We start from the raw sequence: 112619 nt of genomic DNA, 5'->3' as shown, positions 1-112619 counted from the left end.
GCAAGTCGCGCATGACGCACGTTGTTGCCGAAGACGCAACTTTGCCCGGAGGGATCCCGCGATGGCACAGCCCCGGGTGGTGGTCATCGGCGCCGGCCTCGTCGCCTGCGCGCTCGCCGACGAGCTGACCGGACGCGGCTGGACCGACGTCACGGTGCTGGGCGGCGGCGAGCGGCCCGACACCCCCGGGCTCGTGTTCCGCACCGACGCGGACCGCACCCTGACGGAGTTCGCGAAGTACACCGTCGCGAAGTACAGCGGCCTCACCCTCGACGGCCAGTGGTGCTTCAACCCGGTGGGCAGCCTGGAGCTCGCGACGACTCCCGAGCGGCTCGCGGACCTGAAGCGGCGGCGCGGCTGGGCGACGTCGTGGGGCGTGCGCGGCTTCCCGCGCGCGCCCCACGAGTGCGCCGACCTGCACCCGCTCCTCGACGAAACCCGGGTCCTGGGCGGGTTCCACGTCCCGGGCGACGGCCTCCTGCACGCCGGGCACGCGGCCGAGGCCCAGGCGCGGCGGGCCGCCGGGCGGGGCGCCAAGTTTCTCGACGACGACGTCGTGGCGATCGACCGCGCCGGCGGGCGCGTCACCGGCGTCGTCACGGCTTCCGGGCGGCTGCGCACCGACGTCGTCGTGTCGTGCGCCGGCGCCGGTGGGCTCGTCGGCTTGGCGGTGCCGCACGTGCCGCTGCCGCACCGGTACGCGCGGACGTCGCCGCTGGCGGAACTGGCCGGGCACAACGACGACCACGCGCAGGCGGGCAAACCCGTGCTGCGCCACCACGACCGCGCGCTCTACGTCCGCGAGCACGTCGACCGGCTCGGCATCGGCGCGCTCGACGTCGGCTCGGACGACTTCGACGCGGCGTGGGAGGCGGCGGCCGCGCTGCTGCCCGCGCTCCGCGACGCCAAGGCCGAGACCGTCACCACCGTGACGCTCCCGGGCACGCCGGACGGGCTGCCGTTGCTGGGCGAGCACCCGGACCTCGAAGGCTTCTGGGTGGCCGAGGCCGTCCGGGACGAGCACTCCGCCGGGGTCGCGCGCGAGCTGGCGCGCTGGCTGGTCGACGGGCAGCCGGCGCTGGCCGTCCACGGCTGCGATCTGGCCCGCTTCGACCGCGTTTCGGTGCGGGGCCGCCGTTTCGCCGAGGTCCACGAGATCGTGCACCCGCTGGATCCCCGGGAAGCACTGCTGCGCAGCAGTCCCTTCGCCGAGCGGCAGGCCGAGCTGGGCGCGCACTTCCTGCCGTCGGGCGGCTGGGCGCGCCCGCAGTGGTACCAGGCCAACGCGGACCTGCCCGGCGTCTCGGCGCGCGCCGGCTGGGCCGCGCGGCACTGGTCGCCGATCGGGAGCGCGGAGGCGCTCGCGGCTCGCGAGCGCGTCGCGGTGTTCGACCTGACCGCCGCGCCGCGGCTGGCGGTCACCGGCCCGGGCGCGCTGCCGTTCCTGCAGGCCATGACGACCGGCGACCTGGCCGAGCCGCCGGGCTCGGTCACCCGCACGCTGCTGCTGAGCGAGGACGGCGGGGTGCGCGGCCAGGTGACCGTGGCCCGGCTCGGCGACGAGCGGTTCCACGTCGGCGCCTCCGGCCGGGCGGACTTCGACTGGCTGCGGCGCCACCTGCCAGGAGACGGCGCCGTGCAGCTCCACGAGACCACGCCCGGCACCTGCTGCGCCGGCGTCTGGGGGCCGCACGCCGACGACGTCCTGCCGGAACTGTCCACAACGGACTGTTCGGCCGAGGAGACCTACGTGGACGACGTCCCGGTCGTCGCGTTGCGACTGTCCACTGTGGGCGTTCCCGGCTGGGAGCTGCACGCCACGGCGGATGTGGGCCGCCGGCTGTGGGACACCCTGCGGGCGCGCGGGATCGTCGCCGCCGGGCACCAGGCGTACACGAGCCTGCGGCTGGCGGCCGGGGTGCGCGTGCCGGGCGTCGACGTCACCACCGAGCACGATCCGTACGAAGCCGGGCTCGGGTCCGCCGTCCGGATGGACAAGGGCTACTTCCTCGGCCGCGACGCGCTCGCCGGCCGCGGCGACGCCGTCACCGGCCGCCGGCTGACCCGGTTGCGCGTCGACGGCGTCGTGCTGGGCAAGGAGCCGGTGTACGTCGAGGGCCGCGCGGCCGGGTACGTCACCAGCGGGGACGAATCGGTCGCCTACGCCTGGCTTCCGGTGGAGTACAGCGTGCCGGGGACGCGGGTGGAGATCGAGTACTTCGGCACGCGCATTCCCGGGAGGGTCACATGACGCACTACGACGTGATCGTGCTCGGGCTCGGCGGCATGGGCAGCGCCGCCGCGTACCGGCTGGCGCAACGCGGGCAACGGGTGCTCGGCCTCGACCAGTTCGCGCCGGTGCACCACCTCGGGTCGAGCCACGGCGGTTCGCGGATCACGCGCCAGGCCTACCTCGAAGGCCCCGGGTACGTGCCGCTCCTGCTGCGGGCCCACGAACTGTGGGACGGCCTCGAGCGCGACAGCGGACGCCGGCTGTTCACCCGCTGCGGCGGGCTCATGGTCGGCACGGCGGCGTCGCGGACGATCACCGGCAGCGTCGCTTCGGCCGAGGCGTTCGGCGTGCCGCACGAACTGCTCGACGCTCGTGAAATGCGCCGCCGGTACCCGACGACGTCCCCGGCGCCCGACGAGGTCGCGCTGTACGAGCCGGGCGCCGGGCTGGTGTCGCCCGAGGGCAGCGTCGCCGCGCACCTGCAGCTCGCCGCGCGGTGCGGCGCCGAACTGCACCACGAGGAGAAGGTGTTCACCTGGAGCACCACGGCCGGCGGCGTGCGCATCGGGACCTCGCACAACTACTACACGGCCGACCGGCTGGTGCTGTGCCCCGGCGCGTGGGCCGGCGAGTTGCTGCGCGACCTCGGCGTCACGTTCACCGTGCGGCGGCAGGTGCAGTACTGGTTCGCGCCTTCGGGCGGGGTCGAGCCGTTCCGCCGGCACCCGGTCTACATCTGGGAAGGCGACGGCTACACGTTCTACGGCTTCCCCGCGCACAACGCGGCGGGCGACGGCGTGAAGGTCGCGTTCCACAGCGGCGGCCGGCCGTGCACGCCCGACGGCCTCGACCGGACGGTGACCGACGCCGAGGTCCACGAGATCGCCACGGTCGTCAAGCGCCACCTGCCGACGCTGCCCGGCGCGTTCCTCCGCGCGGTGACGTGCATGTACACCGACACCGCCGACGAGAGCTTCGTGCTGGCCCCGCACCCGGCCGAGGAGCGGGTGCTGCTGGCGTGCGGCTTCTCCGGCCACGGCTTCAAGTTCGCGCCGGTGGTCGGCGAGATCGTCGCGGACCTGGTCGTCGACGGGACGACCGCGCACCCGATCGCGCAGTTCGACCCGGCGCGCCTGCTTTAGGTGTGATGTCCAGGGAGGTTGGTCCCGGGTTGAGGTGAGCGGTAACAAGGCCGGACCCGCACAGCAGCGACGAAGATGTTCATCGTCGCTGCGAAACCGCCGCGAAGCGGGCTCGCCGTTACCGCGCCGAAGGCGCGGCCGGGATAGCTGACCGCAGTTGCCGTCCGCACCACAGCCCGTGCCCGCACACCTGTCCGGTCGATCGTGCGACTGCGGTGGCGGCAGCGGCTGGGCCCGGTCCAGATCGGCGCAGACCAACGGCAAGATCGAACGTTTCCACCGCACTGTGGCCGAAGGTTGGGCCTACGCCCGCTGCTACCCAGCGGAGACCCTGCGGCGGGCGGCGCTACCGGGCTGGCTGCACTTCTACAATCATCGCCGACCCCACAGCTCAACCGGCGGCAAGCCGCCGGTCACCCGGCTGACCAACCTCCCCGGCCCGTCTGCTTTAGGCGAGCAGGGTCGCGGCGAGCGCTTCGAGGTCGACGCCCGCGACGCCGTCCAGGACGTGCCACGGCGAGAACCAGCCCGCGGCGGCCAGCTCGTCGTACACCGCCGCGCAGCGCCGCTGGAGGCCGTCGTCGGTCTCGAAGGCGTCGCGCTCGCGGTCGGTCTCGGCCGCCGCGCGGCGTTCGGCGCGCTCCGCCGCGACCGACGCGGCCACCCGCAGCAGCAGGTGCGCGTCCGGGTGCGGCAGGCCGAAGCGGTCGACCTCCAGCTCCCACACCCACTTCACGACCTCGCCGGCCGCGTCCTGCCCCAGGCGCGCGGCCGCGTACGCGGCGTTGGACGCGACGTACCGGTCGAGGAGAACGACGTCGTGCGCGTCACGCAGGGCGCGAATCTCGTCCGCGGCACCGCTGCGGTCCAGCGCGTAGAGCACGGCCATGCCGTACACCGAGTCGGCGAGGTCGCCGTGCCCGCGGTGCAGGGCCTCCTTGACGAGGTCCGCGTGCACGCTCTCGCCGTACCGCGGGAAAGCCAGCTTCGCCACGCTCGCGCCCTTGGCGCGCAACGCGTTCGTCAACCCTTCGGTCAGCGTGCGCTTGCCCGCGCCGTCGAGTCCTTCGATGACCACCAGTCGCCCCATGGGCGTCACAGTAACGGTGGTGGACCGGCGGGCTCGGTGGAAGGGGATCGACGCCGAGCCCGCCGGTACGACTAGGCGGGAGCCCGCCGCAGGTGCAGCACGTAGTAACCCGCGCCGCTGACCAGGAGGACGCCGGCCAGGATCAGCAGCGGGACCCAGCCGGTGTCGTTGCTGGACGGTGCCGGGCCGCCGTCGCCGCGGGGCATCACCGAGCCCGTGGCGCCGTAGCCGCCGGCCTCGCCGTCGCGGTCGTAGGCCGAGCCGGGGAGCTTGTCCGCGTACTTCGCCCCGACCGCCCGCTGGTAGTCGGCGAGGCTCAGCGCGACGCCGCCGGCGAGCGGCGTGACACGGCCGTCGCCGACCGCGTACCAGGCGTCGACCTGCGGTTCGTGCAGCAGCTGGGCGCCGGCGGGCAGCTTGCGGGCGAAGGACGTCTCGACGTCGCCCGAGGCGATGTTGCCGACCTGCCAGGCGCCGTCGTCACCGCGGACCGACCAGAGCGTCGCGGTCCGGCCGTCGGAAGCCTGGACGGGCACGGCGAAGTAGGAGAACTCGCCCGGGGTCGCACCCGGCGTGCCGGCGACGAAGTCCGGGGACAGGTCGTAGACCGGGTAGGCGTCCGGCGCGATCCGCACCGAGACCGGCGCTTCCGACGCGCCGGGCGCTTGGGCGAAGAACCGGACCAGGGTGTCCTGGAGCCCGGGCGCGGCGGCCGCGCTCCGGGCCGCCGCGGCGTCGGCGCTGCTGATGCCGGCGGCCTGGGCCGCGCCTGACACCGGTGCCGTCATCAGCAGCGCCGCGCCGGTCAGCACGGCGAGCACCAGCGCCCGCCTGCTCATCGGGCGATCCCCGTGAGCGTGTGCGTCCAGGTGAAGGACGAATTCTGCGTGTAGTACCCGTAGGTCGACCAGTTGTAGCGCTTGGCCGGCCCCGGGTCACCCCAGTACACCCAGTCGCCACTGGTGTCGTAGCCGTAGAGGACGTGCGTGTGGCCGCCGCCCGAGCGGTAGCCGACCCGGGTCTCGACCGGCCGGTTCGCGGCGGTCTGCGTCCGGATCGAGGCGTAGGGGATGCGGCTGTCGAGGTAGCGGCCGGGCGAGGTGAACCCGAGCCGGGCGAAGGCGCGTTGCGGGTCGGCGAGAGTGCCCGGCAGGTTCGCGCAGCCGGTCCCTGTCGTGTTGTGAGCCAGCTGACAGAAGCGCGTCTGGCTGACGGTGACGCCGTGGTAGGCCGCGATGGTGTTGCCCGACGCCGCCCAGCACCACTGGTTCCGCTGCTGCGCCTGCATCGTGATCTGGTTCCGGACGTTCGACGGCGCTCCGGACGCGGCGGCGGTGGCCGGCACGACCAGGCACAACATCAGGCTCACCGCCAGTGCGGTGTGGACTCTGCTCGACTTCACCAGCACGGACGGCCTCCTGCTCGAACGTGGGCGAACCAGCGGTGGTCACCACGGTGAACAACGCCATCACCCGGAGCAAGAACGCCATCTGGAGGAACGGACCGTTCCGGGGGGTAGCCGGAACGCGGAACAGTCACCATCACGTGGCCAACCACCCTGAACGGGGGTCGGCACGCCCACTCTACGCTGCTAACGTGAACGTTCCGCGGTGTTCACGCCCAGCGCACACACTGGTCGGGTGAAGGGACGAGCGGTGGTACAAGACGGGAACCTTCCACTGATCATCGATGGCGCCCGGGCGACCCGGGCATCGGTCGCCGAACTGCCGAAAGAGCTGACCGAAGCGCTCCGGACCGGCGAATTCCACCATGCCTTGAGACTCGCGATCGCCTACCGCGGCCTCTCGCTCGCCCGGCTGCGCGCGCACCTCGCGCTGCGCGGGGTCCAAATCGGACAGTCGACGCTGAGTTACTGGCAACGCGGGCTGCGGCAGCCCGAGGTACCCAAGGCGCTGCCGGCGGTCCGGGCCCTGGAATCGGTCCTCCAGCTGCCCGCGGACGCCCTCGTGGTGCTGATCGGCCCGCGACTGGTCCGCCGCGGCCACCAGCCGGCGGCGTCGTTCCACGACTTGCGTTCCGGTGACATGGGGTCGATCGTCGAGGACCTGCTCGCCGAGCTCGGCGCGTACCCGTCGTCGAACCACTACAACGGCGACCTCGAGCTGCTGTCGGTCCACGACACGATCACGTTCGACGCCGAGCACCGGCAGGTCAGCCTCCGGACCCGCCTGGTGACGCGGGCGCGCCGGCACGGCCCGGACCGCTACCTGACGGTCTACAACGGCGACCCGGGCTGCCGCATCGACGACGTCGAGCTGATCACGGACGAGGGCTGCCGGGTCGGCCGCATGCGCCGCAACCCGGACGCGGACACGATGGCGACGGAGCTGCTGTTCGACCGCAAGCTCGCTGAGGGCGACATCCACGTGTTCTGCTTCGAGGTCCGCGACGACTCGGGGTCGGCGTCGCCGGGCTACTACCGGATGCTGCGCGACCGCTGCGCGAGCTACCTGGTCCAGCTCCGCTTCGACCGCAACGCCCTCCCGGCCCGCTGCACCCGCCAGGTCCGCGCCCGCGACGACGCCCTGCCGGTGGTGGCGGAGGAACTGGCGTGCGACATGGGCGGCGTGAGCAGCGCGTTCTTCAACGACGCGGGTCCGGGGTTGGCCGGGGTCGCGGTGGAGTGGAACTGACGTCCCGCTGCCCCGGCCTGCACTGCCGCCCCGCGTGTCGTCCCCCCAATCACGCGAGTCGGCTCCCCGATCACAAGTGATGCCTGTCTGATCACGGGTGATGCCGGGTTCACCCCTGACCGCTGCGGCCGACTCGGGTGGCCGAAGGGCCGGCACGCGTGATCGAAGGGTCGGCACGCGTGACTGGGGGGCCGACTCGCGTGATTGGAGAGTCGACACACGTGACCGGGCCGTGACTCGCGTGATCGGTCTCCCGCCGGCGGGACATCGAGGCCGTGACGGGCTACGCGGGGCCGCCGCCGATGACGGTCACAGCACCTCTAACCCGTTGGCCCTGGCCGCCTCGGCTTGGCGGTCGTCCCTGGTCACGAAGGTCACCGGCGCACCGCCGGTCAGCTCCGCCGTGTCGTGCATCGCGACCGCGATGTGGATCGCGGCGAGGGTGCGGAGCGGGTAGTCCAGCACCAGCCTGCGAGCCGCGGCGATGATCCGCGGTGGTGCCAGCGGGATCACCCCGAGCACCGTTCGCGAATCCTGGTCGAACTGGTGCAGGAACTCCTTGGCGTCCGGGATGCGCCCGGTCCGCTGGGCCGCGGTGACCGCGCTCGCGAACTCCAGCCGGGTCAACTCGCTGGTGAGGACCAGGTGCCCGCCGTCGATCAGCAGCTTCCGCAGCTCGACGTGATCGGTCTCGTCGGTGAGGTAGGCCCCGGCCACGGCACTCGTGTCGGCGTAGAGAACGGTCACCGTTCACCCCGGGTCCAGGCGAGCGCCTCGCCGACGGCCGTGCCCCAGCCGCGCGAGAGTTCCTCCAGCCTGTCGTGCCCCGGCGCCTCGCCCTCTGGTTCGAAGACGAGCAGCTTGCCTTCGGCGACGAGGCGGTCGCGTCGTTCAAGCAGGCTCTCGGTCTGTGCCACCACACCCCGCAGGGCCTCGGTGACCAGGTCGTTCATGCTGCGCCCCTCAGCTTCGGCGCGAGCCTTCAACCGGGCGTGCAGCTCGTCGTCGATCCGGGTGATCAGCTGCTTCACGCCACCATGATAGCGCGTCACCCGTTCGTGCTATCACTGTTCGCGACGCAGAACAGAAAGGCCGCCCCGGACGTGTCCGGGGCGGCCTGACCTGTCAAAAGGCTCAGTAGCGGTAGTGGTCCGCCTTGAACGGGCCTTCGACGTCGACGTCGATGTACTCGGCCTGCTCCTTGGTGAGCTTGGTCAGCTCGCCACCGAGCGCGTCGAGGTGGATCTTCGCGACCTTCTCGTCGAGCTTCTTGGGGAGGCGGAAGACCTCCTTGTCGTACTCCTCGTGCTTGGTGAACAGCTCGACCTGCGCGATCACCTGGTTGGAGAAGCTGTTCGACATCACGAACGACGGGTGGCCGGTCGCGTTGCCCAGGTTGAGCAGGCGGCCCTCGGACAGCACGATGATCGTGTTGCCGTTCGGGAAGATCCACTCGTCGACCTGCGGCTTGATGGTGATCCGCCGGATGCCCGGGTAGCGCTGCAGGCCCGCCATGTCGAGCTCGTTGTCGAAGTGGCCGATGTTGCCCAGGATCGCCTGGTGCTTCATCTTCGCCATGTCCTCGACCAGCACGACGTCCTTGTTGCCGGTCGTCGTGATCACGATGTCGGCGGTGGGCAGCGCGTTCTTCAGCGTCTGGACCTGGTAGCCGTCCATCGCCGCCTGCAGCGCGCAGATCGGGTCGATCTCGGTGACGATCACGCGGGCACCCTGGCCGCGCAGCGACTCCGCCGCGCCCTTGCCGACGTCGCCGTAACCGCAGACGACCGCGACCTTGCCGCCGATGAGGACGTCGGTGCCGCGGTTGATGCCGTCGATCAGCGAGTGGCGGATGCCGTAGCGGTTGTCGAACTTCGACTTCGTCACGGCGTCGTTGACGTTGATCGCCGGGAACAGCAGCTCACCGGCCGCGGCCAGCTGGTACAGCCGCAGCACGCCGGTGGTGGTCTCCTCGGTGACGCCGCGGATGCCCTCGCCGATCTTCGTCCACTTGCCGGTGTCCGAAGCGACCGACGCCTTCAGCAGCTCGAGGAACACGCGGAACTCGTCCGAGGTGTTCTCGTCCGGGGCCGGCACGACACCCGACTTCTCGAACTCGGTGCCCTTGTGGACGAGCATGGTGGCGTCGCCACCGTCGTCGAGGATCATGTTGGGACCCTCGCCGTCCCAGGTGAGCATCCGCTCGGTGCACCACCAGTACTCCTCGAGCGACTCGCCCTTCCACGCGAAGACCGGGACGCCCTTGGGCTCCTCGGCCGTGCCGTTCGGGCCGAGGACGACCGCGGCGGCCGCGTGGTCCTGCGTCGAGAAGATGTTGCAGGACGCCCAGCGCACCTCGGCACCCAGCGACACCAGCGTCTCGATGAGCACGGCGGTCTGGACGGTCATGTGCAGGGAACCGGAGACCCGCGCCCCGCGCAGGGGGTAGACCTCCGCGTACTCGCGCCGCAGCGCCATCAGTCCGGGCATCTCGTGCTCGGCGAGGCGGATCTCCTTGCGGCCGAATTCGGCGGCATCGAGGTCGGCGACGGCGAACTCGATGCCGTTGCGGGTCTCGTGCCGCTTGGCAACGCTTTCGGGGGTCATAGTGGCGATTCCTCCAAGACTCGATGACTACCGAACACTACCGTTGTCCGCTCGACCTTCCCTAGAAAGCGATTCGCGGCAGCTCAGGAGGCCTTCACCGTGCCCATGCCCGGCCCGGACACCCGCGTCGTCGAAATCCGCGTCGCCGGCCTCGTGGGCACCAGCGGCGAGACCCTGCTCGACGCGGTCGCGACCGTCGACGTCGCCGGCGACGGGCTGGGCCGCGTGATCCGCCCGGCGGACCGGCTGCGGCGGCCGGCACCGGGGCCGATGCTGCCGGCACTGGGCCGGTCGATCCCGCGGACCCTCGAGGGCTACCTCTGGCACGGCATGACGTCGGGGGGCGCCGCGAAGGCGACCTGGGCCCTGCTGTTCCCGTTCTCCCTGGCCAACGTCGCGTTCTGGATGCTGCCGGCGGTCCCGCCCGGCCGCCGCCTCCCCCGCGTGCTCGGCGCGGTGTGCCGCGGCCTGCTGCGCGTCGCGGCCCTGCTGCTCACCATGCTGCTGATGGGCCAGCTCGCGGCGATCGCGCTCGACCTGTTCGCCGCGCAGTGCCTGGCCCCCGGCTCGGGCTGCCTGCCCGCGATCCCGGACAACCTCCGCACGCTGCCCGCGCGGATCGTGGTCGGCGTCCTCCCGCTGCTCGTGGTGATCTTCGTGCTGCACCGGATCTCCTCGGCGAGCTGGGCGGTGCACGCCGAGAGCGACCGCGTCGAAGGCCCGCTGCGGATGCGCACCGGCTCCGGGACGCCGGCGCTGCGCGGGCTGCACACCGTCGCCGCGCTCGCGTCGGTCGCGCTGCTGCTGCTCGGCGGGCCGTTCCGGGTGCCGGGGGCCGTCTTCGACCTGGTCGTCTGGATCGCCACGCTGGCGCTGGTGCTCGCCGCCGTCGGCGCCGCGGCGATCGGCACGGACACCGGCCGGATCGCCCGCCGCGGCCTGATCGCGTTCGCCGTGCTGCTGGTCGTCGTCGCGGCGGTGCGGCTGCGCCCCGGCCCGGGCCGGCTGCCGGGGACCAACGGCGTCGTCGAGGGCCTCGGCGCGTCGCTGGTCGGGGTCACCGTGCTGTTCGCGCTGTTCCTGGCCCCGGCCGCGCTGCTGGCCCGGACCACCTGGAAGCACAAGCCGCGCCGGCTGCGGCCGTGGGCGGGCGGCTGGGCGGCCGCGCCGGTGCTCGCGCTCGCCGAGCTGCTCGGCGGCGGGTTCGGTGCCGGGCTCGCCGAAGCCGTCCGGCGCCTCTCCGGGGCCGGGCTCCTGCAGGTGCCCGACACGTACCTGCTGGTCACGGTCCTGTGGGGCGCCGGGCTGGCGCTCGCGGCGGTGCTGTCCCTGCTGGGTTTCGCGGTCGCCGTCCCGGTGCGCCGGCTGCGGCGGGGCATCCCGGCGATCGTCGGGCTGATGGAGCACGACGCCCAGCAGGAGGCCCAGGCCGCGGCGGCGTGGGCGCGGTCGGCGTGGGAACGGCGGCACCTGCACCACCTGGCCCTCACCGTGGCGTCCGCGATGTCGGCGGGCGGCGCGGCGCTGCTGGTGCTGCGGTTCGGGTTCGGGCTGGTCCCCGGCTGGTTCGGGCCGCTGTCGGCGATCGGCGTCGTCGCGCTCGGCGCGCTGGCGGCGGGGCTGCTGCGCGTCGTCTACACGGCCGCGCGCACCCCGCAGCGCAGCCGGCACCTCGGCGCGCTCGCCGACCTCGTCTGCTTCTGGCCGCGGGCGGCGCACCCGACCGTGCCGCCGTGCTACGCGCTGAAGGTCGTCCCCGAACTGGCCGCGCGCGTGCGCGAGCACCTCAAGGAGCCGGGGACGCGGGTGGTGCTGTCCGGCTACAACCTCGGCAGCCTGCTCACGGTCATGGCCGCCGCGCGGCTCGCGGCCGAACTGCCGGAGACCGACCGCGAACGCGTCGGCGTGCTGACCGCCGGCTCACCGCTGCAGTGGGGCTACCAGCGCGCGTTCCCCGCGCTGCTGCCGCAGGAGTCGCTGGAGCAGCTCTTCGAAAGCCTCGACGGCCGGTGGCGGGCGCTGTGCCGCGGCACGGACATCTTCGGCGGCGGCGTGACGACGTGGCGGCACGAGGTCTCCGACCGGAAGCTGTACGGCGTCGGCTTCCTGGCCGAAGGCGGCTGCGGCCCGTTGAAGGCGAAGGCCGACGAGAACGGCGTCCTCATCCTGGGCGGCGACCACTGGCTGCCGGATCCGCTGCGCGGCCCGACCGGGCGGCACCGCTGGGCGCCGGGGGTGCTCAGGCACCAGGACTACGTCGTCGACGCGGAATGGGACCACGCCGTCGCGATGGCGGCCGGGCTCGGCAAACCGAACGGCGGCGTACAGGGGCTGCTCTTCCCGGACTTCCCCGGAAAGCCGTGAAGGCCCCCTTCCCGGCATCTTGAGCCGGTAAGGGGGACTTCACGGAACTTTCGGGCTAGCTCAGCTTCACTCGGAAGCCTTGCGGCGGAACTTCAGCAGCGCGAGCAGGCCGCCACCGCCGAGGATCAGCAGCGCGGCGATCCACACGAGCCACATGTTGTCGAAACCGGTGTTGGCCAGGCCGCCGCCGGTGCCGGACTCGTTGCCCGCGGGCACGACGGCCGGCGCGGTCGAGCTGGTCGGCGAGACCGAGGTGTCCGAGGTCGCCGGGGCGCTCGGCTTCGTGGCCTCGGTCGTCGGGGCCGGCTTGGTCGGCGCCGTCGTGGTCTCGGTCGGCTTGGTGACCGTCTTCGAGCCGCAGAGGTACCACTTCTCGATGCCGGCCTGGTGGCCGTTGCGGCTGAACGGCGCGCGCAGGTCGGTCCACGGGGCGTTCTTGTCCAGGCCGCGGGCGCCCGGGGTGTAGTCGTTGAAGCCGTCGTCGCCGCCGATGACGACGATGCGCTTGACCGTGACGCCTTCGTTGACCTTGGTGATGGCCAGGCGGTTGTTCGTGATCTTGGCGACGACGTCGCCCTGGCCCAGGTCGGTGCCCTCGGCGCACGGCGTGGCCTTGCCGGGCGTCGGGTGCGGGCGGTTGTCGTCACTGTGGCAGGCCAGCGCGGAGCCGGCGGTGCCGATGAGGGCGGCGGCGGTGAGCGCGATGATCGCGGCCGAGCCGCGGAGGGTACGACTACGCATTCAGAACTCCTGTGCCAGGCGGGGGGACACCTTGGAAAGTTGTGATCGCGGCACCACCTAGCGTGAAATCACACTGCTGTAATTCACCCGTCAGTGGCACACGAAGGATCGAAAGGTATCGCACGTCACTCGGCCCGCTACATGGGGTCCCCTTTTGGGCACCAAAAGCAAGATCGTCTCGCGACGCCCGTTCTGCCCAGATCCACAAAAAACTCCGCCGACCTGCGGAAAGCAGGTCGGCGGGGCGCACCACGAAAGAGTGGGTGAATCAGCTCCCGGAGGGCTTGGCCGGCGATTCGACGCCTTCGACACCGTCGGCCTGACGCTTGCCGAGCAACGAGTGCCGGCGGCTGTAGGCGAAGTAGATGACCACGCCGATCACCATCCACACGATGAACCGCAGCCAGGTCAGCACGGTCAGGTTCAGCATCAGCCAGAGGCAGGCCAGGATGGCCAGGATCGGGATGAGCGGCACCAGCGGCACCTTGAACGCCCGGGGCAGGTCAGGGCGCGTCCGGCGCAGGATCAGGACGCCCGCCGACACCAGCACGAACGCGAAGAGCGTGCCGACGTTGACCATCTCCTCCAGCTTGTCCGCCGGGAAGAACGTCGCCGCGAGGGCGACCAGACCGCCGACGATGATCGTCGCGCGCTTCGGCGTCCCGCTCTCGCCGGTCTTCGCCAGGTTGCGCGGCATCAGGCCGTCGCGGGACATGGCGTAGATGATCCGGACCTGGCCGAGCATCAGCACCATGACGACGGTGGTCAGGCCGGCCAGCGCGCCGAAGGAGATGAGGTTGGCCGCCCAGTCGACGCCGTTGGCTGAGAACGCGGTGGCGAGCGTCTTGTGGCTGCCGTCGCCGGCCGAAGTGGCCAGGTCCTTGTAGGACGTCATGCCCACGACCACGAGCGAGACCGCGACGTAGAGCACGGTGACGATGATCAGCGAGCCGAAGATGCCGCGAGGCACGGACTTCTGCGGGTTCTTCGTCTCCTCGGCGGTGGTCGCCACGATGTCGAACCCGATGAACGCGAAGAACACCAGCGAGGCGCCGGCCAGCAGGCCGAAGACGCCGTACGAGCTGCTCGCGCCGCCCGCGATCAGCGAGAAGAGCGACTGGTCGACGCCGGTCTCGCCCGCACCGCCGGTCGAGCCCGGCGGGATGTACGGCGTGTAGTTGGCGCCCTTGATGTAGAAGATGCCGAGGATGATCACGAACAGCACCACGGCGACCTTGATGCCGGTGATCACCATCGAAACCCGCGAGGACAGCTTGGTGCCGACGGCCAGCAGCGTCGTCAGGATCGCCACGACGACCAGCGCGCCCCAGTCGACCGTGACGCTGCCGATGTCGAACGTCGTCTTGGCGCCCTTGCCGAACAGGTAGCTCAGCACGGTTTCGAGGTACACCGACCAGCCCTTGGACACCGCGGCGGCGCCGACGGCGAGCTCCAGGATCAGGTCCCAGCCGATGATCCACGCCATGAACTCGCCGAACGTGGCGTAGGAGAACGTGTACGCGCTGCCCGCGACCGGCACGGTCGAGGCGAACTCGGCGTAGCAGAGCGCCGCCAGCGCGCACGCGATCGCGGCGAACACGAACGCGAGCGAGACCGACGGGCCGGCGTAGTCACCGGCCGCGCGCGCGGTGAGCGTGAAGATGCCCGCGCCGATGACGACCGCGACACCGAACACCGTGAGGTCCCAGGCGCTCAGGTTGCGCCGGAGCTTGGTGTCCGGTTCGTCGGTGTCCGAAATAGACTGCTCGATGGATTTGGTGCGCCACAATCCCGTTCCGGGCACGGTTGACCTCCTGCGGCTGGCCTGGGTGTTTCGCAGTAGGTCACCCTAACGGGTCACGCCGTGGTCGGCTCGCTGAAAGCGCTACCTCGTGAGGCTGCGGTCCAGGTCCGGCTCGAGGTAGATGAGCTTCGCGACCGGCACCTTCGAGCGCACGCGCGCCTCGGCGTCGTCGATGGCCGTGGCCACCTCGGCGGTGTCGAGGCCGGGCACCAGCGCGAGCTTCGCCGCGACGAGCAGCTCGTCCGGACCGAGGTACTGGGTGCGGATGTGGATGACGCGCTCGACCTTGCCCGCGGCCAGCTCGTCGACGATCGTCGCGAGGACCCCCGGGTTGGCGCCTTCGCCGATGAGCAGGCTCTTCATCTCGACGATCAGGATGATCGCGATGACGCCGAGCAGCAGGCCGATGCCGAGGGTGCCGACGCCGTCCCAGACCGGATCGCCGGTGACCACCGACAGCCCGACGCCGAGCAGCGCGAGGACGAGACCGAGCAGCGCGCCCGCGTCCTCCAGCAGGACGACCGGCAGCTCCGGCTCCTTGGCCTGGCGGATGAAGCCCCACCAGCTGACGTCACCCTTGATCTTCTTCGACTCGCCGACGGCGGTGTAGAAGCTGTAGCCCTCGAGGCCCACCGCGACGAGCAGGATGATCACGGCGACGATCGGCGACGAGAGCGGCTCCGGCTCACCGATCTTGTGGATGCCCTCGTAGATCGCGAAGGCGGAGCCGAGGGTGAACAGCAGCAGCGCGACGATGAAGGAGTAGAAGTACCGGTCGCGGCCGTAGCCGAAGGGGTGCTCCTTGTCAGCCGCGCGCTTCGACGTCTTCTGGCCGAGCAGCAGCAGGCCCTGGTTCGTGGTGTCGGCCAGCGAGTGCACCGACTCCGCCAGCATCGACGACGACCCGGTGACGAGGAAGCCGACGAACTTCGCGGCCGCGATCCCGGCATTGGCTCCCAGCGCGGCGATGATCGCCTTGGTTCCGCCTCCAGCTGACACGACCGCTCCCCGGGTAGGTCCTGAATGTCCGGGTGGAGCGTAATAGGCGAGCCGCCGGAGGGTCCCCACCGGCCGTGATTTCACTCAGGCGATGGCAGCGATGTCGCCGTCTTCGAAGTAGATCGACTGGTGGAGCCGACCCCCTAAGGCCTCGGCGTATCGGGCGAGTACCTCGAGGCCGGAGACCTTGCCCTGTTCGATCTGCGAGACCCGGCCTTTCGTGACGCCCATGCGCTCGGCCAGCTGCTGCTGGGTCAGACCGCGGCTACGGCGGATCTCGGCGAGGCGATGCCCTTGCACCGTGGCGAGCAGCTCTTGCTTGCCCGCCTCGACCGCTTCCTCACCACCGGCGCGCTCGACGTGCGTCGCGCGCACGTCCTTCCAACGCGAGTACCCCGTCACTTCCGGCCCTCCTCTGCCTGGCGTTCCTTCAGGTAGCGTTCGTATCGATCTTCAGCCTGCGGAATCGCTTCCCTGTACCAGGCGTTCCACTGTCCCGCCTTGTCCCCGGCGATGAGCAGCACACTCGACCGCCACGGATCGAAGACGAACAGGATCCGCACGGTACCCGGCCTCAGCTCCTTGAGGTTCTGGATCCGAGACCCGACGATCGTGTCGACCAGAGGCCGCCCCAAGCCGGGGCCGCCCTCCGCCAGAGCGTCGATCGCCTGCACCACACGGGCATGCGTCGGGTCGTCGAGCTGCGTGATCCACTCGAGAACTTCATCGGCAACGTAGATTTCCCAGTCCTGACCCGGCACCCGTCGAGTATAGCGATCACTATACTTTCCCGATCGGGCGAACGCCAGCTCCGGACCTTCGGGCGCCGATTCTGTCGGTGCCCTCCGCTACCGTGGCCCTCCCTGCTCGCCCGTCCAGGAAGGTGACATGGCGTACTTCGCCGTGCTCGGTGCGCTCGCGATCGAAAGCCCGCCGGGCCAGTGGCCGGTGCTGCGCGGAGCCCGGCAGCGCACGCTGCTGGCCGTGCTGCTGCTGAACGCCAACCAGCACGTCCACGTCGACGTGCTGGTCGAAGCGCTGTGGCCGGAACGGCCGCCGAAGTCGTACGCCTCGAACCTGCACACCTACCTCTCGCGGCTGCGCGAGCGGATCGACGGCCTGCGCGTCGAGCACGGGCCGCTCGGCTACCGGCTGCGGGCCGAGCCGCACGAGCTCGACCTGCTGGCGTTCCGGGCGGCCGTCGCCGAAGGGAAGCGGGCCGGGGACGCCGTCGCCGCGTCGAAGCACTACCGGCGGGCGCTCGCGCAGTGGCGGGGACCGGTGCTGGCCGGGCTGCCCGTGCCGCGGCTCGAGGCCGACGTCGCACGGCTGGAGTCCGAGCGGCTCGCCGTCTTCGAGGACTGCGTCGACGCCGAGCTGACCGCCGGGCGGCACGGGGAGCTGACCGGCGAGCTGCAGGCGATGATCACCGAGCACCCGCTGCGCGAACGGCTGGCCGCGCAGCTGATGACCGCGCTGCACCGCGCCGGCCGGCAGGGCGATTCGCTCGAGATCTACCGGCGGCTGCGGACCACGCTGATCGAGGAGCTGGGCGTCGAACCGGGCGCCGAAGCCCGCCGGGTGCACGCGGCCGTGCTGCGCGGCGAGGATCCGGTGCCGCGGCAGCCCGCGCCGGTCTGGCCGGTGTGCCAGCTGCCGCCGGACGTCGCGGACTTCACCGGCCGCGACGCCGAACTCGCGGAACTCACCGAAGTACTGGGCAGCGGTGACGGCGTCCCCGTCGCGGTGCTCAGCGGCGAGCCGGGCGCGGGCAAGAGCACCCTGGCCGTGCGCGCCGCCCACCGGCTGCGGGCGCGGTTCCCGGACGGCCAGCTCTACGTCCCGTCCGGCCCGCGTGACCTCGGTGACGTCCTGGCCGACCTGCTGCGCGCGCTCGGCGTCACCGGCCCGGCCATCCCGGACGACGTCCGCGCCCGCGCGGCGGTGTTCCGCGGCCGGCTGACCGACCGCCGGGTGCTGGTGGTGCTCGACGACGCCACCGACCCCGAGCACGTCCGGACCCTGCTGCCGGGCACGCCGGGCTGCGCCGTCCTGGTGACGAGCCGGCGCCGGCTCAGCGGCCTCGCCGGCGCGCACCGGCTGCCGCTCGGGCCGCTGCCGGACGCCGACGCGGCGAGCCTGCTGACCCGGCTCGCGGGCGGCCGCGTGGCGCGGGAACCCGCCGACGCCGCGCGCATCATCGCGGCCTGCGACCACCTGCCGCTGGCGCTGCGGATCGCGGGCAGCAGGCTGGCCATCCGCCCGCACCTGCGGCTCGCCGAGCTGGCCGACCGGCTCGAGGACGAGGTCCGCCGGCTCGACGAGCTGACGGTCAGCGACCTCGGCGTCCGGGGCAGCATCGCGCTCAGCTACGACGGCCTCCGCCCGCTCACGCGGCGCGCGTTCCGGCTGATCGGCCGCTGCACCAACCTCGACCTGCCCGCCTGGGCGGTCACCGCGCTGATCGACGACCCGGGGGCCGACGAAGCCGTCGAAGAGCTCGTCGAGGCCAGCCTGCTGGAGTCCGGCGGCCCGGACGAGACCGGCGAAGGCCGTTACCGGCTGCACGACCTCGTCCGTCTCTACGCGACGGAGCTCGACGCCCCGGACGGCGGCGGCCTGCGCACGGTGCTGGCGGCCACGCTCGCCCTGGCCGACACGGCGGCGGCGCGGCTGCCACGCACCGTGCCGATGCCGGCGCTGGCCCGGAAAGCACCCCCGCAGCCGTTGCCGCACGAGCTCGTCGAGCGGCTGCTGGCCCGGCCGGAGCGCTGGTTCGCCGCCGAACGCGCGAACCTCCTGCTGCTCGTCGGCACGCTGTGCGGGCTGGGCCGCCGGAACGACGCGCTGCTCCTGCTCGACCGCCTCAGCGGGTACCTGTACCTGCAGGGGCACTACGCCGACATGCGCGCGGGGTACGAGACGGTGCTGGCGGCCGCGGGCGAAGACCGCCCGCTGGCGGCGATCGCCGAAGCCAACCTGACGCTGCTGCGCCACGCCCGCGGCCAGTACGAGGAGGCCGCGGCGGGGTACCGCGAATGCGCGAAAAAGCTGGAGGAGCACGGCGATCGCCGCACCCACGCCTGGGTGTCGGCCAATCTGGCGCACTGCCTGATCGGACTCGGCCGCGCGGAAGAAGCCCTGCACACCGCCGCGCACGCGCGCGAACTGTTCACTGTGGACGGTGAAGTGGCCGAGCTGGGCTGGGTCCGAGCGGCGGAGTCGGCCGCGCTGCACCGGCTGGGCCGGGTCGTCGACGCCCTGGACGTCGACGAGGAAACCGTGGCGCTGGCCCGAAAATCCGGCGAGCCGCGAGAGCTGGGGATCGCCCTGCACGGCGTCGCGTGGTCGTTGCTGCTCAGCGGACAGCCTCTTGAAGCTGCATCGGCGATCACGGAATCGGTGACGCTGCTGCGGACGACACCGGCCCGGTCGTCGCTCGCGAAATCCCTGCGCACGCTGGGAGCGATCGAAGCGTTCCGAGGCGAGCGGCGGCGGTCGGTGGAGGCCTTCGAGGCGGCTCGTGACCTGGCCCGGGAGCTGGACGAACGGCCGCGCGAGCTGTCATGCACCCGAGCGATCGCCGCGAGCTGGATCGGCGAAGGCCGTGCGGCACAGGCGATCCCGGTGCTGCGAGCGTGCCTGGACGAGTTCCGCGAGATGGGCGGCCGCCCCGCGACGAGCCTCACGTGGCTGGTCCTGCACCGCGCGTACGAGGCGACCGGCGACAAGGCAGCGGCGGCCGAGGCAGCCACGGAGGCGGCGGCACTGACCGAGCCACGCGACGCCAGCGCGGCAACCCTGCGGCGGGCTTTGCTGGCGCTCACCGAGCCGGTCTGACGAACGAGTCGGCGCCGGACCCGCAAGCCGCAGCCGCGGAGCTTTCGGCTCCGTGGGACTTTCACAGGCTGCGGAGCTTTCACCCCGCTGCGGAAGGGCCGAAGCGGGGTGGTGTCGCCCCCTCGCGACACCACCCTCACCGGGCAACCGCAGCCACGCCTCCCCGCGTGACCACGCCCACCCGCACGACACCAGGACAAGACCCCCTCGGCGACACCGAGCGGCACCATCCGAGCCGGGCAACCGCACCTCCCCGTGCGACTTGGGCCCTCGCGGCACCACTCGATCCTGCAACCCGCGGCCGCACCTCCCCGCGCGACCCGCACTCCCTTGCTGCACCACCCGGCCCGGCAAGCCGCAGCCACGCCTCCCCACGCGACCCGCACCCCTGCCGGTCTTCCGGCAGCAGCCACGCCTCCCCACGCGACCCGCACCCCTGCCGGTCTCCCGGCACCAGCCGCGCCTCCCCGCGTGACCACGCCCCTACAACACCGCCCGGCCTCCCGACCCGCAGCCACGCCTCCCCGCGCGACCACGCCCCCCGCCAGAACCGAGGCCCCGCTCGCCGACGCCGGGCAACCGACCGGCGTCACCCCCAGCAGCGTCCGAGACCTCTCGTTCCCTCCCGGAAATCGACAGCACGAGGCTCCAGGACCACCCCTACAACCGATACTGGCGAACCCCGCCACACGGAACGCACACAGAACGCACGACCCACTCCGCGCACGAAAAAGCCACCAGGACCACGGAATCCTGGTGGCTTTCCGGCGAAATTCAGTCCTCGCAGTTTCCCGCCGTCGCGCGGAACAGCTGGGCGCCGGTCCCGTCCAGCGGGCGGATCCGCACCGGCGGGTCGGCGGCCGGCAGCCAGACCGACTGGCCGCGGCGCAGCTCCACCTTCTCGCCGTCGTCCGCCGTCACCAGGAGGTCGCCCGCCGTGCACAGCAAGATCTGCGGGCCGATGCTGTCGACCGTCAGCTCGTCGTCCTGACCCGAAGACCATTCGACGCGCGACAGCTCGAACTCCGGCGCGTCCGTGCGGTAGACCGCCAAGCGGTCGCCGCCGTCGCCGCACTGGACCGGCATCTCGCCGCAGGCGAAGTCGACCACCCGCAGCAGCTCCGGGACGTCCACGTGCTTCGGCGTCAGGCCACACCGGAGGATGTTGTCCGAGTTCGCCAGGATCTCCACGGCCGTGCCGTGCAGGTACAGGTGCAGGTTGCCGGCCGGCAGGTAGATCGCCTCGCCCGCGCGCAGCGTCAGGCGGTTCAGCAGCAATGCCGCCAGCACGCCCGCGTCGCGCGGGTGCGTCTCGCCCAGCTCCAGGATCGTCCGGCACTCGACCGAGAACTCGCCGTGTTCCCGCAGGTGCCGGACGCAGGCGTCCAGCACCTCCGGCAGCAGCGCGTCGAGCGACGACTGCGGCAGCGTGATCCACGTCGTGAACAGCGCCCGCAGGCCCGAGGGGTCCGGCTGCGCCTCGAGCAGGCCGGTGTACTTCGCCAGCCCCGGCGTCTCGATCGCCTTCAGCAGCTTGACCGTGCGCGCCGGCTCGCGGAACCCGGCCAGCGCGTGGAACTCCGTCAGCGCGCAGACCAGCTCCGGCTTCGCTGTCGGGTCCGGGTAGTTGCGGTTCGGCGCGTCCCGCGGGATGCCGCGCTTCTCCTCGCGGGCGTGCCCCTCCGCGGCCTGCGCGGCCGACGGGTGCGCCTGCATCGACAGTGGCTCCTCCGCGGCGAGGATCTTCAGCAGGAACGGCAGCCGCCCGCCCCACCGCTTCGCGCAGCGCTCGCCGAGCTGGTTCAGCGGGTCGGCTTCGACCAACTCCAGCAGGCTCCGCTCGGCCCCGTCGGGCCCGATGACGTGCGACGGGTCACCCGGGTGGGCGCCCATCCACAGCTCGGCCTCGGGGTGCGGCGCGGGGATCGGACGGCCCAGCAGCTCGGGGATCGTCGTCCGCGATCCCCAGGCGTAGGGCCGCACCGCGTTGCGCAGCAGCTCCACTGTCACCTCAACTCCACTCCTTCGGCACCGGCTGGGGCCGGTGCTCGGCGGGTCTCACGCCGTTACGGGCTCGAAGCGGCCCGCACCGCCGATGCTGCCCGCCGCCAGCCCGAGATAGACCGCCGCCAGTTCGAACCGCAGCGCCAGCACCGCGGCCCGCACGATTTCGTCCGTTTCGATCTCCTCGGCCGGGACGATGACGTCCGCACCCGGCAGCAGATCCTCGGCCTGGTAGCGCGCCGCGTCCGTGGCCGGACCGGTACGCACCGAGAGGAGCAGCACCCGGGTCTGGATGTCACCTGGTGGATCGTCCGGATCGGCGAAAATGTCACGCTCCGCGCCACCCGATTGCGCCACTCGCCGCAACGCGGGGCGCGCCAAGGCCTGGCGGAAGTCCTCGACGTCACACACCGTGGCCGCGTGCGCCGCGAACGCGTGCGCGGCGTGTTCACCGACGGCGACGGCGACCGGGTCGAGCCCCCACAGGAGCGGCACGCGGTCGGCGACCCGGAGGGCGAGCGCCTTGGCCGGGTTCTCGAACGAGTCGCGGGCCAGGTAGTCCTTCTCGGCTTCCAGGTCGAGCTGGTCGGCCAGCACCTGGACGTCGGCCAGCAGCAGGCCCAGCGCGTTCGCGGTGAGCAGCCCGGCGGCGAGGCCACGGGGGAACGCCAGTTCGGCCGGCACCGGGATGCGCGGCGCCAGCAGCAGGCCCTTGCCCGCTACGGCGGCCGCGACCGGGCCGTCCGCCGGCGCGGAGAGCACCACCGACGCGCCGAAGCGCGCGGCCCGCGCCAGCGACGCGGCGAGTTCGCGGTCGTCGGGGTCGTCGGTGTGCGCGAAGACGACGTCGAGCGCGCCGATCCAGGTCGGCACCACCTCGGCGACGACCACCGGGACCGGGCACGACGGCGCCAGCAGCGCCGCCAGCAGCCGCGTGACCGTCCGGCTCACCCCCGGCCGGTCGATCAGCACTACGGCGCGCGGGCGGCCCACGTCGAGCCGGTCGGCCAGCCCCAGCTCGGCTGCGAGCTCGGCCGCCGCCCGCACCTGGGCACCCGCCATCGCGGCCGCCCGGAGCAGCCCCGCGCTGTCGGCCTCGGCCAGGCGCGCGGGGTCGTCGAGCAGCGTGTCGTCAAGCACCGTCGGCATCGGACGCTTCGCTTTCAGCGGGGCCACCGGTGGCTTCGTCGAGCAGCAGCACCGGGATCCCGTCACGGACGGGGTACACCCGGCCGCACTCGGTACAGGTCAGGGCGTCGGCCTCCGGGTCGCCCGGGTTCCCGGGACGCAACGGGGCGTGATCGGGCGACGGGCACGCCAGGATCTCGAGGAGCTGGGCGTCGAGCGTGAGGGCCATGGTTCCTCCATACCACGCGATGAGGTGGGGTGAAGAGCACAGTTTCGGACACAGTGCGGTCCTGACGGCTCTTCACCCCCGGACGGATCAGCTGCGGATGATCGCGAGGACGTCTTCCACCAGGGCCTGCACCGCCTCGGCGTTGGCGGCCTCGACGTTCAGCCGGAGCAGCGGCTCGGTGTTCGACGGGCGGAGGTTGAACCACGCGCCGCCCGGCAGGTCCACGGTGAGGCCGTCCAGCTCGTCGATCTCGACACCGGACTTGCCGCCGAACGCGTCCTTCACGGCCATCATCCTGGCGACCTGGTCGTCGACCGTGGAGTTGATCTCACCCGACGCCGCGTAGCGCGAGTACGCGCTGGTCAGGTCGGACAGCGGGCCGTCCTGCTCGCCGAGCGCGGCGAGCACGTGCAGCGCCGCCAGCATGCCGGTGTCGGCGCGCCAGAAGTCGCGGAAGTAGTAGTGCGCCGAGTGCTCGCCGCCGAAGATCGCACCGGTGCGGGCCATCTCCGCCTTGATGAACGAGTGCCCGACCCGGGTGCGGACCGGCTTGCCGCCGTGCTCGGCGACGATCTCCGGCACGCCCTTGGACGTGATCAGGTTGTGGATGATCGTGCCGCCCGGGTCCTTCGCCAGCTCGCGCACGGCGACCAGCGCCGTGATCGCGCTCGGCGAAACCGGCTCGCCACGCTCGTCGACGATGAAGCAGCGGTCGGCGTCGCCGTCGAAGGCCACGCCCGCGTCCGCACCGACCTCGCGCACCTTCGCCTGCAGGTCGACGATGTTCGCCGGGTCCAGCGGGTTGGCCTCGTGGTTCGGGAAGCTGCCGTCGAGCTCGAAGTACATCGGCACGACGTCGATCGGCAGCCCGTCGAAGACGGTCGGGACGGTGTGCCCGCCCATGCCGTTGCCGGCGTCGACCACGATCTTCAGCGGCCGGTTGCCGGACAGGTCGACGAGGTTGCGCAGGTAGGCGGCGTAGTCGGCGAGGACGTCCCGCTCCGACACGGTGCCGCGCTGGCCCTCGAAGCCGGGCACGCCCTGCTCGACGGTGTCCCGGATCTCGGCGAGCCCGGTGTCCTGGCCGACCGGCGACGCGCCGGCGCGGCACATCTTGATGCCGTTGTACTTGGCCGGGTTGTGGCTGGCGGTGAACATCGCGCCCGGCAGGTTCAGCGAGCCCGACGCGAAGTACAGCTGGTCGGTGCTCGCCAGGCCGATGCTGACGACGTCGAGGCCCTGCGAGGTGACACCCTCGGCGAAGGCCGCGGACAGCCCCGGCGACGAGTCGCGCATGTCGTAGCCGATCACCACCGCGGGGGCCTCGGGCTTGATGAGCAGCGCGAACGCGGCACCGAAGTCGCGGACGAGGTCCGCGTCGAGCTGCTCGCCGACCACGCCGCGAATGTCGTAGGCCTTCACGATGCCCGAAAGGTCTGGCACGCCGTCTCCCCGCGAATAGTCGTCCCGGCGCCCGCTGCGCCGCGCGGAAAGCCTACCGGCGCCGGAGGTGGGTTACGCGCTCAGGCGCGGCCGGGCAGGACCCGGAGGTGGCCGCGGCGCCCGGAGGGGCCCTCGGGCTCGGTGACCGGCGGCGCGGGCTTGTCGGACCGGCCGGCCTCGCGCACGGCCTCGGCCAGCGCGGTCAGCTCGTCGGCCGACGGGTCCGGAGCGGCGAAGGCGCCTTCGTGCCGGACGACTTCCCAGCCCTTGGGGACGGTCAGCCGCAGCGCGTGGGCTTCGCAGAGGTCGTACGAATGGGGCTCGGAGGCGGTGGCCAGCGGGCCGACGACGGCGGTGGAGTCGCTGTAGGCATACGTCAGCGTGGCCACAGCCGGCTCGAGACAGCCGGTACGCGAACACTTCCGTACGCTCCGCACGATCGGAAACGATAGCGCGTCGCCGCAAGGACGTAGGAGCGACACGCGCTGAGACGCGCCGACCGCATAGACTTCCGGGGTGGCGACGGCTCGTGACTACCGACAACGGCGGCGCCTGCGACGGGACCGGCACGGCCGGGGCCTGCGCGGGACGCTCTATCCCGCGACCCTGCCCGCCGCCGCGAGCCGCGCGGAGCGGTTCGACGCGCTGGTGCTCGACGCGCTGGAACCGATCGAAGCGCGCTGGCGCCACGAGCTGACGAAGCTGGATGTGGCGGTCGACGACGTGCCCGAAGTCCGGGAGAACGGCCACGCCCCCGCGGACGGGATCCTGCACGACGGCGCGGTGCCGCTGTCGCGGCTGGTCCCGGCGGGGGTGGATCGCACGGGGATGCCGACGCGGGCCCGGATCGTGCTGTACCGGCGGCCGCTGGAGGCGCGCGCGAAGGACCCGTCGGAGCTGGCCGAGCTGGTGCACGACGTGCTGGTGGAGCAGGTGGCGGGGTACCTCGGCGTGGAACCGGACGTCATCGAAGGCGAATAGTCCGCGCCTGCACTTGTGGGTCGGCCGCGCGAACGGGCCAGTCGTGCTCATCTCGGCGCGAACGGGCCAGTCACGCTCGTCACGGCACGAGTGGCCCTTTCGCGCCCACCTCCATGCCACGCCAACGGGCCGCTCGCACTGATGTCAACGCGCCGCACGAACGGCCCACTCGCGACCTTCTCGACGCGAACGGCCCACTCGCGCCCGCAACCACACCCGCGCGAACGGGCCACTCACGCCCGAAGCAGCACCAACGGGCCACTCGCGCCCGAGGAAAGCAGCGCCGACCGGGACCGCAAGCTCAGCTGCGACGCCGGGCCGGGACCGCCGTCAGCAGGGTGAACAGCACCGCCGCCAGCTGGGCCAGCAGCAGCAGGTTCCGTTCCGTGCCCGGGTACTCCACCGTCACCTCCGACGTCGTCGGCGGCACCGACACCGCGACCTGGTGCCCCCACGCCGGGACGATCGGGACGCTCTTGCCGCCCACCGACGCCTTCCAGCCCGCTTCCTGCTCCGCCGCCAGCACCAGCAACCGGCCGGTCGGGCCCTCCGAGACCCGGACCCGGACGTCCGGGAGGCCCGCCTGGACCGGGGCCACGCCCGGGGCGTTCCCGGGGGCGCCGCCGCCCGTGACCGCCGCTTTCGCCTGCTCTGGGGAGATCAGGATCACCTGGCCCGCCGGCGACAGCAGGCGAAGCACGCCACGGCCGTCCGAAGTCGGGGCCGCTATCGAGACCATGTCCTTCGCCAGCGGTGGGTACGCCTGCGGGTCCACGCCCGGCGGGAGCACCACGTACTCGACCCCGGCGGCCGCCGCCGCGGCGAAGGTGCGCTGCACCGCGGGAGCGTCGCCCTGGCCGAGGTCGCGGCGCCACGTCGCGAGCCGGGCCGGGGTGGCGGGGGTCGGGGCCAGTTCGTCGTCGCCGTAGTGGGGCAGGCGGCCGGCGATCTGGCGGGTCGCGTCCGGCGCCAGATCGAGCACCGACCGGCCCGACGCGCCCAGCTCCGCCGTTACCTCCGGTGCGAGCGAAGGACGCTCGCCGGCGCGCAGTGGTCCCTGGCCGCCGACGGCCACCGCGCCGACGGCCAGGGCGAGGAACACCACGACCCCGGCGATCGCCGACACCTTCGGCAGCCACGTCGACGGCACCCCGGCCGCACCGCCGCGCTGCCACGAACCGAGCACGACCCACAGCAGCCCCGCGCCGACGATCAGCAGCGGCACCCCCGCGTAGCCGTGCGCCGCGGCGCCGCCCTGCATCGGGGTCGCCGTGACGAGCCGGACCAGCACCAGGCCGCCCACGCCCAGCACCCCCAGCGCGAGCCCGCCCGCGGCGAGCTTCGTCGGCCGAACGACGATGGCCACCAGCGCCGCCGCGATCACCGCGACGCCGATCGGCCACGCGCCCGGGCCGCCCGGGTCGAGCCCGGCCAGATCCGTGCCGGACGCCACCGAAGCCGCGCCGCCCAGTCCCTGCACGAGCAGTTCCGGGTGCTTCAGCAACACCGTCGGCCACGGCAGCAGCAGCGCCAGCGGCAGCAGGACGACGATCCCGACCGACGCGATCCGCCGCGCCAGCCCGGTCGGCGCGGGCAGCACCACGAACCCGATCAGCAGCCCGGCGAGCGCGAGCGCGTGCGCCAGCGGCGAGAACGCGCCGAGCAGCGCGACGCCGAACGCCGAGAGCGCCGACACGTGCAGCCACCGCTGGTCCGCGCGGACCAGCAGCCCGGCGATGCCCGCCGCGACGAGCGGCAGCACCAGGTGCACCACGACGACGTCGAGCCGGCCCTGCGCCACCGCCGCCGTCGCGGCCGGCAGCAGCGCGTACGTCGCGGCGACGACCGCGCGGACCCACCGGCGCACGCGAAGCCGCCGTGTCGCCACGTACGCGGTCAGCGCCGCCAGCGGGATGTCCCCGAGCAAGAGGACGGCGACCAGCGCGGCCGGGCCGCCGATCGGCCCGAACACCGCGCCGAGCGTGCCCAGCACCGGCACGGTCGCCGACGCGGGCGCACCCGTGCCACCCGCGATCGCGTGCCACGGCGTGAGGTACGACGTCCACAGCTCCCCCAGGCCGCCGACCGGGAGGAGCTTGCCCCCGAACAGGTCGAGCCCGAGCCGGGCGCGGTTCACGAACAGCCCCAGCGCCGTCATCACGACCAGCAGCACCACCGGCGGCGCGAAGATCGTCGCGCCCAGCACGCGGCGGCGGTTCACCTCGACGAAGACGATCTCCGGCTCGGGTGCCGGGATGATCTCTTCGGTGGTTTCCGTGGTTTCCGGTTCCGGCGCCACGGTTTCCGGCAGCGTGACGGCGACGAGCGTGCCCGGCCGCCGCAGCCCGGACCCGCGGGAGCTGACCCCGCGCAACGCGCCGGCGGGCAGCGCGTCCGGCCCGACAGGACGGTTCTCCCGCGCGTCGAGCGCTTCCGGCGTCACCCATGCGGACTCGGTTTCGACGGTTTCGGGGACCGTCCCGAGCGCGACGTCGTTCTCCACACCGCGGCGCACGAGGCCGACGACGCCGGCGCGGACGGCGTTGCGCAGCCGCGTCCCGCGTCCGGTGAAGAGGCCGCGAACCGTGCCAGGCCGCGGATTCCGCCGTCGGCGCGCCCGGGCGGCGCGCAATCCGCCGCGTCCACTGAGGAGGTACGCGGCGGCCGCGAACTCCGCCCGCGCCTCGCCGGTGCGGCGCAGCAGGACGAAGGCCAGCGCGCGCAGCACCGAGAGCAGCGGGAGCCGGATCATCCCCAGCCAGAAGGAAAACGGCGAGCAGTTCACCAGGAACACCCGCAGCCCGTGGGCGCGGTTCGCGGCGGCGAGCGACGCGGGCACGGCGTCGGCGGCCCGCTGGCCGGTGGTGACGGCGCGCGCGTGCCGCACCCGCGCGGCCGGCACCGACAGCACCAGCCCGCCAGCCGCGTTCGCGCGCCAGCCGAAGTCGAGATCTTCGCGCAGCAACGGGAAATCCTGGTCGAACCCGCCGAGGGAGTCCCACGCATCGCGGCGCACGAGCGAGCCCGCGCTGGGCACGGCGAGCACCTCGGCCGGGTCGTCGCCGGTCGCGGCGACCTGCTGCCGGTGCCCGGACGCGTCGGTCGACAGGCCGGCTTCGACGATCAGCCGCGGGTCCGTCCAGTCGAGCCCGAGCGCGCCGAGCACGGTCGCGGACGGTTGCGCCGTCGCGACTTTGAGGAGTTCGTCGAGGCAGTCGGGTTCGGGCGCGCAGTCGTCGTGCAGCAGCCAGAGCCACGCGCCCGGGTCGCCCCAGCGCTCGGTGGCGTGTTCGACGGCTTGCGCCACCGCGGCGGCGAAGCCGGTTTCACTCGAAAGCGTGATGATCCCGGAGAGCACCGGAGGTGCGTCCGGATCACTGCCCGGGTCGGCCGCGGCGGCCAGGAGGCGCGGGGTCGCGTCGGTGGATCCGGTGTCCACGGCGAGCACGTGCCGGGGACCGACGGTGCTGCGGCGCAACGAGGAAAGCGCCAGCGGCAGCCAGTTTTCGCCGTTGTGACAGACCACAATGGCCAGAACGGGCGCGGTGCGCAGGGCGGGCGGCGCGACGGTGCGGGGCAACAAACGCTCCTGATCAGGCGGCGGTCGGTGCGGCCACCCTACGGCCCCGGTCCGTCACCCGATGGTGAACCCACGCCGTGCGGAATGCAGAGCGCCCACGCAGTGGAACTGCGTGGGCGCATCACACAAGCCAAGCCGGCCAAGACCCAGCCCGTGACCCAACGCCGAGCCGGCTGATCCACGCAAGCCGGCTACAGCGGGGGTCCGGGGGCGTGCCCCCGGGCGGGGTCTGGGGGTTGCACCCCCAGAAGGCACTTGAAGCGCGAGCACGGTTCGCGCTTTCCGCGGACGCAACTCACCCCTCGGACACGCTTCAAACTGTGCGTTTCTTCAGCTTCCGGCGCTCCCGCTCGGACAGACCGCCCCAGATGCCGAAGCGCTCGTCCTTGGCCAGCGCGTACTCAAGGCACTCGTCCTTGACCTCGCAACCCAGGCAGATCCGCTTGGCTTCACGGGTGGAGCCGCCCTTCTCCGGGAAGAACGCCTCCGGGTCCGTCTGCGCGCACAGAGCGCGTTCCTGCCAGTCCTGCTCTTCCTCGGTGGCATCGATGAGCTCGGTGAGATCTCCCAGAGCTTGCTCCGGGATCTCGCCCCAACTCATGACGTGCCCCCATTCCTTACCATCGGCTTCCAACCGCACGTCCGCCTCCTCGCTCCCTAGCACTCCCCAGGCTGGCGGTGGTGAAACGCCACCCGTCGTCCCCTCGACGACGAATGACATCACTGTGATTACACCCGTGTAGTGCGGTCAGGTCAAGCGGAGTAGCGAGTTCGGGGGACCCTTCGGCCCGATCGCGCAAGGGGACACGCCGGTAACTTCACACCGGGCATACGGAAGACTGGAAGCGTGCAGAAGTCAGCGACGCGCCCCAGCCCGGTCTTCCTCGGCATCCTCGCCCTCACCGTCGCCGGTGGCGTGATGGCCGCCTTCGGCGACGTCACCACCGTCCTGGTCGGCGATCGCGATCCACTCCTCATCGCCGGCGTCGTGATCTTCGTCGCCGCCGGCTGGGTGGCGTCGCTGTCGCTGCACGAGTTCGGCCACGCGATGGTCGCCTACCGGGGCGGTGACGCCAGCGTCGCCCACAAGGGTTACCTGACGCTCGACGTCCGGAAGTACACCGATCCGGTCCTGTCGATCGTCCTGCCGTTGATCTTCCTGATCATCGGCGGCATCCCGCTGCCCGGCGGCGCGGTCTGGATCAACCGGGGCGCGCTGCGCTCGCGCGGGACGTCGTCGTGGGTCTCGCTGGCCGGCCCGCTGAGCAACCTCGCGGTCGGCGCGGCGCTGGCGCTCGTGGTGGCGCTGGTGCCGATGGCGGGCGGCCTGGTCGTCGCGATGTCCTACCTGGCGCTGCTGCAGATCCTGACGTTCATCCTGAACATCCTGCCGATCCCCGGCCTCGACGGCTGGGGTGCGATCGAGCCGTACCTGCCGCCGCAGGCCCGCGCGTTCGGCGCGCAGGTCCGCCCGTGGGCGCCGATCATCCTGTTCGCGATCCTCTGGTTCTTCACCCCGGCGAGCACGGCCCTGTGGGACGGCGCGTTCTGGATCTACAACGGCCTGGGCGGCTTCGAAGAGGGTGCCCGCGCGGGCGCCAGTGTCTTCCGCTTCTGGAACTGACGCGCCGGGTCAGCGGGCGGGCGCCTGCTCCGTCAGCCAGGTGTGCGCCCGCTTCCAGACCTCCTTCAGCCCGGAGCGCTCGCCGAGGTAGTCGCCGGCCGCGCCGACGACCGGGAGCAGGCCCAGCGCGCGGTGCACGAAGTTGCCCCGCGGCCGCTTCTCCAGCTCGCCCGTGATGCCGATCAGGCCGCGGCCCAGGCGCCACAGCGTGCCCGCGGCGGCCTTGACCGTCGCCTTGCCGTGCTTCTTCTCCGACGCCGTCAGCTCTTCGGTCAGCCTCGCGGCTTCTTCCGCCTCCGCGGCTTCGTCGTGCTCCGCGTGTTTGCCCGCCGCGAGATCCGGGTCGATGTCGCGCTCGAACAGCACCGACGCGATCAGCCGCACGCGGGTGCCGACGTCCGTGACGCCGTATTCGCCCGCGATCGCGCACAGCAGCAGCCCCTGCGAGGCCGCGCCGAGGGTGTCCTGCACCGGCAGCCGGTCGGCCAGCGCGCCGCCGAGGCCGGGGATCGACGTCAGCAGCGCCGTGAACCGGCCGACCCGGTTCATCCACCAGCTCGACCGGTCGTAGCCGGTCATCCGGCCCCACGCGGCCGTGCCGGGGACCTTCACCGACGTCAGCCCGTGGATCAGCTTCGCCTTGAGCCCGGACTCGACCTCGGCGAGGTCGTCCTGCTCGCGCCGGTCGCGCGCCTGCAGCCCGAACGGGTCGGACTCGCGCAGCGCGTCCAGCATCGGGCCGCACGCCCGGACGAACGGCCGCAGCACCGCCACGACCTGCTTGTCGGAAATCGCCTCAGCCACGTCCCGGTTTCCTTCCCGCCGCACGGCCCAGCCCACCGCCGAGCACCATCGCGCCGGGCAGCGCGCTGGCACCGAGCAGCAACAGCGCCCGCCAGTCCTGGATCAGCACCAGGTCACCACCCGGACCCAGCATGCCGAACCCGAACACGACGAGCACCCACACGACGAGGGGTACCCACGAAAGAGACGGCCGCACCAGCTTCGCGGTGGTCGATACCAGCCACGGCGTCGTCACCGCGCCGACCAGCACCGTCACCGGGAGTGGCACGACGCCGAGCCGCAGCGGCAGGAAGAACAGCTCCAGCACGCCCAGCAGCACGGCGTCGAAGGCGAGCAGCACGAGGAACGCGATCCGGGTCCCGGTCAACCGGTCGGGCGTGGTCACAGTCCACCGAACAGGTCGCCGGCCGCGCCCTCGGCCGGGCCGTGGGCCAGCACGAAGCAGTCGCGCGCCGGGATCGGCTGCGCCAGCTCGTTGGTCAGCGCGAAGTGCGGGACGGCGCCCTCGACGACGGTCAGCTGCGTCGCGTGCGCGCGCAGGGCCGCCAGCTTCGCCGGCAGGTGCGCGGCGACGTCGAGGACCGTCGTGATCTCCTCGTCCGGCGTCACCGGCAGCTCGGCGTCCGGCGGCACCGGGAAGCGTGACGTCCCGGCGGCCCGCAGCTCGGCGAGGCCGGCGCGGACGTCGTCACGCGACGCGACCGTGTGGAACACCCGGGCGACCGACGCCGCCCGCGGCGCCGCGGCCATGGTGATCTCGTGGGCGCGGATGTGGTCGGGGTGGCCGTAACCGCCGAACGCGTCGTAGGTGACGACGACCTGCGGCCGGACCTCGTCGAGGACCGCCGCCAGCTGCGCCGCCTGCTCTTGGAGGGCACCACCGGCGAACGCCCGCGGGTGGGACGCCGCCGGCGTGCCCGCCATACCCGAATCGCGCCACCGGCCGATCCCGCCCAGGTAACGATGTCGCGACACCCCCAGCGCGGCGCACGCGGCCTTCAGCTCGCCGACGCGGTAACCCCCCAGCTGGTCGGCGGCCCAGGCCCCCAGCCCGGCCAGCTCCGGCAGCTCGTGGACGATCTCGCCTTCCTCACCCAGCGTGCAGGTCACCACGGTCACCTCGGCGCCCTCGGCGGCGTATCGTGCGATCGTGGCGCCGGTGGTGATGCTCTCGTCGTCGGGATGGGCGTGGACGAGCAGCAGTCTTCGCGGTACCGGAGAGATCACGGGTTGAGCGTAATTCCCGTGCTCCGACCTAAGTCGGGGACACCCTCGGTTATCCTCGCGCGAGTCGCGACCGCCGCGTCGCGATGGTCTGTACCCCCACGAAGGGCATCTTGGTGAGCACTGAAGCAACTTCGGCGAACGTCGCCGACGTGTCGGGATCCGTTCTGTCCATCTCCGACCTGAGCGTCTCGTTCCCGACCGAGGACGGCGTCGTCGACGCGGTCAAGGGCATCGGGTTCGACGTCAAGCCCGGCGAGATCGTCGCCGTCGTCGGTGAGTCCGGGTCCGGCAAGTCCGTCACGTCGATGTCGGTGCTGGGCCTGCTGCCCAAGACCAGCCGCATCGCCGGCGAGCTCCGCCTGGGCGAGCGGAACCTGGCGGACCTCAAAGAGAAGGACATGCAGAAGATCCGCGGCAACCAGGTCGCGATGATCTTCCAGGAGCCGATGACGGCGCTGAACCCGGTCTACACGGTCGGCTGGCAGCTGCGCGAGGCCCTGCGGTCGCACCAGGACATCTCGAAGGCCGCCGCCGACAAGCGCGCGGTCGAGCTGATCGACATGGTCGGCATCCCGAACCCGGAGCAGCGGTTCAAGCAGTACCCGCACCAGCTCTCGGGCGGCCTGCGCCAGCGCGTCGTCATCGCCATGGCGATCGCCTGCGACCCGCAGGTCATCATCGCCGACGAGCCGACCACCGCGCTCGACGTCACCGTGCAGGCGGAGATCCTCGGCCTGCTGCGCAAGCTGCGCGACACCCTCGACACCGCGATCGTGCTGATCACGCACGACATGGGCGTCGTCGCCGACATGGCCGACCGCGTCATCGTGATGTACCAGGGCGAGATCGTCGAAGAGGCGCCCGTGCGCGAGCTGTTCGCCTCGCCCAAGGAGGACTACACCCGCCGGCTGCTCGCCGCGGTGCCGGTCCTGGGCCAGCGCCCCGAGGGGCGTCGCCTGCTGGACACCGGGATCGACGCCGACAGCACCGAGGCGGCCAAGATCGCCGAGGACATCCGGCTGGCCGACGCCGAGCTGGAGGCCGTGATCGAAGAGGCCGCGCCGGCCCTGGAGATCAAGAACCTGGTCCTCGAGTACCCGGGCCGCCGCGGTCAGGGCAAGAACCGCGCGGTGGACGACGTCTCGCTGACCATCGCCAAGGGCGAGATCGTCGGCCTGGTCGGCGAGTCCGGCTCCGGCAAGTCGACCGTCGGCCGCTGCGCCGTCGGCCTGCTCCGGGCCACCCAGGGCACCATCGCGATCGCGGGCCGTGACATCACGACGATGTCCGCGAAGGACATCCGCCCGCTGCGCCGGTTCTTCTCGATCGTGTTCCAGGACCCGGCGTCCACACTGGACCCGAAGATGACGATCGGCGAGTCGATCGCCGAGCCGATGGTGCTGCACAAGGTGCTGGCCGGCAAGGAGCTCTCGGCCCGCGTGCGCTCGCTGCTCGACAAGGTCGAGCTGGGCGGGCACTACATGAACCGCTACCCGCACGAGCTCTCGGGCGGCCAGCGCCAGCGCGTCGCGATCGCCCGGGCGCTGTCGCTCGACCCGGCACTGCTGATCGCCGACGAGCCGACGTCGGCGCTGGACGTGTCGGTGCAGGCCCGCGTGCTGGACCTGTTCCTCGACCTGCAGCAGTCGCTGCAGTTCGCGTGCCTGTTCATCAGCCACGACCTGGCCGTGGTCGACCTGCTGGCCGACCGCGTCGCGGTGATGCAGTACGGCAAGCTGGTCGAGGTCGGCACCCGTGACCAGGTGCTGCACTCGCCGCAGCAGGAGTACACCCGGCGCCTGCTGTCGGCGGCCCCGGTCGCCGACCCGGTGCTGCAGGCCGAGCGCCGCGCGGCCTGGGAAGCGGGCCGGCTGGCGCCGGTCGCCGACTGACGCACTCCGAGACATGCTGAAGGCCGCCACCCGGCTCGGGTGGCGGCCTTCGGCGTTCCGGGGCCCTGCGAGTCAGCCGACGCGGCTGCGGGGGCCGAGGATGCCCCTCGGCGCGCGCTGTGCGCCTGTACTACGCCGAAACGACCGCGGGGGTGACCGGAATCCGGTCACCCCCGCGGTGTGCGTTCGGTCAGGCCTTCATTCTCCGCTGTCGCGGGTCGAAGGCGTCGCGAAGACCGTCACCGATGAAGTTGATCGTCAGTGAGATCAGCACGAGCACGATGAACGGCCCGAAGAACAGCGCCGGCCGCGTCTGCAGCTGGGCGTAGTTCTCCAGGATGACGCGGCCGAGCGAGGTGTCCGGCAGCTGGACACCGAGGCCGATGAACGACAGCGCGGCTTCCGCCAGCACGGCCTGCGCGACCGCGAGGGTCGCGTTGACCGTGATGCTGCCGACCATGTTCGGCACCAGGTGCTTGAAGATGATCCGGAACGTGCCGGCGCCCGACGCGCGAGCCGCGTCGACGAACTCGCGCTGCGACAGCGACATCGCCTCGGCCCGGGTGATCCGGGCGATCTGCATCCAGCCGAAGGCCGCCAGCACCAGCGCCACGATGTACCAGGCACCGCCGCCGAACACCTTGGCGAGAATGGCCGCCGCGGCGATCTGCGGGATGATCAGGAACAGGTCCGTCACGCGCGAGATCGCCGAGTCGGTGAAGCTGCGCAGGTAGCCGGCCAGGGCACCGAGGACGACGCCGACGAAGGTCGACAGGATCGACACCGTGAGCGCGATCAGCAGCGAGAACTGGGTGCCGCGCAGGATCTGCGACACCATGTCCTTGCCGACCTGCGTGGTGCCCAGCGGGAAGTCCCCGTTCGGCTTCGCGAAGGACGGGAAGGAGCTGTCCTCGAAGCTGTGCGGCCAGAAGAGCGGCATCAGGATGCTGAGCACGATGATCAGCACCAGCACCGCGGTCGAGGCCATCGCCAGCTTGTGGTGCAGGAACTTGCGCAGGACCAGCTTGCCCTGGCTCCGCGGCTCGGGCAGGGCCTCCGGCGGCAGCGTGCCGTCGGCCGTCGCGATTTCGGTCGCGAGAAGAGAGTTCAAGTCAGCCAACGCGAATCCTTGGGTCCAGGATGCCGTACATCAGGTCGGCGATCAGGTTGGCGACGACCACGCTGGAGGCGATGACCACGAGCCAGCCCATCAGCACCTGGGTGTCGTTTTTCGTGACGGCTTCCACCAGCAGCGTGCCCATGCCGTGCCAGTTGAACACCGTCTCGGTGATGATCGCCCCGGCCAGCACCGAGCCGAAGTTCACCGAGAACAGCGTCGTCACGGGGATCAGGGCGTTGCGGAAGGCGTGCCGGAAGATGACGCGGCCGTTGGCCAGGCCCTTGGCGCGCGCGGTGCGCACGTAGTCCGAGCTCATGACCTCGAGCATCGAGGCGCGCTGGAAGCGGCTGTAGGCGGCGAAGCTGATCGCCATGATCGAGAGGGTCGGCAGCAGGTACGCGCCGACCGTACTGGTTATGAAGTCCCCGACGCCGTCGGTCTTCAGCTGCTCCGGGCTGATCGTGCGCAGCCATGGATTGCCGAGGACGTCGGACAGGCCCAGGTCCCGCACCCAGCCGTTGATCTCGATCGCGTAGCGCTTCAGCACGATCGCGACGCAGAAGATCGGCATCGAGAACAGCAGGAAGGCCAGGGTGGTCGCGATGTAGTCGATGATCGAGTACTGCTTCACCGCGGCCAGCACACCGACGATGATGCCGATGATCAGCGCGAGGATCTCGGCGCCGACGACCAGCTTGAGCGTGACGGCGAACGCGGCCGTGACCTTGGGCGCGACCGGCGCGAGGGCGTTGCCCTGCGCGATCGAGGTGCCCCAGTCGCCGGTCAGGAAGTGCCCGAGCCAGGTGAAGTAGCGCGGGATGACGCCCTGGTCCAGCCCCAGCTTGTGGGAGAGCGCGTTGATCGCGTCCTTGCTCATCAGCGGGTTGTTGCGGATCTCGCCCAGCGGGTCACCGGTGGCGGCGACCATCACGAACGACAGGAAGGTCCCGACCAGCAGGACGGGAATCGATATCGCCAGACGGCGAAGGATGTAGATCACCAGGTTCAACGAACTGCTCCTCATCCGGGCCTGGTCGTCAGAAGTGCGCTGGACCGCTACCCGGTTGTCTACCGTAGTGGTGGTAACCCTACGGTCAACAGCTACTTCCGGTGGGTACCGGGGCCCGGCTCGTGGCCGGGCCCCGGTACCTCCCAGGTCATCTGGAGCGAGGGGAAAGAAGAGTCGGGACGAGCCCTACTTCTTCTGCTCCCACTCGCCGGCGTTCCACAGGACACCGTTGTACGACTGCATGTACACGCGGTCGATACCCTTGAACGCCCACATCGACGGGGTCTGCCAGAGCGGGATCGACGCGTACTTGTCCGCGATGGCCTTGTCGGCCGCCTGGTAGCTCTGGGTCTTGACGGTCTCGTCGGTGGCCTTCACCGCGGCGTTGAACGCCTCGTCGATCTTCGGGTCGCAGAGGTTCTGGTAGTTCTGGTCACCGCCGCTGGCCTTGCAGACGTAGATCGAGCGCGACTGCGACTTGAACGGAGCCGACGACCAGCCGAAGAGCGCGACGTCGTAGTCACCGGTCGAGACGCGGCCACCCTTGAGGAAGTTGGCGTCGGTCTCGTCCTTGACCTCGATGCCGGCCGCCTTGGCCTGCGAGATGATGATCTCGACGGTCTGGCTGCGACGGGCGTTCTGGTTGTGCGTGATCTTGAACGAGGCACGCACACCGCCCTTGGCGAAGATGCCGTCGGCGCCCTTGGCCCAGCCCGCGTCGGTCAGGGTCTTGGCCGCGGCCTCGGCGCCCAGGCCGGCCTTGCTGCCGTACAGGTCGGTGTAGCCCTCTTCACCCTGGAAGAACACGATCGAGTTCAGCGGGGCCGCGTCGGCCTGGACTTCCTTGAGCAGCTTGTCGACGATCGCCTTGCGGTCGATCGACTCGAAGAACGCCTTGCGGATGGCGTCGTCCTTGAAGATGCGGTTGAACTGCAGGTCGAGGTGCTCGTAGGTCAGCTGGGGAGCCGAACCGTAGGTGACACCCTGAGCCGAGAGGCTCTTCAGCGTCTGGGCCGCGGTGGCGTCCGGCTGGGTCGACGCCGCGACGTCGATCTCACCGTTCTGCAGCGCGGTCGCCATGGCCTTGGTGTCTTCCATGGCGCGGACGACGATCTTGCTCGGGCCGCCCTTGCCGCCCGCCCAGTTCGGGTTCTTGACGAGCGTGACGGCCTTCTGGTTGGCGTCGAACGCGTCGATCATGTACGGGCCGGAGGCCGGCATGAGCGCCTTGTCGAAGCCCTTCCACTTGTTCGTCCAGAAGTCGCCGGCCTTGGTCACCTGGGCCGGGTCGCCGGTCGGCGCGAGCTTGGTGATGTCCGCGATGCCGGTCTGCTTCTCGAGGATGTGCGCCGGCAGCACCGCGACGCCGCTGAACAGGCCCTTGTAGTCGAGGTACGGCTCGCTGTAGTCCGTCTCGAAGGTCAGGTCGTCCTTGCAGGTGGCGGTCTTGATCTTGTCGTAGCCGGTGGTCGAGGCGGCGTTGAACGGGTTCTTGCCGTCACTGCCCTTCGCCTGGCCGCTCTGCGCGAGCCACGCCAGGTAGAAGTCCTTGCAGTTGTAGGCCTCGCCGTCCGACCACTTGAGGTTCGGCTTGATCTTGTACGTGACGACCTGGGGGTCCTTGGTCGTCACGTCGGCCGAGTCGAGGATGTCCTTGTTGAGCAGCACCTTGTTGTTGCCGTCGAGGACGAAGGAGTCTTCGATGACGGCGGTCAAGATGTACGTGTTGTACGAGCTGTTGGTGTCCGGGGTGTTGTTGTTGTACCCCGAATAGCCGTCGTCGATCCCGACCGTGACCGTGCCGTCCCAGCCCTTGACGTCGGCGAGCTTGAACGAGTCACCGGTCTCGGCCTTGCCGACCGCCATCGCCTTGACGTCGGTCGACGATCCGTTGGTGTCGGTGCTGCCCGAACCCGAATCACCACCGCTGCAGGCGCTCAGCAGCAGCGTGGCGCCTGCGACGAGCGACAAGGCGGAGACTGCTTTGGTTCTCCTCATGAAGTGTGCCCTCCTAGCACTGAGCCCTTGAATTGTGACAAGGACCCACACCGCTCCGGTTTGGGCCGGAGCCTACGACACGCCAAGCGACACTCAACTGGCGCACTGCGGGTGCACGCTAGAAAGGAAAAGCACCGACAGTCACCAGTTCAGGGTCGATCGTGACCAAAGGGTGACTTCCAGTGGACATCCAGAAATACGACGGTTACCTCATGGAATCAATGTCCCCCACCCGAAGGCGTCGGTAAAGATCACTCGGTAGTACTGAATGCGTAGCCGACTGATTACTTCGGGCCGCGAGTCCAGTTCACGGCCGACCCGAACGGGCCCACCATGGGGGGACCCGGCGTGACGCCCGAGATGCCCGAACCGATCGCCAGGGTGTCAGCCATCTGGAACAGCGGAATCACCACGTTCTGACGCCAAAGTTCAGGCTCAAGGGTGGTCAGGGCCTCGGCGATCGGCGTGGCGCCCGACAGCGCGGCGTCGATCGACGGCTGCAGCGCCGCGTCGCAGAAGCCCGCCGAATTGCCCGGAACGACCGGTTTCGTGGTGTCCGCCCCCGTCGCCGTCTGCTCGGGCCGGCAGCCGAAGGTCGACGCGAGCACCGACGCCGTGTCGCCGCCGACCGCCTGCGGCACGACCGCGATGTCGACACCGACGTTGCCCGCCGAGTCACCGGCCGGCTGCTGGACCCCGCCGGCGACCGGCATCGCGAGCAGGCCGCTGAACAGGTCCCGCGGCTGCGGCGTGATCGCGTCGACCTCGATGCCCTGCGCGGCCAGCTCGCCGGTGAGCTCCTTGGCGATCGACGCGTACGGCTCCTGGGTGCCGGGCGAGGCGATGACCAGCGAAAGCGCCTTGCCGTTCTTGCGCCAGGTGCCCGCGGTCTTGGTGTAGCCGGCCGCCTTCAGCGACTCCTCGGCCTTCGCGACGTCGGGCGCGGTCGGCGGCCCGGGCGGAATCGTCGCGGTGTACCCGGCCACCGACGGCGCCTTCACCTGGGCGTCGGCGTGCAGCGCGGCCGACGGGCCGCCGTTGACGCCCTCCGTGATCAGCTTGGTGCGGTCCAGCAGGGCGGCGACCCCGGCCCGCACCTGCGCGTCCTGCAGCGTGGCGCTGACCGGCCGCAGCAGCACGTCGGCGACGAGCGGCCGGGCCACGGTGTGCAGCTGGACGGCCGAGCCGAGCTCGCCGAGCAGCTTGAGCTCGTCGCCGGTGGTCCGGGCCAGCGCGAACTGGTCGTTGCCGCTGCGCAGCGCGGCCAGCAGGGTGTTCTGGTCCGACCGACGCAGCACGATCCGGTCGACTGCCGCGGGCTTCTCCCAGTAGCGCTCGTTGCGCTCGAGGATCACCTCGCCGCGGGCGGTGTCGAGGCTCTTGATCGAGAACGGGCCGGCGATGGCCGGGAAATTCGAGGCCAGGGCCCCGCGCCAGCCGTCGGGGGCGTCCTTGAGCAGGTGGGCGGGCAGCAGGTCCGAGAACAGCGTCTGCCAGCCGGGGTACGGCTTGGCGAAGGTGACCTCGACGCGCTTGCCGCCCTCGCGGGACTGCAGGTCGGTGATCTGCCGGTAGCCGGCCGGGCCGATCACGCCGGGCTGGTCGCGCATCTGGGTGCGCAGGTAGTCGAAGTCCTCGGCGGCGATGGGCGCGCCGTCGGACCAGGACGCGTCCGGCCGGATGTCGTAGGCGACGACGAACGGCTGCTGCGAGAGCACCGCGGCGGACTTCATGAGGTTCTTGTCGAGCAGGGTGGCGCCGTCGTCCTTCTGGCGGAACACCGAGGGCAGCAGCAGCTGCGAGAGCGCCTTGGTCACCTGCGAGGAGTCCGCGAGGTTGTGCGGGTTGTACCCGCCGAGCACGTCGTCGACGCCGACGACGATCTGCGACGGGGTCTTGCCGGTGGTCGAGGCCGGCGCCACCGACGACGACACGACCGGCGGTGGCGGGGTGTTCGAGCAAGCGGCGAGCACCACGGCCGCGAGTGCCAGTACCGGCCCCGCCTTGCGATTCACCCGCACGCCCAGTCCTTCCGGATTCTCCCCGATCGGGTCAGCCATGTTCCCATGACCACCACCGCCGCCGGAACCGAGATTCCCATACCCGGATCGGCCGGGTCCGGCGCCCCATCGTGGCGCTATGGAAAAGGACGCGCGGACCCCCGTCCGGGTTCCCGGACCGTTCCGGAACGGCGGAACGAACACGGCCCGGACACGAGACGGCGCCGGGCGGAGGTGAACACCAGGCGGGACGCCTATAAAGATATAAGGAGAAGATACTCGAATTCGGTGACGCTGGGCCGGGCTATTCCGGACACAGGGTCACCGGCGCACGCGAAAAGGGCCTCCCGGCAACTCGCCGGGAGGCCCTTTTTCGCGTATCGGATCAGACGTTGTCGCGGCTCTTGGCGCGCGAGCGCTCCTTGGCCCGGGTGTTGATGTCCAGCGTGACCTTGCGGACGCGGACGACCTCCGGGGCCACCTCGACGCACTCGTCGACCGAGCAGAACTCCAGGGCCTCTTCCAGGCCCATCTTGCGCGGCCGGGCCAGCGTCTCCATCACGTCGGCGGAGGACTGACGCATGTTCGTCAGCTTCTTCTCCTTGGTGATGTTGATGTCGAGGTCCTCGAAGCGCGGGTTCTCGCCCACGACCATGCCCTCGTAGACGTCGGCGCCCGGCTCCACGAAGAACGAGCCGCGGTCGGCCAGCTGGATCATCGCGTACGCGGTGACCGGGCCGGTCCGGTCGGCGACCAGGGAGCCGCTGTGCCGGGTGCGGATCTCGCCCGCCCACGGGAAGTAGCCCTCGAACACGTGGTTCGCGATGCCGGTGCCGCGGGTCTCGGTGAGGAAGTCGGTGCGGAAGCTGATCAGGCCGCGCGACGGGAGCACGTAGACCAGCTTGATCCGGCCGGTGCCGTTGCCGCTCATGTCCTCCATGCGGCCCTTGCGGGACGCCAGGAGCTGGGTGATCGAGCCGAGGTGCTCTTCCGGCGAGTCGATGTAGAGGCGCTCGAACGGCTCGTGCAGCTTGCCGTCGATCGTGCGCAGGACCACCTGCGGCTTGCCGACGGTCAGCTCGAAGCCTTCACGGCGCATCTGCTCGACGAGGATGGCCAGCGCCAGCTCGCCACGGCCCTGGACCTCCCAGGTGTCGGGGCGCTCGGTCGGCAGCACGCGGATCGAGACGTTGCCGATCAGCTCGACGTCGAGGCGGGCCTTGACCAGCCGCGCGGTGACCTTGTCGCCGCCGTTGCGCCCGGCCAGCGGCGAGGTGTTGACGCCGATGGTCATCGAGATGGCGGGCTCGTCGACGGTGATCCGGGGCAGCGCCACCGGCGTCTCGGAGTCGGCGAGGGTGTCGCCGATGGTGATCTCGGGGATGCCGGCGATGGCGACCAGCTCGCCCGCGCTGGCCTCGGTCGCGGGGACGCGGGTGAGCGCCTCGGTGACGAGCAGCTCGGAGATCCGGACGTTCTGCACGGTGCCGTCTTCGCGCATCCAGGCCACGGTCTGGCCCTTGCGGAGCCGGCCGGCGTGGATGCGGATGAGCGCGATGCGGCCGAGGAAGTTCGACGCGTCGAGGTTCGTGACCAGGGCCTGCAGCGGCGCGTCCAGGTCCGCCGCGGGCGGCGGGACGTGGCGGAGCAGGGTGTCGAACAGCGGGTCGAGGTTCTCGCTGTCGGGCATGCCGCCGTCTTCGGGCTGCGCGAGGCTCGCCTTGCCGGCACGCGCGGAGGCGTAGACGACCGGGAGGTCGAGGATGGCGTCGAGGTCGGCGTCCTCGATGTCGCCGGCCAGGTCCAGCAGCAGGTCGTGGGTCTCTTCGACGACCTCGGCGATCCGCGCGTCCGGCCGGTCGACCTTGTTGACCAGCAGGATCACCGGCAGCTTGGCCTCGAGGGTCTTGCGGAGCACGAAGCGGGTCTGCGGGAGCGGGCCCTCGCTGGCGTCGACCAGCAGGACGACGCCGTCGACCATCGCCAGGCCGCGCTCGACCTCACCGCCGAAGTCGGCGTGGCCGGGGGTGTCGATGACGTTGATCGTCACCGAGCCCTCGGGCGTCTGGCGGTGGATCGAGGTGTTCTTCGCCAGGATGGTGATGCCCTTTTCGCGCTCGAGCTCACCGGAGTCCATCACGCGGTCGACGAGCTCGGCGCGCTCGGCGAAAGCGCCCGACTGCCGGAGCATGGCGTCGACCAGAGTGGTCTTGCCGTGGTCGACGTGGGCGACGATCGCGACGTTGCGCAGGTCGGGCCGGGTCTTACCGGTCGGCCGGCCGGTTTCGACGGTAGCGCTGGCTGCGGGCACGCGAAGACTCCTGAACTTCAAAGGTGTGGGTGGCCGCGTAAGCCCGTCAGGCATCCTGTGACCGGCTCTGGTCACACGCGGACCTCACCAAGGATACCTGCACCCCCATTGTGAGGAGCCCCACGCCCCAAGATCGGTTAGGCTCTCCTAATCTGGAGGGCCGGACAGCGACGTCGATCCGAGGAGCTCGAGCGTGGGCAAGAAGCCGCCGGACGACCCCCGCAAGGTCGTGCGCAAGCTGATGAAAGCCGGCAAGGTCAAGAAGAAGTGCTGCCGGTCCAAGCCGCGGTGCAAGAAGTGCCCGGTGCTCGCGCTCAAGAAGGCGAAGCTCGACCTGGCGGCCTAGCTTTCCGGGGACTCAGCGCGTGATCGCTTCGTTGAGGTCCCGCAGCTCCGGCGCGGTCTTGGTCGGCGAGAACGGGATGACCTCGTACTTCGCGAGGTGGCGCACCGCGAAGGGGTCGCTCGCCAGGATCGCGTCCAGCTTCCCCTGGGACATCGGGCGCGTGATGATCACGCCGCCGACGCGCGGCTTCCGCGCCCCGGAGGCGAGGAAGAGCCCGCGCTCGTACTGCGCCTCCAGCCACGCCACGTGATCCGGCAGCGCCAGGTCGACTTCTTCGATCGGGGCGGTGTAGGTCAGCACGACGACGAACATGGTTACAACGGTAGACCCGCTCGGTTATAGTCACCACATGCATGCGCAGACGTCCCAGTGGTGGCCGCCATCGGCGGCCCACTGACCCTGCGCTGAAACCAGCAGCGGCCGCCCCGGACGGGCGGCCTTTTTCGTGCCTTCGCCGGGGTGGTCCCCGTCGAAAAGGACCCACGATGAGCAAGCTGTCCGGGATCACCCCGTCCGGTCACGTCCACCTCGGCAACCACCTCGGGGCCGTCCGCCGCTGGGCCGCCGAGGGCGGCGGCGACGACCTCTACTTCGTCGCCGACCTGCACGGCATGACGACGTCGCACAACCCCGCCAAACTCCGATCCCTGGCGGGTGAGCAGCTCGCCGTCCTCATCGCCGCCGGCATCGACCCCGAGCGGGTGTTCGTCCAGTCCGACCTCGCCCGCGACCTCGGGGCGCTGACCTGGGTCCTGGAGTGCACCTGCAACTACGGCGAGGCGGCCAGGATGATCCAGTTCAAGGAGAAGTCCGAGGGCCAGGCCGGGGTGCGGCTGTCGCTGCTCACCTACCCGGTGCTGATGGCCGCCGACATCCTGCTGCAGGGCGCGAACGAGGTGCCGGTCGGCGAGGACCAGCGCCAGCACGTCGAGCTGGCCCGGACGCTGGCCAAGCGGTTCAACGGCACCTACGGCGACGTGTTCACCGTGCCCGAGGCCGTGCTCCCGCCCGCCGGGGCGCGGGTGAAGGACCTCACCGACCCGACGCGCAAGATGTCGAAGTCGACCCGTGACGTCGCCGGCGTGGTGTTCGTGCTGGACGAGCCCGACCAGATCCGCCGCAAGATCCGCCGCGCGGTCACCGACGGCGGCTCGGTGCCGGTGCACGCGCCGGACACCCGGCCGGGCATGGCGAACCTGCTGGAGATCCTCGCGGCCTGCCAAGGCGGCTCACCGGCCGACCTGGCCGAGAAGTTCTCGTCGTACGGCCAGGTCAAGGACGCCGTCGCCGACGCCGTCATCGAGGAGCTACGGCCACTGCGCGAACGCGCGTCGACGCTGCTCGGCGACGTCGCGGAGCTGGACCGGATCCGCAAGGCGGGCGCGGCCCGGGCCGCCGAGCGCGGCTCGCACCGCCTCTCGGCGGCGTTGCGGATGATCGGCGCGAGTTGAAGAGCCGTGAAGGACTCCTTACCGGCTTTAAGAGCCGGGAAGGAGTCCTTCACGGCTTTCAGGAGAGCAGGGCGCGGAAGGCCGGGAGCAGGATGCGGTCGGCGGGCAGCCAGTCGACGTCGTCGAGGTCGTCCGGGCCGAGCCACCGCACGGCCAGGTGTTCGACCGCGCGCGGCTCGTCGCCCGGCGAGACCAGCGAAGCCGCGTAGATCCGCAGGACCTTGTCCCCGGGCAGCGGAATCTCCGGCCCGACCCGCTCCCCGACCTCGACCACGACGTCCAGCTCCTCGCTGCACTCGCGAGCCAGGGCGAAGGCGTCGGACTCACCGTCTTCGACGCGCCCGCCGGGCAGCTCCCACTGCCCCGCGTGCCCGGGCGGCCAGGCCCGCTGCTGGGCCAGCAACTTCCCGTCGCGCACCAGGGCGGCACCCACGATCACACCGTTCACAGCCCCGGAATCTACCCGGAAGCCCGGACCCGGGCCGAGCCTGCCGACCCTCCAGCCACGTGTCGACCCTCCAAACACACGAGCCGACCCTCCAGACACGCGAGCCGACCCTCCAGACACGCGAGCCGACCCCCTGGGCACGCGAGCCGACCCCCTGGGCACATGAGCCGACCGTCGGGGCACGCAAGCCGACCCTCCGAGAACGCGAGCCGTCTCCCCTCTAGGCGCGCCCCCCACCAGCCGCGCGCATCGGTCGTGAGTGGCAATGAGGGTTCTAACCCGAATTACCACTCACGAGACCGGCGCCGCACGCCAGGTGACCTGGAACCTCGCGCCCCCGTCCGGGGACTCGCCCACCTGGACTCGCCCGCCACGACGGCGGACCGTCTCCGCGACCATCGCCAGCCCCAGCCCGGTGCCGCCGGTGATGCGGGCCCGGTCGTCGGACACCCGGTAGAACCGGTCGAAGACCTTCTCGCGGTGCTCCGGCGCGATGCCCGGGCCGTCGTCGTCGACCACGACCCGCACCGACGAGCGTGACGCCAGCACCGACACCACGATCTCCCCGCGCGCGTAGCGGCACGCGTTGCGCAGCAGGTTGTCCAGCACCAGCTCGATCTCGCCGTGCGCCGCCCACGCCCAGGCCTGCGCGACCGCGTTGCTCACCCGCGTCTCCGGCGCGCCCGCCGGAAGCCGGCCGACCGCCGCGCGGACCTCGCTGACCAGCTCGACCGGCTCCGCGGGCGGCACCTCCCCCGCGTCCGAACGGGCCAGCGACAACAGGCCGTCGAGCAGGGACGAGAGCCGCTCGGCCTCCGTCAAGATGTCGCCCAGCGTCTCCTGCGACAGCTCCGGATCGGGGTTGGTGACGGCGACCTCGGCCTGGACGCGGATCGACGCGACCGGCGACCGCAGCTCGTGCGCCGCGTCGCCGGTGAACCGCCGCAGCCGTTCGCTCGCCTGCTCCTGGCGCTCCAGCAGCGCGTTGAACTCCTCCGCCAGCGCGCGCAGTTCGTCGTGTGAGTCCGGCAGCGGCAGCCGCGCGCCCGGCGGCAGCGCCCGCACCGTGCCGCGCATCCGCGCCACCGGGCGCAGCGCCAGGCGCACCACCAGCCACGTCGCCAGGCCCGCGACCAGCGCGCCGACCGACGCGACGACCACCAGCCACACCCCGCCGTAGTGCACGGCGGCGGAGAACCCGACCAGGCCCGCACCGGCGACGACCAGCCGTTGTGTCCCGTCCGGCGTGCTGACGACCGCGCCGAGGTAGCGGGCGCCGTCCTGCTGGACCGGTTGCCCGGCCTTGAGCAGCCCGACGTCGGCGCCGCTGAGCCCGCTCGGCGCGCCGCCGTCGACCGGTGTGCCCGAGATGTCGAGCACCCGGACCGTCACCGGGGCGGTGGTCGGCAACGCGCGCCCGGCGCTCACCTCGGCGCTGGCCGGGGCGAGCGCGCCCGTCAGCTCGCGGTCGACCGAGTCGATGAGCAACGGCGAGAGCTTGGCCGCGGCCAGCGCGGCCAGCCCGAGCAGGCAGCCCAGGGTGATCGTCGCGGCCAGCACGGTGATCCGGGCCTGCAGGGACCGCCCGCGCCACCAGGTCATCACGGGGTGATGACCTCGTCGATCTGCGCGTCGGAGGCCAGGTAGCCGTGCCCGCGCACGGTCCGCAGCAGCGCGCCGGCGCCGACGGCGTCGAGCTTGCGCCGCACGTACCCGACGTACACCTCGACGAGGTTGCGCGTCACGGCCTGCTCCTCACCCCAGACCGCGCGCAGCAGCTCGTCCTTGGTGACGACCGTGCCCGCGCGGCCGACGAGCACCTCGAGCAGCGCGAACTCGCGGGGGCTCAGCCCGACCTCCTCGCCGTTCCAGTGCACCTGACGCAGCCCGCGGTCGACCTCCAGCGCGCCGAGCCGCAGCGTGCCGCGGCTAGCGTCCGGCCCGGCGCGGCGCAGCGTCGCGCGGACCTGCGCCACCAGCACCACGAAGGAGAACGGCTTGACGAGGTAACCGTCGGCGCCCAGGTCCAGGCCGTCAGCCTGGTCGACCTCGCCGTCCTTGGCCGACACGAGCAGCACCGGCGTCGTGACGCCGTCCTTGCGCAGCCGCTCCAGCACGCGGTAACCGGACAAGCCGGGCAGCATGATGTCGAGCAGCACGACGTCGAACGAGCCGGTGCTCGCCAGCTGCAGCCCGCTGGGGCCGTCCGCGGCGGTGACCACGTCCATCCCCTCCGCGCGCAGCCCGCGTTGCAGTGCTTTCCGCACGCCCAGCTCGTCGTCGACCACCAGCACCCGAGGTTTCACGAGTCTCATCATGGCGGGTTTGCGCAGGTCCCGCGGGATCTCTCAGCACGATCTCAGCCGCGGAGGGAGAACCTTCAGGGGTATCTCAGCCTCGAGAGGGAAGCGTCGGTGCCGGGAGCCGAGCACACTTGAGCTCGGGAACACAGGGAGAGACGCATGAAGACGAAGACGAAGGGCATCACCGCGGCGGTCGTGGGCACCGCTCTCGGTGTCGGCGGGCTCGCGGTCATCGCGATGCCGGCCAGCGCCGACGACAAGCCGGCACTGCCGCAGGTGAGCGCCGAAGACCTGGTGCAGTCGGTCATGCAGGCGAAGCCGGGCGCGTTCGACGGCACGCTGAAGGTCAGCAACGACCTCGGCCTGCCGGCGGTGGGGAACGCGATCCCGGGGGCGTCCGCGCTGAACATCGACTCGGCGCACATCTTCACCGACGGCGCGGGCAAGAGCCGGCTCGCCGTCACCCAGGGCACCGGCCAGGAGACCGTGGTCCACGACGGGACGACCGTCTGGGACTACAGCTCCAAGACCAACACCGCGACCAAGGTGACCATCCCGGCGGACGTGGCCAAGCAGAAGGGCGCGGGCAGCGAGAAGACGGCCGACCCGGTCGCGACCGCCACCGAGCTGCTGGCGAAGGTCCGCGAGAGCAGCACGGTGTCGGTCGACGGCACCGCGACCGTCGCCGACCGCCCGGCCTACGAGCTGGTCCTGACGCCGAAGCCGAGCGAGCGCACGCTGCTGCGTGAGATCCGCGTGGCCGTCGACTCGCAGACGCGGATGCCACTGCGGGTTTCGGTGCTGAGCAACGGGACGACGTCGCCGGCGCTCGAGGTCGCGTTCAGCCAGATCGAGTTCACCCAGCAGCCGGCCGACCTCTTCACCTTCACCCCGCCGAAGGGCGCCAAGGTGCAGGAGAAGACGCCGACGGTGGACCAGAAGGACAAGGACCTCGCCGAGCAGGCGAAGCAGGCGACCAAGGTCGTCGGCGACGGCTGGGACACCGTCATCACCGGCACGATCCCGGCCGACGCGCTGAACGCGGCGCCGAAGCAGCAGGGTGACCGTCAGGGCCGGGGCGCCGACCCGCAGGCCCTGCTCGACCGGTTCACCAAGAAGGTCAGCGGCACCTGGGGCAGCGGCCACCTCATCACCACGAAGGTGGGCAGCGCGATCCTGACCGATGACGGCCGGTTCGCCGCCGGTGCGGTGCCGGAGCAGGTCCTGTACGAAGCGCTGGGTCAGAAGTGACCAGTACGACTGTCGAGTCCGGGGCGGACGTCTCCACGGAGACGTCCGCCCCGGCGGTTCCCCTGGCCGCGCGCACCCGGGGGCTGCGCAAGGTCTACCGCGGCACGGTCGCGGTGGACCACGTCGACCTCGACATCCCCGAAGGCGCGGTCGTCGGGATGCTCGGGCCGAACGGCTCGGGCAAGACGACCACCATCCGGATGCTGCTGGGCCTGGTGCGCCCGACCGAGGGCGAGGTCGAGCTGCTCGGCCGCAAGATGCCCGACGCCGCCGCGCACGCGCTGCCGGACGTCGGCGCGCTGGTCGAGGGGCCGGGCTTCCACCCGTTCCTCTCCGGCCGCGACAACCTGCTGCGCTTCGCCGCGGCCGAACCGCGGCTGGCGTCGTCCGGGATCCCGTTCGCGGTCGACTCCGCGCTCGAACGCGTCGGGCTGAGCGTCGCCGCGCGCCGGCGGTACAAGGGTTACTCGCTCGGCATGAAGCAACGGCTCGGCCTCGCTTCGGCGTTGCTCGTGCCGCGGAAGATGGTCGTGCTCGACGAGCCGACCAACGGCCTCGACCCTGCTGGTACCAGGGAGATCCGCAGGATCGTGGCCGAGCTGCACGCCGAGGGCGTCACCGTGCTGGTGTCGTCGCACCTGCTGGCCGAGGTGGAGGCGACCTGCACGCACGTCGCCGTGCTGCAGGCCGGGAACGTCGTCGCGCAGGGCGAGCTGGCGGAGCTGCTGGAGTCCGGGAACGCGGCCCTGCTGGTCCGCACGCCGGACGCCGAGCAGGCCGTGGAAGTACTGCGGGAGAACCGGATCGGCGCGCGGCTGACGCCGGACGGGATCCGCGCCGACCTCACGGCGACCGAGGCGCCGCGGGTGCTGCAGGTCCTGGTGGGCGCGGGGGTCGCGGTCCACGAGGCGACGCGGGCGCGCACCGGCCTGGAAGACCTGTTCGCGCGACTGACGGAGGGTGCGGAATGACCGCGGTTCTCGAGGCACCGGCGGTCCGCACGGGCCACGACTCGGTGCCGCTGCCCCGGCTGCTGGCCGCGGAGCTGCGCTGGATCTTCCGGCGGCCGCGCACGCTCGCCGTGCTGGGCCTGCTGGCGCTGATCCCGGTGGTGATCGGCATCGGCCTGACGCTGGTGAGCGAAGACGCGCAGTCCGGCGGCGGCCCGGACGACGGCGGCGGAGCGCTGCTCGCGTCCGCCGTCAACAACGCCTTCGTGCTGCCGATCGCGGCGATCGTGATGACGCTGACCCTGCTCCTGCCGCTGGCCTCGGCCATGGCGGGCGCGGACGCGATCGCGGGCGAGACATCACACGGAACCCTGCGCGGCTGGCTGATCGCCCCGGTCGGCCGCGGCCGGCTGCTGGCGGTCAAGGCGTTCGGCGTCGCGACGGTGTCGGTGGTTTCGGTGCTGGCGATGTGTTTCACGGGCGTGGTGACCGGCCTGATCATCAACGGCACGGACTCGCTGTTCACGCTGTCGGGAACCACGCTGTCCGTGGGCGGCGCGCTGGCCCGGATCCTGCTGGTGGCGGGCTGGGTCGTGCTGCAGCTGTGGGCGGTCGGCGCGGTGGCGCTGGCGATCTCCAGCTGGACGGAACACCCGATGCTGGTGGTGGCATCCGTGCTGGCGGCGGACATCGTGTTCACGATCCTGGGGTTCCTGACTTCGCTGGATTGGCTGCACCCGTTCTTGTTGACGCAGAACTGGTCGCTGGCACCGGCGGAGGTGCTGCAGGACCCGATGGGCACGCAGATGCTGGGCGAAGGGGCGTTGCGGGCGGCTTGTTACATCGTGATCGGGCTGTCGCTGGCTTACGCGCGACTGTCCACTCGCGACGGCTGAAGTCCGTGAATGGCACATTGAGGGACTCTAAGTCCCTCAATGTGCCATTCACGGACTCGCGTTAGCCGACCAGGGCGACGCCATCCGGGTCGAACTCCAGTCGCACAGCGTCCCCGGCCCGGAAGTCCGTCGCCGCCGGAGCGACCGCGTCCACAGTGGACTCCGCCAGCCGGACCACCAGCCGCACGTGCTCGCGGCGGTGGACCGCCGCCACCACCTCGCCCGCGACACCCGAGCCGGCCACCCGCAGCGCGTGCGGGCGCAACCCCAGTCGCACCGGGCCGTCGTCGACGTCCGGCACCGGCACGTTCCCGAGCCCAGTGTGGACCACGCCACCCGTCGCAACCCCGTCTACGAACGACGTCACCCCCAGGAAACGGGCCACGTCGTCGTCCAGCGGGTTGCGCCACACGCGGCGGACCGCGCCTTCCTGGCGGACCTCGCCGGCGTCGAGCACCGCGACCCGGTCGGCCAGGGTGAACGCCTCCTCCTGGTCGTGCGTCACCAGCAACGCCGTGATCTTGCTGCGCCGCAACAGGTCCGCCAGATCCATGGCCAGCTGCTCGCGCAACCCGGCGTCCAAACCGGACAGTGGCTCGTCCAGCAGCAGCAGGCGCGGCTCCGGCGCGAGCGCCCGGGCCAGCGCGACTCGCTGCGCCTGCCCGCCCGACAGCTCCGTCACCCGCCGCCGCTCGAAGCCGGACAGCCCGACCAGCTCCAGCAGCTCGGCGACGCGCCCCGCCCACGCGGCCCGCGGCACGCCGTGCATCCGCAGGCCGAACGCGATGTTCGCGGCGACGTCGCGGTGGCCGAACAGCTGGCCGTCCTGGAACACCAAGCCGAAGCCGCGCCGGTGCACCGGCACCGCGCCGAGGTCCTCACCGTCCCAGCTGACCGTGCCGCGGGCCGACGGCTCCAGTCCGGTGATCGCGCGCAGCAGCGTCGACTTGCCCGAGCCCGACGGGCCGAGCAGCGCCAGGACCTCGCCGTCGGCGATGTCCAGCCGGGCGTCGCGCACCGCGACGAACGATCCATAGTGGACGGTCAGGTCCCGCACCGACAACGCCATCAGAACTCTCCCACCCGGCCGCGCGCGGCCCCGAGCCGGTCGATCAGCGCGACCGCCAGCACCGTCACGAGCATCAGCAACGCGCACGCGGCGTACGCCATCTGGTTGTTCAGCTCCCCCGGGCGCCCCATCAGCGACGCGATCGCGACCGGCAGCGTCGGCGACGTCGGCCGCGCCAGGAAGCTCGTCGCGCCGAACTCGCCGAGTGCCACGACGAACCCGAACCCCGCCGCCGCGACCAGCGGCCGCAGCGTCAGCGGCAGGTCGATCTCCCGCCACACCCGCAGCGGGCTCGCGCCGAGCGTCGACGCGGCCTGCCGCAGCCGGACGTCGACCGAGCGCAGCACCGGCAGCACCATCCGCACGATCAGCGGGATGATCACCAGCGCCTGCGCGAGCGGCACCAGGTAGGGCGACGTCCGCAGGTCGCCGGGCAGCGCGTCGAGCGTCACGAGGTACCCGAAACCGACGGTCACCGCGGACACCCCGAGCGGCAGCATCAGCGCGGCGTCGAGCGTCTCGCCGAGGCCGCGCGCGGCCCGCACCGGCGACCGGCGCAGCGCCACCAGCACCACCGACGCGAGCACGCCGACGACCAGCGCCAGCAGCGTCGCGTCGATGGCCACCTTCAGCGAGTTCAGCGCGGCGTCCCAGCCGGACACCTGCAGCGCGCCCTTCTCGCCGGTGCCCGCGAGCGCCCGGTACCCCGCGAGGCTCCAGCCGTCCGAAGTGGACACCGACTCGGCGAGCAACGCGACGATCGGCGTCAGCAGCAGGGCCAGTACGACGCCCGCCGCGCCGACGACCCACCACTCGCCGCCGCGAGGGCGTCGCGGAGCGCCGGAACCGATCCTGGCACCTTCCTTGCGCCGCCGCGCCAGCCCGCCGACGACCAGAGCCGCGACGACCGCGGCGAACTGGATCAGCGAAAGCGCCGACGCGCCGGAGAGGTCGAGCAGGTCGACCGTCCGGAGGTAAATCTCCGTCTCGAGGGTCCGGTACCGGGCGCCGCCGAGGATCAGCACGACACCGAAACTGGTGGCGCAGAACAGGAAAACCACGGCCGCGGCGGACGCGATCGCGGGCGCCAGCGCGGGCAGCGTCACCGACCGGAACGCCCGCCACGGTGACGCGCCGAGCGCCCGCGCGGCGTCGGACGTCCGCGAATCCAGCCGTGCCCAGAGCCCGGCGACGGTCCGCGCGACGACGGCGACGTTGAAGAACGCGTTGGCCAGCACGATCGGCAGCACCCCGCCGTCCGGCCAGAGCGCCCGGAACGCCAGCCCGACCACCACGGTCGGCAGCACGAACGGCACCAGCACCAGCGTCCGCGCCAGGCCGACGCCGGGCAGCCGCACCCGGGAAAGCAGGAACGCCACCGGCAGCCCGGCCAGCACCGCGACGACCGTCGAGCCCGCGGCGGTGGCCACCGTGAAGCCCGCCAGCCGCCACGTCTGCGGGTCGCCCAGCACGACGTCGAGCCCGCCCGCGGCGAACCCGCGGCCGACGATCGCCAGCACCGGCCAGGCGAAGAACACCACCAGGAAACCGATCGGGGCCAGCCCGAGCAGCGCCAGGCCGAGCCCGCGGGCGGTCCGCGGCGGCGCCAAGACCGCGGCGTTTCGGGAGCCTCCGGAGGTCACTGCACGAGCGCGCGCCATTCGCCGATCCACTTCTCACGCCCGGCCTGCACCTGGTCCGCGGTCAGCGCCTGCGGCTTCTGCGGCAGCGGCGCGACCTGCGCCCAGCCCGCCGGCAGATCGACGCCCTGGCGCGCCGGGTAGACGTACATGTTGGCCGCCACGGTCGCCTGGAACTGCTGCGAAAGCAGGAAGTCGACGACCTTGCGCGCGTTCTCCTCCTGCTTGCCGCCGGCCAGCACCCCGGCGTACTCGACCTGCCGGTAACAGGTGTCGAGCAGCGCCTTCGTCCGCGGTTTCCCGTCGTCGCCCACCTCGGCGGCCGGCGACGACGCGTACGAGACGACGATCGGCCGCGGCCCCTTGCCGGACGAGCCCGAGAACTCCTTCGTGTAGGCCTCTTCCCAGCCGCTGACCACCTTGAGGCCGTTGGCCTTCAGCTTGGTCCAGTAGTCCTTCCAACCGGCCTCGCCGTACTTCGCGACGGTGCCGAGCAGGAACGCGAGCCCGGGCGACGCCGTCGCCGGGTCCTCCGCGACCAGCAGGTCCTTGTACTTCGGGTCGGCCAGGTCGTCGTACGACTCCGGCGCCGGGATCCCCTTGGCCGTGAAGTAGTTCGTGTCGACGTTGACGCAGACGTCGCCGACGTCGACCGCCGAGAGCCTGTGCTCCGGGTCGACGGCGTAGCGCTGCGGCCCGCGGTCGGCCTCCGGGCTGGTGTAGGGCTCGAAGACGCCCTCGGCGAGCGCGCGCGAGGCGAAGGTCGAGTCGACGCCGTACGCGACGTCGCCGACCGGGTTCGCCTTGGTGAGCACGAGCTTGTTGGTCAGCGAACCGGCGTCGCCCTGCTTGAGCACGGAGATCTTGATGCCCGACTGCTGCTGGAAGGCGTCGAGCACCTCCTGCGGCGCCAGGAAGGAGTCGTGCGTCACCAGGGTGACGGTGGGCGTCTGCTTCGCGTCACCGGACCCGTCCGACAGCGAACACGCCGCTGTGACGACGCTGACGACGGCGATGGCCGTCGCGGCGCGAACAGCACTGCGTTTCATCTACCCTCCTGCACTTCGCCGGACGAGGAGGGAAAGCCCTCCCTTCGCCGGCATGATCCGGGATCAGGTGCTAACGGTCGCGGGTCACCCCGCCTCTCAGCCCGGCTCACCGGACTCCCGTGGCAACCGTGCACCTTAGTCCAGGACGTTGGACGATGGAGGCATGACGGAAATCTTGAGCGACGACGAGGCCGATCGAGCCCTGCTGCACGGGTGGGTCCGCACGGGCAAGGTCATCCGGCGCGAGGTGGAGCTGCCGAGCTTCCCGAAGGCGATCGAGGTGGTGGACCGCGTCGCGGTGCTGGCCGAGGCCGCCGACCACCACCCGGACATCGACATCCGCTGGCGCACGCTGACCTTCCACCTCAGCACGCATTCGGCGGGTGGGCTGACGAAGAAGGACTTCGCGCTGGCCAAGCAGATCAACGAGACCCTCGACGGATTGTGATCCCGGCTACTCTGAGTGCACGAAAGCCCGCGTTCGGCGTCTCTCGGTAAAGGACTTCGGACCCGAGAGGCAGATATGACGCAGGCGATCATAGTGGGCACAGTGGCATTCGCGACGATGGTGGCCGCGGCCGGCGGGGTGCTCTGGTTCACCGCCCGCAGCCACCGCCACTCGGACGGCTGAGTGCCGTTTCCGCTGGTCAGCGGCATGATCGGGTGAGCTTCGTCACAGCTGCTAACACTCGGCATGGTCAACGCGCTGAACCCCCGGAAGCATCGGCCCGCTCGTAGGGAAAACGCCATGAACAGCACCCCCGCCACCGCCGCTCTGACCGCCACCCAGCGCGCCTGGATCAACGCCCTCGCGACCGCGGTCGTGCTGATCGCGATCGCGCTGATGGGCCTCCTCGGCTAGTCCGCCCGGTCGTAGGCCTGCCGGGCTTCTCGCAGGCTCGGCAGGTACTTCTCCGCCCACTCGCGGCAGCGGTCCATGGGCTCGAACAGGGTCCGGCCCAAGTCCGTCAGCGTGTACTCGACGCGTGGCGGGTTCTCGTCGTAGGTCTTGCGGGTGATCATCCCGTCGCGCTCCAGGGACCGCAGCGTCTCGGTGAGCACTTTCGGGCTGATGTTCCGGAGCGGCACGCGCAGCTCGGAGAAGCGGCGCGGCCCGTCCTTCAGACAGACAACGACCATGCCGCCCCACTTGTCCCCGATCCGGAACGGCGTGTCGGCCGACGGGCATTGCGGCGCGAAGAGATCAGCGGTCAGCGGCTCCACGCAGCCGACGTTAGGCCACGCCGTCGACGAGCAGCAACCGCCGCCGCAGCGCGGTCTTGCTCAGCTCGAGCGCTTCGGCGTACTCGGCGGAGGCGTACCAGCGTTCGGCGGTATCCCGGTCCGGGAACTCGACGAGGACCACGCGCTTGTGCTCGTCGAAGTCGCCTTCGAGGGCATCCGGCGCCGCGCCCCGGACGATGTAGCGTCCTTGGTACCCCGTGATCGACGCTTGGGCGAGTTCGCGGTAGCGCTGGGCTTCGGTTTCGTCGAGGATCTCGACCTCGGAGATGACGTAGACGCTCACGGTTCCGAGGGTGGCAGAACTCCGGAGCCGTCACCTGGTGCTGTCACTACTCGGATTTCCTCCGGCGGCGGGAACTCGACCGGGGTCTCGTCGGCCACGCTCCAGTATTCGAGGCCGGACAAGCGGCCTTCGTCGACGAACACGATGAGCCCGCCGTTCGCCACGTCGACGTCCACGGCCACCCGGCTCTCGACCTCGGCCACCGTCACTGTTGCGTCGACGGCGAGGTCGATCGTGGGACACCCGCACGGGCAGCGGCCGGTCACCTCGGCCGTGCGCGCCTGGGCACGAAGTGCCGCGGCACCGGGAAAGTCCGTAGCCAGCAGCAGGTCCAGGACCGCTCTCTCGCGCGGAGTGAGCGGCCGGCGCTCGGCGGTCAATAGCGTGGCATGGTCGGGATCGCCTTCTCGGCGACCTCGATGAGGGCCTCGACCTTCGCCACGTCGGCCGTCACATCTTCCGCGGTCACCGAGGGCGCCTCCGAAGACCGGTAGGCGACTTCGTTGCGCCGCACCCGCATCCGGTTGAAGGGGCGCAAAACCGGCCCCAGTGGCGGATCCAGCTGAGCGAGAACCGCCTCGTAGACGGTGACGTGCCCACCCCGGCTCGTCACCCGCAGGCCCTGGTTCTGCAGGACGGCGGCCAGCGCACGCCGTGCGCTGTCGTAGGCCAGCGTGTAGGCACCTTCCGGATCCGTGTCCTGCAGCTGCCGCGCCGACGCGAGGTGCGTACGGGCCCTGACGAGCTCGGCCTCGGCCGCCTCCCGCGACGCCGGAACGTGCTCGATGGCGCCGCGCGCGAGGAACGCGTCGATCCGTTCGCGGCCTTGGTTCCACAGCGGCATCAGGTCTCCTGGCTGAGTTTCACCAGCGGACGCTCACGCACGCTGGTGAGGAACGGATCGGTGGTGCTCGCCGCCCACGACTCGGGCGAGACCCGGTGGACGTTGACCTCGCGCCCCAGCCGCCGTGACACCTGTTCCGCCGAGTCGAAGAGCGCGTCCGGATCGGGCGAACCGACCACGAGGACGTCGACGTCGCCGGGCGGAAGACCGGGTTCACCGCTGTAGCGCGCGGCCCAGGAGCCGTAGATGTAGGCCTCGCGCACGCCGGCCAGCCCAGACAAGGCCTCGGCGAGCAGCGGCATCGGCCCGAAGGTGACGGCGATGAGCTCGCTCAGCGGCGGGTAGAGCGGGGTGTCGGTACGCGCCTTGACGAGCCGGCTGCGGCCCACCCGCCGGTCTTCCAGGATCCCGCCACCGGTCAGCCGCTCGACTTCGCGCAGGACGGCGGTGGGCGTGACACCGCAGGCCTCGGCGAGCTCGGTGATGCTGTACTCGCGATCCGGGTGCAGGAGCACGAGCGCGAGCAGCTCACCCTGCATGCGCGAACGCAGCAGGGGCAGCAAGCTCGGCGAAGCTTTCATTGGACGCAGTATATCCTGCGTCCAATGAAAGTAACAACCAGCGACAAGCCGCTACTCGGCCAGCGCCAGGTCGGCAATGACCAGAAGGCGCTCGTAGTACGGCCGCCCCGCAGCGGGGAAATCCGGCAGCGACGACCTCAGCCTGTCCGCGGCACGCGCTAGGGGCATCCGCGCGCCCGGCGGCAGTGATCCCGCCCGTCTCGCCCACCCGCAGATGTCGGCGTCGATCGTCACGGCGCACACGGACCCGTAGTCCTCGCCCCGCCTGACCGCCGACGGAAACGGCGCGGCGAGGTGCTCCTCGAGGACGGCAGCCAAGTCGCTCATCACCCGGCCAACCTACGACCTGGGGCCGGGGCAGATCTAGACGAGAACGGAAATGCTCGTCAGTGGTCAAGCGCCCCGACTAGCAAATCACCCACCAACCGCACGTCGTCAAGCTCCACATCTCGCCCCTCCGATACCGCCCGGATCTTTCTCAGCGTTTGAGCGTCGAACCGAACGAACCACTGACGAGCGTGCAGGAGCGCGTCGTTGCGCAACTGGCATCAGCCGACTCAAGCTGATCTCGCGACGCCGGGCCGCAGGTCCGATCAAGCGTGATGCGCACGACGTCCAGGAGATCCGTTCCCGCCTTGGCAGCTCCGCGATCCATGATCGACTGCAACTTCATCGCGATGAGAGGTCCAGGCTCCGCAACTCGCACAGTAAGCGGCGGAAGCTCTTCCGCGCTGAGCACCAGCGCGGATGCGGTCGACGCCGCCCACGCGTGGGACTGGACGTGAAGGCGGGCGGTCGGGTCGTCCGGGAGATCGTCAACGTCGGCGTCAGTCACCTCGAGGACATCGACCTGCACTTCACCCCAGGGAGTGCGAACCAGCGCACCGGCCGGCCCGCTCCGCGTCGCACCTGCCGCCACGAGTAACTGGAGTTGTGAATCCTCATTCGCGGCGCGGCGGTCGACGGTGTCTAGGTCGGTCGTCACCCGGTATGGAATCGAGAGTCGGCACATGACCGCGAGGCCGCCCACGAGCACGACCGCACGGCCCGTCTGTTCGACGATCACCGGTATCGCACTGACGATCTGAGTCATCGACGTTCCGGCAAGGGCGACGACCGCCGGCTCACCAGACACGGGCTCCGGGCTTTCTTGGCGTCCAGGTGTCGAGGATCTCCCGGCCACGCCCGCGATCCTGGGCGAGATCAAGCGCGACGAACAGCGGATTCACCAATGGCCACTCCTCGTTCGCCCACGTCGTGGCATCGATACGGCGAGTGCACACCAGCGGCACCGGAGCGACGCGCACACGACCGGCACGCGACGAGGACGTCACGGGCGTCCCCAGCAGTTGGACCGCCCGGCGCAGCGTGCCCTGATCAGGAACGTAGAAGTCGGGTGGGTGGCCGGCGCGAATCGACACGGGAGCGCCGTAGACCGCCGCCGCGACGGTGTCGGTCAGCGCCCATCCGGCAGTCGACTCGACGTCATCCATTCCCAGCCGGAGTGCGGCATTGTCGCGCCCACCGCCCGCTACCGGGATGCTCGCCACGTCACGACCCACCGGCTTCCAGCTTTCGGCCAATTCCCAGAACAAACTCGGAATGACAGGCCGGTGATCCTCATCAACGAGACCCATGGCCCGTAAGGCCGCGAAAGCTTCAGAGATCGAACTCGGCGCACGCGACAACAATGTCGCCGCCTGGCGAACTCCGACCCGCCGAGTCGGATCGAGCAACAGCAAAGCCGACAGTTCGATGCCGACCCGGCCGCTGAGTCCCTGACGATCAACACGTGGCTTTGCCAGAGAGAGGATGTCCGAGTCGACGAACAGGCCAGGCCCCACCAGTTTCAGGTGACCGCGCAGATCCAGCCAGCTCCAGCCCTCCCGGCTCAGACTGTCCCGCGCATCCGCGGTGATCCTGTCCGCCACGACCACGGTAGCCGGTTGCGCTTCCGAGACCTTCGACCATCGCCGAAGTTGACTCAGCACGCTGTCGGCGGTGACCAGCGAAGTCGACTTGACCCGTAAGGCAATTTCCGTTCCACCCGGCAGCATGACCACCACGTCACGATCCTGGTCCGCGTCGAACTCCGCTCGCATCGCGAGACCGAGCGACTCAGCCGCGCCGATGAGGGCGTCCACAGCAGCCTGACCACGCGGTTGAGACTCCACAGACCCAGGATGCACCCTGTTCGACGTTCGGTCAATACCGAACACCGAACACCTTCGTGTAATGCATTGACGCACTGAAGGCCGCGTCCAGGGACACCAGGTCCCTCAAGACGGCCTTCGCGAACCATCGAGTCAGACGTTGAAGCGGAACTCCACCACGTCGCCGTCCGTCATGGTGTAGTCCTTGCCCTCCATGCGGACCTTGCCCGCGGCCCGCGCCGCCGCCATCGAGCCGGCGTCCATCAGGTCGTCGTACGAGACGATCTCCGCCTTGATGAAGCCGCGCTCGAAGTCCGTGTGGATGACGCCCGCGGCCTGCGGGGCGGTCGCGCCCTGCGGGATCGTCCAGGCGCGCGACTCCTTGGGACCCGCGGTCAGGTACGTCTGCAGGCCGAGTGTGTGGAACCCGGCGCGGGCCAGCGAGTACAGGCCCGGCTCCGGCTGGCCGACCGACTCGAGCAGCTCGCGCACGGACTCCTCGTCGTCCAGCTCCAGCAGCTCCTGCTCGACCTTCGCGTCGAGGAACACCGCGTCGGCCGGCGCGACCAGCTTCGTCAGCTCCTCGCGGCGGGCTTCGTCGGTGAGGACGCCTTCGTCGGCGTTGAAGACGTACAGGAACGGCTTCGTCGTCAGGAGGCTGTGCTCGCGAAGCAGTTCGAGGTCGACGTCCTTCTGCGCGGAGAAGAGCGTGCGGCCGCTGTCGAGGATCTCCTTCGCCTTCTGCGCGGCCTCGAGCGCGGGCTTCGCTTCCTTCTTGGTCCGCGCTTCCTTCTCCAGGCGCCAGACGGCCTTCTCGAGCGTCTGCAGGTCGGCCAGGATCAGCTCGGTGTTGATCGTCTCGATGTCGCTCAGCGGGTCGATCTTGCCGTCGACGTGGATCACGTCCGGGTCGTCGAACACGCGGATGACCTGGCAGATCGCGTTGGCCTCACGGATGTTCGCGAGGAACTTGTTGCCCAGCCCGGCACCCTCGGAGGCACCCTTCACGATGCCCGCGATGTCCACAAAGGACACCACCGCCGGCACGGTCTTCTCCGACTTGAACAGCTCGGCGAGCTTGTCCAGCCGCGGGTCCGGCAGCGGGACCACGCCGACGTTCGGCTCGATCGTCGCGAACGGGTAGTTCGCGGCGAGCACGTCGTTGCGGGTCAGCGCGTTGAACAGGGTGGACTTGCCGACGTTGGGCAGACCGACGATACCGAGGGTGAGGCTCACGACTCCGAAGTCTACGTGGCCGGTCCGCGGCGGCCGTCAGGGCTCACGACCAGGCCGAACGCCGTGTCGGATTCCCGCCAGCCGCGGCGCTGACCTGCTGGCAGGGTGGGATCCATGGTTCCGAACACGGCGGTCGCCGAGGCCCCGGCGCTCTGGCGCGACGCCGAGCGCTGCTACCGCGTGGTCACCGCCCGCGACCCGCGCTTCGACGGCCAGTTCATCATGGCGGTCCGCACCACTGGCATCTACTGCCGCCCGTCGTGCCCGGCGTCGACGCCGAAGGAGCAGAACGTCCGCTTCTACCCGACGTCAGCGGCCGCGCAGGCCAGCGGCTTCCGCGCCTGCCGCCGCTGCTACCCCGACGCCGTGCCCGGGTCGCCGGACTGGAACCTGCGCGCCGACCTGGCGGCGCGGGCGATGCGCCTGATCTCCGACGGGACGGTCGAACGCGAAGGCGTGCCGGGCCTCGCACGACGGCTCGGCTACTCCGAGCGTCAGCTCGGCCGCGTGCTCACCGCCGAACTGGGCGCCGGCCCGCTCGCGCTCGCCCGGGCGCACCGCGCGCATTCGGCGCGGCTGCTCATCGAGATGTCCGAGCTGCCGCTGACCGACGTCGCGTTCGCGGCGGGCTTCTCCAGCGTGCGGCAGTTCAACGAGACGATCCGCGAAGTGTTCGCGACAACGCCTTCGCAGCTTCGCGCCTTCGCTGCTTCGCGGCGTAGACGTCAGGGTGACGTAGGCGGGACGCGGCTCAGCCTGCGACTGCCGTTCAGGCCGCCTTTCGACGCCTTCGGGCTGCTTCGCTTCCTCGCGGACCACGCGGTGCCGAGCGTCGAAGACGTCACCGACGGCACGTACACCCGCACGCTGCGCCTCGCGCACGGCACCGGCGTCGTGCGGCTGACGCCGGAGCCGGACCACGTACGCTGCGAGCTGCACCTCACCGACCTGCATGATCTCAGCAGCGCGGTCAGCCGGGTCCGCCGCCTGCTGGACCTCGACGCCGACCCGGCGGCGGTCACGCGTGTCCTCGGCGCCGACCCCGCGCTGGCGTCGATCGTCGAGGCGGTGCCGGGAATCCGCGTCCCGGGCGCGGTCGACGGCGAGGAACTGCTGCTGCGCGCTCTGCTCGGCCGGGAGGTGCCGGCCGTCCTCGGCGAGGAGGTGCCCGGCGAAGCAGGAGTGACGAGGTTGTTCCCGACGGCGTCCCGGATCGCGACAGCGGGACCGCCGTCGGCGCGGGGTGTCGCGGCGGCGCTGGCCGAGGGCCGGTTGGACGTGCACGTCGGCCGCGACGCGGCGGACCTGCGGGCGGAGCTGCTCGCGTGCCCGGGGATCGACGCGTGGACGGCGGACTACGTGCTGATGCGGGTCCTCGGTGCGCCGGACGTCCTGCTGACCGACGATGCCGCTTTGCAGCGCGGGGCGGCGGCGCTCGGCGTCACGGACCTCGCGGACCGGGCCCGGCAGTGGACGCCGTGGTGCTCCTACGCCGGGATGTACCTCTGGCGCGCGGATCCGGCCCGAGCGGCAGCCGGCGCACCGCGGCCGTGAGCTTCGGCGGTGACCGCAGCCGGGACCGATGTCGACCGAGGCGGGGGCGATCCCGCCGCCACCCGGGCCGGATCTTGGCCCCACCCGGAGGCGCGGCCGCCGGTGAGCCGGGTGCTAGGCCTGCTCGCCCCGCCAGAGCAGGGCCTGGGCCACGATCACCTGGTCACCGTCGAAGGTGGCCGCCGGTGAGCCGTGCAGGCGGTAGCCGAGTTCCAGGGCCTCGCTCACCCGGTGGCAGAACTTCGCGTCGTCCGGGCCGGTGAGCAGGCGGTAGCGAGGCAGGCCCTCGGGCGGCTGGTCCGTCATGGCTTCATCTTGGCCGAGTGCTCAGCCCGCGCGCACCTCCACTGTCGAGCCCGTGCGGGCCTTGCGGACCCGCAGCCGCGTCGGGATGCGCTGCCGCAGCTCCTCGACGTGCGACACCAGCCCGACCACCCGGCCACCGGCGCGGAGCTCGTCGAGGATGTTCATCACCACGTCCAGCGTCTCGGCGTCCAGCGTGCCGAAGCCTTCGTCGACGAACAGCGTGTCCAGCAGCGCGCCGCCGGTCTCGCCCGCGACGACGTCCGCCAGCCCCAGCGCCAGCGCCAGTGACGCCAGGAACGACTCGCCGCCGGACAGCGTCTTCGCCGGGCGGATCGTGCCCGAGTAGTCGTCCAGCACGTCGATGCCGAGCCCGCCGCGGGTGCCGCGCGCGCCGGCCGCGTCCGAGTGCACGAACGCGTAGCGCCCCTGGCTCATCGTGCGCAGCCGGTGCGTGGCGGCGACCGCCACCTCCTCCAGCCGGGCCGCCAGCACGTACGAGCGCAGCGACATCTTCCGGCTGTTCTGCCCGCGCCCGTTGACGACGTCCGCCAGCGCGCGCAGCTCCGCGTACTCGGCTTCGGCCGGCGCCAGCCCGGCGAGCGTCTTGCGCAGCAGCCCCGCCAGCCGGGTCAGCTCTTCGTGCTGGGCTGCGGCGACGCGCAGCGCCGCGTACGCCGAGTCGGCGCGCGCCCGCGCCAGCTGGGCCGCATCGGCCGCGCGGCCGACGTCCGCGACGTCGTCCGGCGAGATGCCGAACAGGTCGGGCTCGGCCAGCTGCGCCCGCGCGCCCGCCGCGGTCGCTTCCGCCTCGGCGATGCCCTGTTCCAGCTTTTCGATCTGCTCGTCCGGCAACATCGCCGAACGCGCCTTCTTCAGCGACGTGAAGCCCTTGGCCGCGACCGCCGCGTCGACCAGCGTGCGTTGCTGTGCGACCCGTTCCCGGGCGCCGGTGACCGCCGTCCGCGCCTCGGCGACGGCTTCCAGCGCCTCGGCCAGCCCGATCAGGTGCGTCCGCCGCGCCCCGACGTCCGCGAACTCGCCGCGCCCGGCGACCAAGCGGCGTTCGCGCTCGGCCAGCCGTTCTTCCAGGGCCCGGACGTCGGCCGTGGCCTCGGCCACCGCCTGCTCGGCCCGGCGACGCCGTTCCGTCCGCAGCTCCAGGTCCCGCTCCAGCAGCACGACCTGCTGCCCGAGCTTCGCCTTCGCTTCCGCCTGCTGGGTTAGCGTGGCGACCGTGGCGCGAGCTTCGGCCAGCTCGGCCGTGACGGTCTCGGCGGTCCGCCCGGCCAGCCGCTCGACCAACCCCGCCAGCCGCGCCTTCGCCTCTTCCAGTGCGGTGACGACCCGCTGCCGCATCGCGTCCGCCGCCTGCTCGGCTTCCTCGGCGGCCCGCTCTTCGGCCGGGTCGACGAGGATCGCGTCCCGGTTCGCCGGCGCCGGGTGCTCCGCGGAGCCGCAGACCGGGCAGGGCGCGCCCTGCGGCAGCGCGGCGGCGAGCTCGGCCGCCATGCCGTCGAGCCGCCGCTCGCGCAGGTCGAGCCGCCGTTGCCGGGCTGCTTGGTGCGTGTCCACGACTTCGCGCAGTTTCGCCTCGCCGCGCCCGACCTTCGCCTGCGCCTCGGGCAGTTCGGCGGCGTCACGCGCCACGACCCTCAGCTCGTCGACGCGGGCGCGAGCCCCGTCGAGCTTGGCGCCGGCTTCGGCGGCGGCCTGGGCGTCCGCCCGCAGTTTCGCCAGCTGGCCGGGGATCGCGGCCAGCTCGGCCGTCAGTTCTTCCGCCTGCTTCGCGGCCGTGACCGAGGACAGTTTCAGGTCGTCGCGCCGCATGGTGTCGATCTGCTGCTGCTCGGCCTCGGCGACCAGCTCCGCGACCGCGCCCGCCTCTTCGCGCGCCGCCGCCGCCCGTACCTTCAGGTCGCCGGTCGCGCGGGTGCCGAACTCCCGCAGCTCCGCGCCGCAGGCCTTCTCGGCCTGCTCGGCGTCGGTCAGCTCCGCGGCCCGCCGGTCCAGCAGGTCCGCCTCGACGGCCACGCCGGCCGCCCGCCGCGCCGCCGCGACCTCCTGGGCCCACTCGGCACGCTGCGGTGCCTGCTCGGTGACCTCGAGGAGCCGCAGGTGCGCGGTGCTGACCCGGCGGATCTTCTCCGCGTCGGCGCGCTCCTCCTGCAGGTGCGTGTCCGCCCGCTGCGCCGCGGCGCGCGCCCGCTCCTCCTCGGCCGTGACCTGCCCGACGCGTTCGGTGGCCGCCGCCAGCACCGCGTCCACCCATTCCGCGGGCTCCGACTCGGGCGGGTCCTGTTGCGCCTCCTGCGCGTACCGCGCCAGCAGTTCACGCACGGACTGCTGCCGCGCCTCCAGCTCCCGGCCGCGCTCGGCCCGCAGGTCGGCGAACCAGCGTTCGACGTCGGCGAAGCGCTCGGTGCCGAACAGCCGCTCCAGCAGCTTTTCGCGCTCGGAGGTGTCCGACCGCAGGAAGCGGGCGAACTCGCCCTGCGGCAGCAGCACCACCTGGAAGAACTGGGCCGCGGTCATGCCGAGCAGCCGCTCGACCGTGCGCGCGACCTCCTCGATCCGGATCAGGCCCTCCGGTGCCATCCCGCCCGGCGCGGTGCCGATCCAGCTCAGCGACACCTTCGCCTGCTGCGTCGTCGTGCCCTCGCCGCGCCGCTTCGGCCGCTGGTACTCGGGGTTGCGCACGATCTTCAGCCGGTGCCCCTGCACGGTGAGCTCCAGCGCGACCTCGGTGACCTGATCCGGCACGGCCAGATCGCAGCGCAGCCGCTTGGCCTCGTTGCGGGCACCCGGAACCACGCCGAACAACGCGAACGCGATCGCGTCGAGCAGCGTGGTCTTGCCCGCGCCGGTTTCGCCGTGGAGGAGGAAGAGCCCGTCCGCGCCGAGGACCTCGAAGTCGACCACCTGGCGCCCGAGGTACGGCCCGAAGGCCTCGACCTCCAGCCTGTGCAGCCTCATTTCGCGAGCGCCCCCCGGTCGGCCGCTTCCAGCGCGTGGAACAGGAGCTGCTCTTCGCGCTCGCTCGGCGGGGCGCCGCGGCAGTCGTCGAGGAAGCCGCGCGAGATCTCGATGTCCGAGCGGCCGCGGACGGCGTCGGAGTACCGCAGCGGGGCACCGGCGTACCCGCCTTCGGGCTCCCACTCCAGGTGGACGGCGTGCCGGAACCGCACGCGCAGCCGCCGCATCGCGTCCACCGGGCGCACGCGATCGGTGACCGTGACCGACAGGAAGTGCTCGAGGACGGCGTCGTGTTCCGGGGCCACGAGCAGGTCTTCGAGTTCGCCGCGCAGGGTGGCCAGCGGCCGCGGCACCGGCAGCTCGTGCCGGCGGACTTCCGCCAGCCCGTCGGCGTCGAAGTCGACCAGCCAGACCGACTTCCGTTGCCGGGCCTCGGAAAACGAGTACGCCAGCGGGCTGCCCGAGTAGCGCAGGTGCTCGGCGAGGGTCTGCGGGCCGTGGAGGTGGCCGAGCGCGACGTAGCCGACGCCGTCGAAGACCGAGCCCGGCACCTGCTCGACACCGCCGACCGCGATGGTCCGCTCCGACTCGGTCGGTTCGCCGCCCGTGACGAACGCGTGCGCGAGCACGACCGACCGCACGCCGGGGCGGCCGGCGAGGTCTTCGCGGATCCGGCGCATGGCCTCGGTGAGCACGCCCGTGTGCCCGCGCGCGTCCGGCACGCCCAGCGCGTGCCGCGACGGTTCCGGTTCGAGGTAAGGGATGCCGTAGCAGGCGACCGGGCCGTGCTCGTCCCGCAGCACCACCGGTTCGGCCAGGCCGCCGACGGTGGTGCGCAGGTGCAGCCCGCCCGCCGCGGCGAACTCGGCGAACGCGCCGAGCCGGGGCGCGGAGTCGTGGTTGCCGGGCGTGACGATCAGCTGCGCGCCGGCCGCGCGGATCCGGGCGACCGCCGCGGTGGCCACCCGGACGGCCTCGGCCGACGGCACCGCGCGGTCGTAGATGTCCCCCGCCACCAGGACGGCGTCGATCGCCTCGCCGGCCACGAGGTCGGCGAGGTGCCCGAGCACCGCTTCCTGTTCCGCCAGCAGGTCCGCACCGTGGAAGGTGCGGCCGACGTGCCAGTCGGAGGTGTGCAGGAATCTCACGGGGCCAAGGTACGACCCGGCTCCGACGAAATCGCGGAGGCTCGCCGCCATCCCACTCGAACGTGTGTACGAGCACGACAGGGGCTTGATCGGACACGCCCTGCGCGAATTCCAAGTGTTCGCAGGTCAGCTACCCAGAGCGACGGGTCGGGTGCGTTTTTTGTCGGTGGGGTCCGCCATGATGTCTGCGCGGTCCGATCCAGGCGGCCCCGAGGGAGGAGATTCAGGTGGCGACAGTGCTGACCACGGCGGCGGTCGTGCTCGCGGTCCTGCTGCTGGTCGCGGTCGCCGTGCTGTGGCGGCTGTACAACGACGGCATGCGCCGGGCGGACGCCGCGGCCCGGCTGGTCGCGGCCGAGCGGGCGAAGGCGGATCAGCAGCAGCTCGCGCTGCGCCGGTACGAGGTCGCGTTCGCCTCGATCAGCGGCCGCGGTGAGCTGGGCGAGCAGGTACTGGTCGAAACGGCGCGGGCGCTCGGGCTCCGCGAGGACCTGCACTTCACCCTGCAGACCGACCTCGCGGGCGGCGGCGCGGCGAAACCGGACATGGTGCTGAGCGTCGGCGGCGGGCGCACGGTGCCGGTCGACGCCAAGGCGAGCATGGCGACCTGGGCCGAAGCGATCGAGACCGACAACCCGGAGGAACGGCTGGACGCGTTGCGCGCGCACGTCCGGCAGATCCGGTCCCGGGCGGCCGAGCTGGCCGGCAAGGGCTACCAGCGCTGGGCGGACGCGATCTACGGCACGATCATGTTCGTCCCGTCCGACGCCGCCGTGATCGCCGCGCTGGACACCGACCCGGAGCTGCTGCGCTGGCTGATCGACCGGCGGGTGTTCCTGTGCGGCCCGACCGGCTTCGGCGTGCTCGCGTCGGCGGCCCTGTTCGCGGCGAGCGACCGCACGCTGGAGGCCGACGTCGAGCAGGTCCGGGCCGGCGCGGCCGCGGCACACCGGGCCGCGGGCGGCGCGGTGGAGGCGCTCAACCTGTCCAGCACGCACCTGCAGCGGTTCATCTCGGCGAGGCGGCGGGAACTGGAGGCACTGGAGACGTTCCGGGTGACGGTGGCTCCCCTGACGGACGCGTCGGGCAGCCCGGCCGCGGTGCCCCAAGTGCGGAAGGGAGACGAACTGGCGGCGAGCTGAGAGGACTGGACCACGGGCGGCCAGCTGACTCACGGTCACGGCGGGACGACCTGTCCGGCCCGGCGAGGAGGGCCCGAGAGGGCCGCGATCGCCTGTTCGGCAGGGCGTGGGGAACGCCGCGGCAGCCGTGGCGGACCACCGGCGTGGTGACGAGCGACTCGACGGGAGAACCCGGGAAACCGGGCTGTTCGACGGGTTCGCCGCGGGGTTCGACCCGTGCGGGCGGAACCGGCCGGCGCCGGGGACCTGACCCGGTGCGGTGGACGCGGCCTCGGACGGGTGTACCCGAGCGGTGGAGTCGTGGTGCCCGATGAGGCGATTTGCCACCTCGGCGAACGCCACCGGGACACGGCCATCCGGCCCACCCTGCGGAGCACTGTCCGGAAGGTGGCCGTGAGGTGACCGGAAACCGTCCTACCAGCGACGATGCGCTAAACCGCGCGTGACTGCCGGCACCGGTCGAGCACCCTGGGAGATGCCGATCGCGGCGACCCGCGGCGGTTGCCCGCAGCCATTCGGCTCACGCCGCCGGGTGGCGGTACAACCAAGTCGGCGGCGGTGCTAGCAAGATCTTCACAACCACGAGATACGGTGTTGTCTCGTGACCGCGATTCGCGATCGCCAGAGCGATCCAGATGCCGACGACGTCCCCGTGCCGTGGGACGAGCGTCCAGTCGTCGGTTCGAGGCGTGGACTCCCCTGGTGGGCGGCGGTCCTGGTCGGCCTCGGCCTGGCGGTCGTCGGCGCCCTCGTCGGCAAGCCGAGCCAGGGCAGCATCCCCGCCATCTTCACGATCTGTTACGTCCTGGGCGCGGTGATCGCGGTCGGCGCGGTGCGGCGCCGGGGCATCTTCGGGCCGATGGTGATGCCGCCGCTGGTGCTGGCCGTGACCGTGCCCGGCGTGATCCTGCTGACTTCCGGGTCGCAGGGCGACGACATGCTTTCGAAGGCGCTGAACATCGGCACCCCGCTGATCAACGCCTTCCCGATGATGGCGATCACCACCGGCGTCACGCTGCTGATCGGGTTCGTCCGGATCTTCCGCGAGAAGGACCCGGACGCCCCGGTGAAGGCCAAGGGCGGCAAGGCCGACCGCCGGCGCGCGGACGAGGACGACGAGAAGCCCGCGGCTCGTGCCGCGGCGACGTCGGCGGGTGGGCGGCCGCGGCCGCCCGGCTCGAGCCGCACCGGTCAGACGCCGGTGCCGCAGGGCGCCCGCCGTGGCCGTGAAGGCGAACCGCCGCGCCGGCCGCGTCCGCCCGCGGAAGGCGAGCGCCGCGCCCCTCGTGCGGCGGGTGCGCCCGCCGAGCGCGACCCGGGCACCCGCGGCACTCGCAAGCCCCCGCCGGCTAACCGCCGTCCCCGCCCGGAGGAGGCAGACCCCCGTCGCCGCGAGCCCCGCGGCGACGCACCCCGCCGCCGCCCGCGGCCCCCGGCCGAAGACGGCCGGGACACCCCGCCGCCCCGCCGTCCGTCGTCGGGTGGGCGAGGAGCCCCGCCGCGGCGGAACCGTCCCTGGGACGACGAAGAACGCTGACGAACGCCTGAAGGCGGTCACTTCCCGCGGGAAGTGACCGCCTTCGGTGTTTCGGCAGCCGCGTGGCGCGGTGGTCCGGACCACACGGCTCGCCGCCGAAAAGTGCAGAAACTCAGACCTTGCGAAGCTCCTTCGGCGGCGCGAAGGTGATCTTCTCGTTCGCCGTGGTCACTTCGTCGACGTCGCCGTAGCCGCGCTCCGACAGCCAGTCGAGGACCTCCATCACCAGCACGTCCGGGACCGACGCGCCGCTCGTGACGCCCACCGTGGTGACGCCCTCCAGCCAGGCTTCGTCGATCTCACGCGCGTAGTCGATCAGGTACGACGTGCGGGAGCCCGCCTTCAGGGCCACCTCGACCAGGCGCTTCGAGTTGGACGAGTTGGTCGAGCCGACCACCAGGACCAGGTCGCACTCGGCCGCCATCGCCTTGACCGCCACCTGGCGGTTCGTGGTGGCGTAACAGATGTCGTCGCTCGGCGGGTCCGCCAGACCGGGGAACCGCTCGCGGAGCTGGTCGACGCGCTCCATGGTCTCGTCGACCGAGAGGGTCGTCTGGGACAGCCAGATCACCTTCGACGGGTCGCGCACCTCGACCTTGTCGACGTCCTCGGCCTTGTCGACCAGCTGCACCTTGTCCGGCGCCTCGCCGGCCGTGCCCTCGACCTCTTCGTGGCCTTCGTGGCCGATCAGGAGGATGTCGTAGTCGTCCTTGGCGAACCGGTTGACCTCCTTGTGCACCTTCGTCACCAGGGGGCAGGTCGCGTCGATCGTGCGCAGGTTCCGGTCGGCGGCTTCGGCGTGCACCATCGGCGAGACGCCGTGGGCGGAGAACACCACGAGCGCGCCCTCGGGCACCTCGGACGTCTCGTCGACGAAGATCGCGCCGCGCTCGCGCAGCGTCTCGACCACGTGGCGGTTGTGGACGATCTCCTTGCGCACGTACACCGGGGCGCCGTAGACCTCCAGGGCCTTCTCGACGGCGATCACCGCGCGGTCCACGCCGGCGCAGTAGCCACGCGGCTTCGCGAGCAGCACGCGCTTCTTGCCGGAGGCGGTTCCGGTGATCGTCGGGGTACCCGCGGGCTCGATTCCGGGACTCGCTGAACTCATGGCACCCAGGGTACGGGCAGTCCGCCGACGAACCCGCAGTCCCTTTCGGGTGAGCTTCGTCCCCCGGTCGTGCTGTGCGCGGGGTCACGCAACGCGCCCGAACATCACCTTCGGGTTGGGCAGGATGGCGTAAATACGGCAGGCTGGACGCATGAAGCCATTCCCGCTCCCCCTCCGGGTCGCCGCGGGCCTCGCCGTCAGCACCGCCGAGCGGGTTCGTGAGCTTCCCCGGCAGCTCGCCGGGCTCCCGGTGACCGTTGTCAGCCAGGTGCTGCAGGCCTCCATGCGGGTGCAGCAGCACGTCACCGAGCTGGCCATCAAGGGCGACAACGCCCTGTCGAACCTGCGGCCCGTCGAGGACACCCCCAGCTGGGCGACCTTCGACGAAGACGTCGAGGTTCCGCCCGTCCGGCCCAACCTCACGCCGGTCGCCGACGTGCCCGAACCCCGTTCGGAGGTCAACGGTCACGTTCCGTCACTTTCCGAACTCGAAGCGGAACTGGGCGATCCGTGGGCCGAGGAAGAGCGCGCGCTCGCCGAGGACCACGCCGACGGCGAGTTCGACGCGCCCGAAAGCGCGCCGGAGAAACCCTCCAAGCCGAAGCCCGGCACGCCCAAGATCGACAAGAAGGCCAAGAGCGAAATCCCGAAGACCAGCGCCGGCGGGTATGAAGGTCCCGCCGGGTTGACCGGCTACGACCAGCTCACGCTGCCGCAGCTGCGGGCCCGGCTGCGCCAGTTCTCGATCCCGCAGCTCGAGACGATCCTCGAGTACGAGCGCGCCCACGCCGATCGCTCGTCGTTCACCGGGATGCTCAGCCGCCGGATCGCCAACGCCCGCAAGGCGCAAGAGTCCGGCGACGGCACGGAAGGCCCGTGAGCACCGAACCCGCACAGGCCGCCCCGTCGAGCACCGCCGAAAACCCGTGGCCGGTCCGCACGGTCGCGCGCAAGATCGGCGACTGGGTCCACCGGCTCGGCGCCGTCTGGGTCGAGGGCCAGGTCACCCAGGTCAGCTCCCGGCCGAACACCCAGACCGCGTTCCTGACGCTGCGCGACCCGTCCGCGGACGTCTCGATGTCGGTGACCTGCCCGAACTGGCTGATCCGCGAGATGGAGCCGCCGCTGCGCGAGGGTGCCAGCGTCCTCGTGCACGCGAAGCCGTCGTTCTTCTTCGGCCGCGGCACGATCAGCCTTCGCGCCGACGAGATCCGCGCGGTCGGCATCGGCGAGCTGCTCGCCCGGATCGAACGCCTGAAGAAACTGCTGACCGCCGAAGGCCTCTTCTCCGCGCAGCGCAAGCGGCCGATCCCGTTCCTGCCGAAGGGCGTCGGGCTGATCACCGGGCGCGCGTCGGCGGCCGAGCGGGATGTACTGGCCAATGCGCAAAAACGCTGGCCGCACGTCCGGTTCAAGGTCGTCAACACCGCCGTGCAGGGCTCGCAGGCCGTGCCGCAGATCATGCGCGCGCTGCGGATCCACGACGCCGACCCGGACATCGACGTCATCGTCATCGCCCGCGGCGGCGGCAGCGTCGAGGACCTGCTGCCGTTCTCCGACGAGGCCCTCTGCCGCGCCGTGTCGGCCACCGGGACGCCGGTGGTCAGCGCGATCGGGCACGAGCCCGACACCCCGCTGCTCGACTACGTCGCCGACCTGCGCTGCTCGACGCCGACCGACGCGAGCAAGCGGATCGTGCCGGACGTCCGCGAGGAGTCCGAGCGCGTCCGGCAGATGCGCGACCGCGGCCGCCGCGCGCTGCACGGCTGGGTCGACACCCAGACCCGGCTGCTGACGCAGCTGCGCAGCCGCCCGTCGCTGGCCGACCCGCTCGGCCCGGTCCAGCGGCGCCAGGACGACGTCGACGTGCACCGCGAACGCGCGCGCCGCGCGATGCTGACGCTGCTCGCCAAGGACCAGGCCGAAATCGCCAGCGCGCGGGCCCGGCTCACCGCGCTCGGCCCGGCCGCGACGCTCGAACGCGGTTACGCCGTCGTGCAGTTCCTCGACGCCGAAGGCAACCTCCAGGTGCTCCGCTCCGTCTCCGAAGTCGAGGCCGGTGCCCAGCTGCGCGTGCGCGTGGGCGACGGCGCGATCACGGCGGTGACGGAAGGAGCACGGGAGTGAACCCAAGGGCGGCGACGTTCCTCCCGCTGACCATGGACGCGGCCCGGCGCCTGGGCGCGCGTCCCCTGCTGGACCAGGCGATACGCACCGACCGGGCGGCCGCCGAGTGCTGGACGGCGCTGCTCGCGGGCTGCGGCACCGCCGCCCGCCGCGACCTGGGCCCGCAGCTGCGGCGGCTGTCCGAGGCGACGTCGATGCAGGTCGGCTCGCGCTGGTGGTTCGCCGACGGCGCCGGGCACCGCCGGCGGGTGGCCGGAGCGCAGGAGAACCTCGAAGAGGCGATCGCGGAGGGTGACGGGCAGGAGTTCGCCCTGGCGTTCGTCGGGTACGACCACGCGATGGCGAGCGCGGTAGTGTGCGCCAACAACCCATCCCGGAAGGTCGGAGAACGTCCAGCGTGAGCGAACCAGCCACTGAGGAACTCGGCTACGAGCAGGCCCGCGACCGCCTCGTCGAGGTCGTCCGCGAGCTCGAGGCCGGCGGGCTGTCGCTCGAGCAGTCGCTCGCGTTGTGGGAGAAGGGCGAGAAGCTCGCGAAGGTCTGCGAGCGGCACCTCGAGGGCGCGCGCGAGCGCATCGAAGCCGCCCTGGCGTCGGTCGAGGACGAGTCCGGCAACGGCCAGTGACGTTTGCCATGCCGCGCTTGGCTGGACCGACCCGCGGTATCTGAGAGACTGGGCGTCCGCCGAACTCCGCATTCCGGGAGGCCCGCATGACCAGCCCCAGCGCCCCACAACGTCGTGAAGCGCCCGACCGCAACCTCGCGATGGAGCTGGTCCGGGTGACCGAGGCCGCCGCCATGGCCGCCGGCCGCTGGGTCGGCCGCGGCGACAAGATCGGCGGGGACGGCGCGGCCGTCGACGCGATGCGCCAGCTGGTGTCGACCGTGTCGATGCGCGGCGTCGTGGTGATCGGCGAGGGCGAGAAGGACGAAGCGCCCATGCTGTTCAACGGCGAAGAGGTCGGCAACGGCGACGGCCCGGACTGCGACGTCGCCGTCGACCCGGTCGACGGCACCACGCTGATGGCCAAGGGCATGCCCAACGCCCTCGCGGTGCTCGCGGTCGCCGAGCGCGGCGCGATGTTCGACCCGTCCGCGGTGTTCTACATGGAGAAGCTGGCCGTCGGGCCGGAGGCCGCGGGCAAGGTGGAGCTCGGCGCGCCGATCGCGGAGAACATCCGGCGCGTCGCCAAGGCGAAGAAGAGCAGCGTCGGCGACGTCACCGTCTGCGTCCTGGACCGCCCCCGCCACGAGCAGATCATCAAGGAGATCCGCGACGCCGGCGCGCGGATCCGCTTCATCTCCGACGGCGACGTCGCGGGCGCGATCGCCGCGGCCCGCCCCACCACCGGCGTCGACATGCTGATCGGCATCGGCGGCACCCCCGAGGGCATCATCGCGGCCTGCGCGATGAAGTGCCTCGGCGGCGAGCTGCAGGGCCGGCTGTGGCCGAAGGACGACGCCGAGCGCGAGAAGGCCATCGCCGCCGGGCACGACCTCGACCGCGTCCTGCTGAACGACGACCTCGTGCGCGGCGACAACGTCTTCTTCTGCGCCACCGGCGTCACCGACGGCGACCTGCTGCGCGGCGTCAACTACCGCGAGGGCGGCGCGACGACGCAGTCCATCGTGATGCGGTCCAAGTCCGGGACCGTCAGAATGATCGACGGCTACCACCGGCTCGACAAGCTCCGGGCGTACTCCTCGATCGACTTCGACGGCAACCTGAGCGCCGGCGACGACGACGTGGTGCCCCCGCTGCCGTAAAGGAGATTCGTGACCAGGCGACTGCTGGCACTGCTGACGGTCCTCGCGTTCGTCCTGGTCCCGGGCACCGCCGCGGCCGCACCCGGCATCGTCGGCGGCGCCGTCGCCGACCAGCCGTACCCGTTCGCGGTGTCGCTGCACTCGACGTCCGGGAAGCTGTTCTGCGCCGGTGCGCTGATCGCCCCGACGTGGGTCCTCACGGCCGCGCACTGCGTCTTCGACAAGGCCCCGGCCGCGGTGACGCCGCGGGTGGGGTCGAACGACTCCGGGCAGGGCGGCGAGATCGCGCAGACCGCCGAGGTCATCGTCAACCCGGCCTTCGACACGCAGAACCCGGCGGGCGACATCGCGTTGCTGCGGCTCGCGACGCCGGTCAAGGCGGCTCCGGTCGCCGTGGCGACGGCCGCGGCGCCGGGGACGGCGACCCGGATCCTCGGCTGGGGCCAGACCTGCCCGAAGGTCAACTGCGGCCAGATCCCGACGGCGCTCCAGCAGCTCGACACGCACATCGTCGAGGGCGCGAAGTGCACGTCGGTGTTCGACGGCACGGCCGAGCTGTGCACGGACAACCCGGGCGGCAAGGCCGGCGCGTGCTTCGGCGACTCCGGCGGCCCGGAGGTCGTGCGCGACGGCGACCACTGGCTGCTGGCCGGCGTCACGAGCCGCCCGGGCAACGACAACCCGGTGTGCGCGACGGCGCCGTCGATCTACACGTCCGTGGTCGCCTACGCGCCGTGGATCGCGGAGAAGACGAAGGCCTGAGCTACTCCGCGTTGCTGGAGTGGCCCGGGAACAGGTGCGCGTCCGGGTCGAGCGCGACGGCGATGTTGTTGACGGCCGTCGCGGCCTCGCCGAAGCCGGTCGCGATCAGCTTGACCTTGCCCGGGTAGGCGGCGACGTCGCCCGCCGCGTAGACGCGTTCGCGCGGGGTCGCCATCGTCGAGTCGACGGCGATGGCGCGGTGGTCGATCTCCAGGCCCCAGCTCTCGATCGGCCCGAGGTCGGCGGTGAACCCGAGCGCGGCGACGACGGAGTTGGCCGGCAGCCGCTCTTCGCCGGTCGCCTTCACCGAGACCTCGACGGCTTCGAGCGCGCCGCTCGCGTCCTCGACGAACGCCGTGACCTCGGCGTCGGTGATGATCCGGGTGCCGAGCTCGCGCGCCTGCCGGACGATCGACTCGGCGGCGCGGAACTTGGCGCGGCGGTGTACGAGCGTCACGCTGGCCGCGACGGGGTGCAGCGCGAGCACCCAATCGAACGCCGAGTCGCCGCCGCCGACGACCACGACGTGCTGCCCGGCGTGCACCTGGAGCGACGGGACGAAGTGGACCATGCCGCGCCCGAGCCAGCCGTCGCCGGCGGGCAGCGGCCGCGGGGTGAACTCGCCGATGCCCGCGGTGATCAGCACGGCGCCGGCGCGCAGGGTCTCACCGCCGTCGAGGGTGAGCTCGACGCCGTTTCCGAGCGTCTCCAGCTTCTCGGCCTTGCGCCCCAGCAGGTAGGTCGGCTTCCACGGCGCGGCCTGCTGGACGAGGCCGTCGACGAGGTCGCGCCCCTTGACCGCGGCGAACCCGCCGACGTCGTAGATCATCTTCTCGGGGTACATCGCGGTCACCTGGCCGCCGGGCTCGGGCAGCGAGTCGACGATGGCCATCGACAGCCCGCGAAACCCGGCGTAGTAGGCGGCGAAGAGGCCGGTCGGGCCCGCGCCGATGATCACGAGGTCGTAGGAGTCCCCAGAAGCTTCAGTCATGCTCGCTCCAGCCAGTGGTGGATGGCGGTGATCGAGAACACACCCGATCCTAGCCTCGCGGGGGCCGGGAGGTGGCCGACGCCACCACGCGGTGTCCCGCCAACAGGTCCAGAATCGGTGTCATGGCTGACCAGGAATACCGGATCGAACACGACACGATGGGCGAGGTCCGCGTGCCGGTCGACGCGCTCTACCGCGCGCAGACCCAGCGGGCCGTCGAGAACTTCCCCATCTCCGGCCGGGGCCTGGAGCGCGCCCAGATCCGCGCGCTCGGCCTGCTCAAGGCGGCCGCCGCGCGCGTCAACCTCAAGCTCGGCGTGCTCGACGCCGACGTCGCCGACGCCATCGCCAAGGCCGCCGACGAGGTCGCCGAGGGCGCCCACGACGCGCACTTCCCGATCGACGTCTTCCAGACCGGCTCGGGAACGTCGTCGAACATGAACGCCAACGAGGTCATCGCGACGCTCGCCACCCGGGCCCTCGGCCGGGACGTGCACCCGAACGACCACGTCAACGCGTCCCAGTCCTCCAACGACACCTTCCCGACGACGATCCACGTCGCCGCGACCGAGGCCGTGCTCAAGGACGTCATCCCGGCGCTCGACCACCTCGCCGGCGCCATCGAGACGCGGGCCGCGGAGTGGAAGGACGTCGTGAAGTCCGGCCGCACGCACCTGATGGACGCGGTGCCGATCACGCTGGGCCAGGAGGCCGGCGCGTGGGCGTCGCAGGTCCGCTACGGCGTCGAGCGGCTGAAGTCCGGCCTGCCGCGCTTGGGTGAGCTGCCGATCGGCGGCACCGCCGTCGGGTCCGGCCTGAACGCGCCCGACGGCTTCGGTTCCGCCGTCGCCGCGGAGCTCGCCGAAGTGACCGGGCTGCCGCTGACCGAGGCCCGCGACCACTTCGAGGCGCAGGCGACGCAGGACAGCGTCGTCGAGATGTCCGGGCACCTGCGCACGCTCGCCGTGTCGCTCAACAAGATCGCGAACGACCTGCGCTGGCTGGGTTCCGGCCCGCGCACCGGCCTCGGCGAGCTGGCGCTGCCGGACCTGCAGCCGGGCTCGTCGATCATGCCGGGCAAGGTGAACCCGGTGATCCCGGAGGCGACGCTGCAGGTCGTCGCGCAGGTGATCGGCAACGACGCGGCCGTCGCCTTCGCCGGCGCGGCGGGCAACTTCCAGCTCAACGTCAACCTGCCGGTGATCGCCCGCAACGTCCTCGAGTCGGCCCGGCTGCTCGCCGCCGTCTCGCGGCTGCTGGCGGACAAGGTGTTCGACGGCGTCACGGCGAACGTCGAACGCACCCGGCAGTACGCCGAGGGCTCGCCGTCGATCGTGACGCCGTTGAACAAGTACATCGGTTACGAAGAGGCCGCCGCGGTCGCGAAGCAGGCCTTGAAGGAGTTGAAGACGATCCGCGAGGTCGTCATCGAACGCGGCTACGTCAAGGACGGCAAGCTCACCGAAGCGCAGCTCGACGAGGCTCTCGACGTGCTCCGCATGGCCCGCGGCGGCAAGTGAGGGGCTACCGCCGACGCAGGAGCTTGTCCGCCAGCGCCGGCGGGGTGTAATCCTTCTCCGCGGAGTTCAGGTCGGTGCCCGGCGGGACGATCTCGTCGATCCGGTCCAGCACGTCGCCGTCCAGCTCCAGGTCGGCGCCCGCCAGCAGGTCGTCGAGCTGGGCCAGCGTGCGCGGGCCGATGATCGCCGACGTCACGCCCGGGTGCGCCCGGACGAACGCCGTCGCCAGATGGGTCATAGGCCGGCCCAGGTCGTCGGCGATCTTCTTCAGCTGCGCGATGGCCTCGAACTTGACGGCGTTCTCCGGCAGCGCCGGGTCGAACTTGTGCGCCTGCAACGTCCGCCGGCCTTCGGAAAGGTCCACATCGGACGGCTTCAGGTACTTGCCGGACAGCCAGCCGCTGGCCAGCGGGCTCCACGTGAGCACGCCCATGCCGTACTTCTGCGCGGTCGGCAGCACCGCGGCCTCGATCGCCCGGTTGAAGATCGAGTACGGCGGCTGTTCCGCGCGGAACCGCACCAGGCCGCGCTTTTCCGCCACCCACTGGGCTTCCACGATCTGCTCGGCCGGGAAGTCCGACGACCCGACCGCGCGCACCTTCCCCGACCGGACGAAGTCCGAGAGCACCGAGAGCGTCTCCTCGATGTCGGTCGCCGGATCCGGCCGGTGGACCTGGTAGAGGTCGACGTAGTCGGTGTCGAGGCGCCGCAGGCTGTCCTCCAGCGCGCGGGTCAGCCAGCGCCGCGAAAGACCGCCCTGGTTCGGGTCTTCGCCCATCCGGAAGAAGCCCTTGGTGGCCAGCACGACGTCGTCGCGACGGCCCTTGAGCGCCTTCCCGACGATCTGCTCGTTCTCGCCGCCCGAGTACATGTCCGCGGTGTCCCAGAAGTTCACGCCCGCGTCGAGCGCGGTGTGCAGCATCCGGACGCCCTCTTCGTGGTCCGGGTTGCCCCACTGGCCGAGCATCATGGCGCCGAACGCGTACTCGCTGACCGAGATCCCCGTGCCACCCAGAATTCGTCGTTTCATGCCTCCACCCTGCGGGCGGTTCCGGGGCCGAGCCAGGCCGCGTCCTGCCTGGGTCCGGCAGTACCAGGCTGCCCCGCCGGAATCCGGGGGATACTTGCCGACATGAGTGACGCAGCCGAGCTCGGCGCCTTCCTGAAGGCGCGTCGCGCCGCCCTCGAACCGGACGAGGTCGGCCTGCCGCAGGGGATCACCCGGCGCCGCGTGGCCGGGCTGCGCCGCGAGGAGATCGCGCAGCTCGCGGGCATCAGCGTCGACTACTACACACGGCTGGAGCAGGGCCGCGCGAAGAACGTCTCGGACGCGATCCTCGACGCGCTGGGCCGCGCGTTGCGGCTGCGGCCGGACGAGGAGTCCTACCTGCGCAACCTCGCCGCGCCGAAGCGCCGCGACCGGCTCGGGGCCCAGCGCGTCCGGCCCGAGCTGCAGCTCATGCTGGACGCCGTCCAGGCGCCCGCGTTCATCTTCGGCCGCTACCTGGACGTACTGGCGTGGAACGCGCTCGGCGGCGCGGTCGCGTTCGACTTCGGCAACCTCGACGAGCGCAGCATGCCGAAGCTGTTCTTCCTGGACGAGCGCGCGAAACAGCTGCACCCCGAGTACGACGCGGTGTGCCGTGAGCTGGTCGCGAACCTGCGCGCCGAGAGCGGCCGGCACCCCGGCGACCCGGGGTTCGCCCAGCTGATCGGCGAGCTTTCGCTGGCCAGCGCGCGGTTCCGCACGCTGTGGGCGGAGCACCACGTGCAGGAGAAGGCCCAGGGCTGGAAGCTCATGCGGAACCCGGTCGTCGGCGAGCTGCGGCTGCGCTACGAGACGCTGCGCCTGCCCGACGACCCGGACCAGGGCATGGTGATCTACCACGCCGAACCCGGCTCGGAGTCCGCCCGCGCGCTCGGCCTGCTGGCCAGCTGGATCGCCGAGGCCCCCCGCGCTGACCGGCCGGTGAACTTCCGTTCGTAGTGGCCTTGACCAGGGCAGACAGCCCGCCGACGAGAAATTGTCGGTGGTGCGGGTCATGATGTCCGGGTGTTGCTGAGCGAGATAGTCCGGGCGTCCGCCGACCTGGCGGCGACGAGGTCCAGGAAGGCGAAGATCGCCCTCCTGGCCACGCTGCTGCGCGCGGCCGAGGTCGCGGAGCTGCCCGTGGTGATCGCGTACCTGACCGGGCAGACGGCGCAGGACCGGCTGGGTGCGGGCTGGCGCACCCTGGCCGGGCTCGGCACGTCGCCGGCCGGCGAGCCCACGATCACGGTCACCGAGGTCGACGCGGCGTTGACCGAGGCCGCGGGCGTGGCGGCGGGCACCGGTTCGTCGACGCGGCGGCAGGAGGTGCTGCGGGCGCTGTTCGTCCGGCTCACGAAGGGTGAGCAGGAGTTCCTGTTCCGGCTGGTCACCGGCGAGCTGCGGCAGGGCGCGCTCGAAGGCGTGATGGTCGACGCGGTCGCGGCAGCGGCCGACGTCCCGGCCGTGGACGTCCGGCGGGCGTTCATGCTGTCCGGCAAGCTGCCGACCACCGGCGTCGCGGCCCTGACCGGCGGGCAGGCGGCGCTGGCGGAGTTCCGGCTGACGCTGGGCACGCCGGTCCGGCCGATGCTGGCGTCCCCGGCGGAGTCGCTGGAAGAGGCCGTCACCGAGCACGCCGAAGCGATCGTCGAGTACAAAATGGACGGTGCGCGGATCCAGGTGCACCGCCAGGGTGACGAAGTGCACGTCTGGACGCGGACGCTGCGCGAGATCACCGGCAGCGTCCAGGAACTGGTCGAGCTGGTGCGGGCGCTGCCGTGCGAGTCGGTGGTGCTCGACGGCGAAACGCTGGCCCTGACCGACGCCGGGCGGCCGCGGCCGTTCCAGGACACGATGAGCCGGTTCGGCAGCACCCGCGAGGAGCAGGTGAAGGCACTGCTGCTGCGGCCGTACTTCTTCGACTGCCTGCACCTCGACGGCGTCGACCTCCTGGACGCGCCGCTGTCCGAGCGCAACGCGGCGCTGCGCAAGGTCGCCGGGGCACACGTGATCCCCGGCGAGGTGGGCGTTGCGCGTGCCGCCGAGGTGCTGGAGGCGGCGATGGACGCCGGGCACGAGGGCGTGATGGTCAAGGACCTGGCGGCGCCGTACGCGGCCGGGCGGCGCGGGCGGGCGTGGCTCAAGGTCAAGCCGGTGCACACGATCGACCTCGTGGTGCTCGCGGCGGAGTGGGGTCACGGCCGGCGCACGGGCAAGCTGTCGAACCTGCACCTGGGCGCCCGCGACCCGGACGGCGGCCCGCCGATCATGGTCGGCAAGACGTTCAAGGGCATGACCGACGAACTGCTCGCCTGGCAGACGACGACGTTCCAGGAGATCGAAACCCACCGCGACGACTGGACGGTGTACGTCCGCCCGGAGATCGTGGTGGAGATCGAGCTGGACAGCGCCCAGGTCAGCACGCGCTACCCGGGCGGCCTCGCGCTGCGCTTCGCCCGGGTGGTCCGCTACCGCCCGGACAAGGAAGCCGGCGACGCGGACACGATCGACGCAGTCCGCGGCCTGTTGCAGGGCGACCGCTCGGAAGGAGGCGGGCAACGAAAGTCTTGATAACGACATCTCGCGCGTCGGTGGTGCTTTCCTCCTAAAAGGAAAGACGAAAGTCGATGTTGCCTTCTCCCCTTCCTGACCAGAGTGGCTGACGGAGTTCCTTCAGCCAGGGGAGAAAAGCATGAGACTGCGCGCTGCCGCCGGTTTGCTCGCGAGCACGACCCTGCTCGTGACCGCGTTCGCCGCACCCGCCGGTGCGACGCCCGTGCCGAGCACGCCGGACGCCGGGCACCAGCCGTCGAAGCACCACTTCTCGGCGGCCGCGCAGTCGTTCGTCGGCGCGGACACCGTGCAGAAGCGCGTCGCGAAGCTGGAAGCCGCGATGTCGACGCTGCCGAAGGAGAGCACCGCCTACAACGCGACGAAGCTCTGGAACCAGGGCATCACCGGCGCGGGCAGCACCGTCACGACGCTGGTGTCGTTCGGTGACGACCAGGTCAAGCAGGTGCTCGACACCTACTCGAGGAACCACGGCCTGCCGCCGGCGAACGTCGAGATCCTGCAGCCGTCCGGCCCGGTGCCGGCGTGCACCGACCCCGGCGTCGACACCGCGACCTGCCAGGGCTGGGGCGGCGAGACCGACCTCGACGTCACGATGATGCACGCACTGGCGCCGAACGCGAAGATCATCGTCGCGGCCACCCCGGTCGCCGAGACGCAGGGCTTCACCGGCCTGCCCGAGATGATGCACGCGGTCGACTACCTGACCGAGCACAAGCTGACCGACGTCATCTCGATGAGCTTCGGCACGACCGAGGAGAACTTCCCGTCGTTCGACTCGATCAAGACGCTCGACCCGGCGCTGGAGCGCGCGAGCAAGGCCGGCATCACGATGGTCGCCTCCTCCGGTGACGACGGCCCGACCGGTGGCTACCTCTACGGCCCGGGCAACTACCCGTACCGCGTCGCGAGCTGGCCGGCGTCCGACCCGCGCGTCACGACGCTCGGCGGCACCCAGCTGCACCTCGACACGACCGGCGCGCGCACCAAGCCGGACGACGTCGTGAACGTCGCCGACAACGGCTTCTCCGAAGGTGCCGGCCTCTCCAAGACGTACGCGCGGCCGAACTGGCAGGACGGCGTCAAGAAGATCACCGGCAGCAAGATGCGCTCGTTCCCGGACATCAGCATGGAAGGCGTGTTCGGCACGTCGCAGTCCGCGCCGCTGTTCGCCGGCGTGCTCGCACTGGCCGTGCAGGCCAAGGGCGGCAAGCTCGGCCAGATCAACCCGGCGCTGTACACGAAGCTGGGCCCGGCCGGCACCAAGGCGGGCATCATCGACGTGACCGAAGGCGACAACAGCCAGGACGGCGTCACCGGCTTCACCGCGGCGAAGGGCTTCGACATCGCCAGCGGCTGGGGCACGGTCGACGCGTCGGTCTTCGTTCCCGCGCTGGTCAAGGCGCTGAAGTAAGCCACCGGGCGCGCCCCGGACGCACACCGCCCGGGGCGCGCTCGGGTTCAACCACGGCAGCCAAGCACGACACGATCGAGTGGTCCACAAAGGATCCACCGGCGGTTACCAGCCGGTATCCTCCGAGGATGTACGGCTCGAAGCTCACGCGCGTCTCGTTCGCGGTCATCGCCGTGGTCGCGCTGACCGGCCTGGTCAGCCAGGTGATCGCCACCGCGGGCGACACCACCGGGCAGTACCGCACCGCGGGCGCGCGGATCGCGAACATGTTCTGCTTCTTCACGATCGACTCGAACCTGCTGGTCGCCGTGACCTCGCTGCTGGTCGCGCTGGGCGCCGCACGCGTCACCGGGCCGTTCCGCGTGTTCTGGCTCGACGCGCTCGCCGGCATCATCGTGACCGGCGTCGTCTACCAGGTAGCCCTCTCCGGCCTGTACGAGCTGAACGGGCTCTCGCTGTTCGCCGACACCATGCTGCACAAGGTGACGCCGATCCTGTTCGTGCTCGGCTGGCTCCTCGCCGGCCCGCGCGGCGCGCTGACCTGGCCCACCGTGTGGTGGTCGCTGATCTACCCGGCCGCGTGGCTCGCGTTCACGCTGGTGCGCGGCGCGTTCACCGGCTTCTACCCGTACCCGTTCGTCGACGCGGGCGCGCTCGGCTACGGCCGGGTGACGCTCAACTGCGTCGTCATCGGGGTCCTCTTCACCGCGCTGGCGGCGGGGTTGTTCCTGGCCGACCGGGCGTTCCACCGCCGTGCGCTCCGCCGGACCGCGACCGCCGAGCCGCAGCCCGAAGTCGTCTGAACCCAGTCCCAGCCGGCTAGCCGCGGACGCGGCGGAACGCGTTGAGCCCGTCGGTGAACCCGGCCTGCACGAGCGTCAGCGCCGCACCCCGCCGGTCGACCGGCCGCCCGGACGCGATCCGGTGCATCTGCCGGGTGTGCCACTGGATCTCCAGCAGGCTGTCGGCCAGCCGGATGCCGGTCTTCGGGCAGCGCCGCCGCGCCTCGACGTCCTCGCCGGCCAGCAACCGGGCAGGCAGCCCGGGGTCGACGACGAGCGGCCGGCCGAGGCCGACGACGTCGACTTCGCCGGAGCCGAGCGCGTCGGCCATCCCGCCGGGCGTGGTGAAACCGCCGGTGACCATCAGCGCGACGTCGGAAACGTTGCGCGCCTTCGCCGCGTAGTCCAGGAAGTACGCTTCGCGCGCTTGAGTGCTCGCCCGGCCCGAGCCCATCATCACGGCTTTCTCATACGTGCCGCCGGAGACTTCCAGCAGGTCCAGCCCGGCTTCGCCGAGCGCGTGGACGACCTCGAGCGACTCGTCCTCGGTGAAGCCGCCGCGCTGGAAGTCGGCGCTGTTGAGCTTGACCGACACCGGGACGTCATCGCCGACGGCCTCCCGCACGCGCCGCACGACCTCGAGCAGGAACCGCCGCCGACCGGCGGCGTCACCGCCCCAGGCGTCGGTCCGCCGGTTGGTCAGCGGCGAGAGGAACTGGGAGACGAGGTAGCCGTGCGCGCCGTGGATCTGCACGCCCGCGAAGCCCGCGTCGACGAACGTGCGGGCCGCGACGCCGAAGCGTTCGATGATCGCTTCGATCTCTTCGCCGGACAGGGCGCGCGGAGCGGCGAAGGCGGTACGCACGCCTCGATCGCCGAAGGGCACCGCGGACGGCGCGACAGGACGGGACGACAGGTAGCGCGGGCTCTGCCGTCCCGGGTGGTTCAGCTGCACCCAGAGCTGCGTGCCGGTGCCCTCGACCGACCGCGCCCACGGCCGGTAGACGCCGGGGTCGGGGCTCAGCGCGACGTTGCGCGGCTCGCCCAGCGCGCTCGGATCGACCATGACGTTGCCGGTGATCAGCGCGCCGGCGCCGCCGCGGGCCCAGGTCCGGTACAGCTCGGCCAGCTCGCGCGTCGGGGCGTTGCGCCGGTCGCCGAGCTGCTCGCTGAGCGCCGACTTGACCAGCCGGTTGGGCAGCACGGCGCCGCAGCGCAGCTTGAGCGGCTCGGCCAGCAGGTCGTGGGTCATCGCGTGCTCCCCTCGTAGCGCACTTACCGGCGGTAACCTTACCCGAAAGTAGATACCGCCGGTATGCCAATGGCGCGGCGACGGCCCACTAGGGTCTGCCGCATGACCGCGATCGTGCAGAACCTGGTGACCTCCGGCGTCTTCGAGCTCGACGGAGGCAGCTGGGACGTCGACAACAACGTGTGGATCGTGGGCGACGACGCGGAGGTGATCGTGATCGACGCCGCGCACGACGCGAAGGCGATCGAGAACGTCGTCGGCGACCGGAAACTGGTCGCGATCGTCTGCACGCACGCGCACAACGACCACGTCAACGCCGCCCCGGCGCTCGCCGAAGCCACCGGCGCACCGATCCTGCTGCACCCGGCGGACCGGGTCGTCTGGGACCTCACGCACCCGGACCGCGCGCCGGACGGCGAGCTCGCGGACGGCCAGACGGTCACCATCGCGGGCACGGACCTGCGCGTCATCCACACGCCGGGCCACGCGCCGGGCGCGGTCTGCCTCTACGCCGAAGACCTGGGCGTCCTGTTCACCGGCGACACCCTGTTCCACGGCGGCCCCGGCGCCACCGGACGGTCCTATTCGGACTACCCGACCATCGTGAAGTCCATCCGCGAGAAGCTGTTCACCCTCCCGGACGCCACCAAGGTCCACACGGGCCACGGCGAGGGCACCGAGCTCGGTGCCGAGAAGTCCGCCTCGAGCGGCTGGGACCAGCACTGAGAAGCGGCGGCACTTTCACGTGAAAGTGCCGTCTCAGGAAGTGTGTTTCCGGGCGACGAGGGCGAACTCCTCGATCGCCCGGGCGAACTCACTAGCTGCTGTCCGCACCGGCTCGGGTGGGCTCATCGGTATTAGAGTTCCGCCTGCGTCAAGTTCGAATCGAGTGTGGTATAGCTCCTCAGCCTTCCCTCGAAGAGCCTTGGCTTGCTCTACCAGCTCGTCGGGCCCGCTCATCACCAGTAGCCCGAAGAATGTGCGCATCTCCGAACGAGCAGCGGAGTAAGCATCCTCGAAGTCGATCTCACGCTGGGCATCAGCTTTCCCAGGTTTGCCAAGCGACTTGCGGCGGTGGAGCAAATTGAGGTCGAGGAGATGTTTCCGCGATCGCGTCGCGGCCTCGATCATCCCGGCGCAGCGATCGGCACGGTCCTGACGCTGCTTCGCGCGCCGGGCCGCGTTGAGCTTCAGCGGCTCGAGCAGCGCCCCCAGCGTCACGCCGACCAGCGACGCCACCGCCGCGATGACCGCGGCTCCCAGGGCGGTCAGCACGTCAGCCGCGGCGGGACGGGCTCCACCCGGACCCGCTGCTGCGCCTCTGCCACCAGGTCCCGCGCCCACCGCTGCAGCCCGGCGACGTCGATCCCGTGCGGCGGCTCGCGCCGGAACGGCTCGATGGTCGCCGCGCCGCGCTCCAGCAGCGACGCCGCACCGGAGGTGTTGCCGCGCGCCGCGTGCGTCAGGCCGACCGCCAGCTGCGCGAGGCCGCGCCACAGCTCGCGGTCCGGGCCGTCCGACGTCTTCCAGGCGTCCTCGAACACCTCGTGCGCGTGGAACGGCTTGCCGTCGTCGAGCAGGTGCTGGGCCTCCGCAAGCGTTTGCGCCGGGGTCCGGACGACGCCTTCCGGCTGGCGCTCGACGCCGTCGGCGCCGTACGGCAGCGGGCGGCCGAGGCCGTCGCGTGGCCGTGCGTTGCGTGCGCGTCCCTCGGCGTTCCGGTCGCGGCGGCTCATGCCCCGATCCTCCCACGCACCCGGCCGCGTTCGCCGTCTCCCACCGAGCCACGTAGCCTGGGGACTCGTGCGTTTCCTCGACGGCCACCGGCCCGCCCACGACCTGACCTACGACGACGTGTTCCTGTTGCCGAACCGTTCGGACGTGGAGTCCCGCTTCGACGTCGACCTGTCCACCGCGGACGGCACCGGCGCCACCATCCCGATCGTCGTGGCGAACATGACCGCCGTCGCCGGCCGCCGGATGGCCGAGACTGTCGCCCGCCGCGGCGGCCTGGTGGTGCTGCCCCAGGACGTCGACAGCGCGGCCGTCGCCGACATCGTCGGCTGGGTCAAGAGCCGCCACACCGTCTGGGACACGCCCCTGGTGCTGACCGGCGGTGACGCCGTCGCCGACGCCCTCAACCTGGTCCACAAGCGCTCCCACGGCGCCGTCGTGGTCGTGGACGGCGAAGGCCGCCCGACCGGCATCGTCACCGAAGCGGCGTGCGCGAACGTCGACCGCTTCGCGCGGCTCGCCGACGTCGCGCAGCCGCCGACCGCCGTCGTCCCGCTGGACACGCCGCCGCGGCACGTCTTCGAGCTGCTGCACGCCCAGGGTGCCCACCTGGCGCTGGGCCTCGACGCCGACGGCAAGCTCGCGGGCGTGCTGACCGCGGTCGGCGCGCTGCGCGCCGGCATCTACACCCCGGCGGTCGACGACGGCGGCAAGCTGCGCGTCGCGGCCGCCGTCGGGGTCAACGGCGACGTCGCGGCGAAGGCCGCGGCCGTGCTGGAGGCGGGCGTCGACGTGCTCGTCGTCGACACCGCGCACGGCCACCAGGAGAAGATGATCGCCGCGCTGAAGGCCGTCCGGTCGGTGTCGCCGCAGGTCCCGGTGGTCGCCGGGAACGTGGTCACCGCCGAGGGCACGCGCGACCTGATCCAGGCCGGCGCGGACGTCGTCAAGGTCGGCGTCGGGCCGGGCGCGATGTGCACGACCCGGATGATGACCGGCGTCGGCCGCCCGCAGTTCTCCGCCGTCGCCGAATGCGCGGCCGCCGCGCGCGAGCTGGGCAAGCACGTCTGGGCCGACGGCGGCGTCCGCCACCCGCGCGACGTCGCGCTGGCGCTGGCCGCGGGCGCGTCTGCGGCGATGGTCGGCTCGTGGTTCGCCGGCACCTACGAATCCCCCGGTGACCTGCGGTTCGACGAGCAGGGCCGGCCCTACAAGGAGTCGTTCGGCATGGCGTCGAAGCGCGCGGTGGGCGCGCGGACCCGCACGGACGGCTCGTTCGACCGCGCGCGCAAGGCGCTGTTCGAGGAGGGCATCTCGTCGTCGCGGATGTCCCTCGACCCGGCGCGCCCGAGCGTGGAGGACCTGCTGGACTCGATCGGCTCCGGCGTTCGGTCCTCGTGCACCTACGCGGGCGCGCGCACCCTGGAGCAGTTCCACGAGCGGGCCCTGCTGGGCGTCCAGTCGGCGGCCGGCTTCGCGGAGGGCCGTCCGCTCCCCTCGGGCTGGTAAACGCCGTGAGGGGCACCTTCAGGGCTTATTTGTCCCTGAAGGTGCCCCTCACGGCACTTTAAGCTCAGCCGTGGTCCTCCAGCATCTCGGTGACCAGGGCGGCGATCGGCGAGCGCTCCGAGCGCGTCAGCGTGACGTGCGCGAAGAGCGGGTGCCCCTTGAGCTTCTCGATCACCGCCGAGACGCCGTCGTGCCGTCCGACCCGCAGGTTGTCGCGCTGGGCGACGTCGTGGGTGAGCACCACGCGCGACGCCGTGCCGAGGCGGGAGAGCACCGTCAGCAGGACGTTGCGCTCCAGTGACTGCGCCTCGTCGACGATGACGAACGCGTCGTGCAGCGAGCGGCCGCGGATGTGCGTCAGCGGCAGCACCTCGAGCATGCCGCGGTCGAACACCTCGTCCAGGACTTCCTGGCTGACCAGCGCGCCGAGGGTGTCGAACACCGCCTGCGCCCAGGGCTGCATCTTCTCGCTCTCGGACCCGGGCAGGTAGCCGAGGTCCTGGCCGCCGACCGCGTAGACCGGCCGGAACACCACGACCTTGCGGTGCTGCCGGCGTTCCATCACGGCTTCGAGCCCGGCGCACAGCGCGAGCGCCGACTTGCCGGTGCCGGCGCGACCGCCGAGGGAGACGATGCCGACGTCGGCGTCGAGCAGCAGGTCGAGCGCGATGCGCTGCTCGGCGCTGCGGCCGTGCAGGCCGAACGCCTCGCGGTCGCCCCGGATCAGCCGGATGCGCTTGTCGGCCGTGATCCGCCCGAGCCCGCTGGAGCTGCCCGCGAGCAGCCGCAGCCCGGTGTGGCAGGGCAGCTCGGCGAGCTCGTCCAGGCCGTACTCGACCGGGTCGACGGTGCCGCCGCTGAAGAGCGTGTCCAGCACGTCGTGCTCGACGTCGACGTCCGCCATGCCCGTCCAGCCCGACGGCGTGACGTCCTGCGCGCGGTACTCGTCCGCCTCGAGACCCACGGCCCCGGCCTTGACCCGCAGCGGGATGTCCTTGGTCACCAGCGTGACCGCCGGGAACTCCGCCGCCAGGTTGAGCGCGCAGGCGAGGATCCGGTGGTCGTTGGAGTCCGTGCGGAACCCGATCGGGAGCACCGTCGGGTCCGAGTGGTTCAGCTCCACCTGCAGCGTGCCGCCGTGGTCCCCGATGGGGAGCGGCGCGTCGAGCCTGCCGTGCTGCCGGCGCAGGTCGTCGAGCATGCGCAGGGATTCCCGGGCGAACCAGCCCAGCTCCGGGTGGTGGCGCTTCGCCTCCAGTTCACTGATGACGACCAGCGGAAGCACGACTGCGTGTTCGGCGAACCGGGTCACCGCCCACGGGTCCGAAAGAAGGACCGACGTGTCGAGCACGTACATGTGCTGCTGGGTTTGTGGGGAGGTCGAGGCTTTCTCCGGGCCAGGAACGGCACCGGTCGAAGAACGGCCAGAGGCCTTGCGGGGTAAACGCTGCGCAGTCACGACGGCATCTCCCTCGAGGGCGTGTGCACCTCACGCCCGCACTCGCTGGGCCGGGCACCTCCCTGGCTGGACCACTCCGCCTGACGAGCTGTCAGGCGGCGCGGCCACGAGGGCCGGGTGCCGGCCCCCTCGTGCGTCTCGTGGGCGGCTGTGCCGCCCCCTCGATCACCGTCACGACCAGGGCCTCCCGCGAGGACCCGCACGGATCGCGTGCCCTCAACTCGGAAGGTACCTACGAATCGGTGATCGCGCAGGAAGCCAACCCGGTGATTCGCCGGATCGTCACCTCACTGTCGGTCGTCCGACATCAACGCCTGGTGACGGTGGCTCTGAGTAGTCGCCGTCTCTATCGATACCCACCCGCCCGGATGATCTTGGTCAACTCACTGACTCGGCGTATTTACAAGATCGGCTTCGGGGTTCTACCACGTTCGGTTGAGGAATGCATTTTGCGTAGCGAAGAGAGAACCGTACCGAGTGAAAGGCCCTGCATCGGGCTCACACAATGGGCGTACAAGACGTACGAGAAGCCCGATAAGCGAGTAATTTTTTGACTGCGGGACACACCACCGGTCCTCCGGTGCCCCGGATCCCAACAGTTCTACCTAGGAGTGTGCGAAGTGCTGAAGAAGGCTGGTTTCGTGGCCGCCACCGCTGCGGGCCTCATGATGATCGGCAGCACCGCGTTCGCCGCCACGACGGACGACCACGGCTACACCCCGGACCCGTCGTTCGGCGACGCCTACGCCACGTTCATCGAGGGTGGCGGCGCGCTCGGCTACGGTGCGGCGTCCCTGGTCGCCGGCGCCTACGCCGGTGTGCTGACCTCGCCGGCGCTGGTGCTGCACTCGCTGGAGCACCACCACTGAGTCAGGTCGCGCGAAAGGCCCCGGAGTCCGCTCCGGGGCCTTTCGCCGTGTCAGGGGTGTTCAGGAACCGAACCGGCGGTGCCGCCAGGCGTAGTCGCGGATCGCCCGCAGGAAGTCGACCCGGCGGAATGCCGGCCAATAAGCTTCGGTGAACCAGAATTCCGAATGCGCGGACTGCCAGAGCAGGAATCCGGAAAGGCGTTGTTCTCCGGAAGTGCGGATGATGAGATCCGGATCCGGCTGCCCCGAGGTGTAGAGGTGCTCGGAGATGTGGTCGACGTCGAGGATTTTCGCCAGCTCGTGAATGCTGGTGCCTTCGTCGGCGTGGTGGAGCAGCAGCTTGCGCACGGCGTCCGCGATTTCCTGGCGCCCGCCGTAACCGACCGCGACGTTGACCTCCATGCCGGTGCGCCCCTCGGTGCGGGCGGCGGCTTCGCTGAGTCGCTTGGCGACTTCGGCGGGTAGCAGGTCGAGCGCCCCGACGATCCGGAGCCGCCACTGCGTGCCCGGCGCGGCGAGCTCGTCGGTGACGTCGGTGATGATCTTCAGCAGCGGCGTGAGCTCGTCCGGGTCGCGGTTGAGGTTGTCGGTCGAGAGCAGCCACATGGTGACGACCTCGACGTCGGCCTCGTGGCACCAGCTCAGGAAGTCCGCGATCTTCTTCGCGCCGGCCCGATGGCCGTCCGCGACGTCCGCGAAGCCCGCTTCCCGAGCCCACCGGCGGTTGCCGTCGAGCATGATGGCGATGTGCCGGGGATGCCGGCCGCGGGCTTGCTGGATGAGGCGCCTGCCGTAGGCGCTGTACACGACGTCGGACAAGAAGGAGCGAACACTCACGTCGAGGAAGAGTACGCACCCGGTGTGAGGCGCGTGACTTGACCGCTGCCCGGGAACCTACGGTCCCGTAACCTGGTTGAGTGAGTGTGCAGACCGAACCCTCAGAGCCCGTAGTGGACCTGCGCCCCCGTCTCCGGGGCCACATCCACTTCTGGACGTTCTTCGGCGCCCTCGCGGCGACGGCCGCGCTGATCACCCTGGCCGCGTCCACAGTGTCCGCGATCGCCACCCTGGCGGTATCGATCTACGGCCTCACGATCCTGGGCCTGTTCGGCGTGAGCGCGCTGTACCACCGCCGGCTGTGGAGCCCCCGCGCGTACAAGTGGATGAAGCGGGCGGATCACTCGATGATCTTCCTGTTCATCGCGGGCACGTACACCCCGTTCGCCCTGCTGGCGATGCCCAAGCCCACGGGCTACGTGGTCCTCTCGATCGTCTGGGGCGGCGCGGTCCTCGGCGTGGCGCTGAAGATGCTGTGGCCGCACGCACCGCGCTGGCTGGGCGTGCCGATCTACATCGCGCTGGGCTACGTGGCGGTGTTCGTCTTCCCGGAACTGCTGTCCCACGCGGGAGTCGCGGCATTGGTGCTGCTGTGCGTGGGCGGGCTGTTCTACACACTGGGAGCGGCGTTCTACGGCTTCAAGTGGCCGAACCACTGGCCGGACACGTTCGGATACCACGAGTTCTTCCACGCGTGCACCGTGTTGGCGGCGATTTGCCACTACATCGCGATCTGGCTGGCCATGTACGCCTAGCTGGAGTTTTCTTCCTCAGCCCTCGGCGGCCTCTTGCTCCAGTCGGGCGTCCGTAAGCGACAGATCAGTGGACCTGCGTTCCGCCTGGAATTCAGCCGAGATCTCACCCGCCTGCCGCTCCTCGTACCCGGCCCAGTACAGCGCCTCGTGGTGATGACCCCGGTCGACGTCCGCGATCACCCTGTACAGCCGCGCGTTGCCGAGCCGGAACGCCAGCCACACCGACGGGTTCGCGTTGTTCGCTGGCCGGCGATCCATCACGACCTCGTGCGCCTCCCGCAGCGTCTCCGGCTCAGCCTTCCGCACGATCACGCCTCCCCGCGCGGGCTTCCAGCAGCGCCGCCAGTTCCTCGGCGTGGTCGCGGAGCTGGCGCAGGAACGCCACGCATTCCGGCCACGCTTCCTGATCCTGCGGAGGGACCAGCGTCAGCACGAAGGGCGCGCCGGCCAACACCAGAACCGGCGGCGCTGACCGATTCGGGCCGGTCTCCTCCACCGTCACCTCGATACCCGGGCCCACCGCCCAGCGCACTCCCAGTCCGTCCATCACTGCCGTGTCCTGCTTCACTCGCCCAATCCCTTGCCAACTCGGCGAACCCCTCGGCCGCCGACTCCAACGCGGCCACACACCACCACGGCAACCCACGCGCCTGCGCCAGTTCGTGCCACGCCCGCGACACCCGCCTCGCAGCGTCTGCCGTGTTGGTGGCGCTCATAGGCGACAAGACCGCCCGGCCGTGCTCCCATGCAGTCCCGATACGCCCGCTTCCACGCCTCGACCCGCTCGCGGAAGCCCGTGTTTGTCACGCGGCCTTCGGCGTCTCACCGGACCGGGACGCCTTGCTCGCGGCCTTCTTGAACCCGGTCGCGCGGAACACGTAGGACTCGAACTCGCCCTGCCCAGCCACACGCGGTTCCGCCGTGAGCCCGTCCAGCTCGATCGGCCGCATCCCGGGCAGCGCCTCCGAGGTGGTCGGCAGCGGCTGGACGTCGACGAGAAGCGTGATCTCAAAGGAGGCCCGCTTCGCCCGCGTCTCAGCCGGGTCGGTGACCATGACCTTCCACTGCCGCTTCCCGGTCACCTCGTCAACCCGCTGCCGCACCGGACGATTGGCAGCCCGGTCCTCACGCGACTGATACTCGTTGCCCGGCGACACTTCGCCCACCATGACGAGGCCCTGCGTGAACGCGTCGTCGAAGTCGATGCCGAACCGGTGTCCTTTGTCGATAGCCATGCTGAATCCCTTTGCTCGTATGAGTTTCTTGCGCTCAGTCGCGCTCTTCCGACCACTGGTCGCCGACAGGAGAGGAGTAGGTGCGGGTGCGGTTCTGCGTCTCGCACCACTCGCCGAACTCGTTCGCGGCCACGGCGAGGCTCCGCGCGAACCGTGCGGTGTCCATCAAGCCGCCGATCCGAGCCGGTACCTGGATCATGATCGCGGTTTCATCGCCCCCGGCCGCCAGCTGGCGGACTCCAGGGGCAGGCGACACGACGGCAACGCCTCCGACGAGGGGCTGAATCACCACGTGCATGCCCATGTGTGCTCTCCCGATGTCTCGGCTCGAGCGCGTCCGATTGGGCGCGCTGAAACCAGGAGACACCTGGGCAAGGAAGATCACCCGGACAAACTGTCCGGGTCGGCTCTAGCGGTCGGCCGGAACGGCCTTCTCGATCGCGTCCAGCATGGCTGACCAGGGAAGATCCCGGCCAGGAGCAGACCGCGGTTCATGCAACGGCCAGACGTCATCACCGTAGAGCAGGTCCACGCCGACCCTCTTGAGGTTCTCGATGTGCATGGTCCAGAACGGCTGACGCGCGTGGGCTGCATTGACGCGCGGAAACACGATCACCGGCAGGTTCAGCGTCCCGATCGCCTCGTTGACCTGCGTCAACGCCTGGTTGTCGGCGATGCCGAGAGACATCTTCGCCACTATGTTCGCCGAGGCTGGCGCCACCAAGTAGCAGGTCGGAGCCGGGTGCGGGCTCTTCTGCGATGGCGACCGGGACTCGACCCGCACCGGGTAGCCAGTGGCCTGCTCGATCTCGTCAAGCTGCCCGGTCTCGGCCAGCCAGCGGCTGGCGGTGGGAGTCAGGGTGACCGCGACTGTCCAGCCCGCGTCCTGGGCAGGCTTGATCAGGCGCGGAAGCAGGTCTTCAACCCCGCCGGCCCCAGAGGCGACCAGCCCGAGAACACGAGACATGCGGCTACCTCACCGCGCCGCAGCGCTCAGCCAGCGCAAGCAGCGCCGAGGATTTACTGGCCGTGGCCGGGGCACGCCGGTACATGGACCGCACGACCTCCCGGACCATCGTGTTGTGCCGGACAATGGTCGGCGACTTCTGCTCGGCCCGCAGTAGGACCTGAAACGCATCGTCGTCCTTGGCAAGCAGGCTGAGCGCACGGGCGAAGTCGATCAGGTGCGTGACCTGGCGTTCCACCGGCAAGTGTTCGACGTTCACGCGTGGCGCGGTCTCGATCACCTGACTAACGTCGCCGAGGTCCAGGGCGGCCGACAGCCGGTGGAGCTCCACATTGGCCGGCCCGAACCCGGTCTGCCAGTGGTTGGCGTCCACACCCAGCTGGTCAGCGGCGGTTTTCGCGTGCCCAAGGAGGTCGTTCGCTGTGTTCCGGTCCTGGTGTCGCGCCGCCGCGACAGCCGTGCGGAGGTAGAGCATCCCGTACAGGCTCAGCGCGGCCGGATCACCCTCGGCCATCCTGGGCAGCAGCCACTTCGCCGCGACGTCACCCAGCTCAAGCGCGTCATCGAACCGGCCCACTGCCAGCAGCGCATGAGTACCCGACCGGGCAGCCGAAGCCAGAACCAGCGGATCATCGGAGTCGTCCGCAGCCTGCATGGCGCGTTCCGCCGCGATCCAGGCGAGATCAGCTTCGCCAATCTTGCTGAGCGTGGTTGCGGCCAGGTGGTGCACCCGCGCCGAGATAGCCGCACAGGTCCGCTTGTACTCGGCGTCGTCCGACGAGGCCGCTTCCATCGCCTGCGTCGTCTTGATCAGCCCGGGCAGTGCGGTGACGACCCGCCCGAGGTCACCCTTTTGGTAGCTCGACCAAGCACCTTCTACCAGTTGGCGGACCGGTTGCGGGTCGATGTACTCGGGCGACATGGCCGAGGAGAACAGCGTCCGCGACAGCCGGCGGGGAGCCATCAACGCATCCCGTATCGCCGGAACGTCGTCGTGCTTATCCCGCTCTTCCATCAGCACGGGTTCGCCGAGCAGGTCACCAAGGGTTACCCGGAGCGCTCGCGCGAGGTCGGCCAGCACATCCAGGCGGCGAATGTCCCGCTCACCGCGCTCGATCTTGCTCAACCAGTCTTCGGTACGGCCCACCAGGTCAGCAAGAACCGCCTGCGACAGCCCACGCCGCCGCCGGTAGAACGCGATCCGCTCACCGATACTGAGCTGATCACCCGCACCACGCATGGTCCCAGGCTAACAGCGATTCCAAACCTCGGCCCGCAACGACCAACACTGACGCCTAGCGGCCATGAAGCCCGCACAGCTACATGTTTTCATTTTCTTCAATTAGACGGTTCTCGATTCGACTGATACCCAGATCGGTTATCTGCAATTTTGCATCAACTGCGACAATTTGACGATTCTTCGCAGATGTCAGATTCTTTATAGCACGACGTACACCTGAACCATCTTTAGGAACAACCCTTAGGAGGTCCGATTGCGTCATTCCAGACCGCTCATGCATCAAGTGAACAAGAATTTCTTCTTCGGTTGTCAACCTTACAGATTGAACTAGCGACTGACCGCCATAGCTGCGAATTAACGGATGAGGGAAACGCGACAACTCGTCTACCGCATCTACCAGCGCCGCCTGATCCGTCGTGACGAACACCCTTAACAGTTCAGCAAACACCCATCTTGCACCCTCGAGCACGAACCTCGAATCAATCTCATTTGCCGTGTACGTTGGCGAAACGTGCACAGCGCCACGCTGGCTTCGAAGTTTATATATCGATCGAATGATATAAGCAATCTGATTGGCGCTCTTAGCGTCCGGAAACTGAATGTGAAGCGTTTGAGTTTTCGATATACCTCAGACAATCATCAACACCCTTTGCCAGGTTGAATTTTCCCGAGTCTACGCCATATACGATACGCGCAGCGACCTCGGCGAACCTCCCACCATCAAGCTCTGTGTACTGCCACTTTTTTAAAGCAAATGCTTCTTCAAGTTTGCTTGCCTCCTCGAAGAGTTGGCTAGCCAATTTTGGATCAGTACTCCGCCCAAGGAGCCCTTCAAGGCCCGACTTATTACTTGCCATTGATCGGCATCGCCTTCAGGTATTCTTCACCCTTGGCGGTTATTCTTACAAGGTTGTTGATCGTAGATCTATTTATGTAACCCAACTTCTGCAACCCTTTGAAGTTACCATTTACATCATTAGTCACGATTCCATCGCCCAATTTGTCAGTCAACCAAACAATCTCCTTATTTGAGAGTCCTTCCAAGCCAAGCTCTTTGGCCAACCTGGTCGCCCACAAGAGTCTGTCTCGCTTGACTTTAATAGCCCCATACGAAGGAATATCAGGCATAGGAACCCCACAGATATCGACACCTTCGAAGTTTTCAGGCACACTCGTTATGCGAGTCTTCTTGGCGGCAGTCGCCCTCGGCTTCACTGCACCACCTGTCCGCCTAGCGCGCAGAGCCGCGAATCCTGACTCAAGAATATTTTCCACTCGCTTCGTCAGGAAGTACTCACCCGACTTGCCGGCTTCAGCAACCCACCCCGACGCAATTGCGCCACTTAGGTCGCGATTAATTTTCGCTGGCACACGCTCTCGAGCACTCTGGAAAAGGGGGCCGATCTCGTCAATCTCAAAAGTGTCGCCATCCCGGGAGTTCAGAAGATTTGCAGCAAGAGCAACGATCTTCTCCCCATTTGTTTTAGCGCCGGCAACGTCGATCGCTTCCCTGGGAGTCAAGGACTCGTTTCGCGACGGCCTGCCACCCGATGATGCGACACCTTTCCCCTGCTCACCATTATTATCAAGCGAGACATCCGGATTCCCGCCCGAATGAAGAGCATCAATAAAGGCGACTATCTTTGTGGCCTCCCCTAAGGAAATATCCTCCTCGAAGGAGATGCGGCCGCTTAACTTCAAGTGCACCGACTGATCGGCCATGTAGTACCCCAATCGTTACAACTGACTCCGACGCCCGTTTTGCATCAACTACTGCCGAACTTGGCTCTATGGGATCAAGGGCGCGCCGCCGGTGGCGGCGCGCCTGTCGCCTATGTAGCCCCTCGCTTTGGCGGCCGCATCCGCTTCCGACACGGCGGGCTGCCGCTCCGCTTCGCCCGCCGGCCGGGCGGTGCGGCCGCCAGCGGGTCACCTGGCGCAGCGCCGCACGGCGGCGGCACACGGGTCCCCTGACCCATCCCGGCCTCCTCGACGAGCTACGAGCGGTGGTGCCATTCGGGTCGCTCGTGAGTCGATCTCTGTTACGCAGGGTCGTGAGAGACCTCCATCCCGAAGCCTGATCGTGACAACGGCCGGTAGCACCGCGTCAAGACGATGAAGCGTGTCTTGACCCGGCACCACCGGCCGCGTGGAGGCTTCGTATCGGGATGCAGGGCAGAGTGTGGCTGGGGTCCGCCAGGCCGTCTCCAGGCCGTCAGAGGTCAGGAAGAGGCAAGCACCCGCGAGAACTGATGACAGACAAAACCGCAGCTCAGCGAACCTAAGAGGCAGGAGCGCCAAGGTCGAGCAGAACCCCGAAGCAGATCATCGCCATCTGGTTGGCCATGTACGCCTAACTGACCAACGCCACAGGTAACTTGGGTGGCATGGGGGAATCGCTGTACCAGGACCTGGTCGACTCAGGTGGTCTCGAGGCCCTGCTCCGAGCCGCGTGTCCCGACTGCGATATCGATATGAGGGACGCTCCGGGCGCCTTCGGCGGCTTCGTAGCCACGGTAAGCAGGCGCGACCGCGTCGTGACCGTCATGCCATTCAAGGGCAAGCGTCTGTTCCGCGTGCGGCACATGCTGCACGAGACCTACCTGAGCTGGCTGTCCACGACCCAACTGGCGGAGGTCACCGGAGCTGCTGCGACCTGGCTCGGCGGCGCCACCGCACGGGAACTGGCCGCCGCGTGGCCGTTCGCCGACTTCGTCGACATCGCGGACGCGTACGACAGCGGTGACCGGATCGAACTCATGTGGCAGCGGTACCGCGCGCACGAGAAGTTCGACCTGGACGAGTTCGTCGAGGCTGCGATGCGGGAGCCGCGGCTGCGACGGATGTTCCCGTTCACGTCGATGTACTGGATGTCGTTCCGACCGACCGCGGACGAGTATCGGGTGCCCGGCCCATGGGTGCGGTCGGCCGGTGACAGACGGTTCATCGTCGTCGAGGATCGACGTGTGGATCCCGGCATCACCCACGACGCCACGGAGGCGGTCCGGATGTGCCTGACCGTGATGGACCGCCTCGGCGTGCCGTCGCCAGAGGAGCTCCGCATCCAGGAGTACCCGTCTCGGTGAGGTTCCGTCGGCCGGTCGAGTAGAACCCGGAGCAGATCATCTCGTTCCGGCCGGCAGCGCCGGGCACGCGGACATCCTGCGCGAGTCGCTCGATGGGCAGACCGTCTCCTGACGCACGCGCGAGGAGGGGACTCGCGAGAGTCCCCTCCTCGGGTCAGCTCCACATTCCGGGCTCGTAGTCGCCCGCCGGGTTGCGGGCGATCACGTTCAGCCTGTTCCAGGCGTTGATCGTCGCCACCAGGACTATCAGCGCGCCGATCTGCTCGTCGTCGTAGTGCTTGCGGACGTCGGCCCACGTGTTGTCGCTGACGCCGTGGTGGGTGTCCGCCAGGCGGGTGCCCTCCTCCGCCAGGGCCAGCGCCGCGCGCTCTGCCTCGGTGAAGACCGTTGCCTCGCGCCACGCTGCCACCAGGTTCAGGCGCAACGCCGTCTCGCCTTGGTGCGCCGCGTCCTTCGTGTGCATGTCCAGGCAGACGCCGCAGCCGTTGATCTGGCTGGCCCGGATCTTCACCAGCTCCTGCGTCGCCTTCGGGAGCGTCGACTCCTCGACCGGGCGGGACGCCGCGATCAGGCGCTTGACGAACTTGCCGGCGACCTCGTTCTCGAACATGTTGATGCGCGCTTCCATGGTTTCCCTTTCGCCGTGCGGTTTCAGCACCTTGACGAAGCGGCGCGCGCGGTTGTGACAGTGGTGCCGGTCACACGACCTGCCTCGCCGCCTCTCGCGCGGCCGCCGCGAGCTTGACCAGGAAGCGCGCGAACTCCGACTCCTCCGCGCGGTTGCGCGGCGGCGCGAGCGTCACCGTCACCTCGCCGAGCTTCAGCACCACCGCCGGCAACGGGTGGTCCCAGCCGACGAACTGCATCACGGCGTCCGCGTCGGCCGGGACGCGCCACATCACTTCGCACTCGTCCATGCCCTGTCTTTCCCAGCCGCCCGGGGTTACACACCTTCGCACCAACCCCGAACCCGCGGATCGCGTCCCTGGCCACGGCCCTGACCTGCGGCGATACCTCGGACTTAGCCTGCGGGCGGTGCTTCAAACCCGCACCTTCGGGGGTCACCCACAGGGACACCACGACGGTTGCCGTGATCAAGGCCACGGCCGACCGTTGCCCCGGACACACTCAACGCGTGGAAGGAGCAGCACAGCGATGGCCAAGACCATGCAGCCCCAGGAGCTCATCGACAGTGCCGTCGTCGACCCGAACGGCCACAAGCTCGGGAAGGTCGGCAACGTCTACCTCGCCGACGCGACGCACCAGCCGGAGTGGATCACGGTGAAGACCGGCCTCTTCGGGACCAAGGAGAGCTTCGTCCCGCTTTCCGGTGCGCACACCGACCATGACGGCGTGCACGTCCAGGTCGACAAGGACAGCGTCTCCGACGCGCCCCGCATCGACGCCGACGGCCACCTCTCGCCGGAGGAGAGCGCGCAGCTCTACAAGCACTACGGCCTGCCGGTGCCGCGGATGTCGCCCGACGGGCGGATGGACGACCGCGCGGCCCAGGGCAAGGGTACGGGCCGCGAGAAGTCCAGAATGGACAGTGCGGGGACCCGCCAGGCCGCCATGGGCGACGCCGGCCGCCGACGGTCCGAAATGGACGGCCGGTCCGGGATGGACGGCCGGGACAAGGCCGGCCGCGACAAGCTGGGCCGCGACGACGACCGGACCATGACGCGCTCCGAGGAGCGGCTGAACGTCGGGACCGAGCAGGTCGAGACCGGGCGCGTGCGGCTGCGCAAGTACGTCGTCACCGAAGAGCAGCAGATCACCGTGCCGGTGAGCCACGAAGAGGTGCGCATCGAGCGCGAACCGATCAAGGACGGCCGCGGCGGGCGGGCCGAGATCGGCGAAGACGAGCAGGACATCATCCTGCACGCCGAAAAGCCGGTCGTGAACAAGGAAACCGTCGCCGTCGAGCGGGCGCGCCTCAAGACCGAGACGGTCACCGAAGACCAGACGGTGTCCGGCAAGGTCCGCAAGGAGCAGTTCGAGGTCACCGACGACAACGGCAAGCACCGCAAGTCGTAACCCTGAGCGGGCGGCCGGCTCCCCGAAGCCGGCCGCCCGGGGTCACGCCGGGAACCGGGGCGGACGCGCATCGCGCGCCGCCTCCTTTTCGTCGGTACCGCAGCAGGTCAGGACGTCAGCATCGGCGCGCGGAGGAACTGCTCCGGGATCCCGAACGCGTCCACCAGCGTCCGCGCGTGGGGCCGCAGCTCCGCGCACAGGCTGTTCACCGCCGCCGTCACGGCCTTTCCGCGAGACGCCGAAAGGCGGCCGTGGCCCAGGAACCAGGCCAGATCCTCTTCGATCGCCGACAGTGCGTACAGGTCGCAGACGCGCTCCAGCACCGAGCGGGCCTCCGGGTCCTCGCAGCGCTCGACGGCCCTGGCGAACGCCGTAAGGATCAGGCGCTCGACGTGCACCCGGCCGGCCCGCAGCACGTGGTCCTGGGCCGCGTTGAACACGCCGAACGGGTCGTCGCCCGCCTTGCGCAAGCGCTTCACCAAGCCTTCGACGACGTGCTCCTCGCGGTCCTCGAACAGCCCGAGCTGCCAGTCGCGGCGGAAGAACACGTCCGAATCGGACGCCTCGGTGAGCCGCTCGTACGCCTTGCGGGCGGACGTGCGCTCCAGGACCGTGCTGACCACCTGCTCGGCGAAGAAGCGCGCCGTCGCCAGCGGGCTCAGGTCCTCGAAGTCCTGCTTGAAGCTGGTCAGCAGGCCCTTCGCGACCAGCTGCAGCAGCACCGTGTTGTCGCCCTCGAACGTCGTGAAGACGTCCGTGTCGGCCTTCAGCCCGGCCAGCAGGTTCTCCGAGAGGTAACCCGAGCCGCCGCACGCCTCGCGCGCGGTCTGGATCGTCGCCGTAGCGTGCCAGGTGTTCATGGCCTTCAGCCCCGCGGCTCGGGACTCCAGCTCACGCTGTTCTTCCTCCGGCGCCGACGAGTCGATGTCGTGCAGCTTCGAGACCAGCTCCTCCTGGGCGAAGTGCAGCGCGTACGTCTTCGCCAGCGCGGGCAGCAGTTTCCGCTGGTGCGCCAGGTAGTCGAGGATGACGACCTCGTCGCCGTCCGGTTTCGTGAACTGGTGGCGGACCTCGCCGTAGCGGACGGCCAGCGCCAGCGCGCGTTTCGTCGCGCTGCCCGCGCTGCCGCCGACGCTCACCCGGCCGCGGATCAGCGCGCCCAGCATCGTGAAGAAGCGGCGGCTGTCACTCTCGATCGGGCTCGAGTAGGCGCCGTTGCCGTCGACGTCGCCGAAGCGGTTCAGCAGGGCCTCACGCGGGATGCGGACGTTGTCGAAGCTCAGCCGTCCGTTGTCGACGCCGTTCAGGCCCGCCTTCGGGCCGCAGTCCTCGATGGACACTCCGGGCGCGGGATTGCCGTCCTCGTCCCGGATCGGCACCAGGAACGCGTGCACGCCGCGGGATTCGCCGCCGGTGACCAGCTGCGCGAACACCACCGCCATCCGGCCGTCGCGGGCCGCGTTGCCGATGTACTCCTTCTTGGCCATGGTGTCCGGCGTGTTCATCACGAACCCACCGTCCACAAAGGTCGCCGTGGTCCGCAGGTGCTGGACGTCGGAACCGTGGCCGTGCTCGGTCATCGCGAAGCAGCCGAGCAGGTCGAGGGTCATGGTGTCGCGCAGGTACTTCGCGTGGTGCCGCTCGGTGCCCAGCAGCTGGACGGCGCCGCCGAACAGTCCCCATTGGACGCCGGCCTTCACCATCAGCGACAGGTCGCCGAAGCCGAGCATCTCGAACGACGTCACCGAGCCGCCGACGTCGCCGCCCCCGCCGTAGGCCGGGTCGAAGCCCAGCCCGGGCCGGTCGGTCGCGGCGAGCGCGCGCAGCTGGTCGAGCACCTGGGCGCGGTGGGCCTCGATGTCGAGGTCGATCGGGTCACGGAACTCCGAGCCGCTCATCTCGGCGCGCACGCCGCGGCGCAGCTCGGCCCAGCGGCCGTCGAGGACGGCGGTCAGCGCGTCCGGATCCACCTTCGCGGGCACATTGGGCACGTCCACGGCTTCCTCCGAAAAGTACTTGCTACTCGTTAGTAGTCAGCGTGCCCCAGCCGCGCGGATCCCGCAGGTTCAGATCACCCTTGCGTGGTCCACGGAACACCTGTAATCATCGGATCATGTCGATTCGAAAGGGCGTGCGCGCCCTGGTGCGTTGAGCACCCCGCGGCGGGAACCCCGCCGCATCCCCGTCCCGGGCGACGATTCCCGGGTCCCCGAAATCCGCGATGAGTGGCTGCGCCACGCGCTGAGCACCGAACCCGCCGCGCGCGGGACCGCGGAAGCCGTCATCAGCGAGCTGTACGCGCTGGCCGGGCACTCGCCACCCGAGTTCGTCTGGGTGAGTTCGCCCGCGGCCGCCGTCGCGCTGATCCCACCCGCGCAAGCGCTTTCGCTCGGCGGTGACCTGCCGGTCGAAGCGCGGACAGCGACGCTGGTGACGTCCTTGCGCGAGCGGCTCGACCAGTACATCGGGGCCGCGCGAGACCGGTACCGGCGGCCTGATCCGCCACGCGACGGCGCGTCCGTGCGGGAACTCCTCAACAACGGTGTCGCCCCTGCGCTGCGCCGGACGATCCGGGACGCCGTCGCCGGAGCGCTGCGCGGCGAGCTCGCGACGCCGTCCGGGCTGCACTGGTACGGCCAGCAGGACGCCTCTGGGTCGCGCACTACGACCTCCACCAGCGCGTCGACGGCGTGCGATTCGCCGCCGACGACGTCACGCAGCTGGAGCTGTGGGCCGCGCTCGCCCGGTCCTGCGGCTGGTGGTGGCCCCGCGAAAACGTTTGCGTCATCGCCGAACGGCCGCTCGTCGTGCGCACCGAGCGGCTGCCGTCGGACTACGGCGAAGCCCGGCTGCACAACGGAAGCGGGCCGGCGATGGCGTTCCCCGACGGCTGGACCGTGCACGCGTGGCACGGGACGCGGGTGCCGCCGTGGGTGATCGACGCGCCCACCGCGGACCGGATCACCGGCGAGCGCAACGTCGAAGTGCGCCGCTGCGCGATCGAGCACGTGGGCTGGACGGCGTTCATCGAAGACGCCGGCCTGCAGCTCCTCGCCCGCGCCGACGATCCCGGTAACCCCGGCTCGGAACTGTTGCTCTACGACTCGTGGCCGGAGCCGTGGCGGGCCCCGGCGCGCTTGCTGCTGGCGGTGAACGGCTCCGTCGAGCGCGACGGCACCCGCCGTCGTTACGGACTGCGCGTCCCCGCCGGATTCGACCATCCTCTCGACGCCGCCGGCTGGACGTACGGGCTCAGCGGAGCCCAGTACGCGCAGCTGAGCCGTCGGACCTGAACCCCCATAGGTGATCCCATGTATCTCGCGGAACTGCTCGACCACACCGGACTCGACGTCCTCGGCCACCTCGACCGGCAGGTCGCCGTGCCGGTCATCGACGGCCTGCAAGCCCAAGGCGACCTGATCGTCGTCCCGCAGGAGATGACCGGCGTCGACGCCCGGGGCTGGCGCCCGCTGCCCGACGAGGGCGTGGAACTCGTGCGCGGCGAAGACGGCAACAACCCGCACACCCTCGTCGCCGACCACGGCTCGTGCCGGCTGACGACCTGGGTGAGCGACCCCGAGCACCTCGCGATCGCGGTGGTGCGCAACGCCCTGCCGGTGTACCTCGTGCACCCGGAGCACGGGGCGACCGGCATCGCTCCGGGCCGCTGGGTCGTGCGCCGGCAGCGCGAGGCGGGCTTCGGGTTCCGGAAGGCGATCCTGGTCGCCGACTGACGGTGAGTGGCGGGTGCCGCCGAGGGGGCAGCACCCGCCACTCGCCGCCGGGGTTGGCGTGTCGCCGTGTGGCGACACGCCAACCGCCTGTCAGGCCAGGTCGGGACCCTTCGAACGCAGGTCGTCGACCTTGGTCATGGCTTCTCGCAGCTCGCCGAGCCAGCTGTCGGCGTGCTCGCCGACCAGGCGCACGGCCCAGGCCAGCGCCTCCGACCGCGAGCGCGCGACGCCGGCGTCGACGAGCGTGTCGAGCACCAGGCGTTCCGGCTGGCGGAGCCGGGTCATCACCGGCGCCGAGTGGGTGGTGAACAGCGCGGTCGTGCCGCCGAGCTTGGCGCCCCAGGCGACTTTCCGCTGGTAGCGGTGCTCGGCCTGGCGCGCGATCTCGATGCGCGCGTCGCGCGTCTCCTCGCGGAACCGGCTGATCCGGCCGTCCTCGGCCGCGGCGCGGGCCGCGTCGTCGGCGTGCTCTTCGGTCAACGCCGGCAGCTCGCCGACCAAGATGATCTCTTCCCGGTCGACCGTGACTTCCGGCGCACCGGTGAACCAGCCCTCGGGCAGGCGCCCGCCGAACCAGGCCGCCGCGTCGTCCGCCGACGGCACCTCGGCCTGCTGCCAGCCGCGGCCGCCGCCTTTCCAGCCTCGTCCCATGTCGCACCTCCGATTACATGATTACAACGCAACCGACGCTACGCTGAAAACACGCGAACATGGACGTCGTTCACCCACGGCGAAACGCATCTTTCCCTATGAAAGTGCGGGTTTTCGTGACAAGGTGTCGCATCCTTGCGGGGGGTCAGAGCTGGGCGGTGAGGGCTTCCGGGGTGGTGACCGGGCGGTCGCAGACGTAGCCGCGGCAGACGTACGCGGCCGGGGCGCCCTCGACCAGGGGGCGGTCGGCCAGCAGCGGGACGCCGGGGGCGTCTGGGGGACCCGCCAGCACGATGCCGCCGCCGTGGACGCCGCGGGCTGCGGCGAGGCGCAACGCCGGGTCCGCGCCGACCACCGCGACCTGCACCGGACCGGCCTGCATCGCCTCCGCGACCGACAGCCAGTGCCCGGCGAACCGCGGCGCCCGGCCGGCGAGCACCCCGACCCGGCGCACCGCCTGCTCCGCGGCCTCGCGATAACGCGACGCGCTTTCGTGGCCCGCGAGCGCGGACGCCGTCAGCAGCGCGCCGGCCAGCGCCGACGCTCCGGCCGGGCTCGCGTTGTCACCCGGGTCGGCCGGGCGCTGGACCAGCGTCTCGGCGTCGTCGGCGGTGTCGAAGTACGCGCCCGGGACGTCCGGGGACGCGAAGTGCGTCAGGGCCAGGTCGAGCAGCCGGGTCGCCTCGGTGAGCCACTTCGCCTCGCCCGTGGCCTGGTGCAGCGCCAGAAAACCGTCGGCGACGCAGGCGTAGTCCTCCAGCACGCCCGCCGACTCGCCGACGACGCCGTCGCGCGAGCTGCGGCGCAGGCGGCCGTCGACGACGTGGACGCGCAGCAGCAGCTCGGCCGCGTCGACCGCCCACTGGATCCACTGTGGACGATCGAGCGCGACGCCCGCCTCGGCCAGCGCCGTGATCGCCAGGCCGTTCCAGGACGCGATCACCTTGTCGTCCCGGCCCGGCTGCGGCCGCTTCGCGCGCTCGTCGAGGAGCGTGAACCGGATGTCCTCGAACGGCGTGTCCGCGAGCAGGCGCAACGTCGACGCGCCGTCCTCGAAGGTCCCCTCGGGCGTGACGCCGAACAGGTCGGCCGCCACCTTGCCGTCCTCGTCGCCGAGCACCTCGCGCAGCTGCGCCGGCGTCCAGACGTACGTCAGGCCTTCGACGCCTTCGGTGTCCGCGTCCAGCGACGACGCGAAACCACCCTGAGGTGTCCGCAGCTCCGCGGCGAGGAACTCGGCCGTCCCGGTGGCGACGCGCGACGCCGTCCGCGAGCCGGTGCGACGCGCGAGGTGGGCGTAGAAGCGCAGGAGCAACGCGTTGTCGTACAACATCTTCTCGAAGTGCGGCACGACCCACTCGGCGTCCACGGAGTACCGCGCGAAGCCGCCGGCGAGCTGGTCGTACAGCCCGCCGCGCGCCATCGCCTCCGCCGTCGAGTCCGCCAGGAACAGCGCGGCCTCGGAGCCGGTGCGCTCGTAGTGGCGCAGCAGGAACTCCAGCACCATCGACGGCGGGAACTTCGGCGCGCGGCCGAACCCGCCGTTGACCGGATCGGCGTCCCCCTGCAGCTTTTCGACGGCGGCCGCGAGCACGGCCTCGTCCACAATGGACTCCTGCAGCGGCCCGGTCTGCTCGGCGATGTGCGCGACGATCTGCTTCGCGCCCTCCAGCAGCTCGTCGGGCCGTTCACCCCACGCCTCGCTGACGGCGCCGAGCAGCTGCCGGAACGACGGCATGCCCGGCCGCGGCGTCGGCGGGTAGTAGGTGCCGCAGTGGAACGGCTCGCCGTCCGGGGTGAGGAAGCAGGTCATCGGCCAGCCGCCCTGCCCGGTCATCGCCTGCGTGGCGGCCATGTAGACGGCGTCGATGTCCGGCCGCTCCTCGCGGTCGACCTTGATGTTGACGAAGTTCGCGTTCATCACGGCGGCGGTTTCGGCGTCCTCGAACGACTCGTGCGCCATGACGTGACACCAGTGGCACGCGGCGTAGCCCACGGAAAGCAGGATGGGCACGTTCCGCCGGCGGGCTTCGGCGAGCGCGTCCGCGCCCCACTGCCACCACTCGACCGGGTTCTCCGCGTGCTGGAGCAGGTACGGGCTGGTCGCGCTGGCGAGGCGGTTCATAGCTCCAAGCGTCTCACATCACGCTCACATCTTGTATTCGTCGACCGAATAGGCCAGACCACAGCATCTGTACCCCAAGTCTGCACCGGACAGGTGACCGCCGACCGCGCCATTGACTTGTTCGCGTATCTTTGACACTTGCAACCCAGGCTACGCGATTCGGAGCAACATGACACCTGAGGCAGAGCTTCTGGAAATCATTGCCGACTATCGGAGACAGGTCGACGACCTAGCCATTTGGTCTACGGATGCCACCAGGGTTCATGCACTGCTACAGATGGCCGTTCGCCCACGCGCCGAGTCGTTCAGACACGGCGTCAACTTCACCGAATTCCCCTGGGAGACACTTGTCGAGATTTTACTGGGATGGCACTACGATCACTCACTGGGGGAAAAGGGTATCGCCGAGGGAGAAGTTTTCGACGCATTGCGCCTGGCTTTGAAGTTCGCGAGGATTATACCGCTCGAAACCGGAATTCGAACAGGCGCCTACAGAATTAGGAAAACCGGAAATGAATTCCGAGTCATCCACCAGTGGAACGTTGCACCCGAGGTCGCAGACCTTTACCTAGAACGGAGGTCGAGCACGCACACACCTTCGACACCGTCGGCAGCAGAACTAGAATGGGCGGCAAGGCAGACCCGAGAACAGCTCAACAATTTCGAACCGCCGCTTGAGCTTATGCAGATGGCCACCGATCGGGCATTGACTGCGATCAGAGAGTGGCAAGCCCCACCAACAGAGGGCCCTCTCGCGGATGATTTCGATCTGGGCCAGGGGTTGAAAGTCGGGTCCATGGCCGAGATTCTCAGCGTGCTAATGGCAACAGCCCAGCTCGGAGAACTGGCACACGCGAGGGTTCAGGCTCCCGGAGTGACACTCATACATGCTTCTCGCAGCACAATAATTGATTGGATGGAGAATCTCTGCAGCAGCTCTACCATACCGGTAATCGACGAAGCCCTCGATCGCTTGACCGCAGGGGCAGGTCGCTCAGTCCGCAGATCGCTCCTCATACCAAACGGCGAGATCATTACCATCCTACCTCTCCTCCTATTCCCGCGTGCGTTCGACTCGCTGATGCTGCGGACCGCCGCCTACGACCCAGCCTCGTACGGCCCGATCGGTCGGCGACAGGGGAATCGAGCGAACGTGTGGGCAACATGGCTTCGCACAATCGACGGAACCCGAGTAGCCGAACGACTCAAGGTACGGAACGCTACCGGCAAGATCGTTGGCGATTTGGATGTCGTCGCAGTCGACGCTACGACCATGCGCGGCGTGGTCTTCGAAGTGAAATCGCCCATCGACGCCGTGACTCTACCCGAGACACTCAAGATCGAAGAAAACATCACCGCCGCAGCGCGACAGCTGGGTCGCATTCGCGAGATTCTCGGAGCCGGCGAGTCGAAAGTGGAACTACCACACGGGTGGCCTGCATTTCAAGATGTCAAATGGACGTGGTGCATAGGCACTCCGCAGCAGTTGACTGCGCGACCGTTGCCGGAACCCAAAATGACGGCAATCTCCATGAGGTACCTCGCAAGCCTAAACGGAGTCGGCACTCTAACAGATGTGATCGATTTGCTCGAAAGGCCGGACTGGCCACACAATGACAGTCATTATACCGTGCAGAAGACGACCATAGAACTGGATCGACACCGGGTACACATGGACTCGATCCATCTAAAGGACGTGGATTGGCAACCTCGCGTGAGAAGGCCCTCGTGACGAGCCCTCCCAACTCGTCGAATTGCCGGCGCGACCACTAGCTTCCTTAATGCATCGCATGGCACCAGTGGCTCGCGGCGTAACCCACGGAAAGCAGGTACGGGCTGGTCGCGCTGGCGAGGCGGTTCATGCCTTCAGGGTCGCACTCCGGAAAACCGGGCGCGCGGTCACCGGGGCGTCAGCCACACTTGCGCGGTGCTGTTGACCATCACGACCACCCGTACCCCCGCCACCGACCTGGGCTTCCTCCTGCACAAGCATCCGGAGAAAGCCCAGTCGGTCGCGCTCTCCGCCGGCACCGCGCACGTCTTCTACCCCGAGGCGATGCCGCAGAAGTGCACCGCCGCGTTGTTCGTCGACATCGACGCGATCGAGCTCGTGCGCGGCGGCGGGACGTCGCTGACGCAGTACGTCAACGACCGGCCCTACGCCGGTGGCTCGTACCTCGCGGTGGCGTTGCGGGCGGCGTTCGCGACGGCGCTCGCCGGGCGCTGCACCGCGCGGCCCGAGCTGGTCGACGAGGCCTTCGACCTGGAGATCCACGTGCCGTCGCTGTCCGCGCGCGGCGGGGCCGAGGTCGTGCACAAGCTGTTCGAGCCGCTCGGCTGGCGCGTCACGGCCACGCCGATCCCGCTCGACCCGGAGTTCCCGCAGTGGGGCGACAGTCGTTATGTCGACCTGCGGCTGACTGGCACCCAGCGCGTTGCCGACGCGCTGCGCCACCTCTACGTCCTGCTGCCCGCGCTCGACGGCGACAAGCACTACTGGGTCGGCCAGGACGAGGCCGACAAGCTGCTGCGCGCCGGCGAGGGCTGGCTCGGCGGGCACCCCGAGCGGACGCTCATCACCAACCGCTACCTCGAGCGACGCCGTCCGGTCGTCAACTACGCGCTGTCGCGGCTCGCCGAGGCGGACGACGTCCCGGCCGAGGCCGAAGCCCTGGTCACCGAGGTCCCCGACCGGCCCGAACCGCTGTCCACGCAGCGGCACGGCAGCGTGCTCGCCGCGCTCCGGGCCGCCGGCGCCCAGCGCGTCCTCGACCTCGGCTGCGGTCCCGGCGCGCTGCTGCGCGTGCTCGAGAAGGAGCCGTCGTTCACCGAGATCGTCGGCGTCGACGTCTCGTCCTCCGCGCTGGACATCGCGGAGAAGCGGCTCAAGCACCACAGCCGGGTGACGCTGCGGCAGTCCGCGCTGACCTACGCCGACCCGGCGCTGGCCGGGTACGACGCGGCCGTGCTGATGGAGGTCGTCGAGCACGTCGACGAAGAGCGCCTGCCGGCCCTGGAGCACGCCGTCTTCGGGGTCGCGGCGCCGCGGACGGTGATCGTCACGACGCCCAACGCGGAGTACAACCGGCTGTTCGAATTCCTCCCGATGGGGCATTTCCGGCACGCCGATCACCGGTTCGAATGGACCCGGGCGGAGTTCCGCGAGTGGGCGGACGGCGTCGCGGCCCGGAATCGCTACGCCGTTCGTTACCTGCCAGTCGGACCGGAGGACCAGGATTCAGGACCGCCGACCCAGATGGCGGTCTTCACGACCAGTGACAAGGAGGTGGCCGCGTGAAGCTGACCGTTCCCGAGATGTCCCTCGTCGTGCTCGTCGGCGCTTCCGGCTCCGGCAAGTCGACGTTCGCGCGCACGCACTTCGCGCCGACGCAGGTGCTCTCCAGCGACTTCTTCCGCGGGCTCGTCGCCGACGACGAGAACGACCAGTCCGCGTCCGCCGACGCCTTCGACACGCTGCACTACGTCGCGGGCAAGCGGCTCGCGGCCGGGCGGCTGACCGTCATCGACGCGACGAACGTCCAGCGCGCGTCGCGGGCGAGCCTGGTGAAGCTCGCGAAGGAGCACGACGTGCTGCCGACGGCGATCGTGCTCGACCTGCCGCTGGGCGTGTGCGCGGCGCGCAACGCCGGGCGGCCCGACCGCGACTTCGGCGAGCACGTGATCCGGCGGCAGCGCGGTGAGCTGCAGCGGTCGCTGAAGTCGCTGGAGCGCGAGGGTTTCCGGCGTGTGCACGTGCTGCGCGGCGAGACCGAGGTGGCCGAGGCGGAGATCGCCGTCGAGCCGCTGCGCAACGACAAGCGCGAGCTGACCGGGCCGTTCGACGTCATCGGCGACGTCCACGGCTGCGCGGCCGAGCTCGAGGAGCTGCTGGCCGAGCTGGGCTACGCCGACGGCGTGCACCCCGAAGGGCGGACCGCGGTGTTCGTCGGCGACCTCGTCGACCGCGGGCCGGACACGCCGGGCGTGCTGCGGCGCGTGATGGGAATGGCCGAGAGCGGCAACGCGCTGGTCGTCTGCGGGAACCACGAGCAGAAGCTGGTGCGCGCGCTGCACGGGCGCAAGGTGAACGTCGCGCACGGGCTCGCCGAGTCGCTGGAGCAGTTCGGCGCCGAGACCGAGGAGTTCCGCCGTCAGGCGCACGAGTTCTGCGACGGCCTGATCGCGCACTACGTCCTCGACGGCGGCAAGCTCGTCGTCGCGCACGCCGGGCTGCCCGAGCGCTACCACGGGCGCGCGTCCGGGCGGGTCCGCAGCATGGCGCTCTACGGCGACACGACCGGCGAGACCGACGAGTACGGCCTGCCGGTGCGGCTGCCGTGGGCGCGCGACTACCGCGGGTCCGCGATGGTCCTCTACGGGCACACGCCGACGCTGGAACCGGAGTGGGTCAACAACACCATGTGCCTCGACACCGGGGCCGTCTTCGGCGGGAAGCTGACGGCGCTGCGCTACCCGGAGCGCGACGTCGTCTCGGTGAAGGCGCACCAGGTCTGGTACGAGCCGACGAAGCCGCTCGACGCGTCGCGGCCGCTCGGTGGGCGTGAGCCCGCCGTGCTGGAGCTGGCCGACGTCACCGGCAAGCGGGTCGTGCAGACCATGCAGCACGGCCGGGTCGGCGTCTCGGCGGAGCAGTCGGCCGCGGCGCTGGAGGTGATGAGCCGGTTCGCGGTGGACCCGCGCTGGCTCGCCTACCTGCCGCCGACGATGGCGCCGTGTTCGACGTCTTCGCGCGCGGACTACCTGGAGCACCCGGAGGAGGCGTTCGCCGAGTTCCGCGCGGCCGGCGTCCAGTCGGTGCTGTGCGAGGAGAAGCACATGGGTTCGCGGGCCGTCGTGCTCGTCTGCCGGGACGACGACGTCGCCTACAAGCGCTTCGGGGTCCAGGGCGGCGGAGCGGTCTACACGCGCACCGGACGGCCGTTCTTCTCGGCGGCGCAGAATCTCGAGCTGCTGGCGGACGTGCGTTCGGCGGCGGCCGGGCTGTTCGACGAGCTGGACAGCGGCTGGCTGCTGTTCGACGCCGAACTGCTGCCGTGGAGCGCGAAGGCGGGTTCGCTGATCTCGGACCAGTACGCGTCGGTCGGGGCGGCCGCCCAGGCCGTCCTGCCCGCCGCCGTCTCCGCGCTGGCGACGGCGGCCGCGCGCGGCATCGACGTCACGGACCTGCTGGCGCGGACGACTGCCCGTGAGTCCACTGTGGACTCCTACCGGGCGGCGTACCGGCGCTACTGCTGGCCGACCGAGGGGCTCGACGGCGTGCGGCTGGCACCGTTCCAGCTGCTGGCCTCGGAGGGCGCGAGCTACCACGACCGGCCGCACTCGTGGCACCTGTCCCTGCTCGAGAAGCTGACCGGGCCGCGCTTCCAGCGCACCCGGACGCTGGCGGTGGACGTCCTCGACGAGACGTCGGTCGCCGTGGGCGTCGCGTGGTGGGAGGAGCTGACGGCCGCGGGCGGCGAGGGCATGGTCGTCAAGCCGGCGGCCAACCTGACCCGCGGCGCGCGCGGGCTGGCGCAGCCGGGGGTGAAGGTGCGCGGGCGCGAGTACCTGCGGATCATCTACGGCCCGGACTACACACTGCCGGTGAACCTCGAGCGGCTGCGCAAGCGGGGCCTCAACCGCAAGCGGATGCTGGCGCTGCGGGAGTACGCGCTCGGGCTGGAAGCACTGGAACGCGTCGCGCGGGGCGAGCCGCTGTGGCGGGTCCACGAGTGCGTCTTCGCGGTGCTGGCGCTGGAGTCGGACCCGGTGGACCCGCGGCTCTAGTGGTCGCGCCCGGCCGGCTCGATCCGCGACCGTGTGGA

105 protein-coding genes, 2 pseudogenes and 1 riboswitch are annotated in these 112619 nt (G+C 70.7%); of the genes and pseudogenes, 41 read left to right on the top strand and 66 right to left on the bottom strand.

The window, feature by feature from the left end:
- Positions 1 to 61 precede the first annotated feature (61 nt).
- From ACLJQZ_RS15280 to ACLJQZ_RS15265, 4 genes and pseudogenes are all read left to right on the top strand, one after another.
- Entirely contained in the window at positions 62 to 2251 is a 2190-nt protein-coding gene (locus ACLJQZ_RS15280; protein WP_410620643.1) for an FAD-dependent oxidoreductase, read from the top strand.
- On the top strand, positions 2248 to 3375 hold the full coding sequence (solA, locus tag ACLJQZ_RS15275; protein WP_410620642.1) for an N-methyl-L-tryptophan oxidase: 1128 nt from the start codon (positions 2248 to 2250) through the stop codon (positions 3373 to 3375). The genes ACLJQZ_RS15280 and solA overlap by 4 nt, the downstream gene beginning before the upstream one ends.
- Positions 3376 to 3482: 107 nt before the next feature.
- Positions 3483 to 3545: pseudogene (locus tag ACLJQZ_RS15270) on the top strand (hypothetical protein); the annotation flags it as partial.
- A gap of 65 nt (positions 3546 to 3610) precedes the next feature.
- A pseudogene (locus tag ACLJQZ_RS15265) lies at positions 3611 to 3814 on the top strand (integrase core domain-containing protein); the annotation flags it as partial.
- Positions 3815 to 3823: 9 nt separating this feature from the next.
- On the opposite strand, the gene ACLJQZ_RS15260 reads toward ACLJQZ_RS15265, so the two are convergent.
- From ACLJQZ_RS15260 to ACLJQZ_RS15250, 3 genes are all read right to left on the bottom strand, one after another.
- Positions 3824 to 4465: a dTMP kinase gene (locus ACLJQZ_RS15260; protein WP_328644754.1), complete on the bottom strand. Its 642-nt coding sequence runs from the start codon at positions 4463 to 4465 to the stop codon at positions 3824 to 3826.
- Between the two features lie 71 nt (positions 4466 to 4536).
- Positions 4537 to 5304, bottom strand: coding sequence for a hypothetical protein (locus ACLJQZ_RS15255; RefSeq protein ID WP_410620641.1), 768 nt, complete (start codon positions 5302 to 5304; stop codon positions 4537 to 4539).
- Positions 5301 to 5873, bottom strand: coding sequence for a papain-like cysteine protease family protein (locus tag ACLJQZ_RS15250; RefSeq protein WP_410620640.1), 573 nt, complete (start codon positions 5871 to 5873; stop codon positions 5301 to 5303). The genes ACLJQZ_RS15255 and ACLJQZ_RS15250 overlap by 4 nt, the downstream gene beginning before the upstream one ends.
- 247 nt (positions 5874 to 6120) lie before the next feature.
- Between ACLJQZ_RS15250 and ACLJQZ_RS15245 the strand changes: the two genes are divergently transcribed.
- On the top strand, positions 6121 to 7119 hold the full coding sequence (locus ACLJQZ_RS15245) for a hypothetical protein (protein ID WP_326951655.1): 999 nt from the start codon (positions 6121 to 6123) through the stop codon (positions 7117 to 7119).
- A 309-nt stretch (positions 7120 to 7428) separates the two neighbouring features.
- On the opposite strand, the gene ACLJQZ_RS15240 is transcribed toward ACLJQZ_RS15245, so the two are convergent.
- The 3 genes from ACLJQZ_RS15240 to ahcY form a co-directional block, all read right to left on the bottom strand.
- Positions 7429 to 7866, bottom strand: a complete 438-nt coding sequence (locus tag ACLJQZ_RS15240) for a type II toxin-antitoxin system VapC family toxin (RefSeq protein ID WP_410620639.1) — start codon at positions 7864 to 7866, stop codon at positions 7429 to 7431.
- Positions 7863 to 8150 (bottom strand): FitA-like ribbon-helix-helix domain-containing protein, encoded by a 288-nt coding sequence (locus ACLJQZ_RS15235; protein ID WP_410620638.1) that lies wholly within the window; start codon positions 8148 to 8150, stop codon positions 7863 to 7865. Before ACLJQZ_RS15235 ends, ACLJQZ_RS15240 begins: the two co-directional genes overlap by 4 nt.
- A 103-nt stretch (positions 8151 to 8253) precedes the next feature.
- Positions 8254 to 9726, bottom strand: a complete 1473-nt coding sequence (gene ahcY / locus ACLJQZ_RS15230) for an adenosylhomocysteinase (RefSeq protein ID WP_410620637.1) — start codon at positions 9724 to 9726, stop codon at positions 8254 to 8256.
- Between the two features lie 105 nt (positions 9727 to 9831).
- Between ahcY and ACLJQZ_RS15225 the strand changes: the two genes are divergently transcribed.
- Positions 9832 to 12090 carry a hypothetical protein gene (locus ACLJQZ_RS15225; protein WP_410620809.1) on the top strand — a complete coding sequence of 753 codons (2259 nt, stop codon included), beginning with the start codon at positions 9832 to 9834 and terminating at the stop codon, positions 12088 to 12090.
- A gap of 66 nt (positions 12091 to 12156) precedes the next feature.
- Here the strand turns inward: ACLJQZ_RS15225 and ACLJQZ_RS15220 are convergent, their stop codons facing one another.
- The 5 genes from ACLJQZ_RS15220 to ACLJQZ_RS15200 all read right to left on the bottom strand — a co-directional run bounded on the left by ACLJQZ_RS15220 (position 12157) and on the right by ACLJQZ_RS15200 (position 16395).
- Positions 12157 to 12831 (bottom strand): LPXTG cell wall anchor domain-containing protein, encoded by a 675-nt coding sequence (locus ACLJQZ_RS15220; protein WP_326944297.1) that lies wholly within the window; start codon positions 12829 to 12831, stop codon positions 12157 to 12159.
- A 268-nt stretch (positions 12832 to 13099) separates the two neighbouring features.
- Positions 13100 to 14635, bottom strand: coding sequence for an amino acid permease (locus ACLJQZ_RS15215; RefSeq protein WP_410620636.1), 1536 nt, complete (start codon positions 14633 to 14635; stop codon positions 13100 to 13102).
- Between the two features lie 81 nt (positions 14636 to 14716).
- Entirely contained in the window at positions 14717 to 15634 is a 918-nt protein-coding gene (locus tag ACLJQZ_RS15210; RefSeq protein WP_410620635.1) for a cation diffusion facilitator family transporter, read from the bottom strand.
- 84 nt (positions 15635 to 15718) lie between these two features.
- Positions 15719 to 16036, bottom strand: a complete 318-nt coding sequence (locus ACLJQZ_RS15205; protein ID WP_410620634.1) for a helix-turn-helix domain-containing protein — start codon at positions 16034 to 16036, stop codon at positions 15719 to 15721.
- Complete coding sequence (locus tag ACLJQZ_RS15200) at positions 16033 to 16395, bottom strand: type II toxin-antitoxin system RelE/ParE family toxin (protein WP_410620633.1); 363 nt, start codon at positions 16393 to 16395, stop codon at positions 16033 to 16035. Before ACLJQZ_RS15200 ends, ACLJQZ_RS15205 begins: the two co-directional genes overlap by 4 nt.
- Before the next feature lie 127 nt (positions 16396 to 16522).
- Between ACLJQZ_RS15200 and ACLJQZ_RS15195 the strand changes: the two genes are divergently transcribed.
- On the top strand, positions 16523 to 19474 hold the full coding sequence (locus ACLJQZ_RS15195; protein ID WP_410620632.1) for a BTAD domain-containing putative transcriptional regulator: 2952 nt from the start codon (positions 16523 to 16525) through the stop codon (positions 19472 to 19474).
- A 774-nt stretch (positions 19475 to 20248) separates the two neighbouring features.
- Here the strand turns inward: ACLJQZ_RS15195 and manA are convergent.
- The 5 genes from manA to ACLJQZ_RS15170 form a co-directional block, all read right to left on the bottom strand.
- Positions 20249 to 21478: a mannose-6-phosphate isomerase, class I gene (manA, locus tag ACLJQZ_RS15190; RefSeq protein WP_410620808.1), complete on the bottom strand. Its 1230-nt coding sequence runs from the start codon at positions 21476 to 21478 to the stop codon at positions 20249 to 20251.
- Positions 21479 to 21532: 54 nt separating this feature from the next.
- Positions 21533 to 22627, bottom strand: coding sequence for a hypothetical protein (locus tag ACLJQZ_RS15185; RefSeq protein WP_410620631.1), 1095 nt, complete (start codon positions 22625 to 22627; stop codon positions 21533 to 21535).
- The gene (locus ACLJQZ_RS15180; RefSeq protein WP_410620630.1) at positions 22611 to 22835 is read right to left on the bottom strand and encodes a Trm112 family protein; all 225 of its coding nucleotides are present in this window, start codon (positions 22833 to 22835) and stop codon (positions 22611 to 22613) included. The genes ACLJQZ_RS15185 and ACLJQZ_RS15180 overlap by 17 nt, the downstream gene beginning before the upstream one ends.
- Positions 22836 to 22922: 87 nt before the next feature.
- The gene (locus ACLJQZ_RS15175) at positions 22923 to 24278 is read right to left on the bottom strand and encodes a phosphomannomutase/phosphoglucomutase (protein WP_410620629.1); all 1356 of its coding nucleotides are present in this window, start codon (positions 24276 to 24278) and stop codon (positions 22923 to 22925) included.
- A gap of 80 nt (positions 24279 to 24358) precedes the next feature.
- Positions 24359 to 24715, bottom strand: coding sequence for a DUF3499 domain-containing protein (locus ACLJQZ_RS15170; protein WP_247057533.1), 357 nt, complete (start codon positions 24713 to 24715; stop codon positions 24359 to 24361).
- 79 nt (positions 24716 to 24794) lie between these two features.
- Between ACLJQZ_RS15170 and ACLJQZ_RS15165 the strand changes: the two genes are divergently transcribed.
- A complete protein-coding gene (locus tag ACLJQZ_RS15165) occupies positions 24795 to 25259 on the top strand; it encodes a metallopeptidase family protein (RefSeq protein WP_247057535.1) in 465 nt (154 codons plus the stop codon).
- 301 nt (positions 25260 to 25560) lie between these two features.
- Here the strand turns inward: ACLJQZ_RS15165 and ACLJQZ_RS15160 are convergent, their stop codons facing one another.
- Positions 25561 to 28839 (bottom strand): glycosyltransferase, encoded by a 3279-nt coding sequence (locus ACLJQZ_RS15160; RefSeq protein WP_410620628.1) that lies wholly within the window; start codon positions 28837 to 28839, stop codon positions 25561 to 25563.
- A gap of 313 nt (positions 28840 to 29152) precedes the next feature.
- The gene (locus ACLJQZ_RS15155; protein WP_410620807.1) at positions 29153 to 29440 is read right to left on the bottom strand and encodes a WhiB family transcriptional regulator; all 288 of its coding nucleotides are present in this window, start codon (positions 29438 to 29440) and stop codon (positions 29153 to 29155) included.
- Between the two features lie 318 nt (positions 29441 to 29758).
- On the opposite strand from ACLJQZ_RS15155, the gene ACLJQZ_RS15150 reads away from it, so the two are divergent.
- Positions 29759 to 30463 (top strand): site-2 protease family protein, encoded by a 705-nt coding sequence (locus ACLJQZ_RS15150; RefSeq protein WP_326951658.1) that lies wholly within the window; start codon positions 29759 to 29761, stop codon positions 30461 to 30463.
- 9 nt (positions 30464 to 30472) lie between these two features.
- On the opposite strand, the gene ACLJQZ_RS15145 is transcribed toward ACLJQZ_RS15150, so the two are convergent.
- The 3 genes from ACLJQZ_RS15145 to mshB are packed head-to-tail and all read right to left on the bottom strand — an operon-like array spanning position 30473 to position 32494.
- Positions 30473 to 31267 (bottom strand): hypothetical protein, encoded by a 795-nt coding sequence (locus ACLJQZ_RS15145; protein ID WP_410620627.1) that lies wholly within the window; start codon positions 31265 to 31267, stop codon positions 30473 to 30475.
- Positions 31260 to 31652, bottom strand: coding sequence for a hypothetical protein (locus tag ACLJQZ_RS15140; RefSeq protein WP_410620626.1), 393 nt, complete (start codon positions 31650 to 31652; stop codon positions 31260 to 31262). The genes ACLJQZ_RS15145 and ACLJQZ_RS15140 overlap by 8 nt, the downstream gene beginning before the upstream one ends.
- Positions 31649 to 32494, bottom strand: coding sequence for an N-acetyl-1-D-myo-inositol-2-amino-2-deoxy-alpha-D-glucopyranoside deacetylase (gene mshB / locus ACLJQZ_RS15135; RefSeq protein ID WP_410620625.1), 846 nt, complete (start codon positions 32492 to 32494; stop codon positions 31649 to 31651). Before mshB ends, ACLJQZ_RS15140 begins: the two co-directional genes overlap by 4 nt.
- Before the next feature lie 113 nt (positions 32495 to 32607).
- On the opposite strand from mshB, the gene ACLJQZ_RS15130 reads away from it, so the two are divergent.
- Entirely contained in the window at positions 32608 to 34386 is a 1779-nt protein-coding gene (locus ACLJQZ_RS15130; protein ID WP_410620624.1) for an ABC transporter ATP-binding protein, read from the top strand.
- 190 nt (positions 34387 to 34576) lie between these two features.
- Here ACLJQZ_RS15130 and ACLJQZ_RS15125 read toward each other — a convergent pair whose 3' ends face one another.
- From ACLJQZ_RS15125 to typA, 5 genes are all read right to left on the bottom strand, one after another.
- A complete protein-coding gene (locus tag ACLJQZ_RS15125) occupies positions 34577 to 35506 on the bottom strand; it encodes an ABC transporter permease (protein WP_410620623.1) in 930 nt (309 codons plus the stop codon).
- Positions 35499 to 36515 carry an ABC transporter permease gene (locus tag ACLJQZ_RS15120; RefSeq protein ID WP_410620622.1) on the bottom strand — a complete coding sequence of 339 codons (1017 nt, stop codon included), beginning with the start codon at positions 36513 to 36515 and terminating at the stop codon, positions 35499 to 35501. Before ACLJQZ_RS15120 ends, ACLJQZ_RS15125 begins: the two co-directional genes overlap by 8 nt.
- A 186-nt stretch (positions 36516 to 36701) precedes the next feature.
- Positions 36702 to 38513 (bottom strand): ABC transporter family substrate-binding protein, encoded by a 1812-nt coding sequence (locus tag ACLJQZ_RS15115; RefSeq protein WP_410620621.1) that lies wholly within the window; start codon positions 38511 to 38513, stop codon positions 36702 to 36704.
- Positions 38514 to 38797: 284 nt separating this feature from the next.
- Positions 38798 to 40534, bottom strand: a complete 1737-nt coding sequence (locus ACLJQZ_RS15110) for an ABC transporter family substrate-binding protein (protein ID WP_410620806.1) — start codon at positions 40532 to 40534, stop codon at positions 38798 to 38800.
- Positions 40535 to 40898: 364 nt separating this feature from the next.
- Positions 40899 to 42824, bottom strand: coding sequence for a translational GTPase TypA (gene typA / locus ACLJQZ_RS15105; RefSeq protein ID WP_410620620.1), 1926 nt, complete (start codon positions 42822 to 42824; stop codon positions 40899 to 40901).
- 193 nt (positions 42825 to 43017) lie between these two features.
- On the opposite strand from typA, the gene ACLJQZ_RS15100 reads away from it, so the two are divergent.
- Positions 43018 to 43170: a hypothetical protein gene (locus ACLJQZ_RS15100; protein ID WP_247057556.1), complete on the top strand. Its 153-nt coding sequence runs from the start codon at positions 43018 to 43020 to the stop codon at positions 43168 to 43170.
- 12 nt (positions 43171 to 43182) lie between these two features.
- Here ACLJQZ_RS15100 and ACLJQZ_RS15095 read toward each other — a convergent pair whose 3' ends face one another.
- The gene (locus ACLJQZ_RS15095; RefSeq protein ID WP_410620619.1) at positions 43183 to 43482 is read right to left on the bottom strand and encodes a YciI family protein; all 300 of its coding nucleotides are present in this window, start codon (positions 43480 to 43482) and stop codon (positions 43183 to 43185) included.
- A 173-nt stretch (positions 43483 to 43655) separates the two neighbouring features.
- Between ACLJQZ_RS15095 and trpS the strand changes: the two genes are divergently transcribed.
- Positions 43656 to 44621: a tryptophan--tRNA ligase gene (gene trpS, locus ACLJQZ_RS15090; protein ID WP_410620618.1), complete on the top strand. Its 966-nt coding sequence runs from the start codon at positions 43656 to 43658 to the stop codon at positions 44619 to 44621.
- 58 nt (positions 44622 to 44679) lie between these two features.
- Here trpS and ACLJQZ_RS15085 read toward each other — a convergent pair whose 3' ends face one another.
- The 3 genes from ACLJQZ_RS15085 to ACLJQZ_RS15075 form a co-directional block, all read right to left on the bottom strand.
- Positions 44680 to 45069, bottom strand: a complete 390-nt coding sequence (locus ACLJQZ_RS15085; protein WP_410620617.1) for an NUDIX domain-containing protein — start codon at positions 45067 to 45069, stop codon at positions 44680 to 44682.
- A gap of 291 nt (positions 45070 to 45360) precedes the next feature.
- Positions 45361 to 46671: a HAMP domain-containing sensor histidine kinase gene (locus tag ACLJQZ_RS15080; RefSeq protein WP_328644765.1), complete on the bottom strand. Its 1311-nt coding sequence runs from the start codon at positions 46669 to 46671 to the stop codon at positions 45361 to 45363.
- On the bottom strand, positions 46671 to 47387 hold the full coding sequence (locus tag ACLJQZ_RS15075; RefSeq protein WP_326944312.1) for a response regulator transcription factor: 717 nt from the start codon (positions 47385 to 47387) through the stop codon (positions 46671 to 46673). Before ACLJQZ_RS15075 ends, ACLJQZ_RS15080 begins: the two co-directional genes overlap by 1 nt.
- Positions 47388 to 47531: 144 nt before the next feature.
- On the opposite strand from ACLJQZ_RS15075, the gene ACLJQZ_RS15070 reads away from it, so the two are divergent.
- From ACLJQZ_RS15070 to ACLJQZ_RS15060, 3 genes are read left to right on the top strand one after another with little or no spacing between them, the layout of a single operon-like run.
- Entirely contained in the window at positions 47532 to 48623 is a 1092-nt protein-coding gene (locus tag ACLJQZ_RS15070; RefSeq protein ID WP_410620616.1) for a LolA family protein, read from the top strand.
- Complete coding sequence (locus tag ACLJQZ_RS15065; RefSeq protein WP_410620615.1) at positions 48620 to 49594, top strand: ABC transporter ATP-binding protein; 975 nt, start codon at positions 48620 to 48622, stop codon at positions 49592 to 49594. The genes ACLJQZ_RS15070 and ACLJQZ_RS15065 overlap by 4 nt, the downstream gene beginning before the upstream one ends.
- On the top strand, positions 49591 to 50469 hold the full coding sequence (locus ACLJQZ_RS15060) for an ABC transporter permease (protein WP_410620614.1): 879 nt from the start codon (positions 49591 to 49593) through the stop codon (positions 50467 to 50469). The genes ACLJQZ_RS15065 and ACLJQZ_RS15060 overlap by 4 nt, the downstream gene beginning before the upstream one ends.
- 61 nt (positions 50470 to 50530) lie before the next feature.
- Here the strand turns inward: ACLJQZ_RS15060 and ACLJQZ_RS15055 are convergent, their stop codons facing one another.
- From ACLJQZ_RS15055 to ACLJQZ_RS15045, 3 genes are all read right to left on the bottom strand, one after another.
- Positions 50531 to 51538 carry an ABC transporter ATP-binding protein gene (locus tag ACLJQZ_RS15055; protein WP_410620613.1) on the bottom strand — a complete coding sequence of 336 codons (1008 nt, stop codon included), beginning with the start codon at positions 51536 to 51538 and terminating at the stop codon, positions 50531 to 50533.
- Positions 51538 to 53100: an ABC transporter permease gene (locus tag ACLJQZ_RS15050; protein ID WP_410620805.1), complete on the bottom strand. Its 1563-nt coding sequence runs from the start codon at positions 53098 to 53100 to the stop codon at positions 51538 to 51540. Before ACLJQZ_RS15050 ends, ACLJQZ_RS15055 begins: the two co-directional genes overlap by 1 nt.
- A 77-nt stretch (positions 53101 to 53177) precedes the next feature.
- Positions 53178 to 54227, bottom strand: a complete 1050-nt coding sequence (locus tag ACLJQZ_RS15045) for a thiamine ABC transporter substrate-binding protein (RefSeq protein ID WP_326944316.1) — start codon at positions 54225 to 54227, stop codon at positions 53178 to 53180.
- Between the two features lie 21 nt (positions 54228 to 54248).
- A riboswitch (TPP riboswitch) is annotated at positions 54249 to 54358 on the bottom strand.
- 32 nt (positions 54359 to 54390) lie between these two features.
- On the opposite strand from ACLJQZ_RS15045, the gene ACLJQZ_RS15040 reads away from it, so the two are divergent.
- On the top strand, positions 54391 to 54675 hold the full coding sequence (locus tag ACLJQZ_RS15040) for a 4a-hydroxytetrahydrobiopterin dehydratase (protein WP_326944317.1): 285 nt from the start codon (positions 54391 to 54393) through the stop codon (positions 54673 to 54675).
- 410 nt (positions 54676 to 55085) lie between these two features.
- Here ACLJQZ_RS15040 and ACLJQZ_RS15035 read toward each other — a convergent pair whose 3' ends face one another.
- From ACLJQZ_RS15035 to ychF, 9 genes are all read right to left on the bottom strand, one after another.
- Positions 55086 to 55451 carry a winged helix-turn-helix transcriptional regulator gene (locus tag ACLJQZ_RS15035; RefSeq protein ID WP_410620612.1) on the bottom strand — a complete coding sequence of 122 codons (366 nt, stop codon included), beginning with the start codon at positions 55449 to 55451 and terminating at the stop codon, positions 55086 to 55088.
- Positions 55452 to 55461: 10 nt separating this feature from the next.
- Positions 55462 to 55755: a DUF1330 domain-containing protein gene (locus ACLJQZ_RS15030; RefSeq protein WP_410620611.1), complete on the bottom strand. Its 294-nt coding sequence runs from the start codon at positions 55753 to 55755 to the stop codon at positions 55462 to 55464.
- Entirely contained in the window at positions 55752 to 56135 is a 384-nt protein-coding gene (locus ACLJQZ_RS15025) for a hypothetical protein (RefSeq protein ID WP_410620610.1), read from the bottom strand. Before ACLJQZ_RS15025 ends, ACLJQZ_RS15030 begins: the two co-directional genes overlap by 4 nt.
- Positions 56132 to 56599: a hypothetical protein gene (locus ACLJQZ_RS15020; protein WP_410620609.1), complete on the bottom strand. Its 468-nt coding sequence runs from the start codon at positions 56597 to 56599 to the stop codon at positions 56132 to 56134. Before ACLJQZ_RS15020 ends, ACLJQZ_RS15025 begins: the two co-directional genes overlap by 4 nt.
- The gene (locus ACLJQZ_RS15015) at positions 56599 to 57180 is read right to left on the bottom strand and encodes an ArsR family transcriptional regulator (protein ID WP_328449130.1); all 582 of its coding nucleotides are present in this window, start codon (positions 57178 to 57180) and stop codon (positions 56599 to 56601) included. The genes ACLJQZ_RS15020 and ACLJQZ_RS15015 overlap by 1 nt, the downstream gene beginning before the upstream one ends.
- Positions 57181 to 57231: 51 nt before the next feature.
- A complete protein-coding gene (locus ACLJQZ_RS15010; RefSeq protein WP_410620608.1) occupies positions 57232 to 57510 on the bottom strand; it encodes a hypothetical protein in 279 nt (92 codons plus the stop codon).
- Between the two features lie 148 nt (positions 57511 to 57658).
- Positions 57659 to 58273 (bottom strand): nucleotidyl transferase AbiEii/AbiGii toxin family protein, encoded by a 615-nt coding sequence (locus tag ACLJQZ_RS15005; RefSeq protein ID WP_410620607.1) that lies wholly within the window; start codon positions 58271 to 58273, stop codon positions 57659 to 57661.
- Between the two features lie 31 nt (positions 58274 to 58304).
- A complete protein-coding gene (locus ACLJQZ_RS15000; protein ID WP_410620606.1) occupies positions 58305 to 59324 on the bottom strand; it encodes a hypothetical protein in 1020 nt (339 codons plus the stop codon).
- A 162-nt stretch (positions 59325 to 59486) separates the two neighbouring features.
- Positions 59487 to 60569 carry a redox-regulated ATPase YchF gene (ychF, locus tag ACLJQZ_RS14995; protein ID WP_410620605.1) on the bottom strand — a complete coding sequence of 361 codons (1083 nt, stop codon included), beginning with the start codon at positions 60567 to 60569 and terminating at the stop codon, positions 59487 to 59489.
- 114 nt (positions 60570 to 60683) lie between these two features.
- On the opposite strand from ychF, the gene ACLJQZ_RS14990 reads away from it, so the two are divergent.
- On the top strand, positions 60684 to 62123 hold the full coding sequence (locus ACLJQZ_RS14990; RefSeq protein ID WP_410620604.1) for a DNA-3-methyladenine glycosylase 2 family protein: 1440 nt from the start codon (positions 60684 to 60686) through the stop codon (positions 62121 to 62123).
- Between the two features lie 114 nt (positions 62124 to 62237).
- Here ACLJQZ_RS14990 and ACLJQZ_RS14985 read toward each other — a convergent pair whose 3' ends face one another.
- The 3 genes from ACLJQZ_RS14985 to ACLJQZ_RS14975 are packed head-to-tail and all read right to left on the bottom strand — an operon-like array spanning position 62238 to position 66550.
- On the bottom strand, positions 62238 to 62429 hold the full coding sequence (locus ACLJQZ_RS14985; protein WP_410620603.1) for a DUF1737 domain-containing protein: 192 nt from the start codon (positions 62427 to 62429) through the stop codon (positions 62238 to 62240).
- 21 nt (positions 62430 to 62450) lie between these two features.
- Positions 62451 to 65402 (bottom strand): AAA family ATPase, encoded by a 2952-nt coding sequence (locus tag ACLJQZ_RS14980; RefSeq protein WP_410620602.1) that lies wholly within the window; start codon positions 65400 to 65402, stop codon positions 62451 to 62453.
- Positions 65399 to 66550: an exonuclease SbcCD subunit D gene (locus ACLJQZ_RS14975; RefSeq protein ID WP_410620601.1), complete on the bottom strand. Its 1152-nt coding sequence runs from the start codon at positions 66548 to 66550 to the stop codon at positions 65399 to 65401. The genes ACLJQZ_RS14980 and ACLJQZ_RS14975 overlap by 4 nt, the downstream gene beginning before the upstream one ends.
- Before the next feature lie 227 nt (positions 66551 to 66777).
- Between ACLJQZ_RS14975 and rmuC the strand changes: the two genes are divergently transcribed.
- Both rmuC and ACLJQZ_RS14965 read left to right on the top strand, forming a co-directional pair.
- A complete protein-coding gene (gene rmuC, locus ACLJQZ_RS14970; protein ID WP_247057605.1) occupies positions 66778 to 67692 on the top strand; it encodes a DNA recombination protein RmuC in 915 nt (304 codons plus the stop codon).
- Between the two features lie 601 nt (positions 67693 to 68293).
- Positions 68294 to 69229, top strand: a complete 936-nt coding sequence (locus tag ACLJQZ_RS14965; protein WP_410620600.1) for a DUF6542 domain-containing protein — start codon at positions 68294 to 68296, stop codon at positions 69227 to 69229.
- 112 nt (positions 69230 to 69341) lie between these two features.
- Here the strand turns inward: ACLJQZ_RS14965 and ACLJQZ_RS14960 are convergent, their stop codons facing one another.
- Positions 69342 to 70340 carry a 4-hydroxy-3-methylbut-2-enyl diphosphate reductase gene (locus tag ACLJQZ_RS14960; protein ID WP_247057609.1) on the bottom strand — a complete coding sequence of 333 codons (999 nt, stop codon included), beginning with the start codon at positions 70338 to 70340 and terminating at the stop codon, positions 69342 to 69344.
- A gap of 151 nt (positions 70341 to 70491) precedes the next feature.
- Between ACLJQZ_RS14960 and ACLJQZ_RS14955 the strand changes: the two genes are divergently transcribed.
- The 6 genes from ACLJQZ_RS14955 (at position 70492) to ACLJQZ_RS14930 (ending at position 74996) form a co-directional block, all read left to right on the top strand.
- Positions 70492 to 71220: a lipid droplet-associated protein gene (locus tag ACLJQZ_RS14955; RefSeq protein WP_410620599.1), complete on the top strand. Its 729-nt coding sequence runs from the start codon at positions 70492 to 70494 to the stop codon at positions 71218 to 71220.
- Entirely contained in the window at positions 71217 to 72467 is a 1251-nt protein-coding gene (gene xseA / locus ACLJQZ_RS14950) for an exodeoxyribonuclease VII large subunit (RefSeq protein WP_410620598.1), read from the top strand. The genes ACLJQZ_RS14955 and xseA overlap by 4 nt, the downstream gene beginning before the upstream one ends.
- A 32-nt stretch (positions 72468 to 72499) precedes the next feature.
- Positions 72500 to 72868, top strand: coding sequence for a hypothetical protein (locus ACLJQZ_RS14945; protein ID WP_410620804.1), 369 nt, complete (start codon positions 72500 to 72502; stop codon positions 72866 to 72868).
- Complete coding sequence (locus ACLJQZ_RS14940; RefSeq protein WP_328644774.1) at positions 72865 to 73092, top strand: exodeoxyribonuclease VII small subunit; 228 nt, start codon at positions 72865 to 72867, stop codon at positions 73090 to 73092. The genes ACLJQZ_RS14945 and ACLJQZ_RS14940 overlap by 4 nt, the downstream gene beginning before the upstream one ends.
- Before the next feature lie 86 nt (positions 73093 to 73178).
- On the top strand, positions 73179 to 74234 hold the full coding sequence (glpX, locus tag ACLJQZ_RS14935; protein WP_247057616.1) for a class II fructose-bisphosphatase: 1056 nt from the start codon (positions 73179 to 73181) through the stop codon (positions 74232 to 74234).
- Positions 74235 to 74243: 9 nt separating this feature from the next.
- Positions 74244 to 74996 carry a S1 family peptidase gene (locus tag ACLJQZ_RS14930; protein WP_410620597.1) on the top strand — a complete coding sequence of 251 codons (753 nt, stop codon included), beginning with the start codon at positions 74244 to 74246 and terminating at the stop codon, positions 74994 to 74996.
- Position 74997: 1 nt separating this feature from the next.
- On the opposite strand, the gene ACLJQZ_RS14925 is transcribed toward ACLJQZ_RS14930, so the two are convergent.
- Entirely contained in the window at positions 74998 to 75987 is a 990-nt protein-coding gene (locus tag ACLJQZ_RS14925; protein WP_410620596.1) for an NAD(P)/FAD-dependent oxidoreductase, read from the bottom strand.
- Between the two features lie 122 nt (positions 75988 to 76109).
- On the opposite strand from ACLJQZ_RS14925, the gene ACLJQZ_RS14920 reads away from it, so the two are divergent.
- Positions 76110 to 77507: a class II fumarate hydratase gene (locus ACLJQZ_RS14920; protein ID WP_410620595.1), complete on the top strand. Its 1398-nt coding sequence runs from the start codon at positions 76110 to 76112 to the stop codon at positions 77505 to 77507.
- Positions 77508 to 77511: 4 nt separating this feature from the next.
- Here the strand turns inward: ACLJQZ_RS14920 and ACLJQZ_RS14915 are convergent, their stop codons facing one another.
- Positions 77512 to 78537 carry an aldo/keto reductase gene (locus ACLJQZ_RS14915; protein WP_410620594.1) on the bottom strand — a complete coding sequence of 342 codons (1026 nt, stop codon included), beginning with the start codon at positions 78535 to 78537 and terminating at the stop codon, positions 77512 to 77514.
- A gap of 102 nt (positions 78538 to 78639) precedes the next feature.
- Between ACLJQZ_RS14915 and ACLJQZ_RS14910 the strand changes: the two genes are divergently transcribed.
- The 4 genes from ACLJQZ_RS14910 to ACLJQZ_RS14895 all read left to right on the top strand — a co-directional run bounded on the left by ACLJQZ_RS14910 (position 78640) and on the right by ACLJQZ_RS14895 (position 83325).
- Positions 78640 to 79494: a helix-turn-helix transcriptional regulator gene (locus tag ACLJQZ_RS14910; RefSeq protein ID WP_410620593.1), complete on the top strand. Its 855-nt coding sequence runs from the start codon at positions 78640 to 78642 to the stop codon at positions 79492 to 79494.
- A gap of 66 nt (positions 79495 to 79560) precedes the next feature.
- Positions 79561 to 81108, top strand: a complete 1548-nt coding sequence (locus tag ACLJQZ_RS14905) for an ATP-dependent DNA ligase (RefSeq protein WP_410620592.1) — start codon at positions 79561 to 79563, stop codon at positions 81106 to 81108.
- 121 nt (positions 81109 to 81229) lie between these two features.
- The gene (locus tag ACLJQZ_RS14900; protein ID WP_410620591.1) at positions 81230 to 82522 is read left to right on the top strand and encodes a S8 family serine peptidase; all 1293 of its coding nucleotides are present in this window, start codon (positions 81230 to 81232) and stop codon (positions 82520 to 82522) included.
- Positions 82523 to 82650: 128 nt separating this feature from the next.
- On the top strand, positions 82651 to 83325 hold the full coding sequence (locus tag ACLJQZ_RS14895) for a Pr6Pr family membrane protein (protein ID WP_410620590.1): 675 nt from the start codon (positions 82651 to 82653) through the stop codon (positions 83323 to 83325).
- A 16-nt stretch (positions 83326 to 83341) separates the two neighbouring features.
- Here ACLJQZ_RS14895 and ACLJQZ_RS14890 read toward each other — a convergent pair whose 3' ends face one another.
- On the bottom strand, positions 83342 to 84556 hold the full coding sequence (locus ACLJQZ_RS14890) for an NADH:flavin oxidoreductase/NADH oxidase family protein (RefSeq protein WP_410620589.1): 1215 nt from the start codon (positions 84554 to 84556) through the stop codon (positions 83342 to 83344).
- A gap of 102 nt (positions 84557 to 84658) precedes the next feature.
- Between ACLJQZ_RS14890 and ACLJQZ_RS14885 the strand changes: the two genes are divergently transcribed.
- Positions 84659 to 85282 carry an MBL fold metallo-hydrolase gene (locus ACLJQZ_RS14885; RefSeq protein WP_410620588.1) on the top strand — a complete coding sequence of 208 codons (624 nt, stop codon included), beginning with the start codon at positions 84659 to 84661 and terminating at the stop codon, positions 85280 to 85282.
- Positions 85283 to 85315: 33 nt separating this feature from the next.
- Here the strand turns inward: ACLJQZ_RS14885 and ACLJQZ_RS14880 are convergent, their stop codons facing one another.
- Together ACLJQZ_RS14880 and ACLJQZ_RS14875 are read right to left on the bottom strand one after the other, a co-directional pair.
- Complete coding sequence (locus ACLJQZ_RS14880; RefSeq protein ID WP_410620587.1) at positions 85316 to 85831, bottom strand: hypothetical protein; 516 nt, start codon at positions 85829 to 85831, stop codon at positions 85316 to 85318.
- Positions 85825 to 86292, bottom strand: coding sequence for a DUF309 domain-containing protein (locus ACLJQZ_RS14875; RefSeq protein WP_410620586.1), 468 nt, complete (start codon positions 86290 to 86292; stop codon positions 85825 to 85827). The genes ACLJQZ_RS14880 and ACLJQZ_RS14875 overlap by 7 nt, the downstream gene beginning before the upstream one ends.
- Positions 86293 to 86359: 67 nt before the next feature.
- Here ACLJQZ_RS14875 and ACLJQZ_RS14870 point away from each other — a divergent pair, with 67 nt between their 5' ends.
- Positions 86360 to 87799, top strand: a complete 1440-nt coding sequence (locus tag ACLJQZ_RS14870; protein ID WP_410620585.1) for a GuaB1 family IMP dehydrogenase-related protein — start codon at positions 86360 to 86362, stop codon at positions 87797 to 87799.
- Positions 87800 to 87863: 64 nt separating this feature from the next.
- Here ACLJQZ_RS14870 and ACLJQZ_RS14865 read toward each other — a convergent pair whose 3' ends face one another.
- A complete protein-coding gene (locus tag ACLJQZ_RS14865; RefSeq protein ID WP_410620584.1) occupies positions 87864 to 89156 on the bottom strand; it encodes a PhoH family protein in 1293 nt (430 codons plus the stop codon).
- A 722-nt stretch (positions 89157 to 89878) separates the two neighbouring features.
- On the opposite strand from ACLJQZ_RS14865, the gene ACLJQZ_RS14860 reads away from it, so the two are divergent.
- Positions 89879 to 90127: a hypothetical protein gene (locus ACLJQZ_RS14860; RefSeq protein ID WP_410620583.1), complete on the top strand. Its 249-nt coding sequence runs from the start codon at positions 89879 to 89881 to the stop codon at positions 90125 to 90127.
- A 60-nt stretch (positions 90128 to 90187) separates the two neighbouring features.
- On the opposite strand, the gene ACLJQZ_RS14855 is transcribed toward ACLJQZ_RS14860, so the two are convergent.
- Positions 90188 to 90964: an isoprenyl transferase gene (locus tag ACLJQZ_RS14855; RefSeq protein ID WP_256475555.1), complete on the bottom strand. Its 777-nt coding sequence runs from the start codon at positions 90962 to 90964 to the stop codon at positions 90188 to 90190.
- Positions 90965 to 91044: 80 nt separating this feature from the next.
- On the opposite strand from ACLJQZ_RS14855, the gene trhA reads away from it, so the two are divergent.
- Positions 91045 to 91719, top strand: a complete 675-nt coding sequence (gene trhA / locus ACLJQZ_RS14850) for a PAQR family membrane homeostasis protein TrhA (RefSeq protein ID WP_410620582.1) — start codon at positions 91045 to 91047, stop codon at positions 91717 to 91719.
- A 15-nt stretch (positions 91720 to 91734) separates the two neighbouring features.
- Here trhA and ACLJQZ_RS14845 read toward each other — a convergent pair whose 3' ends face one another.
- The 8 genes from ACLJQZ_RS14845 to ACLJQZ_RS14810 all read right to left on the bottom strand — a co-directional run bounded on the left by ACLJQZ_RS14845 (position 91735) and on the right by ACLJQZ_RS14810 (position 96883).
- Complete coding sequence (locus ACLJQZ_RS14845; protein WP_410620581.1) at positions 91735 to 92031, bottom strand: AMED_5909 family protein; 297 nt, start codon at positions 92029 to 92031, stop codon at positions 91735 to 91737.
- A complete protein-coding gene (locus ACLJQZ_RS14840) occupies positions 92012 to 92287 on the bottom strand; it encodes a hypothetical protein (RefSeq protein WP_410620580.1) in 276 nt (91 codons plus the stop codon). The genes ACLJQZ_RS14845 and ACLJQZ_RS14840 overlap by 20 nt, the downstream gene beginning before the upstream one ends.
- Before the next feature lie 235 nt (positions 92288 to 92522).
- On the bottom strand, positions 92523 to 92954 hold the full coding sequence (locus ACLJQZ_RS14835) for a hypothetical protein (protein WP_410620579.1): 432 nt from the start codon (positions 92952 to 92954) through the stop codon (positions 92523 to 92525).
- Positions 92955 to 92988: 34 nt separating this feature from the next.
- Positions 92989 to 93258: a hypothetical protein gene (locus ACLJQZ_RS14830; RefSeq protein WP_410620578.1), complete on the bottom strand. Its 270-nt coding sequence runs from the start codon at positions 93256 to 93258 to the stop codon at positions 92989 to 92991.
- 105 nt (positions 93259 to 93363) lie between these two features.
- Positions 93364 to 93921 (bottom strand): flavoprotein, encoded by a 558-nt coding sequence (locus ACLJQZ_RS14825; RefSeq protein ID WP_410620577.1) that lies wholly within the window; start codon positions 93919 to 93921, stop codon positions 93364 to 93366.
- A 4-nt stretch (positions 93922 to 93925) separates the two neighbouring features.
- Complete coding sequence (locus tag ACLJQZ_RS14820) at positions 93926 to 95161, bottom strand: helix-turn-helix domain-containing protein (RefSeq protein WP_410620576.1); 1236 nt, start codon at positions 95159 to 95161, stop codon at positions 93926 to 93928.
- Between the two features lie 79 nt (positions 95162 to 95240).
- A complete protein-coding gene (locus ACLJQZ_RS14815) occupies positions 95241 to 95609 on the bottom strand; it encodes a hypothetical protein (protein WP_410620575.1) in 369 nt (122 codons plus the stop codon).
- A gap of 398 nt (positions 95610 to 96007) precedes the next feature.
- Positions 96008 to 96883, bottom strand: a complete 876-nt coding sequence (locus tag ACLJQZ_RS14810) for a hypothetical protein (RefSeq protein WP_410620574.1) — start codon at positions 96881 to 96883, stop codon at positions 96008 to 96010.
- Positions 96884 to 97707: 824 nt separating this feature from the next.
- Between ACLJQZ_RS14810 and ACLJQZ_RS14805 the strand changes: the two genes are divergently transcribed.
- Positions 97708 to 98247 carry a DUF6193 family natural product biosynthesis protein gene (locus ACLJQZ_RS14805; RefSeq protein ID WP_410620803.1) on the top strand — a complete coding sequence of 180 codons (540 nt, stop codon included), beginning with the start codon at positions 97708 to 97710 and terminating at the stop codon, positions 98245 to 98247.
- A gap of 154 nt (positions 98248 to 98401) precedes the next feature.
- Here ACLJQZ_RS14805 and ACLJQZ_RS14800 read toward each other — a convergent pair whose 3' ends face one another.
- Complete coding sequence (locus tag ACLJQZ_RS14800) at positions 98402 to 98875, bottom strand: carboxymuconolactone decarboxylase family protein (protein ID WP_410620573.1); 474 nt, start codon at positions 98873 to 98875, stop codon at positions 98402 to 98404.
- A 70-nt stretch (positions 98876 to 98945) separates the two neighbouring features.
- Positions 98946 to 99164, bottom strand: a complete 219-nt coding sequence (locus ACLJQZ_RS14795) for a hypothetical protein (RefSeq protein ID WP_247057662.1) — start codon at positions 99162 to 99164, stop codon at positions 98946 to 98948.
- A gap of 238 nt (positions 99165 to 99402) precedes the next feature.
- Between ACLJQZ_RS14795 and ACLJQZ_RS14790 the strand changes: the two genes are divergently transcribed.
- Positions 99403 to 100284 carry a DUF2382 domain-containing protein gene (locus ACLJQZ_RS14790; RefSeq protein ID WP_410620572.1) on the top strand — a complete coding sequence of 294 codons (882 nt, stop codon included), beginning with the start codon at positions 99403 to 99405 and terminating at the stop codon, positions 100282 to 100284.
- 107 nt (positions 100285 to 100391) lie between these two features.
- On the opposite strand, the gene ACLJQZ_RS14785 is transcribed toward ACLJQZ_RS14790, so the two are convergent.
- Positions 100392 to 102281, bottom strand: coding sequence for an acyl-CoA dehydrogenase (locus ACLJQZ_RS14785; protein ID WP_410620571.1), 1890 nt, complete (start codon positions 102279 to 102281; stop codon positions 100392 to 100394).
- A 693-nt stretch (positions 102282 to 102974) separates the two neighbouring features.
- On the opposite strand from ACLJQZ_RS14785, the gene ACLJQZ_RS14780 reads away from it, so the two are divergent.
- On the top strand, positions 102975 to 103577 hold the full coding sequence (locus ACLJQZ_RS14780) for a DUF6745 domain-containing protein (RefSeq protein WP_410620570.1): 603 nt from the start codon (positions 102975 to 102977) through the stop codon (positions 103575 to 103577).
- A gap of 18 nt (positions 103578 to 103595) precedes the next feature.
- Entirely contained in the window at positions 103596 to 104018 is a 423-nt protein-coding gene (locus ACLJQZ_RS14775) for a hypothetical protein (RefSeq protein ID WP_410620569.1), read from the top strand.
- A gap of 90 nt (positions 104019 to 104108) precedes the next feature.
- On the opposite strand, the gene ACLJQZ_RS14770 is transcribed toward ACLJQZ_RS14775, so the two are convergent.
- Together ACLJQZ_RS14770 and ACLJQZ_RS14765 are read right to left on the bottom strand one after the other, a co-directional pair.
- Entirely contained in the window at positions 104109 to 104669 is a 561-nt protein-coding gene (locus ACLJQZ_RS14770) for a hypothetical protein (RefSeq protein WP_410620568.1), read from the bottom strand.
- 145 nt (positions 104670 to 104814) lie between these two features.
- On the bottom strand, positions 104815 to 106794 hold the full coding sequence (locus ACLJQZ_RS14765) for a thioredoxin domain-containing protein (protein WP_410620567.1): 1980 nt from the start codon (positions 106792 to 106794) through the stop codon (positions 104815 to 104817).
- A gap of 169 nt (positions 106795 to 106963) precedes the next feature.
- Here ACLJQZ_RS14765 and ACLJQZ_RS14760 point away from each other — a divergent pair, with 169 nt between their 5' ends.
- The 3 genes from ACLJQZ_RS14760 to ACLJQZ_RS14750 all read left to right on the top strand — a co-directional run bounded on the left by ACLJQZ_RS14760 (position 106964) and on the right by ACLJQZ_RS14750 (position 112581).
- Positions 106964 to 108526 carry a hypothetical protein gene (locus ACLJQZ_RS14760; RefSeq protein WP_410620566.1) on the top strand — a complete coding sequence of 521 codons (1563 nt, stop codon included), beginning with the start codon at positions 106964 to 106966 and terminating at the stop codon, positions 108524 to 108526.
- A 195-nt stretch (positions 108527 to 108721) separates the two neighbouring features.
- Positions 108722 to 110092 carry a 3' terminal RNA ribose 2'-O-methyltransferase Hen1 gene (locus ACLJQZ_RS14755; RefSeq protein WP_410620565.1) on the top strand — a complete coding sequence of 457 codons (1371 nt, stop codon included), beginning with the start codon at positions 108722 to 108724 and terminating at the stop codon, positions 110090 to 110092.
- Entirely contained in the window at positions 110089 to 112581 is a 2493-nt protein-coding gene (locus ACLJQZ_RS14750) for a polynucleotide kinase-phosphatase (protein WP_410620564.1), read from the top strand. Before ACLJQZ_RS14755 ends, ACLJQZ_RS14750 begins: the two co-directional genes overlap by 4 nt.
- The last annotated feature ends 38 nt before the right edge of the window (positions 112582 to 112619 follow it).

Source organism: Amycolatopsis sp. cmx-8-4, assembly GCF_046548675.1.
Classification (GTDB): Bacteria; Actinomycetota; Actinomycetes; order Mycobacteriales; family Pseudonocardiaceae; genus Amycolatopsis.
Note: the sequence above shows the minus strand (reverse complement) of the source record. Positions and strands in the feature narration are given on the sequence as shown.

Coding starts and splice junctions, on each gene's coding strand:
- ACLJQZ_RS15280 (WP_410620643.1), top strand. CDS start 62: ATGGCACAGCCCCGGGTGGTGGTCATCGGCGCCGGCCTCGTCGCCTGC.
- solA (WP_410620642.1), top strand. CDS start 2,248: ATGACGCACTACGACGTGATCGTGCTCGGGCTCGGCGGCATGGGCAGC.
- ACLJQZ_RS15260 (WP_328644754.1), bottom strand. CDS start 4,465: ATGGGGCGACTGGTGGTCATCGAAGGACTCGACGGCGCGGGCAAGCGC.
- ACLJQZ_RS15255 (WP_410620641.1), bottom strand. CDS start 5,304: ATGAGCAGGCGGGCGCTGGTGCTCGCCGTGCTGACCGGCGCGGCGCTG.
- ahcY (WP_410620637.1), bottom strand. CDS start 9,726: ATGACCCCCGAAAGCGTTGCCAAGCGGCACGAGACCCGCAACGGCATC.
- ACLJQZ_RS15225 (WP_410620809.1), top strand. CDS start 9,832: ATGCCCGGCCCGGACACCCGCGTCGTCGAAATCCGCGTCGCCGGCCTC.
- ACLJQZ_RS15220 (WP_326944297.1), bottom strand. CDS start 12,831: ATGCGTAGTCGTACCCTCCGCGGCTCGGCCGCGATCATCGCGCTCACC.
- ACLJQZ_RS15195 (WP_410620632.1), top strand. CDS start 16,523: ATGGCGTACTTCGCCGTGCTCGGTGCGCTCGCGATCGAAAGCCCGCCG.
- ACLJQZ_RS15185 (WP_410620631.1), bottom strand. CDS start 22,627: ATGCCGACGGTGCTTGACGACACGCTGCTCGACGACCCCGCGCGCCTG.
- ACLJQZ_RS15180 (WP_410620630.1), bottom strand. CDS start 22,835: ATGGCCCTCACGCTCGACGCCCAGCTCCTCGAGATCCTGGCGTGCCCG.
- ACLJQZ_RS15155 (WP_410620807.1), bottom strand. CDS start 29,440: ATGAGTTGGGGCGAGATCCCGGAGCAAGCTCTGGGAGATCTCACCGAG.
- ACLJQZ_RS15150 (WP_326951658.1), top strand. CDS start 29,759: ATGGCCGCCTTCGGCGACGTCACCACCGTCCTGGTCGGCGATCGCGAT.
- ACLJQZ_RS15115 (WP_410620621.1), bottom strand. CDS start 38,513: ATGAGGAGAACCAAAGCAGTCTCCGCCTTGTCGCTCGTCGCAGGCGCC.
- ACLJQZ_RS15095 (WP_410620619.1), bottom strand. CDS start 43,482: ATGTTCGTCGTCGTGCTGACCTACACCGCCCCGATCGAAGAAGTCGAC.
- trpS (WP_410620618.1), top strand. CDS start 43,656: ATGAGCAAGCTGTCCGGGATCACCCCGTCCGGTCACGTCCACCTCGGC.
- ACLJQZ_RS15080 (WP_328644765.1), bottom strand. CDS start 46,671: ATGACCTGGTGGCGCGGGCGGTCCCTGCAGGCCCGGATCACCGTGCTG.
- ACLJQZ_RS15075 (WP_326944312.1), bottom strand. CDS start 47,387: ATGATGAGACTCGTGAAACCTCGGGTGCTGGTGGTCGACGACGAGCTG.
- ACLJQZ_RS15070 (WP_410620616.1), top strand. CDS start 47,532: ATGAAGACGAAGACGAAGGGCATCACCGCGGCGGTCGTGGGCACCGCT.
- ACLJQZ_RS15060 (WP_410620614.1), top strand. CDS start 49,591: ATGACCGCGGTTCTCGAGGCACCGGCGGTCCGCACGGGCCACGACTCG.
- ACLJQZ_RS15055 (WP_410620613.1), bottom strand. CDS start 51,538: ATGGCGTTGTCGGTGCGGGACCTGACCGTCCACTATGGATCGTTCGTC.
- ACLJQZ_RS15045 (WP_326944316.1), bottom strand. CDS start 54,227: ATGAAACGCAGTGCTGTTCGCGCCGCGACGGCCATCGCCGTCGTCAGC.
- ACLJQZ_RS15040 (WP_326944317.1), top strand. CDS start 54,391: ATGACGGAAATCTTGAGCGACGACGAGGCCGATCGAGCCCTGCTGCAC.
- ACLJQZ_RS15020 (WP_410620609.1), bottom strand. CDS start 56,599: ATGCCGCTGTGGAACCAAGGCCGCGAACGGATCGACGCGTTCCTCGCG.
- ACLJQZ_RS15015 (WP_328449130.1), bottom strand. CDS start 57,180: ATGAAAGCTTCGCCGAGCTTGCTGCCCCTGCTGCGTTCGCGCATGCAG.
- ACLJQZ_RS15005 (WP_410620607.1), bottom strand. CDS start 58,273: ATGACTCAGATCGTCAGTGCGATACCGGTGATCGTCGAACAGACGGGC.
- ACLJQZ_RS14990 (WP_410620604.1), top strand. CDS start 60,684: ATGGTTCCGAACACGGCGGTCGCCGAGGCCCCGGCGCTCTGGCGCGAC.
- ACLJQZ_RS14985 (WP_410620603.1), bottom strand. CDS start 62,429: ATGACGGACCAGCCGCCCGAGGGCCTGCCTCGCTACCGCCTGCTCACC.
- ACLJQZ_RS14980 (WP_410620602.1), bottom strand. CDS start 65,402: ATGAGGCTGCACAGGCTGGAGGTCGAGGCCTTCGGGCCGTACCTCGGG.
- ACLJQZ_RS14960 (WP_247057609.1), bottom strand. CDS start 70,340: ATGAGTTCAGCGAGTCCCGGAATCGAGCCCGCGGGTACCCCGACGATC.
- ACLJQZ_RS14955 (WP_410620599.1), top strand. CDS start 70,492: ATGAAGCCATTCCCGCTCCCCCTCCGGGTCGCCGCGGGCCTCGCCGTC.
- ACLJQZ_RS14945 (WP_410620804.1), top strand. CDS start 72,500: ATGGACGCGGCCCGGCGCCTGGGCGCGCGTCCCCTGCTGGACCAGGCG.
- glpX (WP_247057616.1), top strand. CDS start 73,179: ATGACCAGCCCCAGCGCCCCACAACGTCGTGAAGCGCCCGACCGCAAC.
- ACLJQZ_RS14925 (WP_410620596.1), bottom strand. CDS start 75,987: ATGACTGAAGCTTCTGGGGACTCCTACGACCTCGTGATCATCGGCGCG.
- ACLJQZ_RS14920 (WP_410620595.1), top strand. CDS start 76,110: ATGGCTGACCAGGAATACCGGATCGAACACGACACGATGGGCGAGGTC.
- ACLJQZ_RS14915 (WP_410620594.1), bottom strand. CDS start 78,537: ATGAAACGACGAATTCTGGGTGGCACGGGGATCTCGGTCAGCGAGTAC.
- ACLJQZ_RS14910 (WP_410620593.1), top strand. CDS start 78,640: ATGAGTGACGCAGCCGAGCTCGGCGCCTTCCTGAAGGCGCGTCGCGCC.
- ACLJQZ_RS14900 (WP_410620591.1), top strand. CDS start 81,230: ATGAGACTGCGCGCTGCCGCCGGTTTGCTCGCGAGCACGACCCTGCTC.
- ACLJQZ_RS14895 (WP_410620590.1), top strand. CDS start 82,651: ATGTACGGCTCGAAGCTCACGCGCGTCTCGTTCGCGGTCATCGCCGTG.
- ACLJQZ_RS14890 (WP_410620589.1), bottom strand. CDS start 84,556: ATGACCCACGACCTGCTGGCCGAGCCGCTCAAGCTGCGCTGCGGCGCC.
- ACLJQZ_RS14885 (WP_410620588.1), top strand. CDS start 84,659: ATGACCGCGATCGTGCAGAACCTGGTGACCTCCGGCGTCTTCGAGCTC.
- ACLJQZ_RS14875 (WP_410620586.1), bottom strand. CDS start 86,292: ATGAGCCGCCGCGACCGGAACGCCGAGGGACGCGCACGCAACGCACGG.
- ACLJQZ_RS14865 (WP_410620584.1), bottom strand. CDS start 89,156: ATGTACGTGCTCGACACGTCGGTCCTTCTTTCGGACCCGTGGGCGGTG.
- ACLJQZ_RS14835 (WP_410620579.1), bottom strand. CDS start 92,954: ATGGCTATCGACAAAGGACACCGGTTCGGCATCGACTTCGACGACGCG.
- ACLJQZ_RS14830 (WP_410620578.1), bottom strand. CDS start 93,258: ATGGGCATGCACGTGGTGATTCAGCCCCTCGTCGGAGGCGTTGCCGTC.
- ACLJQZ_RS14825 (WP_410620577.1), bottom strand. CDS start 93,921: ATGTCTCGTGTTCTCGGGCTGGTCGCCTCTGGGGCCGGCGGGGTTGAA.
- ACLJQZ_RS14820 (WP_410620576.1), bottom strand. CDS start 95,161: ATGCGTGGTGCGGGTGATCAGCTCAGTATCGGTGAGCGGATCGCGTTC.
- ACLJQZ_RS14810 (WP_410620574.1), bottom strand. CDS start 96,883: ATGGCCGATCAGTCGGTGCACTTGAAGTTAAGCGGCCGCATCTCCTTC.
- ACLJQZ_RS14805 (WP_410620803.1), top strand. CDS start 97,708: ATGCCATTCAAGGGCAAGCGTCTGTTCCGCGTGCGGCACATGCTGCAC.
- ACLJQZ_RS14800 (WP_410620573.1), bottom strand. CDS start 98,875: ATGGAAGCGCGCATCAACATGTTCGAGAACGAGGTCGCCGGCAAGTTC.
- ACLJQZ_RS14795 (WP_247057662.1), bottom strand. CDS start 99,164: ATGGACGAGTGCGAAGTGATGTGGCGCGTCCCGGCCGACGCGGACGCC.
- ACLJQZ_RS14790 (WP_410620572.1), top strand. CDS start 99,403: ATGGCCAAGACCATGCAGCCCCAGGAGCTCATCGACAGTGCCGTCGTC.
- ACLJQZ_RS14775 (WP_410620569.1), top strand. CDS start 103,596: ATGTATCTCGCGGAACTGCTCGACCACACCGGACTCGACGTCCTCGGC.
- ACLJQZ_RS14770 (WP_410620568.1), bottom strand. CDS start 104,669: ATGGGACGAGGCTGGAAAGGCGGCGGCCGCGGCTGGCAGCAGGCCGAG.
- ACLJQZ_RS14765 (WP_410620567.1), bottom strand. CDS start 106,794: ATGAACCGCCTCGCCAGCGCGACCAGCCCGTACCTGCTCCAGCACGCG.
- ACLJQZ_RS14760 (WP_410620566.1), top strand. CDS start 106,964: ATGACACCTGAGGCAGAGCTTCTGGAAATCATTGCCGACTATCGGAGA.